This window comes from Sellimonas caecigallum, assembly GCF_019754295.1.
GTDB classification, from domain to species: Bacteria; Bacillota; Clostridia; order Lachnospirales; family Lachnospiraceae; genus Sellimonas; species Sellimonas caecigallum.
The window spans coordinates 57,672-155,667 of record NZ_VIRV01000003.1; the positions used below are offsets into that span (position 1 = coordinate 57,672).

At 45.7% G+C, this 97,996-nt stretch carries 97 protein-coding genes, 9 tRNA genes, 2 pseudogenes and 1 riboswitch (1 of these 109 running past the window's edge); of the genes and pseudogenes, 21 read left to right on the top strand and 87 right to left on the bottom strand.

Going from position 1 to position 97,996, the window contains the following annotated elements; genetic code table 11:
* The 6 genes in view from FLB61_RS03655 to sdaAB are tightly spaced (at most 24 nt apart) and all read right to left on the bottom strand, a layout consistent with a single transcriptional unit that may run on beyond the window.
* Positions 1-707: the 5' portion of an exonuclease SbcCD subunit D gene (locus tag FLB61_RS03655; protein WP_087209652.1), read on the bottom strand. 424 nt of this gene lie to the left of the window's left edge; the window shows 707 of its 1,131 coding nt (coding positions 1-707); the start codon lies at positions 705-707; its stop codon lies off the left edge, out of view.
* Between the two features lie 24 nt (positions 708-731).
* Positions 732-1,262 carry a cob(I)yrinic acid a,c-diamide adenosyltransferase gene (locus tag FLB61_RS03660; RefSeq protein ID WP_087209655.1) on the bottom strand — a complete coding sequence of 177 codons (531 nt, stop codon included), beginning with the start codon at positions 1,260-1,262 and terminating at the stop codon, positions 732-734.
* A gap of 4 nt (positions 1,263-1,266) precedes the next feature.
* A complete protein-coding gene (locus FLB61_RS03665; RefSeq protein ID WP_087201743.1) occupies positions 1,267-1,653 on the bottom strand; it encodes a DUF6483 family protein in 387 nt (128 codons plus the stop codon).
* Between the two features lie 22 nt (positions 1,654-1,675).
* Positions 1,676-2,659 (bottom strand): CPBP family intramembrane glutamic endopeptidase, encoded by a 984-nt coding sequence (locus tag FLB61_RS03670; protein WP_158096508.1) that lies wholly within the window; start codon positions 2,657-2,659, stop codon positions 1,676-1,678.
* 24 nt (positions 2,660-2,683) lie between these two features.
* Positions 2,684-3,559 carry an L-serine ammonia-lyase, iron-sulfur-dependent, subunit alpha gene (sdaAA, locus tag FLB61_RS03675; RefSeq protein WP_087201738.1) on the bottom strand — a complete coding sequence of 292 codons (876 nt, stop codon included), beginning with the start codon at positions 3,557-3,559 and terminating at the stop codon, positions 2,684-2,686.
* 12 nt (positions 3,560-3,571) lie between these two features.
* Positions 3,572-4,240 carry an L-serine ammonia-lyase, iron-sulfur-dependent subunit beta gene (gene sdaAB, locus FLB61_RS03680; RefSeq protein WP_087201736.1) on the bottom strand — a complete coding sequence of 223 codons (669 nt, stop codon included), beginning with the start codon at positions 4,238-4,240 and terminating at the stop codon, positions 3,572-3,574.
* Positions 4,241-4,451: 211 nt separating this feature from the next.
* Between sdaAB and FLB61_RS03685 the strand changes: the two genes are divergently transcribed.
* Positions 4,452-5,057 carry a putative ABC transporter permease gene (locus FLB61_RS03685; protein WP_158095400.1) on the top strand — a complete coding sequence of 202 codons (606 nt, stop codon included), beginning with the start codon at positions 4,452-4,454 and terminating at the stop codon, positions 5,055-5,057.
* A 91-nt stretch (positions 5,058-5,148) separates the two neighbouring features.
* Here FLB61_RS03685 and asnB read toward each other — a convergent pair whose 3' ends face one another.
* Together asnB and FLB61_RS03695 are read right to left on the bottom strand one after the other, a co-directional pair.
* The gene (gene asnB, locus FLB61_RS03690; RefSeq protein WP_087201731.1) at positions 5,149-7,023 is read right to left on the bottom strand and encodes an asparagine synthase (glutamine-hydrolyzing); all 1,875 of its coding nucleotides are present in this window, start codon (positions 7,021-7,023) and stop codon (positions 5,149-5,151) included.
* Between the two features lie 108 nt (positions 7,024-7,131).
* Positions 7,132-7,854 carry an NAD-dependent protein deacylase gene (locus tag FLB61_RS03695; protein ID WP_221919435.1) on the bottom strand — a complete coding sequence of 241 codons (723 nt, stop codon included), beginning with the start codon at positions 7,852-7,854 and terminating at the stop codon, positions 7,132-7,134.
* A 173-nt stretch (positions 7,855-8,027) separates the two neighbouring features.
* Between FLB61_RS03695 and FLB61_RS03700 the strand changes: the two genes are divergently transcribed.
* Positions 8,028-8,915 carry a YitT family protein gene (locus tag FLB61_RS03700; RefSeq protein ID WP_221919436.1) on the top strand — a complete coding sequence of 296 codons (888 nt, stop codon included), beginning with the start codon at positions 8,028-8,030 and terminating at the stop codon, positions 8,913-8,915.
* A gap of 54 nt (positions 8,916-8,969) precedes the next feature.
* Positions 8,970-9,368, top strand: coding sequence for a hypothetical protein (locus FLB61_RS03705; RefSeq protein ID WP_221919437.1), 399 nt, complete (start codon positions 8,970-8,972; stop codon positions 9,366-9,368).
* A gap of 76 nt (positions 9,369-9,444) precedes the next feature.
* Here the strand turns inward: FLB61_RS03705 and FLB61_RS03710 are convergent, their stop codons facing one another.
* From FLB61_RS03710 to FLB61_RS03760, 11 genes are all read right to left on the bottom strand, one after another.
* Entirely contained in the window at positions 9,445-9,897 is a 453-nt protein-coding gene (locus FLB61_RS03710; protein ID WP_087201722.1) for a MarR family winged helix-turn-helix transcriptional regulator, read from the bottom strand.
* Between the two features lie 21 nt (positions 9,898-9,918).
* Entirely contained in the window at positions 9,919-10,983 is a 1,065-nt protein-coding gene (locus FLB61_RS03715; protein WP_275952197.1) for an NAD(P)H-dependent flavin oxidoreductase, read from the bottom strand.
* A gap of 15 nt (positions 10,984-10,998) precedes the next feature.
* Positions 10,999-12,711 (bottom strand): acetyl-CoA carboxylase carboxyltransferase subunit alpha, encoded by a 1,713-nt coding sequence (locus tag FLB61_RS03720; protein ID WP_087209673.1) that lies wholly within the window; start codon positions 12,709-12,711, stop codon positions 10,999-11,001.
* A gap of 12 nt (positions 12,712-12,723) precedes the next feature.
* The gene (locus tag FLB61_RS03725; RefSeq protein WP_087201718.1) at positions 12,724-14,058 is read right to left on the bottom strand and encodes an acetyl-CoA carboxylase biotin carboxylase subunit; all 1,335 of its coding nucleotides are present in this window, start codon (positions 14,056-14,058) and stop codon (positions 12,724-12,726) included.
* A gap of 40 nt (positions 14,059-14,098) precedes the next feature.
* Positions 14,099-14,527 carry a 3-hydroxyacyl-ACP dehydratase FabZ gene (fabZ, locus tag FLB61_RS03730; protein ID WP_087201716.1) on the bottom strand — a complete coding sequence of 143 codons (429 nt, stop codon included), beginning with the start codon at positions 14,525-14,527 and terminating at the stop codon, positions 14,099-14,101.
* 12 nt (positions 14,528-14,539) lie between these two features.
* Positions 14,540-15,001 carry an acetyl-CoA carboxylase biotin carboxyl carrier protein gene (accB, locus tag FLB61_RS03735; RefSeq protein ID WP_087201714.1) on the bottom strand — a complete coding sequence of 154 codons (462 nt, stop codon included), beginning with the start codon at positions 14,999-15,001 and terminating at the stop codon, positions 14,540-14,542.
* A gap of 12 nt (positions 15,002-15,013) precedes the next feature.
* Positions 15,014-16,252 (bottom strand): beta-ketoacyl-ACP synthase II, encoded by a 1,239-nt coding sequence (gene fabF, locus FLB61_RS03740; protein ID WP_087201712.1) that lies wholly within the window; start codon positions 16,250-16,252, stop codon positions 15,014-15,016.
* A gap of 21 nt (positions 16,253-16,273) precedes the next feature.
* Positions 16,274-17,005 carry a 3-oxoacyl-[acyl-carrier-protein] reductase gene (gene fabG, locus FLB61_RS03745; RefSeq protein ID WP_087209676.1) on the bottom strand — a complete coding sequence of 244 codons (732 nt, stop codon included), beginning with the start codon at positions 17,003-17,005 and terminating at the stop codon, positions 16,274-16,276.
* 57 nt (positions 17,006-17,062) lie between these two features.
* Entirely contained in the window at positions 17,063-17,983 is a 921-nt protein-coding gene (gene fabD, locus FLB61_RS03750) for an ACP S-malonyltransferase (protein ID WP_221919438.1), read from the bottom strand.
* 38 nt (positions 17,984-18,021) lie between these two features.
* Entirely contained in the window at positions 18,022-18,240 is a 219-nt protein-coding gene (gene acpP, locus FLB61_RS03755) for an acyl carrier protein (protein ID WP_024733589.1), read from the bottom strand.
* 88 nt (positions 18,241-18,328) lie between these two features.
* Positions 18,329-19,312: a beta-ketoacyl-ACP synthase III gene (locus tag FLB61_RS03760; protein WP_087201706.1), complete on the bottom strand. Its 984-nt coding sequence runs from the start codon at positions 19,310-19,312 to the stop codon at positions 18,329-18,331.
* A gap of 178 nt (positions 19,313-19,490) precedes the next feature.
* Here FLB61_RS03760 and FLB61_RS03765 point away from each other — a divergent pair, with 178 nt between their 5' ends.
* The 3 genes from FLB61_RS03765 to FLB61_RS03775 all read left to right on the top strand — a co-directional run bounded on the left by FLB61_RS03765 (position 19,491) and on the right by FLB61_RS03775 (position 20,809).
* Complete coding sequence (locus FLB61_RS03765; protein ID WP_221919439.1) at positions 19,491-20,153, top strand: TMEM164 family acyltransferase; 663 nt, start codon at positions 19,491-19,493, stop codon at positions 20,151-20,153.
* Between the two features lie 90 nt (positions 20,154-20,243).
* Positions 20,244-20,327, top strand: a tRNA-Leu gene (locus tag FLB61_RS03770).
* Positions 20,328-20,431: 104 nt separating this feature from the next.
* A complete protein-coding gene (locus tag FLB61_RS03775; protein ID WP_087209685.1) occupies positions 20,432-20,809 on the top strand; it encodes a BlaI/MecI/CopY family transcriptional regulator in 378 nt (125 codons plus the stop codon).
* A 123-nt stretch (positions 20,810-20,932) separates the two neighbouring features.
* On the opposite strand, the gene FLB61_RS03780 is transcribed toward FLB61_RS03775, so the two are convergent.
* The 8 genes from FLB61_RS03780 to FLB61_RS03815 form a co-directional block, all read right to left on the bottom strand.
* Positions 20,933-22,573 carry a Na/Pi cotransporter family protein gene (locus FLB61_RS03780; protein ID WP_087209688.1) on the bottom strand — a complete coding sequence of 547 codons (1,641 nt, stop codon included), beginning with the start codon at positions 22,571-22,573 and terminating at the stop codon, positions 20,933-20,935.
* A 222-nt stretch (positions 22,574-22,795) separates the two neighbouring features.
* Entirely contained in the window at positions 22,796-23,323 is a 528-nt protein-coding gene (locus FLB61_RS03785) for a hypothetical protein (RefSeq protein WP_087209690.1), read from the bottom strand.
* 3 nt (positions 23,324-23,326) lie between these two features.
* Complete coding sequence (locus FLB61_RS03790; RefSeq protein WP_087209692.1) at positions 23,327-24,100, bottom strand: DUF1700 domain-containing protein; 774 nt, start codon at positions 24,098-24,100, stop codon at positions 23,327-23,329.
* Positions 24,097-24,414 carry a PadR family transcriptional regulator gene (locus FLB61_RS03795; protein ID WP_087201679.1) on the bottom strand — a complete coding sequence of 106 codons (318 nt, stop codon included), beginning with the start codon at positions 24,412-24,414 and terminating at the stop codon, positions 24,097-24,099. Before FLB61_RS03795 ends, FLB61_RS03790 begins: the two co-directional genes overlap by 4 nt.
* 127 nt (positions 24,415-24,541) lie before the next feature.
* The gene (locus FLB61_RS03800; protein WP_221919440.1) at positions 24,542-25,096 is read right to left on the bottom strand and encodes a DUF4340 domain-containing protein; all 555 of its coding nucleotides are present in this window, start codon (positions 25,094-25,096) and stop codon (positions 24,542-24,544) included.
* Between the two features lie 9 nt (positions 25,097-25,105).
* A complete protein-coding gene (locus FLB61_RS03805) occupies positions 25,106-26,527 on the bottom strand; it encodes a GldG family protein (protein ID WP_087209697.1) in 1,422 nt (473 codons plus the stop codon).
* A 12-nt stretch (positions 26,528-26,539) separates the two neighbouring features.
* Positions 26,540-27,406, bottom strand: coding sequence for an ABC transporter permease (locus FLB61_RS03810; protein WP_087201673.1), 867 nt, complete (start codon positions 27,404-27,406; stop codon positions 26,540-26,542).
* Positions 27,390-28,364: an ABC transporter ATP-binding protein gene (locus tag FLB61_RS03815; protein ID WP_246599098.1), complete on the bottom strand. Its 975-nt coding sequence runs from the start codon at positions 28,362-28,364 to the stop codon at positions 27,390-27,392. The genes FLB61_RS03810 and FLB61_RS03815 overlap by 17 nt, the downstream gene beginning before the upstream one ends.
* A gap of 209 nt (positions 28,365-28,573) precedes the next feature.
* On the opposite strand from FLB61_RS03815, the gene FLB61_RS03820 reads away from it, so the two are divergent.
* Positions 28,574-29,236: a sugar O-acetyltransferase gene (locus FLB61_RS03820; protein WP_246599099.1), complete on the top strand. Its 663-nt coding sequence runs from the start codon at positions 28,574-28,576 to the stop codon at positions 29,234-29,236.
* Positions 29,237-29,299: 63 nt separating this feature from the next.
* Here FLB61_RS03820 and FLB61_RS03825 read toward each other — a convergent pair whose 3' ends face one another.
* The 6 genes from FLB61_RS03825 to FLB61_RS03850 form a co-directional block, all read right to left on the bottom strand.
* Positions 29,300-30,184, bottom strand: a complete 885-nt coding sequence (locus FLB61_RS03825; protein ID WP_221919441.1) for a ribokinase — start codon at positions 30,182-30,184, stop codon at positions 29,300-29,302.
* Positions 30,181-31,899 (bottom strand): glycoside hydrolase family 2 protein, encoded by a 1,719-nt coding sequence (locus FLB61_RS03830; RefSeq protein ID WP_221919442.1) that lies wholly within the window; start codon positions 31,897-31,899, stop codon positions 30,181-30,183. The genes FLB61_RS03825 and FLB61_RS03830 overlap by 4 nt, the downstream gene beginning before the upstream one ends.
* Before the next feature lie 13 nt (positions 31,900-31,912).
* Entirely contained in the window at positions 31,913-32,341 is a 429-nt protein-coding gene (locus FLB61_RS03835) for a MarR family winged helix-turn-helix transcriptional regulator (protein WP_221919443.1), read from the bottom strand.
* Between the two features lie 7 nt (positions 32,342-32,348).
* A complete protein-coding gene (locus FLB61_RS03840; RefSeq protein WP_221919444.1) occupies positions 32,349-34,202 on the bottom strand; it encodes an ABC transporter ATP-binding protein in 1,854 nt (617 codons plus the stop codon).
* Positions 34,202-35,929 carry an ABC transporter ATP-binding protein gene (locus tag FLB61_RS03845; RefSeq protein ID WP_221919445.1) on the bottom strand — a complete coding sequence of 576 codons (1,728 nt, stop codon included), beginning with the start codon at positions 35,927-35,929 and terminating at the stop codon, positions 34,202-34,204. The genes FLB61_RS03840 and FLB61_RS03845 overlap by 1 nt, the downstream gene beginning before the upstream one ends.
* 83 nt (positions 35,930-36,012) lie before the next feature.
* Positions 36,013-36,618: a DedA family protein gene (locus tag FLB61_RS03850; RefSeq protein WP_221919446.1), complete on the bottom strand. Its 606-nt coding sequence runs from the start codon at positions 36,616-36,618 to the stop codon at positions 36,013-36,015.
* 255 nt (positions 36,619-36,873) lie between these two features.
* On the opposite strand from FLB61_RS03850, the gene FLB61_RS03855 reads away from it, so the two are divergent.
* Together FLB61_RS03855 and glgD are read left to right on the top strand one after the other, a co-directional pair.
* Positions 36,874-38,013 (top strand): glucose-1-phosphate adenylyltransferase, encoded by a 1,140-nt coding sequence (locus tag FLB61_RS03855; protein ID WP_087201657.1) that lies wholly within the window; start codon positions 36,874-36,876, stop codon positions 38,011-38,013.
* A gap of 2 nt (positions 38,014-38,015) precedes the next feature.
* On the top strand, positions 38,016-39,131 hold the full coding sequence (glgD, locus tag FLB61_RS03860) for a glucose-1-phosphate adenylyltransferase subunit GlgD (protein WP_087201655.1): 1,116 nt from the start codon (positions 38,016-38,018) through the stop codon (positions 39,129-39,131).
* 61 nt (positions 39,132-39,192) lie between these two features.
* Here the strand turns inward: glgD and FLB61_RS03865 are convergent, their stop codons facing one another.
* From FLB61_RS03865 to murB, 22 genes are all read right to left on the bottom strand, one after another.
* Positions 39,193-40,608: an APC family permease gene (locus tag FLB61_RS03865; RefSeq protein ID WP_087209708.1), complete on the bottom strand. Its 1,416-nt coding sequence runs from the start codon at positions 40,606-40,608 to the stop codon at positions 39,193-39,195.
* Between the two features lie 311 nt (positions 40,609-40,919).
* Entirely contained in the window at positions 40,920-41,963 is a 1,044-nt protein-coding gene (locus tag FLB61_RS03870) for a hypothetical protein (protein WP_204244054.1), read from the bottom strand.
* Positions 41,964-42,189: 226 nt separating this feature from the next.
* Positions 42,190-42,270: transfer RNA gene (locus FLB61_RS03875), tRNA-Leu, on the bottom strand.
* A 90-nt stretch (positions 42,271-42,360) separates the two neighbouring features.
* A tRNA-Lys gene (locus FLB61_RS03880) sits at positions 42,361-42,433 on the bottom strand.
* Positions 42,434-42,451: 18 nt separating this feature from the next.
* Positions 42,452-42,523 (bottom strand) — tRNA-Gln (locus FLB61_RS03885).
* A gap of 21 nt (positions 42,524-42,544) precedes the next feature.
* Positions 42,545-42,618: transfer RNA gene (locus tag FLB61_RS03890), tRNA-His, on the bottom strand.
* A gap of 5 nt (positions 42,619-42,623) precedes the next feature.
* Positions 42,624-42,697, bottom strand: a tRNA-Arg gene (locus FLB61_RS03895).
* 28 nt (positions 42,698-42,725) lie between these two features.
* Positions 42,726-42,796 (bottom strand) — tRNA-Gly (locus tag FLB61_RS03900).
* A 31-nt stretch (positions 42,797-42,827) separates the two neighbouring features.
* A tRNA-Pro gene (locus tag FLB61_RS03905) sits at positions 42,828-42,902 on the bottom strand.
* Positions 42,903-42,993: 91 nt separating this feature from the next.
* Positions 42,994-43,491 (bottom strand): YfcE family phosphodiesterase, encoded by a 498-nt coding sequence (locus tag FLB61_RS03910; RefSeq protein WP_087209711.1) that lies wholly within the window; start codon positions 43,489-43,491, stop codon positions 42,994-42,996.
* A gap of 4 nt (positions 43,492-43,495) precedes the next feature.
* On the bottom strand, positions 43,496-44,089 hold the full coding sequence (locus tag FLB61_RS03915; RefSeq protein WP_087201106.1) for an XTP/dITP diphosphatase: 594 nt from the start codon (positions 44,087-44,089) through the stop codon (positions 43,496-43,498).
* A gap of 34 nt (positions 44,090-44,123) precedes the next feature.
* Positions 44,124-45,275, bottom strand: coding sequence for a THUMP domain-containing class I SAM-dependent RNA methyltransferase (locus FLB61_RS03920; RefSeq protein ID WP_330620559.1), 1,152 nt, complete (start codon positions 45,273-45,275; stop codon positions 44,124-44,126).
* A 161-nt stretch (positions 45,276-45,436) separates the two neighbouring features.
* A complete protein-coding gene (locus FLB61_RS03925; RefSeq protein ID WP_087201109.1) occupies positions 45,437-45,673 on the bottom strand; it encodes a hypothetical protein in 237 nt (78 codons plus the stop codon).
* A 446-nt stretch (positions 45,674-46,119) separates the two neighbouring features.
* A complete protein-coding gene (locus tag FLB61_RS03930) occupies positions 46,120-46,581 on the bottom strand; it encodes a DUF1700 domain-containing protein (RefSeq protein WP_087201112.1) in 462 nt (153 codons plus the stop codon).
* Positions 46,582-46,584: 3 nt separating this feature from the next.
* A complete protein-coding gene (locus FLB61_RS03935; protein WP_087201114.1) occupies positions 46,585-48,705 on the bottom strand; it encodes a glutamine synthetase III family protein in 2,121 nt (706 codons plus the stop codon).
* Between the two features lie 72 nt (positions 48,706-48,777).
* Positions 48,778-49,644, bottom strand: coding sequence for a class II fructose-1,6-bisphosphate aldolase (gene fba / locus FLB61_RS03940; protein ID WP_087201116.1), 867 nt, complete (start codon positions 49,642-49,644; stop codon positions 48,778-48,780).
* Between the two features lie 26 nt (positions 49,645-49,670).
* Positions 49,671-49,742: transfer RNA gene (locus FLB61_RS03945), tRNA-Glu, on the bottom strand.
* Between the two features lie 47 nt (positions 49,743-49,789).
* A complete protein-coding gene (locus FLB61_RS03950; RefSeq protein WP_221919447.1) occupies positions 49,790-50,761 on the bottom strand; it encodes a diacylglycerol/lipid kinase family protein in 972 nt (323 codons plus the stop codon).
* A gap of 8 nt (positions 50,762-50,769) precedes the next feature.
* Positions 50,770-51,027 carry an HPr family phosphocarrier protein gene (locus tag FLB61_RS03955; protein ID WP_087201121.1) on the bottom strand — a complete coding sequence of 86 codons (258 nt, stop codon included), beginning with the start codon at positions 51,025-51,027 and terminating at the stop codon, positions 50,770-50,772.
* Complete coding sequence (gene whiA, locus FLB61_RS03960; RefSeq protein WP_221919448.1) at positions 51,024-51,989, bottom strand: DNA-binding protein WhiA; 966 nt, start codon at positions 51,987-51,989, stop codon at positions 51,024-51,026. Before whiA ends, FLB61_RS03955 begins: the two co-directional genes overlap by 4 nt.
* Positions 51,990-51,993: 4 nt before the next feature.
* A complete protein-coding gene (gene rapZ / locus FLB61_RS03965) occupies positions 51,994-52,872 on the bottom strand; it encodes an RNase adapter RapZ (RefSeq protein WP_087201125.1) in 879 nt (292 codons plus the stop codon).
* Positions 52,873-52,927: 55 nt separating this feature from the next.
* Positions 52,928-53,836, bottom strand: coding sequence for a UDP-N-acetylmuramate dehydrogenase (murB, locus tag FLB61_RS03970; protein ID WP_221919449.1), 909 nt, complete (start codon positions 53,834-53,836; stop codon positions 52,928-52,930).
* Between the two features lie 207 nt (positions 53,837-54,043).
* On the opposite strand from murB, the gene FLB61_RS03975 reads away from it, so the two are divergent.
* Entirely contained in the window at positions 54,044-55,339 is a 1,296-nt protein-coding gene (locus tag FLB61_RS03975) for an HlyC/CorC family transporter (protein WP_087201129.1), read from the top strand.
* A gap of 48 nt (positions 55,340-55,387) precedes the next feature.
* On the opposite strand, the gene FLB61_RS03980 is transcribed toward FLB61_RS03975, so the two are convergent.
* From FLB61_RS03980 to cls, 7 genes and pseudogenes are all read right to left on the bottom strand, one after another.
* Positions 55,388-56,065: a sigma-70 family RNA polymerase sigma factor gene (locus tag FLB61_RS03980; RefSeq protein WP_087213063.1), complete on the bottom strand. Its 678-nt coding sequence runs from the start codon at positions 56,063-56,065 to the stop codon at positions 55,388-55,390.
* 43 nt (positions 56,066-56,108) lie between these two features.
* Positions 56,109-56,912, bottom strand: a pseudogene (locus FLB61_RS13320) (N-acetylmuramoyl-L-alanine amidase); the annotation flags it as partial.
* 17 nt (positions 56,913-56,929) lie between these two features.
* Positions 56,930-58,327 (bottom strand): MATE family efflux transporter, encoded by a 1,398-nt coding sequence (locus FLB61_RS03990; protein WP_221919450.1) that lies wholly within the window; start codon positions 58,325-58,327, stop codon positions 56,930-56,932.
* A gap of 242 nt (positions 58,328-58,569) precedes the next feature.
* A complete protein-coding gene (locus FLB61_RS03995; RefSeq protein WP_221919451.1) occupies positions 58,570-60,117 on the bottom strand; it encodes a YARHG domain-containing protein in 1,548 nt (515 codons plus the stop codon).
* 2 nt (positions 60,118-60,119) lie between these two features.
* Positions 60,120-60,830, bottom strand: a complete 711-nt coding sequence (locus tag FLB61_RS04000) for a M48 family metallopeptidase (protein WP_144018327.1) — start codon at positions 60,828-60,830, stop codon at positions 60,120-60,122.
* Positions 60,831-60,951: 121 nt separating this feature from the next.
* Positions 60,952-62,004 carry a trigger factor gene (gene tig / locus FLB61_RS04005; RefSeq protein ID WP_087201138.1) on the bottom strand — a complete coding sequence of 351 codons (1,053 nt, stop codon included), beginning with the start codon at positions 62,002-62,004 and terminating at the stop codon, positions 60,952-60,954.
* A 77-nt stretch (positions 62,005-62,081) separates the two neighbouring features.
* Positions 62,082-63,557, bottom strand: a complete 1,476-nt coding sequence (gene cls, locus FLB61_RS04010; protein ID WP_087201141.1) for a cardiolipin synthase — start codon at positions 63,555-63,557, stop codon at positions 62,082-62,084.
* A gap of 137 nt (positions 63,558-63,694) precedes the next feature.
* Between cls and FLB61_RS04015 the strand changes: the two genes are divergently transcribed.
* Positions 63,695-64,174: an ABC transporter ATP-binding protein gene (locus tag FLB61_RS04015; protein WP_087201143.1), complete on the top strand. Its 480-nt coding sequence runs from the start codon at positions 63,695-63,697 to the stop codon at positions 64,172-64,174.
* Positions 64,175-64,230: 56 nt separating this feature from the next.
* Here FLB61_RS04015 and FLB61_RS04020 read toward each other — a convergent pair whose 3' ends face one another.
* From FLB61_RS04020 to FLB61_RS04080, 13 genes are all read right to left on the bottom strand, one after another.
* Complete coding sequence (locus FLB61_RS04020) at positions 64,231-64,722, bottom strand: YwiB family protein (protein ID WP_158096539.1); 492 nt, start codon at positions 64,720-64,722, stop codon at positions 64,231-64,233.
* Between the two features lie 15 nt (positions 64,723-64,737).
* Positions 64,738-65,592 carry a glutamate racemase gene (gene murI / locus FLB61_RS04025; RefSeq protein WP_087201148.1) on the bottom strand — a complete coding sequence of 285 codons (855 nt, stop codon included), beginning with the start codon at positions 65,590-65,592 and terminating at the stop codon, positions 64,738-64,740.
* 135 nt (positions 65,593-65,727) lie between these two features.
* A complete protein-coding gene (pfkA, locus tag FLB61_RS04030) occupies positions 65,728-66,702 on the bottom strand; it encodes a 6-phosphofructokinase (protein WP_221919452.1) in 975 nt (324 codons plus the stop codon).
* 101 nt (positions 66,703-66,803) lie between these two features.
* Entirely contained in the window at positions 66,804-70,268 is a 3,465-nt protein-coding gene (locus FLB61_RS04035) for a DNA polymerase III subunit alpha (protein ID WP_221919453.1), read from the bottom strand.
* An 86-nt stretch (positions 70,269-70,354) separates the two neighbouring features.
* The gene (locus tag FLB61_RS04040) at positions 70,355-70,588 is read right to left on the bottom strand and encodes a polya polymerase (RefSeq protein ID WP_087213076.1); all 234 of its coding nucleotides are present in this window, start codon (positions 70,586-70,588) and stop codon (positions 70,355-70,357) included.
* 49 nt (positions 70,589-70,637) lie between these two features.
* Positions 70,638-71,465 carry a CvfB family protein gene (locus tag FLB61_RS04045; RefSeq protein WP_087201155.1) on the bottom strand — a complete coding sequence of 276 codons (828 nt, stop codon included), beginning with the start codon at positions 71,463-71,465 and terminating at the stop codon, positions 70,638-70,640.
* The gene (locus tag FLB61_RS04050; RefSeq protein ID WP_087213080.1) at positions 71,462-72,196 is read right to left on the bottom strand and encodes an acyl-[acyl-carrier-protein] thioesterase; all 735 of its coding nucleotides are present in this window, start codon (positions 72,194-72,196) and stop codon (positions 71,462-71,464) included. Before FLB61_RS04050 ends, FLB61_RS04045 begins: the two co-directional genes overlap by 4 nt.
* 21 nt (positions 72,197-72,217) lie before the next feature.
* Positions 72,218-73,399 carry a cation diffusion facilitator family transporter gene (locus FLB61_RS04055; protein ID WP_221919472.1) on the bottom strand — a complete coding sequence of 394 codons (1,182 nt, stop codon included), beginning with the start codon at positions 73,397-73,399 and terminating at the stop codon, positions 72,218-72,220.
* 10 nt (positions 73,400-73,409) lie between these two features.
* The gene (gene spoIIR, locus FLB61_RS04060) at positions 73,410-74,048 is read right to left on the bottom strand and encodes a stage II sporulation protein R (RefSeq protein WP_087201287.1); all 639 of its coding nucleotides are present in this window, start codon (positions 74,046-74,048) and stop codon (positions 73,410-73,412) included.
* A 49-nt stretch (positions 74,049-74,097) separates the two neighbouring features.
* Entirely contained in the window at positions 74,098-74,799 is a 702-nt protein-coding gene (locus FLB61_RS04065) for a GntR family transcriptional regulator (protein ID WP_087201162.1), read from the bottom strand.
* Positions 74,799-75,686 (bottom strand): 4-(cytidine 5'-diphospho)-2-C-methyl-D-erythritol kinase, encoded by an 888-nt coding sequence (gene ispE / locus FLB61_RS04070; RefSeq protein ID WP_221919454.1) that lies wholly within the window; start codon positions 75,684-75,686, stop codon positions 74,799-74,801. Before ispE ends, FLB61_RS04065 begins: the two co-directional genes overlap by 1 nt.
* Before the next feature lie 108 nt (positions 75,687-75,794).
* Positions 75,795-77,351 carry a DUF3794 and LysM peptidoglycan-binding domain-containing protein gene (locus FLB61_RS04075; RefSeq protein WP_087201166.1) on the bottom strand — a complete coding sequence of 519 codons (1,557 nt, stop codon included), beginning with the start codon at positions 77,349-77,351 and terminating at the stop codon, positions 75,795-75,797.
* 10 nt (positions 77,352-77,361) lie between these two features.
* On the bottom strand, positions 77,362-77,817 hold the full coding sequence (locus FLB61_RS04080) for a protease complex subunit PrcB family protein (RefSeq protein ID WP_246599100.1): 456 nt from the start codon (positions 77,815-77,817) through the stop codon (positions 77,362-77,364).
* A gap of 136 nt (positions 77,818-77,953) precedes the next feature.
* Here FLB61_RS04080 and FLB61_RS04085 point away from each other — a divergent pair, with 136 nt between their 5' ends.
* On the top strand, positions 77,954-78,691 hold the full coding sequence (locus tag FLB61_RS04085) for a lysophospholipid acyltransferase family protein (RefSeq protein WP_087213091.1): 738 nt from the start codon (positions 77,954-77,956) through the stop codon (positions 78,689-78,691).
* Positions 78,692-78,779: 88 nt separating this feature from the next.
* On the opposite strand, the gene FLB61_RS04090 is transcribed toward FLB61_RS04085, so the two are convergent.
* Positions 78,780-79,034 carry an HPr family phosphocarrier protein gene (locus FLB61_RS04090; RefSeq protein ID WP_087201172.1) on the bottom strand — a complete coding sequence of 85 codons (255 nt, stop codon included), beginning with the start codon at positions 79,032-79,034 and terminating at the stop codon, positions 78,780-78,782.
* A gap of 211 nt (positions 79,035-79,245) precedes the next feature.
* On the opposite strand from FLB61_RS04090, the gene FLB61_RS04095 reads away from it, so the two are divergent.
* The 4 genes from FLB61_RS04095 to FLB61_RS04110 are packed head-to-tail and all read left to right on the top strand — an operon-like array spanning position 79,246 to position 84,053.
* Positions 79,246-80,706, top strand: a complete 1,461-nt coding sequence (locus FLB61_RS04095; RefSeq protein ID WP_087201174.1) for a nicotinate phosphoribosyltransferase — start codon at positions 79,246-79,248, stop codon at positions 80,704-80,706.
* A 10-nt stretch (positions 80,707-80,716) separates the two neighbouring features.
* Positions 80,717-81,775 carry a D-alanine--D-alanine ligase family protein gene (locus tag FLB61_RS04100; protein WP_087213348.1) on the top strand — a complete coding sequence of 353 codons (1,059 nt, stop codon included), beginning with the start codon at positions 80,717-80,719 and terminating at the stop codon, positions 81,773-81,775.
* A gap of 33 nt (positions 81,776-81,808) precedes the next feature.
* A complete protein-coding gene (locus FLB61_RS04105) occupies positions 81,809-83,203 on the top strand; it encodes a UDP-N-acetylmuramoyl-tripeptide--D-alanyl-D-alanine ligase (RefSeq protein ID WP_221919455.1) in 1,395 nt (464 codons plus the stop codon).
* Positions 83,204-83,243: 40 nt separating this feature from the next.
* Positions 83,244-84,053, top strand: a complete 810-nt coding sequence (locus FLB61_RS04110; protein WP_221919456.1) for a Cof-type HAD-IIB family hydrolase — start codon at positions 83,244-83,246, stop codon at positions 84,051-84,053.
* A 53-nt stretch (positions 84,054-84,106) separates the two neighbouring features.
* On the opposite strand, the gene FLB61_RS04115 is transcribed toward FLB61_RS04110, so the two are convergent.
* From FLB61_RS04115 to FLB61_RS04135, 6 genes and pseudogenes are all read right to left on the bottom strand, one after another.
* On the bottom strand, positions 84,107-85,018 hold the full coding sequence (locus tag FLB61_RS04115; RefSeq protein WP_221919457.1) for a carbohydrate kinase family protein: 912 nt from the start codon (positions 85,016-85,018) through the stop codon (positions 84,107-84,109).
* A gap of 3 nt (positions 85,019-85,021) precedes the next feature.
* Positions 85,022-85,570, bottom strand: a complete 549-nt coding sequence (locus FLB61_RS13325; protein ID WP_334300396.1) for a GNAT family N-acetyltransferase — start codon at positions 85,568-85,570, stop codon at positions 85,022-85,024.
* 6 nt (positions 85,571-85,576) lie between these two features.
* Positions 85,577-86,077 (bottom strand): annotated as a pseudogene (locus FLB61_RS13330) (O-acetyl-ADP-ribose deacetylase); the annotation flags it as partial.
* The gene (locus FLB61_RS04125; RefSeq protein ID WP_221919459.1) at positions 86,058-86,753 is read right to left on the bottom strand and encodes an HAD family hydrolase; all 696 of its coding nucleotides are present in this window, start codon (positions 86,751-86,753) and stop codon (positions 86,058-86,060) included. The gene FLB61_RS04125 and the pseudogene FLB61_RS13330, both read right to left, overlap by 20 nt.
* Positions 86,731-88,434 (bottom strand): glycoside hydrolase family 32 protein, encoded by a 1,704-nt coding sequence (locus FLB61_RS04130; protein WP_221919460.1) that lies wholly within the window; start codon positions 88,432-88,434, stop codon positions 86,731-86,733. The genes FLB61_RS04125 and FLB61_RS04130 overlap by 23 nt, the downstream gene beginning before the upstream one ends.
* A gap of 152 nt (positions 88,435-88,586) precedes the next feature.
* Positions 88,587-88,985 (bottom strand): putative signal transducing protein, encoded by a 399-nt coding sequence (locus FLB61_RS04135; protein WP_087213333.1) that lies wholly within the window; start codon positions 88,983-88,985, stop codon positions 88,587-88,589.
* A 190-nt stretch (positions 88,986-89,175) separates the two neighbouring features.
* Here FLB61_RS04135 and FLB61_RS04140 point away from each other — a divergent pair, with 190 nt between their 5' ends.
* Positions 89,176-90,162, top strand: a complete 987-nt coding sequence (locus FLB61_RS04140; protein WP_221919461.1) for an SPFH domain-containing protein — start codon at positions 89,176-89,178, stop codon at positions 90,160-90,162.
* 25 nt (positions 90,163-90,187) lie between these two features.
* A complete protein-coding gene (locus FLB61_RS04145; RefSeq protein ID WP_087201197.1) occupies positions 90,188-90,388 on the top strand; it encodes a type II toxin-antitoxin system antitoxin in 201 nt (66 codons plus the stop codon).
* 56 nt (positions 90,389-90,444) lie between these two features.
* On the opposite strand, the gene mgtE is transcribed toward FLB61_RS04145, so the two are convergent.
* Positions 90,445-91,779, bottom strand: a complete 1,335-nt coding sequence (gene mgtE, locus FLB61_RS04150; RefSeq protein WP_087213330.1) for a magnesium transporter — start codon at positions 91,777-91,779, stop codon at positions 90,445-90,447.
* A 205-nt stretch (positions 91,780-91,984) separates the two neighbouring features.
* A riboswitch (M-box (ykoK) riboswitch) is annotated at positions 91,985-92,154 on the bottom strand.
* Between the two features lie 133 nt (positions 92,155-92,287).
* Here mgtE and FLB61_RS04155 point away from each other — a divergent pair.
* Together FLB61_RS04155 and FLB61_RS04160 are read left to right on the top strand one after the other, a co-directional pair.
* Positions 92,288-92,962 carry a response regulator transcription factor gene (locus tag FLB61_RS04155; RefSeq protein ID WP_221919462.1) on the top strand — a complete coding sequence of 225 codons (675 nt, stop codon included), beginning with the start codon at positions 92,288-92,290 and terminating at the stop codon, positions 92,960-92,962.
* The gene (locus FLB61_RS04160; protein ID WP_221919463.1) at positions 92,959-94,311 is read left to right on the top strand and encodes a sensor histidine kinase; all 1,353 of its coding nucleotides are present in this window, start codon (positions 92,959-92,961) and stop codon (positions 94,309-94,311) included. The genes FLB61_RS04155 and FLB61_RS04160 overlap by 4 nt, the downstream gene beginning before the upstream one ends.
* Before the next feature lie 51 nt (positions 94,312-94,362).
* Here FLB61_RS04160 and FLB61_RS04165 read toward each other — a convergent pair whose 3' ends face one another.
* Genes FLB61_RS04165 through FLB61_RS04175 form a run of 3 tightly spaced genes read right to left on the bottom strand, consistent with a single transcriptional unit; the run spans position 94,363 to position 96,688 of the window.
* The gene (locus tag FLB61_RS04165; protein WP_087213322.1) at positions 94,363-95,079 is read right to left on the bottom strand and encodes an ABC transporter permease; all 717 of its coding nucleotides are present in this window, start codon (positions 95,077-95,079) and stop codon (positions 94,363-94,365) included.
* Entirely contained in the window at positions 95,076-95,891 is an 816-nt protein-coding gene (locus tag FLB61_RS04170) for an ABC transporter ATP-binding protein (RefSeq protein ID WP_221919464.1), read from the bottom strand. The genes FLB61_RS04165 and FLB61_RS04170 overlap by 4 nt, the downstream gene beginning before the upstream one ends.
* Positions 95,888-96,688, bottom strand: coding sequence for a MerR family transcriptional regulator (locus FLB61_RS04175; RefSeq protein ID WP_221919465.1), 801 nt, complete (start codon positions 96,686-96,688; stop codon positions 95,888-95,890). The genes FLB61_RS04170 and FLB61_RS04175 overlap by 4 nt, the downstream gene beginning before the upstream one ends.
* A gap of 335 nt (positions 96,689-97,023) precedes the next feature.
* On the opposite strand from FLB61_RS04175, the gene FLB61_RS04180 reads away from it, so the two are divergent.
* A complete protein-coding gene (locus FLB61_RS04180) occupies positions 97,024-97,635 on the top strand; it encodes a PepSY domain-containing protein (RefSeq protein WP_087201209.1) in 612 nt (203 codons plus the stop codon).
* Positions 97,636-97,798: 163 nt separating this feature from the next.
* On the opposite strand, the gene FLB61_RS04185 is transcribed toward FLB61_RS04180, so the two are convergent.
* Positions 97,799-97,996 (bottom strand): DUF4432 family protein (locus FLB61_RS04185; RefSeq protein ID WP_221919466.1); only part of this gene is annotated, 198 nt, incomplete at its 5' end.

The following is a 97,996-nucleotide window of genomic DNA, read 5'->3' on the forward strand; positions in this document are numbered from 1 at the left end:
TCCCTGATTTCCGAAAAAGAATATTTAAGAGGAGTCCCGCAATATCGGATCTTCTCCTTTCCGACACTTTGCGGACGATGAAGGTGTCCAAGCGCCACATAATCAAACTCATCGAACACGGAAGCGTCCACCTGATCCAGTCCTCCGATGGAAAGCTCTTCTGACTCACATGTCTTTGCTCCTGTGACAAACTGATGTGCGATCAGGATATTTCTCTCTTCGGGATCCATCTTTTGCGTCCCGAGAGCGATACGCACCGCGTCCGTGTACGTCTCCGGATCCTCCCCCGGGCATGCCGCTTTTACGTAAGCCGGCTTTAGAAAAGGCATCATCCAGATATGCAGAGGTCCGAATTCATCCTGCACGGTAATTTTTTCGCACAGCGTCTCCCCGGCCGTGTACACACCGCTTTTCCGAAAAAGAGCTGCCCCGAAAGCCAGCCTGTCCTGGGAATCATGATTCCCGCTTATAAAAAAAACCGGAATGCTCCGGTTTACCATACTGTTCAGGAATTGATCCAGAAGCCTTACCGCCTCCGCCGGCGGCACCGGCTTATCGTATACGTCTCCTGCGATCAGGATCCCTTCTGCTTTTTCCTGATCTGCGATATCTATGATTTTTTTCAAAATATCCTTCTGATCTTCCAGCATGGAGTATTCATTGACTCTTTTGCCCAGATGCAAATCGGATATGTGCAGCAGTCTCATACTCTTCCTCCTTCTTGTTCCCGACTAAAATTCGATCCCTTCCCTGGCAGGGACTCCTTTTTCAAAAGGATGCCTCACTGCACGGATCTCAGAGATATAATCTGCCTGAGATAGAATCGCTTCGTCGGGATCTCTCCCCGTCATGACGACTTCCAGGTGTTCCGGTTTCTCTTTCAGAAAACGTACTACCTCTTCTCTAGGCACAAGCCCGTATCCGTACGCGGCCATCAGCTCATCCATGACAAGAAGATCGTATGCCCCGGATACCGCTTTCTTTTGGATGACTTCCCATGCATCATGGTACGCTTTTTTAAGCTCCTCTTTCTCTTCATCCTTTAACGTCCAGTAAAATCCTTTCGTATCCGGCATCTTCATCCTCTCCACCTCAGGGATGGCATCCAGGACAAAAAGTTCTCCGGAGTCTTCTTTTTTTAAAAAACGAACAAGCAGCGTCCGCTTTCCACGCCCGGAAGCCCGGACAATCAGTCCGATGGCCGCGGTCGTCTTCCCTTTTCCATCTCCGCAATAGATATGGATTCGTCCTTTTTCTGTCATCTTCCTAAGCCCCCGCACTGATCTCAAGTCCGCTGACGCCAAAATCTGCCCCCAGGTTTTCGATGCCTTCGCTTACTTCCTCCCGTGAAAATCCATGTTCTTCCAGATAGTCCGCATCAAACCTTGCCAGATGCAGATAGAAGCAAAGCGCCATCTCAAACATCCGGAAATCCCCTTCTTCGAGACTTTCCAGAAGCTCATTCTCCGCCTGATTGATCTCTCCTTTGTCTGCAAGCGCCAAAATTCTCCGATACAGACGGTCCACATCGTTGTCCATCTCTTCATATGGAGGAAGCTCGTAAGATGCTTCCTCCTTTCCAAGGATCAGCTTCGCCAGAAAGCGTCCCTGATCTTCCAGTCGTCTCACATTAAAATCCTGTTTTAATCCCATGTTTCCTCTGTCCTTCTATCTTTTAATGATGATACCGCATCATGTACCCCAGTCCCTGAGCTGCTGCCGATCCCACGATGGAAGCAATTCCAAGGAAAAACAGTACCGCCGATGCAATGATCAGAATATACAAATGCCGTTTTCTTTTTCCGGAAAAGATCTTTCCTTCATATCCCGGTCTTCCTCTGTGCAGCAGAAAGTTGCCGATATAGATGAAAAATAGACCAATCCCGCTTCCTGCAATGTAAACTCCTACCGATGCAAACGAAATCCCATAATCTGCCGAAGCGCCATAGATGGCAGCATCGTAGGAACTGTTGGAGGCAAAGTATATAATCCTCCAGACAAACTGAAGCGCAAATGTCATCAGGAGCGGCAGAAGATTATTGATGGCATGGAAAAACATCGCGTATACCATATTGCCCGTCTCTGCCAAAATGTATGCCATGGCAATCCCCAGAATCGCTGTCGGAAAGAATCTCCAGATACTTCCGTGGAAAGCTCCGAAAATACACCCTGTGAGAATGATCGGAATCCATTTATTTCCTCTCCCAAGAGGCCAGAAGCTGTTGAATACCACTCCCCGGAATACCGCTTCCTCACAGAATGCCGGCATGACTGCTACGATGACTACCGCCACCAGCGCCGGAACTCCCATAAAGGTATAAGACAATCCCATACTTGTTCCAAGCATTTCTGCCGGGAAGAAATATGTGATAAGCATCGTCAGCGCAAGCGTGAGGATCAGGACACCCATCCATAAAAGAAAGGTTCCGAACATCCCGTAAAAGGTCGGTTTTCTGATGGGAAACACACTCCGGAAATCCCCCTGAAAGATCCATGTACAGCCCACTGCCACTAAAAGCAGCAGAAGTTCACTCACAAGAGTGCCATAAAGCCCCATATGCTCCCCAAGAGCCGGCCCGATCAAAAAGACACAGACCGCCGACAGGCCAAGCACAATGACGCCATGCCACGGTTTCAAAGGTTTCGTTTGTCTGTTCATTCGCATCGTCTCCTTCCAGTTGAACTATTTGCCACAGATGTCACATCCAAGCCTGCAGCCTGTCGGCGTGCCGGCACATCCTCCCATCGCTGTCTCCCGGAGCTCAAACGGAAGGCTCTTTCCTACCCGGTACATAGCCTCTGCCATCTCATCGAACGGGATGACATTTTCTACTCCGCTCAGGGCAAGTTCCGCACAGGTAATGGCGTTTGCCACTCCTACTGCATTTCTGCTCTGACAAGGAGCTTCCACAAGTCCCGCGATCGGATCGCACACCATGCCGAGAAGGTTGGAAAGGGCAGTGGATGCAGCGCTCAGACACATCTTCGGCGTACCGCCCATCATCTCCACGACCGCGCTTGCCGCCATGGCTGATGCGGCTCCTACTTCCGCCTGGCATCCGGCCTCAGCCCCGGATACAGACGCATTTCTCATCAAAATATATCCGATGGCACTGGCATTTAGAAGTCCTTTATAAAGTATCTCATCTGAGAGTCCTTTCGTATCCCGGACTGCCAGAAGTACGCCTGGAAGCACACCTGAGGATCCGGCTGTCGGCGCAGCCACAATAAGTCCCATGGAAGCGTTAACCTCCAGCACCGCCATACTGTACGCGATGGCTCTGGAAAGTACTGTGCCGCACACTGAATCCTCCTTTGTCTCATGATCAGCCACAAGTTTTGCCTCGCCGCCGATCAGTCCGCCCATGGACTTCTTCGGATTTTGGAGAGGTTCATGCACCCCTTCTTTCATGATTCGGAGTACTTCTTTTAATTTATCCTGTACCTGCTTCTCATCCAGAGTGCCGCATGTGATTTCTCTTTGTCTCATGACTTCCGAGATCGGAAGCTGCTCTTTCTCACAGACTTCCAGTAATGTCTGTCCTGAAATAAAATCCATTTTTCTTTCCTCCTACATCTGCACAAGCATCAGATCCTGCACATTGTTATTCTCACGAATCTGATCCAGAATTTCTTCCGGAATCTTCTCATCCGATTCAACGACAGTAAAAGCGGTCGCCCCTTTGTCTTCCCGAAACAGTCTCATGAATGCGATATTCACATCATTTTTGCTGAGACACTGTGTAATGTGTGCCACGACACCCGGCTTGTCAATCTGCCGCACAATGAGAGTACTGTACTCTCCTGTAAATTCCACATCGATTCCATTGATACGGACGATCTTGATCTTTCCGCCCCCGATGGATTCTCCCCGCACGGAGAGATGGTGTCCGTTTACTCCTGTGATTTCCATATCCGCTGTGTTCGGATGGTCTGTGACAGTCTTCTCGTCGATCACATACTCATACTCGACACCCATCTTTTTTGCCCAGTCAAAGGCATCCCGGATCCTCGCATCGTCCGTCTCGAAACCGAGCATACCCCCAAGCAGCGCACGGTCTGTCCCATGTCCGTGGTACGTCTTTGAAAAAGATCCGTAAAGAGTAAACACTACTTTTTTGACCGGCTCCGGACACATCTTCCTTGCAAGCAGCGCCATAGAACATGCTCCTGCCGTGTGTGAACTGGATGGTCCGATCATATTCGGACCGATAACATCAAATATACTTAAAAAATTCATCTTCCTATCCTCCCGGAAAGTCTCTTTGCTCTCCCTAATATACCACATTTCCATCTTGCAAAAAAGGACTTTCACAAAATTTACATGCTTCATAAATTCTTAAAACTTAGATGCAAATCTTTAGAATATTCTAAGATGCGCTTTCACAGTTTTTTCACTTTATGTTTTACAATAGTGTCAAATGAAAGGAATGAAATCGGAGGCGAACTTTATGATAAAAGCATATACAACAGTAAAACAATTCATCAAAACAGAAAAACGTGACTGGCTGGAAAACGGAAAACAACGTTACGCCGCCTCCGCCCTGATCCTTATGTTCTTTATATTTTCCTTTGTAGGCTGGCTTTGGGAGGTACTCCTTCACGTATATTATGACGGAATGATCGTAAACCGCGGCATGCTTTTCGGACCGTGGCTTCCAATTTATGGATTCGGAGGCACCTTTGTCGTATGTTTCCTGCGGCGCTTTTCTTCCAGTCCCCGAAAAGTATTTTTTCTTACTATGCTGATGGCTGGCATCATGGAGTTTGTGACCGGATCCGTACTCTGGCATGTTTACCAAATGCGCTGGTGGGATTACCGGGATTCCCTGATCAATATCAAAGGCTTTGTCTGCCTGGAAGGACTTCTTCTCTTCGGGACAGGCGGTGTCCTCTTTCTCTACTTTGCAGCGCCGAAACTGAACAGTCTGATCATACGGATCCCCCGGACACTCCGGATTGCCTTGTGCGCAATACTTGTTCTTCTTTTCCTGGCAGATTTTGCTTTTTCCGTATTCCACCCGAATATCGGATTCGGTGTGACGATGCCTCGCTGATTTTACATATCAATGATACACTGCAAAAAGGGCAGCCTGAACATAATGTTCAGGCTGCCCTTCAAACTTTCTCCATATGAAATAAACCGAATTAATGCGCACAGTCCGCTTCTATTTTTTCCAGATCCCCATTGTTTGTGAAGTACGCTTTGTACCACATCAAGAAGGTGTACACAACCCAGATCTGAATAGAATGTGTGACTTTTCCGCCTTTGTGCTCTTCCAGAAGAGCCAGGATCTTCTCCTGATTGAAAAATCTCGCAGCGGTTTCGCCTTCAAATTCTTTGCGAATCATCTGGTAGTACTTGTCTTCTCTCATCCAGTTCGGAAGCGGGCTTGGGAACATGAGCTTCTTGCGCTCTGCGCTCTTCTTGCTGAACTTCCTGTCCGCAAGGGCACGGAATGCCAGCTTCGTATTGGAATCATTGACCTTGCATTTTGCAGGGATCGTCCTTGCTGTCTTGAACACTTCGATATCCATAAACGGAACGCGAAGCTCCAGAGAATTGGCCATAGACATCTTGTCCGCCTTCAGCAGGATCTCCTGGCGCAGCCACATATTGAAATCCAGGTACTGCATTTTGGACACATCGTCCAGATTCGGCACTTTGTCATAAAATTCTTTTGCGATATCCAGCGGATTTCTGCTAGGATATTTTTTCTTTAAGAAAGAATCTCTCTCTTCGTATTTGAATACATTGCTGTTTCCGATATAACGCTCTTCCACGTCTTTGCTTCCGCGGATCAAAAATCCTTTTCCTTTGAATTTCGGGAGCGGAGATACGACTGCCGCAACCGCTTTTCTCAGCCATTTCGGAAGTTTCTGATAGTTCCCAAGGGAGATATTTTCGTGGTAAATATTGTAGCCGCCAAACATCTCATCTGCCCCTTCCCCGGAGAGGGCTACCTTGAAGTCTTTGGATACCCGGTTGGAAATGTAGTACAGAAGATTCGCACTCGGGTTTGCCAGCGGCTCATCCATGTAATACTGGATCTTCTCCGCATCGTGGAAGTATTCTTCAGCAGACACTTTTCTTCCGATATTTTTGACTCCAATCTCGTCTGCCAGCTCTTTCGCATGCGGTGCTTCGCTGTATTTTTGTTCCACGAAATCAATCGTGAATGTCGTAAGATCTACCTTATCTTTCAGCTCGTATGCCACGTAGCTGGAATCTACCCCGCTTGAAAGGAAAGAACATACCGGCACATCTGCGATGATGTGCTTGTTGACAGAATCATCCAGGACACCGTCCAGCTTGTCCGCCACGCTTTCAATCGTCTGATTTTCATCGATGTCGAACGTCGGTTCCCAGTAAGTCTGCACATCCAGTTTTCCGTTTTCATATGTGAAATAATGTCCCGGAAGAAGCTTGTATACATTTCGGAAGAATGTCTCTTCTCCTGGGATACATCCAAATGTCATGAAATCCGGAAGTTTTTCTTCAAACAGTTCTTTTTTGAAATCCGGATGAACGAGGAAGGATTTGATCTCGGATCCAAACAGGAGTGTATCTCCTTCGTTATAATAGTAAAACGGCTTGATTCCAAAATGGTCTCTCGCGCCAAAAAGTGTCTTCTTTGTTCTGTCAAAAATCACAAATGCAAACATTCCCCGAAGGCGTCCAAGAAGTCCTTCTTTTCCCCATTCTTCGTATCCGTGAAGCAGGATCTCGGAATCGGAATGTGTGGAGAACACATGTCCGCAGCGAATCAGCTCTTCTCTGATACCCTGGAAATTGTATAGCTCTCCGTTAAAAATCAGTACGAGGTTCTTGTCTTCATTGAACATCGGCTGGGAACCGCCTTCCAGGTCAATGATACTAAGCCTTGCAAAGCCAAGCGCCACGCCGCCTTCCACGAAGGCATCCTGAGAGTCCGGTCCTCTGTGACGGATCTTATCTGTCATCTGTTTGATGACAGACGGGTCATATTCTTTTAATCCTGCATATCCTGCAAAACCGCACATAAATTTTTCTCCTTTATCATCTCTTATCAATCATTGTCAACGTCTTTATTTCTTTTCATAACAACTTCTTATTGTACCGAAATTCTTTCAGGATTGCAAGACATCCGATTATAAAACATGAATCTGCTCCATGACTTTTCCGATGGGCTTGCGGATCACAAGATCCGCATCTACACTTTTCGCAGTTTCCGCCTTGTTGATGACGACAAGATATTTGCCCCTGAAATAGTCGATGAACCCGGCAGCCGGGTAAACCACAAGAGATGTGCCGCCTATGATCAACATATCCGCGTTTACTATGGCCTCCACCGACTTCTGGATCGTCGTCATGTCAAGCCCTTCTTCATAGAGGACCACGTCCGGCTTGATCATTCCGCCGCACGTACAGCGCGGGATCCCAACGGCCTCCTTCACATACGAGGCATCGTAAAATTTTCCACATTTCATACAATAATTCCGGTGGATGCTGCCGTGAAGTTCATACACCGTTTTGCTTCCGGCTTTCTGATGGAGTCCGTCAATATTCTGGGTAACGACCGCCGAGAGCTTTCCGGCTGCCTCCAGTTCAGCCAGCTTTCGATGTGCCGGATTTGGCCTGGCATCCAGACACATCATCCGGTCTTTATAGAACCGGTAGAACTCCTCCGGATTTCTCAGAAAAAATGAATGGCTTATGATCGTTTCCGGTGGATATTTATACTTTTGATTGTATAAACCATCCTCACTCCGAAAATCAGGGATATTGCTCTCCGTCGAGACGCCCGCTCCGCCGAAAAATACGATCCTATTGCTTTCCTCTGTCATCTTCTGCAGTCTTTGTATCTCATCCATACCCACTTTTTCTCCTTTCCGATTCCTGTAATTCCCTGCGTTACCACACTTTTCTTTTAGTATAGCACAGTTTTAGCCTGCTGATAAACTTTTCTCTTTTCCGGCGAATTTCTTGCAGCCTCCTTATGCGTCGTGTATACTGTTTTCATATGGGCAGGAAGGAGAGAGGTTTTATGTCACAGAATGTCACAAAGAAATTACTGAATATTATTACAATTCTGGTAGGAAATGCCATCTACGCACTTGGGGTAGTCATATTTATTCTTCCAAATGACCTGATCACAGGGGGAACGACAGGTCTTGGTCTTGCTTTTGAACATTATTTTCATGTCCCGCTGTCCGCATTCGTATTCTGCTTTAATGCGGTCATGTTTATCCTTGGGGCTCTTGTCCTTGGAAAGATGTTCGCTTTTACCACACTGATCAGCAGCTTTTTCTATCCGATCATACTTGGCGTCTTCCAGAAGATTCCGGAACTTTCCCAGATCACGCAGGACAAGATGCTGTCCACCGTCTGCGGCGGTCTGATGATCGGCTTTGCCATCGGTATCGTGATCCGTGCCGGAGCGTCCACCGGTGGGATGGACATCCCGCCGCTTGTCCTGAACAAGAAATTCGGACTTCCGGTATCTGTTATGCTCTACGTCTTCGATTTTGCCATCCTGATCTCACAGATGCTTTTCTCAGACAAAGAGCAGATCATTTACGGTATTCTGCTTGTTCTGATCTATACCGTCGTCCTGGACAAAGTGCTCCTGACCGGACATGTACAGACGCAGGTCAAGATCATAAGCAAAAAGTATAAAGAAATCAATGAGATGATCGTTGGACGCCTGGACCGCGGCTCCACCATCCTCTATGGGGAGACCGGATATCTCCACACAGATCAGCCAATCATCCTTACCGTCATCTCCAACCGGGAACTGGCCCGTCTGAACCAGGAAGTCACAAGCATCGATCCGGAAGCATTCATGATCATCGCACGCGTCAACGAAGTAAAAGGACACGGATTCTCAAGCAGTAAGATTTACAAAAACACAAAAGGAAAAACTACAAAGTAAATCACAAAAATATGCTATAATTCTATTAAAGCATATTAAGAGAAAGGAGTCATCATGAAAAAGAAACTAATGGTTTTTGGTTTCCTTATTCTTATTTGTATACTGGGCGTGGTTTTGTACAAAAGGAAGGACACTCCGGATGTCATCGCTGATTTGAAAGCGGAGGATATTGCCAGTATTCAGATGAACCGCGGCGACTCCGAATATGTCTTATCGGAAAAAGAAGACATTTCCAAATTTCTGGCCATCGTCCAGGATATGAAACTTTCAAAAAAGATATTCCCTGATCAAAAAGATGGGATCTATTTGTCGATAGACATTCACATAAAGGATCAGGATCCTGTCTATATGGCAATCCGGCATCCCGATGTGGTTTCTGTCGAGGACAGGGATTATGCCTCCGCAAAGGATTATTGTGAGATTTTCTCATCTTTTTTGGAAGAATGGAATTAGACAGGAATTGTCAAAACGGGACGGCCCCCTTCCTGGGATGCCGTCCCGTTTCGTATGTTTGTTTATTTCCATGCTGTCATTGGGATTCTTCATCTCTGTATCCGTCAAAAAAGTCGTACAGACTGTGAAGGGTCTTTACAAGTACCGGAATCTCGTCTTCTTTCAGGGAAGCCACTACCGCCTCCGTCATTTTTTTGTGAAAGTTTTCATGATGCCGATAGGCTTTCTCCCCTTTTTTCGTGAGCCGGATGTTTACTACCCGTCTGTCTTCCTCGCTTCTCATTCTTACTACATATTTTTTGTTTACGAGACTGTTCATGGAAGTCGTGAGAGATCCGACGGTAATTTTGAGCTTTTTCGCAATGGCAGACATATTGTTTCCTTTTCCAAGGCCTACAGCTTCGATGATATGCATATCATTGTTGGTAATATCTTTATATTCCTCTGTAATGACTGCTTTTTCTTCCAACTCCCAGATTTCGTTGAACAAATGAACCAGTATATCATTTATCGCTTTATATGCATCCACGCCTTTGCTCCTTCTTTCGCTTTATCCCATAAGTGATTCGATAACTTCGTGAACTGTTGTGATCCGATCCTGCATGTACGTATCCGCTCCGCAGAAAAGGAGTGCCTCTTCCACATCCCCTTTCGCCGCTGCTACGAGTCGTTCCGTAATACAGTACGGAATCTCTGCCGGACTGCATTTGTGCAGGCAGCCGAGACATTTTTTCGGAGTAAACTTTTCTCCTTCCATCACTCTCTCCATAAATGGATTCATGATGGCTCTTCCCGGCATTCCCACCGGACTTGTCACGATACGGATGTCTTCTTTCTTGGCCTTCAGATACGCTTCTTTGTAGCGGATGTCTGCATCGCATTCCTCTGTCGTCACAAACCGGCTTGCAGTTTGGATCCCATCCACGCCAAGGTTCATCGCATATTCCACTTTCTCTTTCGTGTCGATACCGCCTGCCAACACGACCGGAATATGCACATGATACTTATCTCCATAGCTTTTCACTGTTTCCAGTATGTCCCGGATTTCTTCCTCATATGTCTTTTCATCGTATTCCTTCAGCTGATCTTTTGTAAATCCGAGGTGCCCTCCTGCTTTTGGCCCCTCGATCACGACAAGATCCGCTGTCCTTTTATACTTTCGATCCCAGTATTTCAAGATGACATTTGCGGATTTGTTCGTGGACACGATAGGCGCGATCTTCGTTCCGGATCCGTCCACATATTTCGGAAGATCCGTCGGAAGCCCGGCTCCGGATATGATAATGTCACATCCGAGAGATGCGGCATGGCGCACATATGCTTCATAATTCTTCAAGGCAACCATGATATTAAATCCAATGAACCCGTCCGGCGCCGTCTCTCTCGCCTTTTCATACTCCGACTTCATCGCCCGCAAGTTGGCTTCAAAAGGATGCTGCTCAAAATCCTCCTCCCGAAAACCGATCTGTGCGTTGGAAATGATTCCTGCAGCCCCTTCTTTTGCCACTGCACCAGAAAGCCCTCCGAGGGAAATCCCGACTCCCATCCCTCCCTGGATCAGCGGGACTTCTATTTTCTTATCGCCTAATTGAATCGGCGGCCATTTTGTTCTCAATTTCTCTGTCCTTTCCTAAATCCTGCGGAATCTCTGATACCGTTTTTCAACGAGAGTTTCCACGTCCATTGCTGCGTGATCACAAATGAATTTTGCCAGATATGCATCGATTTTGTCTGTCACATCCTGCAGGTTTGCTGTTGTGAAATTCTCCGGCTCTGCAATGACACGTTCCACGATATCCAGACTTTTCAGATGATTTGCCGTAAGTTTCATCACACCGGCTGCCTCTTTTGCCCTCTTTGCATCTTTCCATAAAATAGATGCAAATCCTTCCGGGGAAAGAATAGTGTAGATAGAATTTTCCAGCATCCACACTTCGTCTGCCAAAGCTATGGCAAGCGCGCCGCCGCTTGCTCCTTCTCCGATAACGATAGATACGATCGGTGTCTTTAAGGAAGACATCTCATAGAGATTTCTTGCAATCGCCTCTCCCTGTCCTCGTTCTTCCGCCTCCAGTCCGCAGAATGCTCCCGGAGTGTCCACAAAACAGATGACTGGCCGGTGGAACTTTTCTGCCTGCTTCATGAGGCGCAGCGCTTTCCGGTATCCGTCTGGGGACGGCATTCCGAAGTTGTGTTCGATGTTTTCTTTCGTCGTCGTACCCTTTTCCTGCGCGATGACAGTGACCGGCACGCCATGGAAACGCGCGATCCCGCCGATGATGGCACGATCGTCCTTGAAATAGCGATCCCCATGAAATTCGATAAACCCGTCAAAAAGTTCTTTTATATACTCGCTTCCCACCGGACGTTCTTTTTTCCTGGAAATCTGTACTCTCTCCCAGGATGTGAGACCTTTGTACTCCGTATGCTCTTCCTCTTTTACAAGGCTGCAACAGTCCGTGCATCCGCCTGTTTTGTCTTCGCATCTTTCATGCATCTTCAAAATTTCTGTCAGGACTTCTTTCATCTCTTCCCGCTCTACGATACGGTCGATGAAGCCATGTTCCAAAAGAAATTCGGACTTCTGGAATCCTTCCGGAAGTTTCTGTCTGATCGTCTGTTCGATGACGCGCGGTCCGGCAAACCCGATCAGCGCTTTTGGCTCCGCAAGGATGATATCTCCAAGCATGGCAAAGCTTGCCGTAACTCCGCCTGTCGTCGGATTTGTCAAAACGGAGATATAAAGCAGTCCGGCGTCACTGTGCCTTTTTAAGGCTGCGGATGTCTTTGCCATCTGCATAAGGGAGACAATACCTTCCTGCATTCTTGCTCCTCCGGAGCATGCAAAGATGATGACCGGAAGCTTTTCACTGGTGGCTCTTTCTACCGCGCGGGCGATCTTTTCTCCCACCGCTTCTCCCATGCTGGCCATCATAAAGCGTCCGTCACAGACACCAAGCACAGTCTCCACGCCTCCGATCTTTGCCTTTCCGGTCAGTACCGCTTCGTCTAGCCCTGTCTTTTCCTGCAGCGCTTTGACCTTCTCCTCGTATCCCGGAAAACTAAGCGGATTCCCTCCGGTAAGTCCCTGATCCCACTCTTCGAACGTCCCCTCGTCTGCGATCATCTCGACTCTCCGTCTCGCATGAACACGGAAATAGTTATGGCATTTCGGACAGATATAGTAATTCGACTTTACATCCTCCGTCACAATGGCCGCCTTGCAGGCATTGCACTTTTTCAGCAGTCCTTCCGGCACTTCTGGTCTGCCCTGGTTGTCGGAAGAATGGATCGATATATAGTTTTTCCTGTTTGTCTTTTTAAACATATCTTTTAACTTCATGTCTCATCTCTCCTACAGACGCTCGATAAATTCAATGTCGATATTTCCGCTCTGGTAATCCGGATTATTGATCAGGTCATACTGATAATCCACGTTGGTATCGATTCCCTCGATAATGACTTCGCCTAGCGCGCTCTTCATCTTCATAATGGCTTCTTCCCTGGATTTTGCATGTACGATCAATTTTGCCAGCATAGAGTCATAGTACGGCGGAACTGTATATCCACTGTAGATGGCTGAATCGATCCGCACTCCTTTCCCTCCCGGCAGATAAATATCTGTGATCGTTCCCGGGGAAGGACGGAAATTCTTTTCTGGATTTTCCGCGTTGATCCGGCATTCGATGGCATGCCCGGTCAGCTTTACATCTTCCTGCCGAAATTTCAGTTCTGCACCGGAGGCGATGCGGATCTGTTCTTTGACAAGGTCGATGCCTGTTACCCATTCTGTTACCGGATGCTCTACCTGGATACGGGTATTCATCTCCATGAAGTAGAAGTTTCCATTCTTTTCCAGGAGAAATTCGATGGTTCCGGCATTTTCGTAACAAGCTGCTTTTGCCGCCTTTACAGCCGCTTCCCCCATCTTTTTCCGCAGTTCTTCATCCAGGGCGATGGACGGGGACTCCTCGATCATCTTCTGGTGGTTCCGCTGGATGGAGCAGTCCCTCTCCCCGAGATGAATCACGTTTCCGTATTTGTCTGCCAAGATCTGGAACTCGATGTGTCTCGGACGTTCCACAAAATGTTCGATATACATTGTGTCGTCCCCAAACGCAGCTTTCGCTTCCTTCTGCGCAGTCTGGAAGGCAGAGGCAAACTCTTCCGGCTTCTTTGCGACGCGCATGCCCTTTCCGCCTCCGCCCAGAGCCGCCTTAATGATGACCGGATAACCGATCTTCTCTGCTTCCAGAGCTCCTTTTTCCTCGTCAAAGATTGGTTCTGTAGTGCCTGGAATGACCGGTACACCGGCAGATATCATCGTATTTCTGGCTTCGGATTTGTTTCCCAGTTTTTCGATCACATTGGATTTCGGTCCGATGAATGTGATATTACATTTCTCGCACAGCTGGGCAAACTTACTGTTTTCCGAAAGAAATCCGAATCCCGGATGGATCGCATCTGCCCCTGTGATCATCGTAGCGCTCAAAATCTGATCCATACTCAGGTAGCTTTCTGCGGACGGAGCAGGCCCGATGCACACTGCCTCATCTGCAAGTTGTGTGTGCAGCGCCTCTCTGTCTGCCTCCGAATAGACCGCCACTGTCTCGATTCCCATCTCGCGGCATGCGCGGATGATCCGCACAGCGATTTCTCCTCTGTTTGCAATCAATACCTTCTTAATCATATCTGCCTCCGACCTCTTTTTGTCTGTTTCTTCCTTACACTTAGCCGACCATGAATGTCAGTTCTGCGCTCACAACGACTTTCCCGTCCACGCTTGCGATGGCTTCCCCGACTCCCAGCGGCCCTTTCTGTTTGATGATACGTGTTTCCAGTTTTAACTTATCCCCCGGAATGATTTTCCCTTTAAATTTGCATTTGTTGATACCGCCAAAGTAAGCGATCTTTCCTTTGTTTTCTTCTTTGCTCAAGATGGCCACTGCCCCTACCTGAGCCAGTGCCTCCACTGTCAGGACTCCCGGCATTACCGGCTCCTGCGGGAAGTGTCCCTTGAAAAAATCTTCCCGGAATGTCACACATTTATATCCAACCGCAAATTCGCCCGGTTCGTAGTCTTCGATGTAATCCACAAGAAGAAACGGATGGCGGTGCGGGATGATCTGTTCGATCTCTTTGATTCCCAAATGTTTCATGTCTTCTGCTCCTTACTGAATTCTAAAAAGCGGCTGTCCGTATTCCACTCCCTGCGCGTTTTCCACAAGGATCTCTGCCACTGTTCCGTCATATTCGCTTTCGATCTCATTCATCAGCTTCATAGCCTCCACAATGGCAAGCACCTGGCCCTTCTTTACCTTGTCGCCCACCTTTACGAACGGCTCTGCGTCTTCTGCCGGTGCGGCATAGAATGTTCCGACCAGCGGCGATGTCACAAGGCTGCCTTCCTGCTGGGACGCCTGTGTTTCTTCCGGCAAAGCTTCTGCTGTCACAGATGCGGCTGGCTGTACAACCGGGAGTGCTGCTGTCTGCGTCGGCATTTCTGCTGTCACAACTTTGACATCTTCTTTCTTTCCCATCTTGATGCAGATTTCTTCTGTCTCGTATTTGAATTCCGTCAATTTGGAATCCGAAACGACATTGATCAGTTTAATAAGCTGTTCCAGTTCCATGTCATACCCTCTCTATTCTTCAAATTTCTTGATCAGCAGTGTCGCATTGTGTCCGCCAAATCCAAGAGAATTACTCATGGCATAGCGCACTTCCTTTTCCACCGGAGCGCCGATGGCGTAGTTCAGATCGCACTCTTCGTCTGCTTCCACTGTTCCCATCGTCTGGTGAATGAATCCATCCTCGATGGATTTCACGCAAGTCACAAATTCCACCCCGCCTGCTGCACCGAGAAGGTGTCCGATCATGGATTTTGTGGAGTTGACGACCACATCTTTCGCCGCATCGCCAAGAGCTGATTTGATGGCGATCGTCTCAAACAGGTCATTGTGATGCGTACTTGTACCGTGAGCATTGATATATGTGATCTCTTCCGGTTTTACCCCTGCTTCATTCATGGCATCCTGCATCGCACGCGCCGCGCCGCTTCCATCCTCGATCGGGGATGTAATGTGGTATGCATCTCCGGTTGCGCCGTATCCTACTACTTCAGCATAAATCCTTGCGCCTCTTGCTTTTGCGTGTTCCAGTTCTTCCAGCACGACAACCCCTGCACCTTCTCCAAGAACAAATCCGCTTCTGTCTTTGTCAAACGGTATTGAAGCACGTTTCGGATCATTGGATGTCGTAAGAGCCGTAAGGGCTGTAAATCCTGCCACTCCTGTCGGACAGATCGCACTCTCCGTACCGCCGGCAAACATCACGTCCGCATCGCCGTACTGGATTGCCCGAAATGCATCGCCGATACAGTGTGTACCGGAAGCACATGCTGTCACAACGTTGGTGCATTTTCCTCTTGCACCAAGCTGAATGGACACGTTGCCCGCCGCCATATTGGAAATCATGAGAGGCACCATCAGAGGATGAACACGGGATGGTCCTTTCTCCACGATCTTTGTATATTCTCTTTCTACGGCCTGGAGACTTCCGATTCCGGAACCGATGATAACACCGACGCGGAATGCATCCTCCTTCTCCATGTCAAGCTCTGCATCCTTGCACGCTTCAAGTGCAGCAGCAACTGCATACTGTGAAAATGGTTCCATTCTCTTTGCAGCCTTGAAATCCATATAGTTCTTTGCTTCAAACCCTTTTACTTCGGCTGCGATTTTTACCTTATACTCAGAAGTATCGAATTTTGTGATTTCTCCGATCCCCACTTTTCCGGCTTTGATTCCTTCCCAGAATTCCGGTACGCTGTTTCCAATCGGAGTAATAGCTCCTAATCCTGTTACAACTACTCTTCTTTTCATTTCTATCTCCTTTTTTGCTCTTTACATTCCGCCGTCCACACAGATGACCTGGCCGGTTATATATTTTGCGTCCTCCGATGCCAGGAAGGCTGCTGTCTTGGCAATATCTTCCGGCTGTCCGAATGTTCCGAACGGAATCTGCGCTTTCGCTGCTTCTTTAACCTTGTCAGGTAATACTTCTGTCATTTCTGTTTCAATGAATCCCGGTGCGATCGCATTGACTGTAATGTGGCGGGAAGCCAGCTCTTTGGCACAAGCTTTTGTAAGCCCGATGATTCCCGCCTTGGAGGCAGCATAATTTGCCTGTCCTGCATTTCCATACACCCCGACTACAGAGGAAAGGCTGATGATCCGTCCGCTTTTTTGTCTGAGCATCTGCCGGGAAGCAAAACGGATACAGTTAAACGCCCCTTTTAAGTTCGTATCCATCACGGCGTCATAATCTGCTTCCGTCATCTTCATGAGCAGGCCGTCTCTTGTGATTCCTGCATTGTTCACAAGAATATCGACACGTCCGTATGTGCTGATGATTTCCTGGAACATCGCCTCGCACGCTGAAAAATCAGCCACATTGCACTGCATGATCTCTGCCTTGTTTCCTTCCGCTTCGATCATGGATTTTACTTCTTCTGCTTTTTCCCTGGAACCATTGTAGTTGATGATCACAAGGGCTCCCGTCCTTGCAAGTTCCATTGCGATTGCTTTTCCGATACCTCTGGATGCTCCTGTTACCACTGCTACTTTCTCTGCCATCTTCTATACTCCTTATTGCATATCAAATTTGCTGCCCCTATGTGGGTATTGTTCGTGTTATTTCAATTCTGCTGCTACTTTTTCCACGTCTTCCCATGCGCCGATGTTGTACATCTTTACATTCCGGTCGATCTTGCGCATAAATCCTGCAAGTGTCTTGCCTGGTCCGATCTCCACGAAAATATCTGTTCCTTCTTCGATCATTTTGCGGATACTCTGTTCCCATCTAACGGAAGATGCTACCTGTCTGCCAAGAAGGGCTTTGATCTCCTTGTCATCTTTTACATACTCGGCTGTCACATTTGTTACATATGGGATCGTAAGCGGATGGGTCTCTACCTGTTCAAGCTCCTTTAAAAGCTCATCTCCGGCTTTTTTCAAAAGCGGAGAATGGAATGGTCCGCTTACATTAAGAGGGATCACTTTTTTGGCTCCGGCCTCTTTCAGCTTTTCGGCTGCTTCTTCCACCGCTTTTGCCGCTCCTGTGATGACGATCTGTCCCGGGCAGTTGTAATTTGCGATCGTAACCTGATCGATCGGTTCGATCACGTTTTCAATATCTGACGCTTCCATACCGAGCACAGCCGCCATGCTGCCTTCCCCTGCCGGAACGGTATTCTGCATGAGAATCCCTCTTTTTCTCACAGTGCGGATCGCGTCCTCTTCAGACATTCCTCCAGCCACTGCGATCGCACAGTATTCCCCGAGACTCAGCCCTGCCGTCACATCCGGATGGATTCCTTTCTCCTCAATGACTTTCGTCATCGCAAGGCAGGTCGTCACAAGCGCTGCCTGGGTATACTCCGTCAGATCCAGTCTGTCGTTTTCTTCAAAACAAAGTTCTTTCATATCCAGATCAAGAAGTTCTGACGCCTTGTCAAACACTGCTTTTGCGCTTTCGCTGTTTTCGTAAAAATCTTTTCCCATCCCGGCTTTCTGTGCGCCTTGTCCCGGATAGATAAATGCTATCTTACTCATAGAATCCTGCTCCTTTGTCCATGCACCTGATTCTCTTCTTATTTGTTTAAGTATTCTACAACTTCTCCGATTGTTGTAAGCTTTTCAAGATCTTCTGTCGGGATTTCTTTTCCGTATTCTTCTTCAAGTGCCATTACCATTTCGAAAAGATCCAGGGAATCTGCGCCAAGATCATCTTTGAAAGATGTCTCCTCTGTCAATGTGTTGATGTCTGCTCCAAGATTTTCTGCTACGATTTCTTTTACTTTTTCTAACATGATGATATTCTCCTTTTCCTTTTTTCTTGTTGATAGGTTTTATTTGTAATCCGGCAGTGCCGGAAATTACCATATGAATGATCTCTCATTACCACTCAAGGACTGACGCCCCGTAAGCAAGCCCCGCGCCGAAACCGGCCAGGACGATCTTCTGTCCTCTTTTTAACATTCCTTCTCTGTTCATCTCATCGAGAAGAATCGGGACACTTGCTGAGGAAGTGTTTCCATACTCCTGAAGGTTCATCGGGAATTTCCCTATATCTGTCTTCAGCCTTTTGGCCACCGCTTCCACAATGCGGCGGTTTGCCTGATGGAGGACGAACCAGTCGATATCTTCAACTGTAAGTCCTGCTTTCTCCAGAACTTCTTCCGTAACCTGAGGTACGGAGCGCACTGCGAACTGGAAGACTGCTCTTCCGTCCATCTGGATGTAGAAATTTTTCGGAATCTCCTTCCCTTCCTTGTCTGAAAGGAATTCCAAAAATTCTGCCGTGCATCGGTTATGGCAGATAAGGGCCTCCCCTCTGCTTCCGTCCAGATGAGCTGCAGGAGGATAAGGTGTACCTTCTTCTGCCCGCAGGATGACTGCCCCGGCTCCGTCTCCAAATAAGATACATGTGCCTCTGTCGGTCCAGTCCACAAGCGAAGAAATACATTCGCTTCCAATTACAAGTATGGTCCTGTAAATCCCTGCCGCAATATACGCCTGCGCTGTCTGGTATCCAAATACAAATCCTGTACATGCCGCCTGCATGTCATATCCGGCCGCATTGACTGCCCCGATCTCTTCCTGCACTGTACATGCCACGCTCGGGAAAAGAACATCTGGCGTACTGGACGCCACGAGGATGAAATCGATCTCCTCCGGCTTTATCTTGGCATTTTCCAGCGCTCGCTTTGCCGCCTCAGAAGCCATGAAGGATGTCGTCTCCTTGTCTGCAAGGTGGCGTCTTCTCACGCCGGTGCGTTCCTGTATCCATTCGTCATTTGTCTCAACCATCTCAGACAGGTCATCATTGCTCAAAATTTTAGGCGGGATATAGGATCCCGTCCCGCATATTCTTCCTATCATATGTTTTCTCCAGATTTTTATTTTGAACTTAAAATACTTTGACATTCAAACTATATTACAAGGACACTGTCCTGTCAAGAGATTTTGTACTATAATGTAGTCAGAACGTATATTTTTCACAAAACCTTTTACCCTATTTCCATGAGAAATTTTGTATGACACAAAAGGAGGCGTATCCATGAAATCCGGACATTTTTCCCTACATATCGAGACCCTCTTGACTGCCGTCGGGATCTTCATGGCTCTCAGCGAACTGTGGAAACAGTATGTGCTTACTTTCTGCGTAAATGGCGGTACGTACGACTGGTGGTATTTTCCTTTCCAGCTCTGCTCTATCCCCATGTACCTCCTGATCCTCCTTCCATTTTTCCGCAGAAGTCATATCCAAAGGGTCTTCTATACGTTTCTGATGGATTTTTCTCTCCTTGGCGGAATTTTTGTCTTTTTGGACACGACGGGGATGCACTACCCGCTCCCTGCCCTCACGATCCATTCCTACCTCTGGCATATTGCCCTCATCGTCATCGGACTTGTCTGTGGTCTGTCCGGAATCGCAGACTACACATGGCGAGGGTTTCGCATGTCCGCTCTTCTTTTTGGCATTCTCTGCCTCCTGGCCGAAATTCTGAATCTGTCCATCGGCAGGATCGCAGATATCAATATGTTTTATATCAGCCCGTACTATGAAATGTCCCAGGCTGTCATATCAGACATGACTCGCCGCTTTGGCAATCCTGTGCGCATCGTGTTCTACCTCCTGGCTATCTTGGCAGGAGCTCTCCTCCTGCACTGGATATGGCAGAAACGTTTTCTTTTCTCTCACGGCAAGCGCCGCTTCTGATCCTCTTTTATGGATTCGAAAAAAAATTTCAAATTTTTGCAAAAAATGTTTGCAAAATCTAAAACTTTATGATATTATATCACTTGTCAAGCGGATATGGCGGAATAGGCAGACGCGCTAGATTCAGGTTCTAGTCCTCGCGAGGGGGTACAGGTTCAAGTCCTGCTATCCGCATTGATAATAGAAAGGAAATCTCAAATCGAGATTTCCTTTTTTTGTGATATGAAGTGGCTATCTTTTCAATTATATATTATAATATACTATATAAGGAGTGATTAATGATGTTAAACTTAACGAAAAGACAAGCCGATGTCATGAAAATTTTATGGGATGCAGAAAAACCAATGATCGCATCCGAGATTGTTCGTTCACGGGAAGATTTAAACATCAACACAGTTCAGGCTGTGCTGCGCAGTCTGATTAAAAAACAGTATATTAAAGTGGCAGATATTGTGTACAGCGGGACGGTACTGACACGAAGTTATGTCCCTATCGTGGACCGGAAAGAGTATCCCGATGACATCGAGGAGGGAATCCGAAATACACTGAAAAGCCAAGAGACTTTTTCTTGTTATATCAATGAGATTGATGATATACAAATACTCTCCCGATTAGAGGATGTTATCAAAAAACGCAAAAAGGAACTTGCAAAGTAGTGCCCCATATAAGTTACCTAATCTCGGATATCTGATTTCAAAAAATAGCGTTTTCTACAAAAAGGATCGACTCCCCGGTCTTACCGGCAGCCGATCCTTTTTCAATTTCAAATATTGCTTTCTTTACGCTCCGACTTTTCCAAGTCCCATTTCCTGTCCGATATTCAGAATGTGGTCTCCGATTCGTTCAAAGTCGGTAAGCATCTCTGAGTAGAGGATACTTGCCTCATCCGAAGATTGCCCCGCTTCCATCCGGTCGATCTGATTCTGACGGTATGTCTTCGTCATATCATCGATCTTCTTTTCCACCGCTTCGACTTTGCGGAAATCTTCCTTGCTTCCTTTTTTGATCTGCTCCAGGATTTCCAAAGCTTCCAGGCAGATCGTCTTCATGGACGCCACTTCTTCCAACTCTGGTTTTGACAGCGAAATCCCCTTATCATCCATCATCTTCGTGTACTCGCAGATATTCATGGCGTGATCCCCGATGCGTTCCAGATTTCCGCACACTTTGAAGAGTGCGCTCATATATTTGGCATCTTTCTGGTTTGTCTCCTTCACGATGTTTTTGGAGATGTACTTGCAGATTTCTTTGTTGAGATAGTCAATGTACTCTTCCTTCTCCTCCACTTCAGGAAGCAGCTCCCCTCTGCCCTCTGCTACAGCAGCAAAACTCAGTTCCACGTTTTCTTTTGTCATGCCGATCATTCTGTGGATTTCCTGTTTGATTCCGTTGATAGCGATAGCGGACGTACCGATATGATTCTCGCCTTTCATCTGGATTGGACGGATAAATTCCAGGTGCATCTCCCCGGATTTGTCTTCTTCTTTGTCCGGCAGGATCTTTTCCGCAAACGAAGCAAGATATGTACCGAACGGAATCAGAAGGATCGTTGTGACAACGTTAAACAGCGTATGCATATTGGCAATCTGCTGTGCCACGTTGCTCGGAGAGAGACTTTCGATCAGCCCTGTAAGAGGCGTCAATATACATACGATCGTAAAGATCGTCGTCCCGATAATATTGAACGACAGATGGATGATCGTCGTTCTTTTTGCATTTCTGCTTGTCCCGATAGCCGCAAGAACCGCCGTGATACATGTCCCGATGTTTTGGCCAAACAGCACGAAAACTGCATTCGGGAGTGTCACAAGCCCGCTTGTCGCCAGCGCCTGCAGAATTCCTACAGATGCAGAAGACGACTGGATGATGGCGGTAAACACTGCTCCGGCCAGAATACCAAGAAGCGGGTTGGAGAACTTCGTCATCAGAGATACAAACGCTTCCGAATCGCGAAGCGGCATCATCGCCGTACTCATCATCTCCATACCAAGGAACAGGATTCCAAGCCCTGCCACGATCAATCCGTAATGGTGTGCCTTCTTGTTTTTTACGAACACAACCATGGCCACCCCGAGGAAAGCAAAAGCCGGAGCCAGTGCTCCCACATCAAGCGCGATCAGCTGACCTGTGATCGTCGTACCAATATTTGCCCCCATGATGATCCACACTGCCTGGCGAAGCGTCATCATACCGGAATTTACAAACCCCACTACCATGACGGTGGTGGCGGACGATGACTGAATGACTGCGGTAATTCCTGCCCCTACCAGCACTCCGAGGAACCGGTTGGCCGTAAGTCTCTCCAAAATTTTCTTCATCTTGTTTCCTGCTGCCGCTTCCAGGCCAGAACTCATCATCTGCATTCCGTAAAGAAACAGCGCAAGTCCCCCCAAAAGACTCAGAATGTCTGTGATTTTCATTTTCTCTTCCTCCTGCGGACTTTTTCCGCGCCAAAAATTTTACATATTTCTTATTTATTTTTAACACTGCACTTACATTTGTACCTGAAACTTTCATTTTTTGCAATAGACTATACGTAAAATTAACAATTTTTACATGGATTTTACATTGGCGCATAATTTTTAACAAAGTTTTTCCGCATTTAAAAAGGATGTGCGCGTCTTTACACATCCTTTTCTCTGTCAATTCCAGACAACCAGCTGCTCCTTGTTCTTCGGATTGATCCGGAATTCGATTTTTTCGATATACTGTATCTCGTAAGATCCAATCTTTCCTTTTTTCAGATCGCTTAAGATCATATCTCTGGCGTCAAACAGGTTGGCAACTTCATTTGTATCTTTCCATTCCATACAGAGCTGAAAGTACTGGCATCCATCTTGCCGTTCTATATTTTCCTCAAAATAAGGCTGGCCGATCTGTTGTGCGTTGTAAGAAATCCTGTAGTTTACCGTATTTTCCGACACATGTTCGTCGTATATGACCTCCGTATGCTGGCTTTTCGGAACGCTGAATGTATTGATGTAAACCGCCTCTTTCGACGGATCCACTGGGAAGTTCCCCTCTGTTACCTTTTCTTCTACCATGCCTACAATTTTCCGGCCGCCATAGTCAAGGGAGAAAAACTCTATCGCTGCGATTCCCCCTCCGATTCCTGCTGTCAAAGCTCCGATGAGCAAAACAATCAGCGCATGCTTCCTATATTTTCTCACGTCCTATTCCTCCATTCTTTCTTCCGGTTCTCCCGGGAAATCAGCTGCTGACCGAGCCTGTATCCTCCTTTTCCTGAATCTTCGGAAGCAGCTGCCAAACAAAACAGCCATAGATGCAAAGGCAGCAAAAAAACCAAGACTTAAGAGGGAAGCTCCGATTACCGGATATCCGCCGAATACAAGGACAAAAAGACATCCAAAAGCAAACAGGAAAAAAAGTGCAGATACTCCAAACATCAATGCCGACAGAAACAGGATACTGTTCCAGCAGAGAATACATATATTACACATCCATTCTCCTATTCGCGACAGCATGCGATGCTCGTTTTTGGCATGGGAAAATTTCTTATGTATTATCTGAAATCTCTCCCTGAGCATTTTAAAACCTCTTCTTTTTGTCTCTTGCGCATCTGCATCCTCTTTCGCTTTTCTGCGTCTTTCTTTTAAGTTTTCCCATTGTTCTCTCTGGCTTTTCCCGATCATCTTTACATGGTTTCCAGCTTTTCCAAACAGTGATGCTGCGGATCCAACCAGATTCTTTTCTTTCTTTTCCTGCCCTTGTGTGCCAAATTCCGGATTCACATGATACGCTTCCAGAATATCAGATGCCAGTTCCTCAATATTTCCAAAGTCACTGATGGCTTCTTCCTCACTCTGGCCGCTTTTGATCTTAAGATCAATGTGCTGTGCATATTCATCCAGAATATCCTGCTGCTCCTTTGTCTCAAGGACCCGGAGATGACTCTTTAATTCATCCAAAAACTCCCTTTTATTCATACGTTCCGCTCCTTCAAAAAAAGATTTACCCGCTTCTGAAATTCTTCCCACTCTGCCACCAGACGATCCCGATATAAAATCCCTGCCGCGGTCAGATGATAATACTTTCTTGGCGGCCCCTCCGAAGATTCTCTCAGATATGTCTCGAAATAATGTTCATTCGTAAGCCGTTTCAAAAGCGGATATATCGTACCTTCATTTACATCGATGACTTTCGATACCTCTGTGACCAGTTCATACCCGTACATATCCCTGTTCCGGACTGATTCCAGCACGATCATCTCCAACACCCCTTTTTTAAACTGTGGATTCATACCTTCCCTCCTTTTAATATTATACTATACCTACTACTATACATTGTCAAGTACTGATCATAAAACAATAGTATGATCGACAAAACCCCACAGGAAATCTTGATCGTTTCCTGTGGGGTTTTCTTTTTTACTCTTCAGCTTCTGTCTCTTCAGACGTATCAACAAGCGTGTCTTTGTCAAACTCCAGCGCATTTATAAGAAAGTAAGAAACAGTATATACCTTTTCTTTGTCCCCTGTTGTCATATAGTAATCGGAGCCTGCGCCATCTCCTATGTAGATATTCTGTGCTGTCCCGTCTTCGTCGGTAACAGTAATCGTATAGAGCGGCGTATCCAGTCCATAGCTTTCGATGCTGTCCGGATCCTTGATCTCTCTTTCCGCCTGTATATCTGACACCTGATCTGCGATAGACTGAATGGCTGTCTGCCGAAGCACAGTCTCTTTGTCGTCTTTCAGATACCATGTTCCGTCTTCTTTTACGAATGCCATGCTGCTTCCGTCATCCGCGGAGTACGCGATTTCTTTCGGATTTTTCACATTGATGACTTGAATGATCTCCGCTTTTTCTTTTTCTTCCTGCTTTTCCTGTTTTCTGGCGTTCATGCTTCTCATACCGAAATATACAACTATAAGCGCCAACAGGATAAAAATAAGGATGATCAGACCTTTCTTCTGTTTCATTGCTTCCACCTACGCCTTTCTTCTCTTCATCCATACGGCAAATCCACATACAAGAACGATGCCCGGTACCCCAAAGATCAGAAAGCTGCTGATGGCTCCAGCATGCTGTACAGTGTTGAACTGGACTGCCAGACTCTTCGCTTTGATGGACACATTTTCCACATCGTCGAAGTTATTCATAACCATGTTCAGGAAGAGTGTGGAGTTATCCAAATTGGAAAAATAATCCGTAACCTGAGCATCAATCATGCTTTCCGATGCAAGAACTGTCAGTTTCGCGTCATTTTCGGATGCGACAGCTCCAAGGACATATTCGCCTTGTGTCTGTTCTTCTTCTGTTACCGCATATGCCTGCTCTGATGTCGTGAGGAAATTCTCTACCGTAAGGGTATCCCTCTGGTCGCTCATCTTCACAAAACCGCCGGAATTGATCATCAGCACCATGTCGCTTTCCAATCCTTGTGCCAGTGTGCCGGAAGCGGAAACCTGAGGGAAGATATAGTAGTAATTTCCCTGATAGCTGCGCTGCATATCAGCGATATATCCGCTTATCTTTTTCATTCCGTACTGTTCCATAAAGGCATCCAGATTCGGAGTGTCTGCCATGGGATCGCCCATGATATAGATGACTTTGCCTCCATTTCCCATGTAATCCAGAAGCATTGTCTTTTCCTGCTCTGAGATATCGCTCGACGGTGCATTGATCAACAGCATATCACAGTCTGAAGGCATTTCCTTCGTCATCAGAAGATTCAGCTCTTCTGTCGTTATATTGGATTTTCCAAGTTCTTCTTCGATGGAAGTGGAAAGCGTCATCTCTCCGTGTCCTGATGTCCGGTAGATCTTCTTCTTCACATCGCTTGTTACCTGGTTTACAGCACTTGTGAGCTGTCCGTCTGCATCGAACTCAGATTCTGAGATGGAGCCGGTCGTATAGTAGGAACTGTAATCCGACACGATGATATCGGTAAACGGTACAGAGACACTTTTATTTGTCTCCTCACAGGAAACGACGATAGAGTCACTCTGCGCATCGTTCTCCTGCATTTGCTGAGGATGTGCGATTGGATCCACCCATTCTACTGTGATCTTGTCTGTCAAAGCTGTATATTTGTCGAGAAACGTCTTGATCCTTTCGTCTGTATCCGATCGGTCTGCATAGACAGTAAATACAATATCCTGTTCCAGATTCTTTAGTATCTTTTTACTTTTTGAGGAAATCCCGTAAATATTTTTATCACTCACATCAATCTGCGTTACCTTATCCGGAAGCTGACCTGCGATCAGGTTTATGACAACCGCAATGACGATGACGACCGCAGCCATAGCGACACTGTATGTACCCTTTCTGCTCTGGACGCTTTGAAACCTGTCTTTTACGCTTACCTTTTCCTTCTCTTCCTGTGGTGTCTTCTTTTTCCATTTCAACATGTCCTGTCCCTCCTAACTAAATCTTCTTTTCTGAATGGTCTGTACAGTCAGGAACAAGAATACCCCGATCAAAGTCAGATAAAAGACAATTCCTTTTACATCCAGCAGATTATTATCGGAAACGTTGGTAAACACGTTTGTGAGAGCAAAGTTTCCCAGTATTTTTTCCAAAATCCCCTCGTACACTGAAGATTTTACGAAATAAATGACAAGGAGCACAATACTGCCGGCTGCCTCGATACCGCTGCTCAGCACGATATTTCTTGTCATATGATAAACAAACATGACACAAAGTGTCATAATGATCCAGATTCCAGCCATTCCTCCGATGGCATTGGACGGCAGAAAGCTCATTAGCCCCTCCCAAAGATAAAGGATCATCAGGACGCCAAACGTGCTGATGGCTGCAATGATCTGGCTTTCCGTCAGCGCTGAGAGAAAACTTCCAATGGCGATGTAAACGCACCCCATGAGGAAAAAGACAAAAATGGCCGTATAATCCGCAAGAAAATATGCTTTTCCCTGTGTTTTGATGATCAGCGGGTACGCACAGAAAATAATGCATGGGATGAGAAATATTGTGACCATGGCAAGGTATTTTCCTGCCACCACCTTCCCTACGCTGACCGGGGAAGTCAAAAGGAGCTGATCCGTCTTATTTTTTCGTTCTTCAGAAAAACTCCGCATTGTGAGCACCGGGACGGCGATCAGAAGCACAAACATGACTCCGCTCAATGAATAGGAAAAATACGGATATCCGCTGTGCAGATTGTATGCCATAAAATATATCCCTGTGATGACAGCTAAAAACGCGATAAAAATACTTCCAGTCATAGAGTAAAAATAGGATTTAAATTCTCTTTTATAAATTGCCAGCATATGCTGTCCCCCCTTCCTGTGTCAGTTCAAGGAAGATATCTTCCAGCGTCTTCTTCTGCTGATACATTGTAAGAAGCGCACTGTCCTCCCTTGCAAATGCGCGGAAAATCTCTTCTCTCACATCCAGACCCGGCTCAGCTTCTATGAGGGCTCTCGTGATGCCTGGCTCTGACTTTGGATAGGTCACATTCGTGATTCCCGCCACTTTGGACAAAATCTCCTCTGTCCGTTCTGGCAAAAGTCTCGTCTCAATCTCCAAAGCTTCACGTCCGGCCATCTGTTTTTCCATATTTTCCGGTGTATCGCTTGCCACAAGTTTTCCCTTGGATATGATCATAATGTGATCGCATACTTCCCTCACTTCCGCCAATATATGAGAACTTAGGATGACCGTATGCTCTTTTGCAAGTTCCCGGATCAGTTCCCGGATCTCAATGATCTGTTTCGGATCCAGCCCTACTGTCGGCTCATCCAGGATGATCGTCTCCGGGAAACCAAGTACTGCCTGCGCAAGCCCCACTCTCTGTTTATACCCTTTGGAAAGGTTTTTAATGAGACGGTCTTTTACATCGTAGATCCGCACAAGTTTCATGACTTTATTGACTTCATCTTTTCTGTCCTGCTTCTTTACTTTCTTAAGTTCCGCCGCAAACATCAGGTACTCTTTTACCGTCATATCCACATAAAGAGGAGGTATCTCCGGCAGATAGCCAACTGCCTTTTTTGCCTCTTCCGGCTCTTTCAAAATATCGTGTCCGTTGATCCGAACTTCGCCTTCCGTTGCGCCGAGATACCCCGTCATAATATTCATTGTAGTAGATTTTCCAGCGCCATTAGGCCCCAGCAGTCCATAAATATGGCCTTTTTCGATCTGAAAACTCAGATGGTCAACCGCTGTATGATTTCCATACTTTTTAACCAGATTTTTTACTTCGATCAATGTTTTTGTCCCTCCCATACAGTCTTTCTCATATATCTTTGCGCAGGGAACCCCTGCTCAAGTCTACGGACTACATTACCAGCAAAATGTGTATATTCTGTGCATAAAATGTGTTAAAAAAAAGAAACCGCTCGACCATTTTTCCTTCCCTTCATCTTGCTTCTTCATTCCGGTTATATTATGATAGTCTTTACAATATAACTGCTATTCAGAAAGGATGACAAAATATGAAATACGAGATGGATTCTGCCGATGCGGCAAAAAGAATGGCTGAAGGGAGACTTTACATTCCCTACGATCCAGAGATTTTAAAAAAGCAATTTGACTGTCTGGAAAAGCTCTATGACTTCAATCAGACACGTCCCCACGATCTGGAACTGCGGCAGACGCTTCTGAAAGATATGTTTGCCGAGATTGGGGAAGGATGCTATATCGAGCCGCCTCTCCACGCAAATTTCGGCGGCCATCATGTCCATTTTGGCAACAATGTGTACGCAAATTTCAATCTTACCCTCGTCGATGACGGACATATCTATGTGGGAGATAAGACGATGATCGGCCCAAATGTGACAATCGCTACAGCCGGACATCCGATCCAGCCTACACTGCGCTACCTGGAAATGCAGTACAATATCGACGTGCACATCGGAAAAAATGTATGGATCGGCGCAGGAAGTGTGATCCTCCCTGGAGTGACCATCGGAGACAACACCGTCATCGGCGCCGGAAGCATTGTCACAAAAGATATCCCTTCCAACGTGGTAGCTGTCGGAAATCCATGCCATGTCATGAGAGAGATCGGCGAACACGACCGGGAATATTACTTCCGCAGCCGGAAGATCGATCTGGACATTCCGGATATTTCGAATGTGTACGATACCGGCTTGTAATGAAATCGCACTTTATACCCAAAAACCAGGGAATCCGTTATCCGGTCCCCTGGTTTTTTATTCTTACAATTCCATATCCAGCACTTCCGCTTTTTCGGGAATGGACGAAGCTGCTCCTTCCCTCATGACCGCTATGGCTGCCGCCTTGGATGCGATGATGAGTCCTTCTCTCACATCCAGCCCAAATACTTTCGCTGCGATAAAATAACCTGTGAACGTATCTCCCGCAGCTGTCGTATCTTTGACAGGGACGTGGAAGCTCTCCTGGTGGAACGTCCGGGAGGCATCCTGATAAATGCAGCCTTCTTCTCCAAGTGTGAGCACGACTTCTGCAGCCGGAAAACGATATTTCAGCTCCTGAAGCATCCCCTCAACATCGCTTCTCCCTGTCATCTGTTCCGCTTCCACTTCATTGAGCAGAAAAAGAGAAACTTTTGCCAGATCGCATTTCTCCAGATTTTGATTGTAAGGAGATAAATTGAAAATGATCTTCATCCTTTTCTTTGACGCTGCTTCTATAATATAATCCACCAGATTGATCTCATTTTGTACCAATACGACATCGTTTTCGCTGAAATCGGCCAGCACTTCATCCACATAGTTCTTTGTAAACTTCTGGTTTGCTCCCCCGTATAGGAGAATGCTGTTCTGCCCATTTTCATCTACCTGGATAATCTTGTGACCACACGGTCCTGGTATCTTCCAGATGTAGTGAATTCCGACTTTTTCTTTCTCGCACATGGAGATCAGGGCTTCTCCTCCTTCCCCGACCATCCCTGCATGGTATACCTCCACCCCCGCCTTGGCCAGGGCGATGGACTGGTTCAGGCCTTTCCCCCCGCAGAAGATCGTCCGGTCTGCGGTATCCTGCGTCTCCCCTGGCGCCACAATATGTGCCACATGATAGACATAGTCCAGATTCAGCGAGCCAAAATTTATCACTTTCATCTTATTTGTTCCTTTCTTTTCTGTAATCTTGTCTTTCGTACTTCGCGGTCATAGGTAAGGATGCCGTTTACTTCGTCCTCCACATCACTCAGCTGCGTATAGACAGCTGCACAAAGACCGTCCTTCTCAAGTTCCGCCACTTCCTGCCAGATGTTTCTGTACGCCCGTCGAAACTTCTTTTTGTCAGCAAAGATCCGATAGCCATACATCTGCATCGTGCTGCAGTGACCTTTTACTCTCATGGAAAATCCCCCGAATTCTGAAAGAATGCATGCCCTTTCTTTTTCCGGTTTTACACCAAGACGGAAAAAATAATTGTGAGTACTCTGGAAATCTCCGGTTCCCTGATCAAACCATCCGCTGGCCGCATCGATCAGTCTCGTAGGATCCAGCGCCCTCATTTTTTGTTCCAACCGTGCCGTATCGAACTGGCCCCATCCTTCGTTAAAAAGAGTCCACACAGCAATCGATGGATGATTATACAGCACTTTTATGGTACTTTTGATCTCCTTTTCGAATTCCTTTCTTCCTTCCGGGCTTTTCCTCGACAGCCACATCTTCATCCGGTCTGTGACACGGATATGGAGAAGTCCAAACACTGTGGCTGCATACGTCACAAACCAGTGATGATACGCACTCCCTCCATTTACCATATCCTGCCATACGATCATGCCAAGACGGTCGCAGTGATAATACCATCTCTGCGGTTCGATCTTACAATGTTTGCGGATCATACAGTACCCTTCTTCTTTCATTGCCGTGATATCAAAGATCATGGCTTCATCGGAAGGCGCCGTGTAAAGGCCATCCGGCCAGTAGCCTTGATCCAGGATCCCTTTCTGGAAATATGGTCTGTGGTTCAGACACAGACGCGGGATCCCCCGTCTGTCTTTTTCCACTGTAAAACATCGCATGGCAAAATAGCTTTCCACCCGATCTTTTCCTGCCACTACTGTATAGAGATAGAGATACGGATGTTCCGGTGTCCAGCTTTCCATTCTCTCAAGCGGAATACGGATGGGAATATTCGTCATTCCAGCAAAGAGTTTTCCTTCCAGATCAACTGCGACATCCATCTTTGCATCCGATAAGACGGTTATCTCTACTTCTTTTTTATCGTAATCCGGCCTGCATCGAAGTTCCCGAATATAATCTTCCGGGACTGTTTCCATCCAGACCGTCTGCCAGATACCACTCTGGGCTGTGTAGAACATCCCGCCCCGCTTCAGTTTCTGCTTTCCTCTGGCATGATAGGAAGTGTCTGAGACATCCCGAACCTGTACACACAGCTCATTTTCTCCTTCTTTCAAAAAGCGTGTGATATCCAGATCAAACGGCAGATAGCCTCCTTTGTGGCTGCCAGCCCTTTTCTGGTTAACATACACGATACACATCTGATCGACAGCGCCGAAATGGAGGAGGATGCGATCTCGTCCGCTGGCTGCTGGATGCTGAAAACTCCTTCTGTACCAGAGTGTCTCTCCTGGCTTTACCTGGCGCTTCACACCAGACAGCGCACTTTCCGGGGAAAACGGCACGAGTATCTTTCCGTCATATACACCTGGACGTTCCATGGAACGACTTCTCGTGATCCGGTAATCCCACCAGCCATTCAGATTCATAAATTTTTCTCTCTTCATGAGCGGACGAGGATATTCTTCCAGGACATGCTCCGGATCCACGTCCCTCCCCCACCTTGTATAAAGCTGTTTCATGGCTCGTTCTCCTTTACACTTTTTTGAGATTTTCTTCCATCTTAACAAGTCCCTCATACAATGTTTCCATCTCTTCTTCTGAAAATCCTTTCCATATCTGTTCATCGATATCCTGAAAGATATCCTGTACCTGCGACGCCCTTCTTAGCCCTTCCTCAGCCAGGACAATCTGATGAGACCGCCTGCAGGATGGATCTTTTCTTCTTTCCAAAAGCCCCTTCTCTTCCATTTTATCCAGTGTTCTTGAGATAGTTGTCACATCGATGCAGCACAAATCGGCCAGCTCTCTCTGTGTCATGGCGCCATATTTTTTAAGATAATTTAAAATCCGCGGCTGTCCCTGCCCGATCGTAAGCCCGATCTTCAAAAACTGTGGTTTTAAGATCTCTCTTCTTTCCATATCGATTCGCAGCATGATCTCTCTGATCTTGTTCTTTTCCATCTTTCTCTTACTCCAGTTCAAACTGCCCTGTATAGAGCTGATAATATCTTCCCTTTTGTTGCAGCAATTCATCATGGTCTCCCCGCTCGATGACTTCGCCTTTTTCCAGTACCATAATGGCTTTGGAATTGCGTACCGTGGACAGACGATGCGCGATGACAAACACTGTTCTTCCTTCCATGATGGCGTCCATTCCTTTCTCGATCAGCCGTTCCGTCCTTGTATCAATGGAACTTGTCGCCTCATCCAGCACGAGAACCGGCGGTTTGACGACAGCCGCCCGCGCAATAGCCAAAAGCTGCCTTTGTCCCTGGGAAAGATTGCTTCCATCTCCGTAAATCATCGTATCGTATCCCTGCGGCAGCCTGCGGATAAAGGAATCTGCGTTGGCGACCCTGGCTGCCTCACGGATATCCTCCTCCGTGGCATCCGGCTTTCCGTATCGAATATTCTCGGCGATGGTTCCTGTAAAGAGGTGGGTATCCTGGATGACCATGGCCATAGAACGTCTCAGATCGTCTTTCCGGATTCTGCGAATATCAATCCCATCGTACGTGATCGTTCCGGCATCGATCTCATAAAAACGGTTGACCAGATTCACGATTGTCGTTTTTCCAGCACCAGTGGATCCGACGAACGCAATCTTCTGCCCCGGTTTCGCATAGAGAGAAATCCCGTTTAAAATCTTTTTGCCCCGTACATATGAAAATTCCACATCGTGAAACCTCACATCCCCTTTTAGAAGTGTCAGTACAGCGCGTCCGTCTTTCACTTCCCGCCATGCATAATTCCCGGTCTTCTGTTCACATTCCACCCATTTTCCGTCTCTGTTTTCCACATTGCAGAGTGTGATATCCCCCTCGTCGATCTCCGGTTCTTCATCCATCATGTCAAAGATCCGTTCTGCTCCGGACAGAGCCGCCAGAAGGAAATTTACCTGCTGGGTAAACTGGTTCATCGGCATAGCACTCTGCCTCACATACACAAGGTAAGAAGCAAGACTTCCGATATCCAGCATCCCTGACAATGTAAAGAGTCCTCCCACACAAGCGGAAACCGCGTAATTGACATAGGACAGACTCACGATCGTCGGAACCATCATTCCGGCAAAAGTCAGGGCGTTCGTGGATTCCTTTCGAAGGGCCTCATTCATTTCACAGAATCTTTCAAAATCCACTTTTTCATGGTTAAACACTTTTTCTACCTTCTGTCCTGCCGCCATCTCTTCCACAAAACCGTTGATCTTTCCGATCTCTTCCTGCTGCCGCTGAAAATATTTCCGGCTATGGGAGCCATTGAATTTGATAAAAGCGGCCATCAACAAAAGGAATACGACAACGATAAGGGTAAGTCTGACACTTAAGACGAGCATCATCGTGATCGTTCCTGTCAGCATCAGAAAACTCTGGATCAGCATGGCAAAACTATTGTTCATTGCTTCCTGAACGGTATCTACATCGTTTGTAAATCTGCTCATCAGTTCCCCGTGGGTATGGGCATCAAAATACTTAAGTGGCAGCTTCTGCACATGAGCGAAAAGGTCCTGCCGAATCTCTTTTATCACTTTCTGAGCTGTTTTTACCATGAGTTGATTATACCCGAACGTTGCAAATGCACCCACGAAATACAACAATCCCATGCCTGTCACAGCTTTGAGAAGCCCCGTTACATCTCCAGGCAGGATGAAACGGTTGATAACCGGCTTCAAGAGGTATGTCCCCATGATGTTGGCCCCTGTACTGATCAGGACAAGCACAGCCACAAAAAGGAACATCCACTTATGTCCTCCCAGATAGCGTATGAGATAACGAAGGGTTCTTCCTATATCTTTTGGTCTTTTATATCCAATATATCTCGCCATTATAACTGCGCTCCTTCCTTTTGGGACTCGTAGATTTCCTGATAGATCGGACTTCTGCGCAAAAGCTCCTCATGGGTGCCGATATCCGCGATCTTGCCGTCGTCTAAAATCAGGATCTGATCCGCGTGCCGTACCGATGAGATACGCTGCGCAATAATGATTTTTGTCATATCTGGCAGACGGGAAGCCAGCATTTCCCGGATCTTGGCCTCTGTCGCCGTGTCTACGGCGCTTGTGGAATCATCCAGAATCAGCACCTTAGGTTCTTTCAGTATCGCCCGTGCGATACACAGACGCTGCTTTTGTCCACCGGAGACATTGACACCTCCCTGCCCCATTTCCGTATCATATCCATCTGACAGCCTGTCTATAAATTCATCTGCACAGGAGATGCGGCACGCTTCCCGGATTTCTTCCATCGAAGCGTCTTCTTTCCCCCACCGGAGATTGTCGATCATACTTCCTGAGAAAAGCGTATTTTTTTGCAGTACGACCGCTATCGCATCTCTCAGATGTTCCAGCGGATAGTTTTTTACTGGAATCCCATCAATGCGAATCTCTCCTTTTGTCACATCGTATAGGCGAGGAATCAGCTGCACAAGTGTTGTCTTGGCCGAGCCAGTCTGCCCGACTATTCCAAATGTGCTTCCGGCCGGAATGTTCAAGGTAATGTCAGTTAGTACTTCCTCCTCTGCGTCTTTTTTATATTTGAATGACACATGGTCAAACTCTATGGATCCTTTTTTTACTTCCAAATCTTTCGCATCCTGATCCGTGATGTCGATCTTTTCATCTATAATCTCCAGAATTCGGCTTCCAGAGGCCATAGATCTTGTCATCATCAGAAAGACATTGGAGATCATCATGAGAGAGTTCAATATCTGCATGACATAACTCAAAAAACCAGTCAGTTCTCCGACCTGCATCTCCCCATTCTGAATCATGCGGCCGCCAAACCAGATCAGTCCAAGGATCGTCCCGTACATGACGATCTGCATGGCGGGCATATTGAGAGCTGCCAGACGGAATGCTTTTTCCGACTGCGATTTTAGATTCAGGTTGACTTCCTCGAATTTGGCCGTCTCATAATCGCCTCTCACATACGCCTTGACAACTCGGATCGCTGTGAGATTTTCCTGGATGATCCGGTTGACCAGATCAATGGCATTCTGCATCTTACTGTAGAGCGGACGTACATTTTTTACAATCAGGAACAAAAGAACAGCAAGCGTCGGGAGCGCCACGAGAAACACAAGAGCAAGCCGTGCATTCATCGTAAAGGCAACCACTGTGGCAGAAACAAGCATAACCGGCCCCCTGCAGAACGGGCGAAGTCCCGTAGATACTGAGTTCTGGATATTGGTCACATCACTCGTAAGTCTTGTGACGATAGAAGACACCCGAAAATGGTCAATATTCGAAAACGAATATGCCTGCAGCCTTTCATACTCTGCTTTGCGAAGTTCCGCGCCGAGGCCCTGTCCTGCCAAGGCAGAGAAGCGTGCGCTTCCTACCCCAAGTATCAGGGCAAGAATCGCACAGACTCCCATCTGTATGCCTTTTGCATAGATGTACTGTCTGTCCTGACCTGCCACACCCACATCTATCAGATCCGCCATGATAACTGGAACAATCAGTTCAAAGATCGATTCCGCAGCGACACAGAATACTGCCAGAACCGCATATATCTTATACTGATGCATATAAGAAAAAATCCTTCTTAACATTCCACACCTCCACACAATAGTTGTATCTGCAATCATTGTATGCTCAATAATTCAGGATGTCAATCCGGATTTTCCATGAAATTTTATTCTGTTTTTTTCTTTTTATACAGGAAATAAATGACCAGGATCACTGCTGCCACGGCAAGGATCATATTGGAATACCGATCAAAAATTTCCGTGATCTCATGCCAATTATCCCCTGCTTTTTTCCCCACTGTCAGGAATATCATATTCCATATTCCACTTCCAAGGGCTGTATATCCGAGAAAACGTACAAAGGGCATCCTTGCCATACCCGCTGGTATCGAAATCAGGCTCCGAACTACAGGCACAAACCTGCACAGCAGCACAGCCAGATTTTCATGCCGGTCAAACCAGCCAAGCGTTTTCTTTATATCCCCTTCTTTGAATCCAAGCTTCCGGACCCACTTGTTGGCCAGTACATGATCCAGCTTGTCAATCGGTATCTTGCTTCCTATAAAATAAAGAACTGCCGCCCCGATCACAGAACCGGTTACCGACGCCAAAAACATTCCCGGCATGCTGAGTTTTGTATGGGCAAGCATAAAACCGCCAAATGTTAAAATCACTTCCGAAGGGATAGGCGGAAACACATTTTCCAACATGATCAGAAAAAGCATTCCCCCATAACTGAATTTCTCCAACAGTTCGATTACGTAAGCTTCCATCGACACTCTCCATTTCTCTGTGTGACATCCGCACGTACGTGCCAAAAAAGATTTCCTGGCACAGCAAGGCTTTTGTCTCATTCCATTGTATGTCTCAAATCACAGATAATGTATCAGTTTCCCATGCTTTTGTCAATTCTATTATTCTTAACTTATTTTTAACTGTTTTTTTTCATTTATTTGCACAAAAATATGGAAAGAATCACAACAAAATTGTATAATACTTGCATAGCAAAAGAAAAGGGAGGGCACATCATGAAACAAAACAATATGTTGGCAATGATCTTGGCTGGCGGAAGGGGAACACGTCTTCATGACCTTACAACCAAAGTCGCAAAACCAGCCGTTTCATATGGAGGCAAATACCGCATCATTGATTTTCCTTTGAGCAACTGTGCAAACAGCGGTATTGACAATGTCGGTGTTCTGACTCAGTACGAATCCATCCTTCTGAACAGCTATGTTGCCGCCGGACGCCGCTGGGGTCTGGATGCGAAGGACAGTGGTGTATATGTACTTCCGCCTCGTGAAAAAGCGGATGCTAACCTGGACGTATACCGCGGGACTGCTGATGCCATCACGCAGAATATTGACTTCGTCGATTCTTTTTCTCCGGAATATATCCTTATTCTCTCCGGAGACCATATTTACAAAATGAACTACGCAAAAATGCTTGCTTATCACAATGAATGCAAAGCCGATGCTACGATCGCAGTTATCGAAGTACCGATCAAAGAAGCAAGCCGTTTTGGTATCATGAACACAGACGAAACCGGACGTATCGTGGAATTCGAGGAAAAACCGGCTGAACCAAAGAGCAATCTGGCTTCGATGGGTATCTATATCTTCAACTGGAAGCTCCTGCGCAAGATGCTCATCGCCGATGCAAAAGATGAAAATTCCAACCACGATTTCGGAAAAGACATCATTCCACAGCTTCTGAATGATGGTAAAAATCTTTTTGCCTACAAATTCAAAGGATACTGGAAAGATGTAGGAACGATTGATTCTCTGTGGGAAGCAAATATGGATCTTCTTGACAAAAACAATGAACTTGATCTCAACGACCCTACATGGAAGATCTACACAGAAGACGTAACTGCTTTGGCTCACTATGTAGGACCTCAGGCAACGGTCAATCGCGCCTTTGTCACACAGGGCTGCATCATCGAAGGCGAAGTAAAGAATTCTGTTTTATTTACAGGTGCCAAGATCGCGGAAGGCGCTAAAGTCATCGACAGCGTCATCATGCCGGGCGCTGAAGTCGCAGAAGGCGCTACTGTAACACGAGCTCTCGTCTCCGACAATGTGAAGATTGGAAAAGGAGCTGTCGTTGGAAGTGCAGACAGCGAACATATCGAGTTGGTTGCCAAAAATGTAAAGGGGGCTGAATAATTATGAGCAAAGCATTTGGTATTATAAATTTTGCCGGAAATCATATTACCGTAGACGGACTCCACGAGTATCGTCCGATCGGAGCATTTTCTTTTCTTGGAAGATACCGGGTTATCGATTTCCCTATCTCCAATATGAGCAACAGCGGAATTGACCAAATCCAGGTGTATATCCGCCGGAAACCGCGCTCTCTGATCGAACACCTCGGTACCGGCCGTCACTACAATATCAACTCCAAGCGCGGAAAACTGATTCCTCTTTTCTCTGAGACGAATGCAGAAAACAATATCTATAACACAGATATTTCCGCATATGTGGAAAACCTTGATTATATCGAGGAAGCTACATACCCATACGTAGTGATCGCTCCAAGCTATATGGTGTACTCAGCCGATTTCAGCACTCTTCTTCAGACTCATATTGAGTCCGGCGCCGACATTACGATGCTTTATCATAGCGTTGACAATGCAAAGGAAGAATTTCTCAACTGTGATATTCTAAACCTGAATAAACAAAAAGGGGTCCTTTCCATCGAACACAATAAGGGAAGCGCAAAAAACCGCAACATCTTCATGGATACATACATCATGTCCAAGGATCTTTTCCTGGATCTGATCAAGAAGGCACGGAAGCTTTCTTCCACATACACCCTCTCCCAGGTCGTCAACTACGAATGCGAGGAGCTTGATATCCGCGGTGTTGCACACCATGGTTACTTTGCAGCCATCACTGACTTTAAGAGTTATTTCGACGCCAACCTTTCTCTTCTGAATCTGAAAACAGCTATGGGACTCTTTAACAGCGACTGGCCAATTTATACAAGAACAAATGATTCTTGCCCGACACAGTATTTTGAGACAGCCAATGTAAAGAACTCCTACGTTTCTAACGGGTGTCTTATCGAAGGTACGGTGGAAAATTCTGTAATCGGACGCGGATGTGTCATCAAAAAGGATGCTGTAGTTAAAAACTCTATCCTTCTTCCAGGTACATCCATCGACAAAGATGTTCATGTTGAAAACTTTGTAATAGATAAATACGCAAAGATCGTGCATACTTCCGAGGTAGTCGCATCCCCGGAAAAACCTGGATATATCCGCCGTCACGACACAATTTAAAAAATCATGCAATACAAAAGACAGAGACGCTAAAGTCTCTGTCTTTTATATTAAAGCTGTTCTATGCCCTATTTCTGCTTTTCCGTGCGATGGCCGGCATGATAAGACCAAGTCCAAGAAGGACAAACGGTGTTAAAATATTAAGTGCAAGCTGGAATGGATCTTCTGAGTAGATTCCTCCCAGACACGCAAGCGCCGTAAAGAGGAAACACCATCCTCCAAAGAAGATACCAACCTTTTTATTTTTAACAAATCTGTATTCTGCTGTAAACTTGTCTCCGGCTTTCTTGAGCGCAATGTACGCGGCAAACACCCACAAATACCGAAGCGGCATACATACGGAATTCAACTTCACGAGCCATCTGACAAGCGCATCCACATCCTCAATACCAAAAGCAGGGATAATGATCAGAATGCTTACGATAACTGCAACAAGTTTGTGTCCATTTGTGTAAGCGCCGTATTTATTCTGTTTGAACAGAGATTTCGGGATGTAATTCTCGTCGGAATTTCCGAGCAGCATACATAGCGGCGCGTCGATAGAAATAACCATAACTGAAAACTGTCCCAAAAACTGAGTAATGGCGTACAGGATAACAAAGAGATTTCCTACATTGTAGTAATCGCCAAGCATCTGGAATGCATAGTAAGCACCATTTGTCATCAGGTCATCCGGTATGTTGTTGGAATCAAACATCATTCCCATGGAAATGGTTCCCAAGATCGCACACACGGAAACCATGATTGCAAGGGAAATCATTCCTTTTGAGAAATCCTTTGCAGGATTGTTCATCTTATTTACATAAGGGGAGAATTTTTCACATCCGCCTACTGCAAATACCAAGATAGAAAAGCTCGTAAAGAACTTCACGTCAAAGGTCGGCATAAACGTATCAAGTGACCACTCAATATCCAGGAGCGGCGCATTGGTAATAGCCGGTGCAGCTACCATCAGGACGATGTAAAGGATGGACATGATAAACATCGTTGTACCTGCCAGTGTTGAAATCTTCTTCAGCATAGAAACCCCTTTTGATGCAAGGAATAAAGCAAAAAGGAAGATCGCCAGACAGATGATCTGCATGACCGTCGTATTCATCTCACTGGCTCTGCTGTCCTGAAACAGCACCCAGCTCGTAGCAATTACTGCAGAATTCGGTTTCTGTGAAATATACGGCATATGTACGACCCAGTACGTCCAACCCGCATAATAAGCCATTCTAGGTCCTACTGTCTTTGAAATCCAGGAACTTACTCCTCCGCTCGCATTTTTAAACGCTGAGCCCAGTTCCCCTACCATCAGTGCATACGGCACGAAGTAAATCGCAAAGACAATAATCCATGCAAAAATAGATTTCAGGCCGCCATATTCAGAGAATCCGTTGATGACATTTCCGAAGCCCCAAACTCCTCCAAATGCCATGAACGCGAGGCTGTACCACATAATTCTCTTGTCATTCTTTTGTTGTTGTTCCATAATTTTCTCCTTTTCTAACCCTCGTTTCACATACCATGAAACTATTTTCATGAAACATTTTTCTACCAAAGAATAACATGATACTTATATAGAAACAACAAATAAATTTACCCACCTGCAAATTTCTACCTTCTGCACAATTTTTCTACTGACAACTTGTAATATATGGCAAGTTGTCTTTTGTGCAAAAGTCCGAAATTCCCACTAATTGATCTTTCACGTCTCTTGTTATGCCACAAGGTTCAGAAATGTCCTCCTAGTTAAATCCAGCAGCTCCATCGAACCAAAGACCGGACAAATCTGGTTCTATATTAATGACATACTTTGCATGGACGCGATTTACCACTTTCTGAAATAGTACCACTATAAATATTTTTTGAACGGCTAAGTGTAGGACAATCAGCAGTTGAGTGATACACCTCGCCGTTTGTTACCCAATATACAGTTCCCCCGGATTGAACTTGTGATTGAGATGATTGCTGGTTTTCCTGTGCTTCTTGTTGTGCTTGAAGGACTGCCTGTTGCTGCGCTTCTTCTTCGGCTTTTCTCTGAGCTTCCTGCTCAGCTTTCAAACGAGCTTCTTCTTCCTCCTTTTTCTTGGCTTCCTGTTCAGCTTTCAAACGAGCTTCTTCCGCTTTTTTCTTGGCTTCCTGTTCAGCTTTCAAACGAGCTTCTTCCGCTTCTTTTTTGGCTTCTTCACGTTTTGCTTCGGCAATCGGGTCAACAACAGTTATTGTTTCCTTGTTGCTTTCAACAGAGTCATTCGCGATAAAAAATATCTCAGCCGTTCCTTCTTTTTTAAATGTTAATAAAGCTTTACCGTCTTTATATTCCACAGATGCGATATCGTTATCTGAAATTTCGAGAGAGGTTATTTCGGCATTATCTGGCATGTAATCTAAATCAAGATATACCTCATCAGAAATCTCAAATTGATTTTCCTCCCAATTTACATCCAGCTTCTGTAAATCAGGAGTAGATGGAAAAGCAAGCATTATTATGAAAGATATTATTGTAATAATACCAAAAACGAGGATTCTCTTCCTCTTTTTACGTTTATCAGGACTTTTCTTAACTGCAAAGAATATAGTCACAATTAGTCCAGGTATCCAAAGAAAAGGAGTGAACAATAATGCAACACAAATAAGTAAAAAATATAAAAAATACATTAAGCAACCACGATTTTTATGATTATGATCATCTCCTCCCTCCGAATTGGATATGTGAGAGCTTTCTGAAGAGTAATTCTCAGACTCAACGCCCACAAACTCTTGCTCAGATTCCTTCCCTTCTCTTTCAACATAACTTAGACCTGTGCCAGGAATTCCAAAACTTTTTCTGAATCTCCAACCCATATTTCATCTCTCTTTCCAACAACCTCAAACATATATATAAACGCCGCAGCGTTTATATCATTTTTTCTGCCACAAACCGCGGCATAAAATAAATCACATATTTCCAAGAAGTATGATATTGTATCATCTTCATTCCCTAATATGTCCTTTACATAGAGAAATGGCGGAAAACCTTGATTTGCCTAAGTTTTTCCGCCATGTTTATCTCTCATATTCCGTTCAAAAATGCGGATGACAGGAATCGAACCTGCACGTCGGAGACACCAGATCCTAAGTCTGGCGCGTCTGCCAGTTCCGCCACATCCGCTTACTATATATTGCCGAGGAACCTTGCGGCTGCTCCGCCTGAATTCTTCGGTCAGACAAAAAATCAGACAAGCTTACAGCTTGTCTGAAATGAAGCATCGGGGATTCGAACCCCGGACAACTTGATTAAAAGTCAAGTGCTCTACCGACTGAGCTAATGCTCCATATACATTAAAATTAACCTGGGCTAGTTGGATTCGAACCAACGAATGCAGGAGTCAAAGTCCTGTGCCTTACCGCTTGGCGATAGCCCAATAGCCCTTTATTGGGTCCAGGGTGGATACAGGGATTCGAACCCTGGGCCTCCAGAGCCACAATCTGGCGCGCTAACCAACTGCGCTATACCCACCATAACGTGCCTGCGGGGATTCGAACCCAGGACCTACGGCTTAGAAGGCCGTTGCTCTATCCAGCTGAGCTACAGACACATATCTTAAAGCCAAAAGGCTTTAAGAAAGCGGGTGATGGGAATCGAACCCACGTATCCAGCTTGGAAGGCTGGTGTTCTACCATTGAACTACACCCGCAGATCAAATATTCAATTCTTTCCTCATAGAATCGGGGTGACAGGATTCGAACCTGCGGCCTCCTGGTCCCAAACCAGGCGCTCTAGCCAAGCTGAGCCACACCCCGTAGCTTTTGTCGGCCAGCACTCGTTTTCCCTGACGACAAAAGTTATTATATATGAATTGATGATTTTTGTCAACTCATTTTTTTCATTTTTTTATTTTTTTTTGATATACTTAATTTCCCCGGAAATTTTACCATTTTCGTCGATCTCCAGAATAATATAACTCGGCAGTCTGCCCTCCTGTCTCGGGTATGTCAGACTCCCGGGATTCATGACAGCCATATCTCTTCCGATTTCCAGATACGGTACATGTGTATGTCCAAAGATAATGATATCCGCGTTCCGTTCCCTCGCTTCCCGGATCAGATGTTCCAGAGTCATGGATACATAAAACTGATGCCCGTGAGCCATAAAAACTTTGTGGGTTCCAATCTGTATTTCCACCGACATCGGAGCTTTCCCATAGAAGTCATTGTTTCCTGATACAATGTACGCCGGGCAGCCGGATCCATATTCAATCTCAAATTCTCTTCCTTCGACATCTCCGGCATGAAACAGATAGTCGAAAGGCTTTTCCCTCTCCAACGCCTTTTCAAAATTTGCATGCATTTTGTGCGTATCGCTGACGACAAGAATTTTTGTCTTTTTCATCGTCTTATTTCTCCTCCATGATCTGGCGCATCAAACGCAGACCTTTTCCTCTGTGACTGATGGCATTTTTCTGTTCCGGGGTTAGTTCCGCCGTAGAGCAGCCATATTCCGGAACAAAAAAGATCGGGTCGTATCCAAATCCGTGTTCTCCTCTGATCTCATGCCCAATATAGCCTTCGATTGTCGCGCGAACTGCTTCTTTCTCCCCATTAGGAAAAACTGCAGCGATAGCGCATACAAACCTTGCCGTCCGTTTCTCATCCGGCACTCCTTCAAGCCGTCTCAAAAGTTCCTTGTTTTTGATATCATAAGAAGTATCTTCCCCCATATAACGGGCAGAATATACTCCAGGCTCTTTATTCAGATAATCGATCTCAAGTCCGGAATCATCCGCCAGAATAATGTCATCCGGCAAATATTTTGCAACAGTTTCCGCTTTGATCATGGCGTTCTCTTCAAATGTTTTCCCATCTTCCATAATATCCGGATCCACTCCCGCTTCTTTCATGGACAGGATCTCCATCCCGAGATCCGACAAAATCATACGGATTTCTTTCATCTTATCGGCATTTCCGGTAGCAAATACAATTCTCTTCATGTATGTTCCTTCTTTCTTCAAACAAATATATTTTCTATTCCGGTCTCTTTCTCTTCGGCGGCTTCCCGCCAAGAAACTGGTAGAAATAGGTTTTCAGCATACCGTTATATATCTTTCTGTTCTTATCCGCTTTTTTCCCAAACCACCTTTCTGCTTCATCATAACTTGTGATCATGTACGCAGACCATTCTTTTAGTTTTCGGTAACTTTCTCCAAAATCTCGGTAAATGGCCGGCAATGTTTCTTTTTCTTCCAATCTCTCTCCGTACGGAGGGTTGGTAATGATAAAACCGTAAGGTTTTGGATGACTTAAATCTTTTACTTCTCTTTGCTGAAAATGAATGAGATGATCGACTCCTGCCATCTCTGCATTCTTCCGCGCGATCCGTATCACAGAAGCGTCCGCATCATATCCTTGGATATCGACCTGAATATCATCCTGGACAAGGTCATTTGCCTCGTTGATAGCCTCGTACCAACACTTCCTGTCCACCAGGTTTTTCCAGTTCTCAGCCGTAAATTCCCGATTCATCCCCGGAGCAATGTTGGCCGCCATCATTGCCGCCTCGATAGGAAATGTCCCGCTTCCGCAAAACGGGTCTACCAGTATCCTGTCTTTTTTCCAAGGGGTAAGCATGATCAATGCAGCCGCCAGTGTCTCAGATATCGGCGCTTTTCCAGATGCCGGCCGATACCCTCTCTTGTGGAGCGATTCCCCGGATGTATCGATTCCTACTGTTACCACATCTTTTTTCAAAAATACACGCAAAGGATAGGACTCTCCGCTTTCCGAAAACCACTGGACATGATATTTCTCCCGCAGACGCTCTACCATTGCTTTCTTCATGACAGACTGAATGTCCGACGGACTAAACAGCTTGCTTTTTACCGAAGCCGCCTTTGCCACCCAGAACTTCCCATCTTGGGGGATAAAAAATTCCCACGGAATATTCTTTGTCCCTTGAAACAGTTCTTCAAATGTCCTTGCCTCAAACTGTCCCGCCTTCAAGAGTACTCTCTCCGCTGTCCTCAGAAAAATATTGGCTCTGCAGAGCGCCATCTCATCCCCGTAGAATGAGACTCTGCCGTCTTCCACCTGCGCGATCTCATAGCCCAGGTCTGTGATCTCTCTTTTCAAAACTGCCTCAAGCCCAAAATGACACGGTACAATATATTCCATCTGCATACTTTGCTTTCTTCTCCTCTATTCATTCTTTCTCTATCTTACGTTCTGTCGGAAGACTTGTCAACCCGAACTCGGATAGGAAGATACAAAAAGGCTCCACTGTTTTCGGAGCCCGAAACAGTGAAGCCTTTCTTTATCCGATATTTTTTGCCCGAATCGGATTAATAGTTGCTGTTGTTATAGTCGCTATAGTTTTTATGGCAGTCAGATGTTTTGTTTGTAGATTTGTTGGATGTTTTATTTTTGGACGCATTTCTTGTCGCATTTTCAGATGCCTTATTCTTGTTTCTTGTCTGCTCATCCGCATAAGAAGAGTAAGAAGCACCGTAAGCATTGCTTTCTGTTTTATTTTTGTTCATGTTGTTCATATTGTTGGAATTATTATAATTCTTTGCCATTTCCATGTCCTCCTTGTTGATTTATGGTACACTGTTATTATGTCAGACAGGGCTTTTTTTATTCGCATTCCATCTTCCAATAATTGGGGGCTCGCGCAATACATGCAAAAATAAGATTTTCTTTTGGCAATTTAAGGTTTTTTTAATATTTTTACTTGCTTTTTCGTGCATCTTATATTATACTAACATTTGTAGAAAGCAGACTTTCTACACCCCTTATTAATTATTTATACTCCCCTCAAAAGACCGATGGCTCCCCCATCGGTCTTTTACTTTTCTTTTTTTCCACGACTTCTGCCCGAAATACCTTACAGGACTTTGCAGAAAATCTGCTGATAATAGAAACCGGAATATTTATAATGCGCGCAGACTGAACTGGAAGTATCCGCTTCCTCGTCCGGCTGCGCGCATTTACATTCACATTTTATGTTTTTTAGATCATATTCTCAGTTACGTCTTCCGAAAATCCGGATAAAAAGCAGGATAAAAAGCAACGGGATGACAATCGGCAAAAGCAGCCGCACAATTCCCGTGATGACCGCAAAAATAACAAGGATTACAAGGATAACTCCGAGAAAGAAAAGAATTTTTTTCCACCACGTGTCAATTCCAAGTATGTGAGCGATCATGTCTCCACGACTTTTGTTATTTCTTTTCTCCTCGTCCCCGGTATCGTAGGACCAGGAACTATTTTCCTGCGTTGCGGCATTTCCCCCCGCCGCGATAATAGTCTTCGCGATGATCCAAGGATCCCCCAGCATATCAAGAACTTCCCGTTCGGTCTTTCCGTTTCTGATCTCGTTTCTGATATACTCGTCATAGTATAAGATATGTTCCTGCACTGCTGATCCGCCCAAGTCATTCTCAAGCGCTTCACGAAGTCTATTCAAAAACTCGCTTCGATTCATACATTATACCTCAAATATCAAATCTCCATAGGACGGCATTGGCCATACTTCTTTATCTACAATCATCTCCAACTCATCCACCGGTCTTCTGAGGGCATCCATTGCCGGAACGACATGCTCACGGAATCTTCTTGCCTGTTCTTCCCCTTCGCCCATCTCAGACGCTTTGCCCGTCTCGGCGATCAGAATATCAAGCGCCTCTTTCGTTTCCTTTAAAAGCCTTCCTGTATCGTTCAAAAGCCCTAACTGCACTTCTGCCTGAGCACCAGCCTGTGTGACTGCATTGACCGTCTCAGCCAATATTCTTGTATACCGTATTACTGCCGGAATGATATGTTTGCTTGCCACATCGATCATTGTCCGTGCTTCGATGTTAACCGCCTTGGAGTAGGCTTCATACTTGATCTCCGCACGGGAACGAAGCTCGGCTTCTGTAAATACATGGAACTTTTCGAACATCCGGATGGCATCTTCAGACACAAGAGCAGGGATAGCATCTACCATGCTTGAAAGATTCGGGAGTCCTCTTCTTTCTGCCTCTTCTACCCATTCCTGGGCATAGCCGTTTCCGTTAAACACGATCCTCTGGTGTTCCGTCGCATATTCCTTGATAATATCATGAACAGCCTTGTCAAAATCTTCGGCCTTTTCCAGCATATCGCACGTCTCGCATAAAGACTCTGCTACGATCGTATTGAGCACCACGTTCGGCGCTGCCGCGGAATCTCTCGAGCCAAGCATACGGAATTCAAACTTATTTCCCGTAAAGGCAAATGGAGATGTCCGGTTTCTGTCTGTGGCATCCTTGTTTAGTCCAGGAAGTGTCTTTACCCCTGTCTGGAGCTTGCCGCCCTTCAGACTATGAGTGGCATTTCCCGTGTTCACAAGCTGTTCCAGCACATCTTCCAGCTGTTCTCCCAGAAAAACGGAGATGATAGCCGGAGGCGCCTCGCTGGAGCCGAGGCGATGGTCATTTCCCGGATCTGCCGCAGACTCTCTCAAAAGCGCGGAATGCTTGTCCACAGCCCTGAGGACGCACAACAGCATCAAAAGAAATTGGATATTTTCATGTGGTGTCTTTCCCGGATCCAGAAGATTTTTCCCGTCATCCGTTGTGAGAGACCAGTTGTCATGTTTTCCGGATCCGTTGACTCCTGCAAATGGCTTTTCGTGGAGAAGACAGTGGAGTCCCTGTTTCTCCGCCACCTTTTTAAGCGTCTCCATGATGAGCTGATTGTGGTCGACCGCAACATTGCACTCCATATAAATCGGAGCAAGCTCATGCTGTGCCGGAGCCACCTCGTTGTGCTGTGTTTTTGCTGTCACTCCCAGTCTCCAGAGTTCTTCGTTCACTTCCTTCATAAAAGAAGCAATCCTGGCCCGGATACTTCCGAAATAGTGATCATCTAGCTCCTGCCCTTTCGGCGGCATCGCTCCAAATAAAGTCCGCCCTGTAAATACAAGATCTTTTCTCTGAAGGTATTTCTGACGATCTACAAGAAAATACTCCTGCTCGATGCCAACGGATGGTTTTACTCTTTTTGATGTAGTATTTCCAAACAGCCGCAAAAATCTTAGAGCCTGTTTGTTTATGGCCTCCATGGAACGCAGAAGCGGTGTTTTTTGGTCGAGAGCCTCTCCTGTGTAGGAGCAAAATGCTGTAGGAATGTATAAGATACACCCGTTTTCATCTTTTTTAACAAATGCCGGAGATGTTGGATCCCACGCGGTATATCCGCGCGCCTCAAATGTGGCGCGAAGTCCGCCAGATGGGAAAGACGACGCATCCGGTTCTCCTTTGATGAGCTCCTTTCCCGAAAAACTCATGAGCACTTTCCCGTTAGACATCGGAGCGGAGATAAACGAGTCATGCTTCTCCGCAGTGACCCCTGTAAGAGGCTGAAACCAGTGCGTATAGTGCGTGGCTCCTTTCTCGATCGCCCACTCTTTCATCTCGTGAGCAATGACGTCTGCCGTTGCAAGATCGAGCTCTTTTCCTTCTTCAATCGTTCTCTTCAACTCTTTGTATATTTTCTTCGGAAGACGTTCCTGCATTACAGTATCATTAAATACATTTTTCCCAAAAATCTCTGCCACATTCACACCTGTTCTGATTTCTTCCATCGTTTTTCCTCCATCTTCTGATACACAAAAAGGCACTCCAATGAATGGAATGCCTTATATTCTTTTTTTCAATTATTCAGCTTTTCCAACGGAACCAAATAATTCCATTTTTTCTTTTACTTTTGCTACAATCGCTTCTGTTCCCGGTTTTAAGAGTTTACGCGGGTCAAAGCCTTTCTTTTCTTTATCTTTGCCTTCTTCAATGTATTTACGTGTAGCTTCAGCAAATACAAGCTGACATTCTGTATTTACATTAATCTTGGCAACTCCAAGAGAAATTGCTTTTTTGATCATGTCATCCGGGATTCCTGTACCGCCGTGAAGTACTAACGGCATATCTCCTGTGAGTTCCTGGATAGCATCCAGTGTCTCAAAGCTTAATCCTTTCCAGTTTTCCGGATATACTCCGTGGATGTTTCCGATACCTGCAGCCAGCATATCTACACCCAGGTCTGCAATCATCTTACATTCTTTCGGATCTGCACATTCGCCTGCTCCGACTACCCCGTCTTCTTCTCCGCCGATAGAACCAACTTCAGCTTCCAAAGACATTCCTTTTTCTTTGCAGGTTGCAACGAGTTCTTTTGTCTTTTCTACATTTTCTTCGATCGGATAATGAGATCCGTCAAACATGATAGATGAGAAACCTGCTTCGATGCATTTCTGGCATCCTTCATATGTACCATGGTCTAAGTGAAGGGCAACCGGAACTGTGATCTTCATTTCTTCAAGCATGCCATTTACCATTCCTACTACGGTTTTATAGCCTGCCATGTATTTTCCGGCACCTTCAGATACGCCGAGGATAACCGGAGACTTTGTCTCTTCTGCGGCTGTCAAAATAGCCTTTGTCCATTCCAGGTTGTTAATGTTGAACTGCCCTACTGCATAATGTCCTGCTTTTGCTTTCTTTAACATTTCAGCTGCTGATACTAACATATTTTTTCCTCCACTTCTTTAAGGTATGACCCCCAGGGGAATCGAACCCCTGATTCCACCGTGAGAGGGTGGCGTCTTGACCGCTTGACCAGGGGGCCATTTGCTGGTGTACATCAGATGTACTCCTCACTTGCATTATTGTATCTTATTTTTCAGAAATATACAAGTCTTTTTCTTCAAGATTTTTGAAATCTTTTTTGTAAGGGTAGTGGATCAGCTCCTGAGCCTTCTCTTCCGGCACCATGATCGACAGTGCCTGCCGCATATTTTCTATCGTAACTTTATCAAATTCTCCGCCAAATTCCCCATCCAAGGTCCACGGGATCTCCTCAAGAGATTCAAAACGGATCTTTTTCGCTTTGAAATTATACATATAGCTGGAATCTTTCTGTTTTCGCATAAGTGCAGTCAGGATTCCCTGAAGCTCCAGCGGATTTTTCGGTGTCTTTACGAGCGTCACTTCAAACTCTCCATCGTCAAACTCCACCTCATGTCCAAACATGTTTCTGAATCCACCCATTGAACGGGAATTTGTAACAGAGGCAAATATGAAATCATCCTCCACCTCTTCCCCATCGAAAGATACTTTGACATGATAAGACGGAATATCAAAAAGACGCTTTGCTCCTTCCAGCACGTACGCCAGATGTCCAAGCATGTTTTTCATCTCCTGCTTTGTCTGGTAGGAAACATCTGTGAACAAACCAAACGCTGCCACATACACAAAAATGTCATTGTTAAAAGTACCTATGTCGCAGTGAAATTCCGTTCCGTTGACCGCGGCATCCGCCGCACTCAACAGATCTTTCGGAATATGAAGGCTGTTGGCAAAATCATTTGTTGTTCCTGTCGGAATATATCCGACCGGAACATGGTTTTCCCGTTTCATCATTCCCGTCACGACTTCGTCCAGCGTTCCGTCCCCGCCGCTGCACACGACGATATCATACTGATCGTCAAATGCCCGTACCTTCCGGTACGCATCGTGATAACTCTGGGTCGGATATATGACTACCTCGCATCCGCTCTTCACAAAAATATCGATAATATCCGAAAGCTTTGGCTTCAGAAGCCCCTTTCCCGCATTCGGATTATAAATAAAAAGTATCTTTTTCATTCTATGTTCTATCTGGCATGCTCCAGGAATTTTTCTATCCCTTTCGCAGCTGCCTCCTCGTCTGCTCCTTCTGTCACAACTGTAAGATTCTCTCCGCCGCTCAGTTTCAGGCTCATCATCCCCATGATACTCTTGGCATTGATCTTTTTATTACCAATTTCGATAAACACCCTGCTTTCGTACTGACTTGCTTCCTGAACAAGCAGCGCGATCGGTCTTGCATCTAATCCGTCATCACATTTAATCTTCAAAGGTTTCTTAATCATACTGTACCTCCTTGCACTCCATTTGCTTCCCTCAATTTTTCGGCAATCTGCCCCAATCGGCGGAGTCTGTGGTTGACGCCTGACTTCCCTATAGGCTCTGCCATCAGTTCTCCAAGCTCTTTTAGCGTCGCCTCCGGATACTTCAGTCTCGTTCTTGCAATATCCTCAAGCCCTTCTGAAAGTTTGTCAAGCCCCATTTTTTCATCAATGTAAGAAATGTCTTCCACCTGCTTTACCGCAGCCGACACCGTCTTGTTGATATTGGCAGTCTCGCAGTTTACCTTTCTGTTGACCGAATTGCGCATCTCTTTTAAGATCCGGATATTCTCCAGCTCCATGAGCGCTACCGGGGCTTCCATAACATTCAGCATCAGCGCGATCTGTGCTCCCTCTTTCAGATATACGACAAACATTTTTTTTCTTTTTACAACCTTAGCGTCCATCTCAAAATCACACATCAGTTTTTGAAGCAGCAAAGCCTTCTCCTCTGACGAACATACGATTTCGAAATGATAAGATTTTTTCGGGTCACTCATAGATCCCGCAGACAAAAATGCCCCCCGCAAAAAAGCTCTTTTACAGCAGCCATTCTGTGTGACCAGGCCGCTGACTGTGGAGAACCCTCCCGTTTCCACTGTGCTTTCTGATAGTTTTGCTGCTTTCCACACTCTTGCCGCATCCCGGCAGTCATCGATCGAAATCGTGTACATGACACTTTTTTTCTCCTGGTTTTGGCGCGTAGAAATTTCAGCATTTATATTAAACGCTTTTGTCAACAATGTAAAGCATTTTCTTGCAACAGCTTCATTTTCCGTCTGTACTTTCAGAGTTCTGATTCTCCCCTCCCCCCATTTTGCTCTGCCGCAGAAAAGAAGAATAGACGAAAGCTCTGCGATCTGGCAATGCCTGGCTGTACTGATGTGTCCAAGAAGTTCTTCTTTTACATTCCCTGAAAATGACATATCCTTACTTTCCTTTCACCTTGGCATCTTTCTCTATGTCTCTGTGTTCGATTTTCAGCCCGTAACTTTCATCCTGCTCGAGGGCATGATAAAGGCCGTTGGCCAGTGTGACAGACCGATGTTTTCCACCGGTACACCCAACAGCGATGACAAGCTGATTCTTTCCTTCTGTCACATAGTTTGGAATCAAAAACTGGATCATATCCGTCAGTTTGTTCAGAAATTCCTGGGCCACAGGACTTTTCATGACATACTCCCTTACAGGCTCATCATTTCCGCTCATCGGTCGCAATTCTTCGATATAATATGGATTTGGCAGAAAACGCACGTCAAACACAAGATCCGCATCCTCTGGGATCCCATACTTGAATCCGAAGGAGAGGATTGTAACATACAGATTTTTGTAGTTTTTGTTCTCAATGAAAATCTTATACATCTCTGAGCGCAGCTCTCTTGTAAGCATCTGACTCGTATCTATGATGTAATCCGCATGCCGCTTCAGAAATAAAAGTCTCCTTCTTTCTTCCTCGATCCCTTTATCTACTCTTCCGCCTCCAGTTAGCGGGTGCGCTCGTCTCGTCTCTTTGTACCGCTTGATCAGCGCCGCATCGCCTGCCTCCAGAAACAAGATCTCAAATTTGATCCCCGTCTCTTGAAAATGTTTTAGAATGTCTGCCATCTCGTCAAAATTTTGCCCTCCACGGATGTCAATGCCAAGCGCCACCTTTGTGTATTCTGTCCCCGGGAGAAGGATCATCTCCATGAATTTTGGAACGAGCGGGATTGGCAGATTATCTACGCAAAAATACCCTGCATCCTCCAGTATTTTCAGTGCTGTTGATTTCCCTGCACCGGACATCCCGGTAACGATTACTATACGCATCTGTACCCCTTTCCACTCTCTTCCCGTTATCTTCCTCAATCTTTTTGTTCAGCCGCTAAAATTCTCCAAGCCGCTTTACTTCCGGCTCCAGTCTCACACCGAATTTCTCATATACTTTGTCTGATACTTGCTGCATCAGGCTGTTCACGTCTTCTGCTGTGGCATCTCCCCCATTTATGACAAATCCACTGTGCTTCTCGGAGATCCTTGCTCCTCCCACACGGAATCCAGAAAGACCGCTGTCCTGAATAAGTTTTCCGGCAAAATATCCTTCCGGCCTCTTGAACGTGCTGCCCGCGCTCGGGTATTCCAGCGGCTGCTTGCTTGTTCTTCTCTCCTTCAGTTCGTCCATAAGTGCTTTTATCTTTTCTTTTTCTCCTTTTTCCAGGCGGATCTTCACACTCAGCACTGTATATCCTCTCTTCATGACAACACTTGTCCGATAGCCGAACTCGAGCTCCTCATTTCGCATCGTCACAATTTCGTTCTCCTCATTTAAAACTGTCACTTCTTCGATGACATCTTTCATTTCTCCGCCGTATGCTCCTGCATTCATGACAACCGCGCCGCCTACACTTCCCGGTATCCCGGATGCAAACTCAAACCCTGCCATGGAATTTTCCAACGCTTTTGCTGCTATCTTGGACATGAGCGCGCCGGCCTGAGCGAAGATGGCGCCGTCTTTTTCCTCAATGCCATTCATTCTGCTCAGACAAACTATCGTCCCTCTGTAACCTTTATCGCTCACAAGAAGATTACTGCCGTTTCCAAGTATATAGTATGGCTGTCCTTTTTCCTTCAAAAATCCTATGACATTTTGTACTTCCTGGACATTTTCCGGGAGCACAAAAAAATCTGCCGAGCCTCCGATCCGAAATGTCGTATGTCTTGCCATCAACTCCCCCATTTTTACTTTTTCTGACGAAAGACATGCCAGAAGTCCCTCATAAATCTCTTTATTCATACTGTCGTTATCTCCATTTTATTTCTGTTCTGATTTTCCCCACTATCATACATCAAAGCCCTGCCAAATTCAACGTACTCTTGAAAATTAAGATAGAATACGGTAAAATGATAACATGGTCTGTACATCGGGGTATTAGTATGAGCATTCCCCGCAAATGGAAGACTAAAAAAATATATTTTTATCAAAAAAGGAGTGAACTTTTCATTGGACTCGACTACTGTCATACAAATTATCGTCTTATTGTGTCTTCTCGCCTTGTCCGCATTTTTTTCTTCTGCGGAGACGGCACTTACTACGTCCAATAAGATTCGTATGCGTTCCCTTGCAGATGAGGGAAACAAGCGCGCGAAGCTGGTGCTTTGGCTTTCAGACAATTCTCAGAAAATGCTGACCGCTATCCTGATCGGAAATAATATCGTAAATATTTCCGCAGCTTCACTGACCACGAGTATCGCTTACCAGTTCGGAGGATCGGCGATCGCTGTGGCCAACGCCGCCATTACCATACTGATTCTTATTTTTGGAGAGATCACGCCGAAGACAACGGCAACTCTCCACTCAGAACAAATCAGTCTGGCCTACTCTCCGATCATCCGGCTCTTTACCAAGATCATGACACCGGTTATCTTCCTGATCAATCTGCTCTCAAGAGGCATTTTGCTTCTCCTGCACATCGATCCAAATAAACCGGACAAGACCATGACCGAAACCGAACTGAGGACGATCGTGGACGTGAGTCATGAGGACGGTGTTATCGAATCCGAAGAAAAGGAAATGATATATAATGTATTCGACCTGGGCGATGCCAAGGCGAAGGATGTCATGGTGCCGCGTGTTCATATGACCTTCGCAGATATCGACAGCACTTACGAAGAACTCATCGAGATCTTCCGTGAAGATAAATTTACCAGGCTTCCGGTCTACGAGGAAACGACCGACAACGTGGTTGGTACTATTAATATGAAAGACCTTCTTTTATATGACAGTTCCAAAGAATTTCATGTGCGGGACATTCTCAGAGAAGCGTATTTCACATACGAATATAAAAACATCTCCGAACTTCTGGTAGAGATGCGGGATGCCAAATTTAATATCGCTATCGTCCTGGATGAGTACGGCGAAACAGCCGGTCTGATCACTCTGGAAGATATCCTAGAGGAAATTGTCGGCGAAATCCACGATGAATATGACGAGGATGAAGATGAGGATGTCAAAGAACTTGACACCCATGAATATATTGTGGAAGGTTCCACAAATCTGGACGACCTCAACGACGAACTGGGGCTTTCTCTTGCATCCGACGATTACGATTCTCTCGGCGGATTTATCATCGAGCGACTGGATCGTCTTCCTGCTGAGGGAGATGAGGTAACGACCGAGGATGGTGTTCGGCTTGTCGTGGAAAAGCTGGACAAAAACCGCGTGGAAGACGTTCACGTTTATCTCCCTCCACAATGGGTACATCCGGAAAAAGAAACAAAGGAAAAAGACGAGGAATAACAGAGAGGCAGAGTTTCAACACTCTGCCTCGTTTTTTCGCTTTCCATTCTATTTCTCTTCTTCCTGTATCTCTTCCCCGGCCAGTTTCAGAACTGCCTTAATCTCCGCTTCGCTTCTTTCTGTGTAGAGTGCAAGCTCTTCCAGCGTAATCTTTCGGCCCATCTCTTCTTTCAGCTTACGGATCTGTTCCTCCAGCTCGTCTACTTTTTCTACCATCTTGTTGTCGCGGATTTTTACGTCCTTCTGTTCCGCCAGAAATGCTTCGATCCCCGTCTCTACCGCTTCCAGGATTTTTTCCTCATCCTGTGTCTCCTCCATAGAAAGCATCAGGCTGACATTCCCTTCCTGCACAAGATCCCCCAGAAACACACTGCCGTCGTGAAGTTTGCGGGCAATGTCGAGAACTTTTTCAAGCCAAGGGCCCATCTTTTCCCTGCACGCACCAATCTCCTGTTCATAGTTTTCCAGATATCGTTCTTCCTCAGGTGTGAGAACAGACAGTTCCTTCTCCTCCGCATCCACGATCTTTCCGAACTTTCTTTCATACCCAGATACGGCTACCTTCTGTGATAAAAGGTAGTCGTATACAAGTTCCATCTGCTGTTCGCTTAAATGATCTTCTTCAAAATATTTTTCTACATCTTCTCTTCGGATTCTTCCGCCATGTTCCTTGGCCTCTTCCAGAATCCACCCCAGTTTTCCCTGAAATTCCAGTTTTCCTGACATTGTATCTCTCCTTTTATTTTTTCTGCATTCAAGTTCCCGCTTCTCACATCTGCGAAACAACGACTGTCTGATAACCAGACCGCCGAAGTGCCTGCTCTGTACTTGCCGCCTGATCGACGGATGTGAAATGTCCTACAAGCACTTTGTAAAATGGTCCGATCTGATTTACAAAAGCCGGGAATCCTTCGTTTAAAAGCTCATTTTTTAACCGCTCTGCATATTCCGGATTCCGGAAAGCTCCCACCTGAATATGATATGCTTCCTGTTCACTTTCCTCGGATGGAATCTGAGGCATCACATCCGGGAATGATCCAGGATTCTGGGAGGATGTTGGATTTTGCAGCAATGTATCCAATATTCCTTCTGCGATTGCCTCGGCAATGGCATCAAAATTATCATCAAAAAGCTGATTGTCCGTATCGGAATTGATAAATCCGGCCTCGACGAGCACTGCCGGCATCTTCGTACGTTTCAGAACAACAAGATTCGGTCTCGCTTTCACTCCCAGATTTCGAAAACCGATAGTTTCCAGCTGGTCATTGATATCTTCCGCCATCTCATATTTAACTCCGGAAAGATCATAGACAAGGCTTTCCACCCCCGATACCGCGTTGTCGGTCGGAAAAGAATTTCTGTGTATAGACACAAAATAATCGACCCCCGCTTCATTTGCCTTCATCGCTTTCTGATAAGGGGTTTCATACACATCTGTCGTCCTGGTGTACTGTACATCCAGTCCCCGGTTAGACAGGATTTCTCCGACGGCAAGCGTAAGTTTGAGCGCATCGTCCTTCTCCTGTCTTCCTTTGTAAACTGCTCCGGGGTCTCTCCCTCCATGTGCCGTCTCATATCTGCGCTGTTATCCTATGCCTCCGCCTTTTCCTCACTCTTTGTTCCTTTTTCCATTCTTTTCAAAAGTTTTCGGAATTGAACAAAAAACATTGTAGCTGTCGTTGCCACCGCAAGTGTATCTGCGACTGGTTCCGCCAAAAATACAGCCATCGCTTTGTCTGTAAAGAATAGCGGAAGGACAAAAATCAAAGGAATCAGCAGAATGATCTTACGAAGGACAGCAAGAAACAGGGATGTCTTCGCATTTCCAAGTGCAATGAATGTCTGCTGACATGCAACCTGGATACCAAAGATCAAAGACATTGCCATATAGATCCGCATCGCCCATTCCGTATAGGCAGAAAGATCCGCATCAGATGTAAAGATCATAATGAATGCCTGCGGCACAAAAACCGCCACTGCCCAAAGCAGTGTTGAGTAGATCACGCAGGCACGCAGGAGAAGAAAGAACGCTTTCTTCACTCGTTCCATATTACCTGCACCATAGTTGAAGCTGACAATCGGCTGGGCTCCCTGTGTAAGTCCCTGAAGCGGCAGCATGGAAAACTGCATCACACTGCTCAGGATCGTCATCGCTCCTACCGCAATATCCCCGCCATATCGAAGCAATGAGGAGTTGAAGCACACTGTGATTGCTCCTTCCGTGGCCTGCATGATAAACGGAGACATCCCAAGCGCCAGGCATGATCCGTAAAGTCTCGGGTCAATTTTCAGATATTTCTTTCGGATCTTCAGCGTCGTCTTCTTTCCAGTCAGGAACAGGAGTACCCACACAGCTGAGAGCGCCTGAGAAATGATGGTTGCCAGAGCTGCCCCGCTTACTCCCATATCAAATCCAAAAATAAAAATCGGGTCCAGAATGATATTTGTAACCGCCCCTATAACAACACTCAGCATACTTGTTCCCGCAAACCCCTGAGTCGTGATAAATGTGTTGAGTCCAAGTGCGATCTGTACGAAAAGTGTGCCGCAGGCATAAATCTTCATATAAGTATCTGCATAGCCAATCGTATTCTCACTTGCGCCGAAAAGCATCAGCAGATCTCTTCCAAAAATAAGGAGCAAAACCGTCAGGATCAATCCCGCTGCAATCGTTCCGCTTGTACAGTTTCCCAAGATCTTCTCAGCCGTCTCACGATCGCCTTTTCCCATCATAATGGAGGCTTTCGGCGCACCTCCCATCGCCATTAAAGCCGCAAATGCACTGATGACCATAATGATCGGAAACGTGACACCCACTCCTGTCAGAGCCGCAGCTCCGATTTTCGGGATATGCCCGATATACATTCTGTCTACCATATTATAAAGTACGTTTACAATCTGGGCTGTAATTGCCGGAACAGCCAACCGGAACAAAAGTCTGCCTACCGGATCTTTCCCAAGATTCGTCTCTTTCTTTTGCTTTGCCATGTTTCCTCTTCCTCTCTTATTAATGTCATAGGCACATTAACACGCCGGTGCAAAAGCCTGTATCTTTTAGTATAGTTCAGAATAAAACAGATGTCCACACCTGTTTTGCCGCTTTACATATCCGCACATCTTTCATCCGCCCTGTCCTGCATCAAGCATAATAGAAACAGCCATAAAAAAACTCCCGCATATGTGTTTTTATAACAACATATGCGAGAAGTTTTATTTCTGTGATAAAACATCTATTCATCCGCCTGGCTCTCCGCCTGAAGAATGCGGTTGCTGTTTTCTATCTCATACTGATTGAGCTGCACATTTTGGGTAAATTCTTCTGCTGTATATTTTGGGTCATACCAGTCTTTTGATGAAAACCATTCATTTAAATCTTTTGTCTGAAATGCTCTCCCCCTTCGGGCAAAGATTTCATTTCTCCCTAATCGCAGCTCCTGTCTCGTCTTTCCCTCAAAGTCTTTTTCTGTGAGAAGACGCTTATCACTGTCCGGGAATATATAGTCTCCAGACACCTCCATCTCTTCCTCCTGGGCATCTTCTTCTGTCATCCTCTCGCCATAGTACGCATCCCTTTTCATCGTACACTCCATTTCAGCAGTCAACCCTTGAGGCTGCGTTCCCGACGCCGGCTTTACCGATACTTTCAGGGCATCATCAAGAAATTCGATAACTCCTTCCATCCTGTTTCCGCTTTCATCGGAGAAGGTAAAGGATGCTTTTTTGTCAAATACAACTCCCGTCACGTCGTTGGCACCACGGAATGCATAATCTTCTTCTGCCCCATAGGTATGCCGGATGTCAAAAATGATCTTTTGATTCCCTGCCGTCTTGATGTTGATTTCGTCCAGTCCGTCTGAATCCATGACAGTATTGTCTGCATTTGCCTCGTCGCACCAGTTTCCTCTGTAGCTTGCAAGGCTCCATTTTTCCTCCCCTGTTTCTTTTTGCCCCTGCTCTTTTTTTGTCTCGGCTCCGTTTTTTGCCACATGCTGTCCCAGATAGTGTCCGCCAGCCGCTGCAAGACCGATCAAAACGGCTGCTCCGGTCAGGATTGCAATCAACCATTTAAATGAAAATCCCTTTTTATCATCCTTTCCTTCTTCCTCTGCGTAGTCCAATCCTTCCTGAATCTCCAGATAAAGATCGTCCAGTTTCGTCTGTCGTATTTCTTCTTCCGCATCTTCTCTCAAAAGCTCAAACATCAGGTACATCATCTCTTCGGAGACATCGACACTTTCATATCCTTTCTCCGCACACCTAAGTCCAAGCTCAATCCTTGCATACTCCCGAATTCCCTGCACCTTCTCTTCCGCAATTCTGAAAATGCGGGCCACGTCTTCCGTCTTCCACTTTTCGTAATAGCAAGCAAGACAAATCAGCCTTCCGGCAGAGCCGAGTTTCTTATATCCACTTTTCAGTATCTTTGCTATCTTTTGCTTTTCTGCAGTTGTGTCCGGTTTAGATACTCCTTCCCAAGGCGGAGCTGTGTTTTCCTCTTCCAGGTTGAGTCCCTTTTTCTTTCTGCATTCTCTTTCTCCCAGTTTATACAAAACCGTATACAGCCACTTTTCCATCTTGGAATTGTCCTGTAGTGTCTGTATGGTCCGGAATACAACAAGGTACACCTGTTTTACCAAAGCTTTTGCTTCTCCGCGGTTTCCCATCATTAGTCTGGCCCTGAAATATACATCTTCACAAGTTTCCGTGTATATCCGATCGAATCCTTCTATCTCTCCTTGTTTTGCCAATTCTACTGCTGTCTTAAGATTTTCTCTCATACTTACTCCCACTCAACTTTCCCTGCATTGTCTTTCAGCCACTTTCTGTATTGTCTGTAATCCGGCATGATCCGCTCCACCTCGCCCCAAAACGCCTTGGAATGATTCATCTCTTTCAGGTGGCACAACTCATGTATGATCACATAATCGATCACTTTCTCCGGAAGCATGATCAATTTCCAATTAAAATTCACATTCCGTCTGCTGCTGCAGCTCCCCCAACGTTTCCTTTGGGTCTTGACGGTAATTCTGTTCGGCACATAGCCAGTCTGTTCCGAAATCTGTCTCACTCTCTCTGCGATATGTTCTTTCGCCTTTTCCCGATACCATTTTTCCAGTCTCCTGCACCTCTCATCAGAGGAAGTAAAAGCTCCGCCAATCAGAAGATCCTTCCCCGAAATCCGTACTCCCCTGTCCGTTTGCTTCCCCGTATTCAAAGTATACTCGTTTCCCAGATAAAAATACGTCTCCCCATCCGCAAATTTCTTAGGTTGGCAATCCGCGTTTTGCTCTCCAGCCTTACCTACATGCTTCTGTATCCAGGCGGACTTTTCAGACAAAAAATTCTCAATGGCCGGTCTCGACATCCAGTATGGAGCTTTTACCCCTACCTTACCGTTTCGAAAAACGACCACTTCCACTGTCTTTCTCTTTGTCCTTGTAAGATCATAATCAAACATGATCGCATCATCTTTTCGGAAACAGCGCTTCACTCTTTTCTCCCCCAGTCCCTTTCTTTCTATTATCGTCTTTTTCTCCTGTTTGCGCAATACTTTTATCCTTTATATGCCAAAAAGCGGGCCGCACTTCCAATGTCACGGTCCGCCTTCCTTCTTACTTATCATCTTTTTTTATCTTTGCATTGTCCCACAGCCAATTTACCGTTTCTTCCCGCTGCACATTTGATTTGATCTCCTCATCGGTATTCTGACTTTTTAAGTCTTCAACCGAAATCTGATTCAAAGCAGCGTAGTCTTTCAGCCATTGATCGATGTCTTTGTCCGATACACTCACTCCTTCTTCTTTTGCGATCAGATCCAGAGCTTCCTGGCGTTTGATGACATCTTTGATCTGTTTATCCAATTCAGTCTCAAATGTTTTCTCATCCATTCCTGTGTATTGCTGTATCACATCTGCATACTCAACCTGCATTGCATCTGCAATCTGCTGATACTGACTTTTCATCATCTCCGTGTATTCTTCTACCTTTTTTTCCGGATACTTTTTCACTTCGACATTTTCCATCAATGTCTTCTCAATAGCACTTTGCTTTGCAGACTGATAGTCACTCTCTGCTTTGAGTTCCAGCATCTCTTTGATCTCTTTTTTGTATTCGGAGACAGTTGTCTTTTCTCCTTTTACCATCGTCACAAAGTCGTCGTTGACTTCCGGCAGGTTTTTCTGCTGGATCTTCTTCAGAGTAACACTGAATACGACCGGCTGCCCGCTCAGCTCTTCATTTCTGTAGTTATCCGGGAATGTCAAATTGAGATCAAAACTCTCTCCCGTCTTATGTCCGATAATCCCTTCCTCAAATCCATCGATGAAGGTTCCGGATCCTATCTCCAGCTGCTGGTCTTGAGCAGTGCCGCCCTCAAAAGCCACCCCGTCCTTTTTCCCACTGTAATCAATCGTGACGGTATCTCCATCCTGCACCGCCCGGTCTGTCACATCGGTGTAAGTGGCGTAAGACTGCCGCATGTTTTCGATCTGTGTATCAACGTCCGCATCAGTTACTTTCGTTTTTTCCACATTATCCACTTCAATGCCTTTATAGCCTGTGATCTTTACATAGTCATTTTCGATTTCTTTTGGCGCACATCCTGCAAATGCAACCACGGCCGCCATACACACTCCGGCCATCACTGCTGTCATTCTTTTTTTCATTTATAGTCTCCTTTTTTCTCAAATCATACACAACAACTGTTATATCATATCTTCCATCTCTTTACAAGATATATTCCTTACAGAAGCGGCGAGAAGAGTCTCGATACCTGCTCTTTCATCCGGATCAAAAGTGTCCGTTGTTCGTACGTTTCCTCCGTCACTTCCTCGCAGTGCATCAGATCGTTCTCAAATGCCTCTTCCAGTTTTTTTGCCGTTGTCTCACTGTAAATGGTAGCGTTGACTTCAAAATTCAGCTGAAAGCTTCGGATATCCATGTTAGCAGTGCCTACACAGCTTACAAGTCCGTCCACCGTCATCGTTTTTGCGTGAAGAAAACCATTTTGGTACGTATAACACTTTGCTCCCGCCTGAGCCATCTCCCCCAGATAGGAATAGGTCGCCCAGTATACAAGCGGATGATCTGGTTTGCACGGAACCATGATCCGCACATCGATCCCGGATTTTACCGCAATCTTCAGGGAATCCAGTATCGCCTGATCCGGTATGAAATACGGCGTCTGGAAATAAATCCTCTTCTCCGCCATCTGGATCATTTTCAGATAGTTATCCCTCACAGTATCGTACTTGGAGTCTGGGCCGCTGGATACGATCTGAACAAGAGAATTGCCGTTTCGTCGGTATTCCGGTATGGCAAAAAGCCTGTCTTCCAGAAAAAGATTCTCTTTTGCCGCATAATTCCAGTCCAAAACGAACCTGACTGCCAGAGATGTGACTGCAGACCCTTCTATGCACAGATGTGTGTCTCTCCAGTAACCGAATTTTTTCGTGTCCAGTCCAATATATTCCCTTCCAATATTAAATCCGCCTACAAATCCAATTCGTCCGTCCACGACGGCGATCTTTCTATGATTCCGGTAATTGATCCGCAGCTGGAGCTGGCCCAAAAATGCCGGAAAAAATTCAGCCACCTGCACGCCTGCTTCCTCCAGCCTGCGCCACGCCCTCTCCTTCATCTTACGGCAGCCCATACTGTCAAAAAGAACTCTTACCTCAACTCCTTCTCTGGCCTTTTTTACAAGTACTTTCTCGATGTCGTGCCAGAGTTCATCGTCCCGTATAATATAATACTGAAGATGAATATAGTTCTCTGCCTGTTCCATCTCCTGGATCAGGGCAAGAAATTTTTCTTTTCCGTCCGTATAGATCCGGATGTCATTGTTGTCCGTAAGAACCGCTTCTCCTGCGTTTAGATTGTATAAGATCAGACTCTGAAAACGCTCCATCTGCGGCGTCTTGAGCCGCAGTTTTTTCCGATAGATCGATTCTTCCTGTCTGCGCACCGCATATTTGATCTCGCCTTCGATCTCTTTCATCTTAAACATCCGGCTTTTTCTGTAATCCTGCCCTACGATGAGGTACAGCACAAATCCCAGGATAGGAATAAAATACAGTACTAAAAGCCATGTCCAGACCGCTGTTGGATTTCTCCTTTGAAAAAAAATGATAACGATGGACAGGAGGATATTGATAAACACAAGATTGTCCAGTATCCACAGAATGACCATTTTGGCCGTATCCAATATCATTTCCATCTTTTTTCCACCTCATTTCTTCTCTTCATTATAACGGGACGGCAAAAAAGATGCAAGCAGGCTTCAAACCTCTTGCACTTAGGCGAAAACAATGCTACAATACAACATGTGCAACAAAAGATTGGAGGAGAGTAATCATGAGCCTTGCATTTAAGATATCTCTTATCGTTTTGGCCATCATTGTAATCTTATTGATCGTTCTCTATTTCCTCGGAAAAAGAGCTCAGAAAAGACAGGCCGAAGCACAGGAAAAGATGGAAGCAATGTCACAGACCGTTTCCATGCTCGTTATCGACAAAGGCCGTATGAAAATCAAAGAGGCGGGGTTCCCTTCTATTGTTCTTGAGAATACGCCGAAATATCTGCGCCGTTCCAAAGTGGCTGTAGTAAAGGCAAAGGTCGGACCTAAGATCATGACTTTCATGTGCGATGATCAGGTATTTCCGCTGATTCCGGTCAAGAAGGAGATCAAAGCTACTATCAGCGGTATTTACATTACCGGCGCCAAAGGTGTCAGAGGACCTCTGGAGACTCCGAAAAAGAAAAAAGGATTCTTGGCCAGAGCAAAAGAAGCCGCTATGAACAGCAGCGCCGAAAAGAATAACAAGAAAAAATAGCAAATAAAAGTGCTGCCATCCCTGGCAGCCTTTTTTATGCTCTTTATCTGATCGTGTTAGACTGTGATCTTTTGCAGAAGTTCTTCTGACTTTGTCCCTTTCCCTTTGCTGTAGGCGCAAATCTTGGCATGACAGTCTATAGCCGGGCGCTGATCCACTTCTACCGTGTAACGAATATCCAAAAATATTTCGTCTTCCTCTATCGTAATATCAAGCCCTGTCGTCCATATATCAAAAAACACCTGTCCAAACGGAGTGCTGTAGCATGTAAGCGCTCTTCTGTCTTTTTCAAAAAACAGCATTCCTCCCATTTGTCCGTTTTTCATGATCTCTACTGTCTTTTCTTTTTCGTTTATCTTGATCTTGCTTTTGACAATCTTTTTACCGCCGCGAGAAGCCTCGTCGTATACGAAATAATGTTTTCCATTTTTAAAGAAATAATCAGCAGGAACAACAAATTCCACTGACTCCGCATCTTTTTCCTTTGATCCATTTTCCAAACTCTCCGCATGTATTCCTGTTATCTGAAGTAGTATTTCTCTTGTCATCTTCCCTGCCATCTCCTAATATTCTTCTATATTGATCTGCTGTGTCGTCCGGATATCGTATGGAAGGATAGAGTTGGCAAAGTGCTTGAACTTGTCTGCCGCATCACTCACATAGAACTCATAGGAACCGTTTGCACAAGATTCCTCTTGTTTATCCGGATCTATGTCTTTTCCGACATTTTGGATGCCCAGTTCTTTTAAAAGCACTTTCAATTCCATTGCCGTCTCATATGCCGGATTGACCAGCCGGATCTCCTCCCCCAGATATTTCATAATTTTGGACCGTAGCAGCGGATAGTGGGTACACCCAAGAATCATCGTATCAATCCCGGATTCTTTCATAGACGCCAGATAATAATCAATCACTTCCTCCGAAATCCGATGCTTGGCAAACCCTTCCTCTACCAGAGGTACAAAAAGGGGGCATGGTTTCCCGATTACCTCTACATCCGGATCCATTTCCCGGATTGTCCGGGAGTACATCTTGCTGCGTATCGTCGCCTCTGTCCCGATGACTCCTACTTTCTTATTGGATGTGGCCTGGACAGCAGCTCTGGCACCAGGAACGATCACGCCCATTACCGGTATATCCGTCTCTTTTTTTACAACGTCAAGCGCCAGGGCGCTTGCCGTATTGCAGGCAATAACGATCGCTTTCACATCCCTTGTTTTCAGAAAACGGATGATCTGTCTGCTGTAACGGATAATGTTGTCCCTGGATTTACTCCCGTACGGCACTCTGGCGGTATCTCCGAAATACACCATATTCTCATCCGGAAGCTGCCTCATGATTTCCCTTGTCACGGTCAGTCCGCCGACCCCGGAATCGAACACTCCGATCGGAGCCGTTCTTTTATTATCTATACTCACTCTTTTTTTCTCCTTATCACTCTTCTGCCTTTCATTTTACAATCTCTCTTTTTATTTTTCAAGGCAAAAAGCAAAATGCTGCAAAAGCACACACTTTTACAGCATTCTGTCTCTATCTTTTGTCTGTTCCTATTATTAGATGGAAAGACCTTTTGCGATATCATACTGATAAGCCGGGATTGCTTTTTGCATATCCAGCGCCTCGTCGATATCGAAATCTACATATTCCCCATGCTTATATCCTACGACACGGTTTGTCTTACCTTCCATAAGAAGCTGTACCGCTTTTGCTCCCATGATAGACGCATATACACGGTCTTTTGCTGTCGGGCTTCCTCCCCGCTGCATGTATCCTAGAATCGTAGCTCTCGTCTCCATTCCCGTGGCTTCCTCGATCTTTCTTGCAAGATTTGCGGAATCGCCTACACCTTCGGCATTGATGATGATGTAATGCTTCTTTCCACGTTTTCTGTTCTCTGTGATATCCTGAATGATCTGTTCTTCATTGTAATCATGCTCTTCCGGAAGAAGGATCTTTTCCGCTCCATTGGCAATACCGCACCACAGAGCCAGGTATCCCGCATCGCGTCCCATTACTTCCACAACACTGCATCTTTCATGGGATGTAGATGTATCGCGCACTTTATCGATCGCTTCCATCGCTGTGTTCACAGCAGTGTCAAATCCGATCGTGTATTCTGTGCAGGCGATATCCATATCGATGGTTCCCGGGATTCCGATCGTGTTTACTCCAAGATTGGACAGCGCTCTGGCTCCTTTGAAAGAACCGTCTCCACCAATGACCACAAGCCCGTCAATCTCATATTTTTTACAGATTGCTGCTGCTTTCTGCTGTCCTTCTTCTGTACACATGTCCAGACATCTTGCAGTCTGAAGGATCGTACCTCCTCTTTGGATTGTATCTGAAACATCACGTGCCGTCATGTCAATAATATCTTCATTTAAAAGTCCTGAATATCCTCTGCGGATACCTCTGACTTTAACTCCATTTCCAAGTGCTGTTCTTACAACTGCACGGATAGCCGCATTCATACCAGGCGCATCGCCGCCGCTCGTTAAAACACCAATTGTTCTGATTTGTTTTGCCATCGTCTTTCCCTCCATAAGGTTTCCTTGTTGAATGTGTTTTTGTTCTTCTGAATGTTCTCAACATATTTTAAACTATTTATTTTGCTTTTTCAATATTTTTCCTATATCTTCGACTTTTCGACTACTTTCACGCGTTCATTCCCGAAATAGTTCGTCAATCTGCTCATGAGTTCTTCTGAAATCTCCACATTTTTCCCCGCAGGAAGCTGTTTGACAGCACGTTCCTTTTTACAGTAGATGAACACTTTGTCCTGCCCCTCGCTCATATGGAGCATAGAATAAAGAAGAAGTTCTTCCTGCAAAAACGTCTCCTTATCCGGGTATTGGATCCAAAGTTCTTTTGACGTCTGTTCAAAAGGAATAATGGATTCACAGATCAGCTTGCTGGCCGATTCATCCTCCTCAGACACCCTTCCCCGCACAAATACTTTTCTGTCCACTTCCAGATATTGCTGATTTTTCTCGTAGTCTTTCGGGAAAATAACAACCTCCACCGTACCGAGAAGATCTTCCAGAGTAATAAACGCCATCACTTTGTTCGTCTTTGTGTATTTGATCGTACGGCTCGTGATCATGCCTCCTACTGTCTCTTTTGCTCCGTCCCGTACTTTCGTATGTCCTGTTTCCTGATCATACTGAAAGTCATAGGTTGTGGCGGAGATTCCACGCTTCCATTTTTCTTCATACTCTTCGAGCGGATGGCCGCTTACATAAATCCCAAGGACTTCTTTTTCAAAAGCCAGCATCGTCTCTTTCTCATATTCCCCTACATCAGGAAATCGGATGTCAAACTCCTTTTTCTGTTCTTCATCTACAATGTCAAAAAGGCTCAGCTGTCCAGCCATGGAATATTTTTTCTCCTGGTTTACCTGGTCAAGGATCTGGATGTAGACCATCATATGCTGCTTTCTTGTCCCTGCAAAACAGTCAAACGCACCGGATTTGATGAAATTTTCGATGGTTCTTTTGTTGATTTCTTTTCCCGACGTGCGCTCCACGAAATCACGGAGATTTTTGAATTCTCCGCGCATGCTCCTTTCTGCCAGAATATCTTCGATGACAGAGCGGCCAATACTTTTGATGGCTGCAAGACCATACCGTATATTGCTGCCATCCACAGAAAAGTCCCCATATCCTTTATTTATATCCGGCGGGAGCAGTTTTATTCCCATTTCTTTGCAGGAATAGATATATTCCGCCACTTTGTTTGGATTATCGATGACAGATGTCATGAGAGCAGCCATGAATTCCACAGGGTAATAGTATTTCAGATAAGCGGTCTGGTAAGAAACGACAGCGTAAGCGGCGGCATGGGATTTATTGAACGCATATTTCGCAAAATCGATCATCTCATCATAAATCTTATTGGCCGTCTGCTCGCCAATACCATTTGCGATACATCCCGGCACCCCTTCTTCCGGATTGCCATAGACAAAGTTCTGGCGCTCCTTTTCCATCACATCAGCCTTTTTCTTTGACATCGCACGGCGAAGCAGATCACTTCGCCCGAGTGTATATCCTCCCAGATCCCGAACGATCTGCATGACCTGTTCCTGGTATACGATACATCCGTATGTGGCTTCCAGGATCGGTTTTAGCTGCGGGCAATCGTATGTGATCTCATCCGGATGATTTTTTCCCCGGATATACTGAGGGATAAAGTCCATCGGGCCTGGACGATAAAGAGAAATGCCAGCTATGATATCTTCCAGATTCTGCGGTTTCAGTTCTTTCATGAAGTTTTTCATACCTGAACTTTCCAGCTGGAACACTCCGTCCGTCTTGCCAGTGCCAAGGGAATCCAGGACCGCTTTGTCATTGTAGTCGATCTTATCGATATCGATCTCTTTTCCGGTACTTTTTTCTGCCAGCTTTACCGCATTTTGAATCACAGTGAGGGTCCGAAGCCCCAGGAAATCCATTTTCAGCAGTCCCAGCTCCTCCAGCGTCGTCATCGTAAACTGGGTCGTCACAGAGTTGTCGGCTCCAAGAGACAGCGGCACATACTCATCGATGGCTTTTTGACTGATAACGACTCCCGCCGCGTGCATGGATGTATGACGCGGCAGACCTTCCAGACGTTTACTCATATCGATGAGTTCCCGGACCTGTTCGTCTGTCTCGTACACTTTCCGAAGCTCCGGGTTTTTCGTCAGAGCCAGGTTAAGCGTCATATTCAGCTCTGTCGGAATCATCTTCGCAATCCCATCTACAAATGCATATGGAAGATCCATAACACGCCCCACATCACGGATTACTCCCCTCGCCGCCATCGTACCAAAAGTCACGATCTGTACGACACGGTCTGCACCATATTTTCTCCCTACATAGTCGATGACTTCCTGTCTTCTCTCAAAACAAAAATCCACGTCAATATCCGGCATCGTGACACGCTCCGGATTGAGAAAACGTTCAAAGAGAAGATTGTATCGGATGGGGTCAATACTCGTGATGCCAAGGCAGTAAGATACGATGCTTCCTGCAGCCGATCCACGCCCAGGTCCCACTATAATATCGTTGTCCCTGGCGTATTTGATAAAGTCCCATACGATCAGGAAATAGTCTACATACCCCATGGATCTTATGATGCCAAGCTCATATTCCAGCCTCTCTTTCAGCTCTTTTGGCTTCTCCGGATACCGCCTTGCAAACCCTTCCAGGCAGAGCTTTCGGAGATATTCCCAGGAGGTATAACCTTCCGGGACATCATATTTCGGGAGTTTTGTCACGCCGAACTCAATCTCCACATGGCATCGGTCTGCAATCTTCTGTGTGTTTTCAATTGCCTGAAGGGCATACGGAAAGAGCTCTTTCATCTCCTCCTCGCTTTTGACATAATACTGTCCGCCTTCATATCTCATCCTGTTCTCATCAGCCAATTTTTTTCCTGTCTGTATACAAAGAAGGATATCATGAGGCTTCTCATCTTCAGCGTAAGTGTAATGGACATCATTTGTGGCCACAAGTTCGATCCCCGTCTCCTGTGCAAGGCGTAAAAGTCCTTGATTTGCTGTCTTCTGCAGACTCATCCCGTGGTCCTGGAGCTCAAGGAAAAAATTTCCCTTTCCAAAAATTTCTTCGTACTCATAGGCTGCCTTTTTCGCTTCTTCATAGAGCCCTCTCACGAGATTCTTCTGTACTTCTCCCGCGAGACAAGCACTCAGGGCAATGATCCCTTTGCTGTACTTTCTCAAAAGTTCCTTATCTACCCTCGGCTTATAGTAATATCCTTCTGTAAACCCCCGTGATACGATCTTGATCAAATTGTGATATCCTTCGTCATTCTCCGCAAGGAGGACGAGATGATAATAGCGGTCGTCACTGTGCCCGGTTTCCCTGTCAAACCTGGACTCCGGAGCTACATAAACCTCACATCCGAGAATCGGATTGATCCCTGCTTTCTTTGCCTCTTTATAAAAATCGATCACGCCGAACATGACGCCGTGATCGGTAATCGCTGCACTGTTCATGCCAAGTTCTTTGACTCTCGCCACATATTCCTTTATCTTGTTGGAACCGTCCAGAAGGCTGTATTCTGTATGTACATGCAAATGTGCAAAACTCATGCTTTTCCTCCTAATCCTTCTTGTCTTGAACACTTTCTATCAGAATAAAAAGGCCGGGGAACGCACCCCGGCCTTTTTATCATTTCTTAACCGTTAATCATGAAATTGACAAGTTTGTCAATGTCTTCTTTTTCGTATGCGATGATCTCCAGTTCCGGGATCTCTCCGCCGGAAAAAATATTTGCCATGGAAACGTACTGAGATAACTTGGACTTCAGATTCAGTCTGTCTCCTTCTCCTGTAACCAGCTCCACTCTTCCGCTGCAGCTGTCTACTACTTCAAAAAACTTGTCGATATTTGTGATATTCTGTACTTTCATCTTTTCACTCCTTTACAGCTTTCCCTGTACCTTCGCCTTTAAGTATACCTTATCTCATGCGAATTGCAATATCCTTTTCCCGAATTTCTATTTTTTTCTCTTTCAGCAGACGTCCCACTGCTCTTTTGAATTCATTTTTGCTCATAGCAAATTCTGTCCGGATGACTTCCGGAGAAGCCTTGTCTGTAAATGGGATCCGTCCGCCATGCTGTTCCATATAATCCATCAGTTTCGCCGCATCCACATCCATCTGAATAAATGCCTTTTCCCGAACACTCAGGTCCAGTTTCCCGTCCTCTTTTACTGCTGCCACTCTGGCACGAACTGTCTCCCCTGTGCGGTATTCCCGGAAGAGTTCCCGTTTCGGGATCAAGGCAGAATACATACCGTCTACCGCCACGAAAACACCGAAACGATCGCTTACTTCGTAGATGATACCCTCTACCATGTCATCTTTTTGGTACGGGGAATCTGTACGGAGCTTGTCATACACTTTCATAGTTGCACAAAGCCGCTCGCTTTTATCGATATAAAGACTTACAAGGCACTTGTCCCCGACTTTCACGCGTGTTGTCTGCTCTTTAAACGGGAGGAAAAGGTCTTTTTCAAGTCCCCAGTCCAAAAATGCTCCATTTTTCCCTGTATCTACGACCTCCAGCACACCCAGTTCTCCCAGTGTGAGTTTTGGTTCTTTTGTCGTCGCAATGAGCCGATCGCTGGAATCTTTATACAGAAAGACCTCCACCGGATCGCCTGGCTCCACTCCTTCCGGCACCTGCTTTTTCGGCAGAAGTACGCGCTCTTTTTCAGAGCCAAGGTAGACTCCAAAATCTACTTCCTTCTCAATGACCAATACCTGTTTTTCTCCTAATTTCATCTTTCTTCTCCTTTGTCCTCCAGTTCAATGACTGCATACGGTTTTCCATCTTTGTCACAAAGCGCTGCTCTGTAAAGTTCTCCTGTATCTTCTAAAACCGGGTAAATGATATCCCCGTAGACGGCCGAGTTTTTATATTCTGCCCGAAGCTTTCGGATATCGAGAGTTCTTCCAAGTTCTTCTTCCAGCTCCTCTACCGCCATCTGCACGTACTGACAATTGTTTACATGCTGGTTTGTATCAATCTGATATTTTCTTACCGGGAATGGTTCCCTTTTTATTCCGGATTTCGGCGCCGGTACTTTTCGGGATGCATAATTCATCGGATAAGGATCGTTTATCCCATATTTTTCCACTTCTTCCTCACTTGGTTTTGCCGGCCGTCCAGTTGTTGTGTCGATATAGACCCAGACAGAATTGGCATAAGCCACGTCTATCCCTTCTTCATCTGTCATAACAAAATTCCGTTCTCCAAAAAAACTCCGGAATCCGGACGCCCACGTTGACACATGGACATACTCCCCAAGTCTTGGATAACGCTTTACTTCTACCTGCCAGGCAGAAAGTACCCATGCCCTGTTTTTCTCTTTCAGATACATCGTTCCAAGCTTCAGATCTTCCGACTGAAAAATACTGATATCCTGAAAATGGTCGATGATCCCGGAAAGAGTAATATATCCGCCGTTTCCAACCTCGCTGAATCGGATCCTTTCCTTCCTTTCGTACTTCATGATACACCCTCTTTTCACTCTTTATTTCTGTTCTTCCACAAAGCTTCTTTCCGCAGTTATGACACACTGATATCTCGAATCCAAATGGTGTATTTTTTCCATCACAAGATGGAGAAGCGCTGTCTCCTGATCTTTCTGGTATCCGTGCGGAACGATCATATCAAAGATCAGATTGATCTGATTTTCGCCGGACACCATCCGGAAATCATGGATGCTGGCAAGGGGTTCTGTCTCCGCCACGATCTTTTCCACCTGTTCTTTTGCACTTATCACTTTCTCATCTTTTGTCTCTACCGGATCCATGTGGATCAGCAGATAAATTCCCAGGTATTTCCTGGCCTCCCGCTCAATACGGTCGATAATTTCGTGAGATGTCTCGATCCCGACGTCATTTGGCACTTCTGCATGAATCGACGCCATACTCCTGCCCGGCCCATAATTATGTACAAGAAGATCATGGGTTCCCACAATCCCGTCATATCCTTCCACAAATTTCGTGATCTCATCGTACGTCTCCGTCGGCACAGCCTCGCCGATCAGCGGTTTGAGCGTGTCTTTTGCGATACCCACACCGGCCCACATGACGACAAGCGCCACTCCTATCCCGACGAATCCATCGATATTGATTCCGGAAATCCGATAGAAAAGAAGGGATAGAATCGTCGCTCCAGTTGTTACCACATCGCCCATGGCGTCCGCTGCCGTGGCCATCATCACTTTTGAATCAATCCTTTTTCCCAGCTTTTTGTTAAATGCCGCCATCCACAGTTTGACACCGATAGATAATACAAGTATGATAACGGAAAATGTGCTGAATTTCAAGATTTCCGGATTTGTAATTTTCCTGAATGCATCTTTAAAAAAGGTAAACCCCACCTGGAGGACGATAAACGCTACTACAAGAGCTGATATATACTCGATCCTTCCATGTCCAAACGGATGTTCTTCGTCAGCAGGTTTTTCCGCCATTTTCACGCCAACAAGGCCGATGACGGAAGATCCTGCGTCAGATAGGTTGTTAAAGGCATCCGCCGTGACGGATACACTGTTCATTATGATTCCTGCCGCCGCCTTGATGAGAAATAAAAATACATTGCAAAAGATGCCTGCTGCACTTGCAAGCACCCCGTATGCCGTGCGCACAGACACCTTCTGCGTATCTTGATAGTCTTTTACAAAATGTCTTACCAAAAACTCTGTCATGTTTGCCCCTTTATTCGTCTTTCCTGTCCCCGAAGAAAAACCACCGGATCCGAAATCTGGATGTCGCCGTGACCATATCATACTCGTCATCTGTGAGTACATTCTGGAGCTTCTCCTTCCCTTTTTCTGGGACTACCGCATGGACGGTATCGATAAAACAGAGATTCGGATAGAGAACGCACCACCAGTTTTTCCCGTCCCCATTTCCAATCTCGATGCGGAGCGCCTCGTATGTCCCTGCCGGGAACGTTACATCCCCGTATGTCTTCTCTGGGAAGTCCGTCTTTTCCAGCCGGACTTTTACAGGATAGGAATATCCCTCCTGCTCCACAATCTTTTTCGCCTCTTTTTCAATCTCAGGAATATGAGCTTTCACGAATTCTTTCGTCTCATCTAATGACTCCGTCTCCGGCCCCATTGTCTCTTCCAGATATCCGATAACCTGGTCTTTTACTTTCATCTTCAGATTCTGATCTTCCTTGGTATCACTGTTTGCAAGTACATGGAAGCGCAGCACTTCGTCTGCCATATGTTCCTGTGTTTCCTGCACTTTTGTTTCCACCGCCCTGACTCTTACGACCCCTCCTGTAAGAAGAAGCCCTGCCAAAACCGCCAGTATGATCCTGATATATTTCCCCGGTATATTCATTGTGTATGTACCTCCCGTCTGTTCTTTCTCTAACGGGAGTATTGCCACATCATTCTTCTTTATTCTGTTTTTCCTGATTTTTGTTTGCTCTGATCGTCTCCAGCACAGCCTCCGCCTGCTTGTCAATGTGGCGTCCGATGACTTCTGCCGCTTTTTGCGTTTCTCTGGCCCGAAGAAAACCGATCAATTCTTTGTGTTCCATCGAGATCTGTTCGTGGAACCCCCGGTGCTTCAAGTATTCCACACGAAACCGATACATTTGTTCACTCAGGTTGTTGAGAAGCTGGATCAGCCGTCTGTTGTCCGTGGACTGGTACACGATGTCGTGAAAATGAACATCCGCCTCCGCCAGTTTTGTCACATCTTCGGACACAAGGCAGGCGTCGAATTCTTCCGCTGCACGTTCCAGATCCGAAAGCGCCTCTTCTGTCATCCGCTGGCATCCGAGCTGTACAGCCAGCACTTCCAGCGCCCTTCGTACTTCCAGAACGTCCCTCATGTTCTTTTCCGTTATCTCTGCCACCTCCGCTCCCCGTCTTGGGATCATGAGCACGAGTCCTTCCAGTTCCAGTTTACGTATAGCTTCCCGGATAGGGGTCCTGCTTACCCCAAGTTTGTTTGCGAGCTGTATCTCCATAAGTCTCTCGCCAGGTTTCAGTTCTCCTCTGAGGATGGCCTGGCGCAGTGTGTTAAATACGACATCGCGAAGTGGTAGGTATTCGTTCATCTGTGCTCCAAAATCTGCTTCCATCAGTCATTCCTCCTGTTCCTTCGTACATTGTGGATGGTTGTAGTATAGACTTGTCTGGCTAGTCCTGCCTGCCGGATCCTTTCTCCTGCTTTTCTCGCCGCGCTTCGTTCTTTAAAAAGACCGAACACCGTCGGACCGCTGCCGCTCATCATGGCATTCATCGCCCCCGCCTGTTTCATTTCTCCCTTGATCCGGGAAATAACCGGGCACAGCTCTTCTGTGACTGTCTCCAGTACATTTCCAAGCTTGTCCGCCACAGCTTTCACATTTTGCTCTTCCAGCCCCCGGATAATGCCGTCGATATCCGGGTGTGCCGTAATCTCCCGGGAATCCAGTTTTTCATAAATAGTCTTTGTGCAAATGCTTACAGGTGGTTTTGCGATCAGGACATGGCACTTCGGCATAGGCGGGAGCGGCGTTAAAATTTCTCCGATCCCTTCCGCCAGAACTGTCCCGCGCATCAGACAATACGGTACGTCCGCGCCAAGGAGAACACCCCTTTTTTTCAGTTCTTCCATATTAAGCTGGAATCCAAACAGACGGTTCATTCCAAAGAGCACCGCAGCCGCATCGGCGCTTCCGCCGGCCATCCCTGCCGCCACCGGAATGTGCTTTTTCAGGCAGATCTTTACCCCACCTTCCGGCCGGAATTCGTCCAGCAAAAGCCTGGCCGCCTTGTACGCGATGTTTGACTCATCTGTAGGCAGAAACGTAAGATTCGTGGACACCTGGATCTTTGGCTCTTCTGTCTTTTCGATCGTCACTTCATCGTAAAGATATACTGTCTGCATGACCATCCTGACATCGTGATACCCATTTTCTCTTCTCCCGAGCACATCCAATCCCAAGTTGATTTTTCCCAAAGCTTTTAACTGAATCCGTTCCATCGAATCTCTCCTTTATCCATCCGTGTGCGTATTGAAACGATACCGGAAGGTTCTCTTTCTGCCACCGAAAAAGGGAATCTTCCGGTATGTATTTTGTATACATTACGCTTATAGTATACTCATATTTTCCCTAAAAATCAATATCCGTTCTCCCGCTTTTAACTCCTCATCCTTCAGACCGTTTACCTCCCGGATACTTTCTTCTGTCGTCCCGTATCTCTTTGCCAGATCAAAAAGGTCTTCCCCTTCTTTTACGATGTATCCGACAATGCCCGGCCGTCCTTCTATGTCTTCCATAGACTTCGGTACAGCCTCCGCATTCACAATGAGATTCACTTCTTCCGGTTTTCTCACAAACGCACGAAATGCAGCGGATGCTTTTACTTCCGCTTTTCCTCCTCCGAGAAGGCTTACTGTGATCTGTTCCGGATATCCGTCTACGAAGCACCGGATATGAGGGCCGATCTCCGGGCATTCCAAGAGACAGGAGAATGGCACCATGCCCTGCCATGTGTCAAATGGAATGCTGTCATCCGGCTTTACATACAAAAAGCAGATATGAAGAATCCCTTCTACCCGGATCCCCTTTTCCTCGGCTTCCGTCCGGACAATTTCCATGGTTCCCCCGGTATGACAGATTTGAAAAATATTGTCTTTGAGCTCCGGCAGGGAAAGCGTCTCATGGATGGAACACTTCAGATGATTCTGCATGACCACCTGCTCATACTCTTCCTTCTTTGTGTCCATTGTAATATCCTGTGTCAGAGAGTACATATCCCTCAAAAATTCCTGTTCTCTCTCCTCATACACTGCCGCCCGTACTTCCAGAGTCACTTCCATACCAATGGCTCTCATTTCCCCGTCTTCATCGAGCCTTGGCTCCGCCGTCTCGTCGGTAAATTTTGTATAAATCTGGTGGAACATTGTCTCATCTGCTCCAGGGCAAGGAATCCTTCCCTCGTAACTTACCGTTTCCTCAATCCAGTTCAGCGTCTCATCCGGAGTCTCGTAGAAGCAAAAAACCAGAAGTTCCCCTGATGCGATAAGGCCGTCCTGGACAAGTTTTGTATCCAGCCTTTGAGGCTTGATATCCGTCCAGAGCAGCGATGCGATATTGTCTTTCCCCTTCGGGAGTTTCAGTTCTTCTTTGATGCGGTATGTATCCCGGATCACATTCTGAACCGTAAGGATCTTCCTTGATTCCTTCTTCTTCATGCTGTCCGCAATCCCTTCCACATCTTCTGTGATCTCCCTGTTTTCCCGTTCCTCCGGGACAAGTACAAGTTCAGCCATGGTCCTGATGTTGAGTTTTCTTGAGTGGATCATCGTCACTGTTACATCCGTGCGGCTGCTCCTCGGCACCCACTCTCCCTTTTCTTCCTCCGAGTAGACCATCTCCTCAAACGGTATCTGACCCGACAGCTCAGCAATCTTTTCATCTGCTTCGTCCGTAACATACAAAATGCGGAAAAGCAATTTCCCCTGTACTTTTATATATTTGTCCGCCCGCTTGATCTCCTCCGGCTTCAGTTCTCCTTCCGACAACATGATTTTCCGGATATCTTTGCGATTGTCCGGTACATTATAGTCACTGTCTATGAGAAACTGATCCACTACCGGCTTCCCGCTCCACTGTGTCTGTACCTGTCTTTTTATCAGCTCCATGAACGCCCTCCTATTCTTCGAATACGACCTGCTTGTCATAATAGTCCAGTTTGACTGCCACATATGGGTATGTCTTCTTTTCTGTCACTTTTTCTTTTTCCCCGGGTCCTTCCAGTACGGTCCGTATATGTACGGCCTTCCCCGTCTCATATACATCTGTTACCTGGATACTGTAGCCGCTCGTCTTCTGTTCCCCGTATCCTCTTGCAATATACATTTTCCCTTTGTCCGTATATGTGATTCGGAACGGATTTGCTTTTTTTTCATCGATGGTCTCTTTTAGCTCCTCAGGAAGTTCTTCTTTCCTTATTACAGTAAATTCGAGATCCTGGCGCTTCCCCTCTGCAAGATCCGTGACGGAACATCCGGAGACTACAATACAGCAGAAAAAGGTTACCACCATTGTCTGGATTTTCCGTTTCTTTCTGGACATAAACAGCACCCTTTCGTTTCTCTTTATCATCATACACAGCTCTTCCGTGAAAAATGACAAATACTGATTTCTTTTCTCTGTTTTTTATAGTATAATTGGAAAGAATACTTATCAAAAGGCAAATTCGTCTGCCATATATGATTATCAATTACAGAAAGGGCTGCACGCTATGTTTCGATTTCTATGTATCGTCCTGTTTCTTGTCGTATACCTGATTCTATCCATTCCTGTCTTCTTTGTGGAATGGCTCATAGGGAAGCAAGACAGAGACAAACGGGACCTGTCATCCCTCCGGATCGTCCAGTGGGGATTTCGATGTATCCTGAAGATTACCGGTGTTTCCGTAACTGTCATAGGGGAAGAAAATGTACCCGAAAACGAACCGGTACTTTTCATCGGGAACCACCGAAGTTTCTTTGATATTCTTCTCACATACACGCGGTGCCGCAGCAAAACGGGATATGTGGCAAAAAAAGAAATGGAAAAAATCCCTCTTCTCTCCACATGGATGAAGTTTCTCTACTGTCTGTTTCTGGACCGCCACGACCCGAAAGAAGGGATGAAGACGATCCTCAAGGCCATCGAGTATGTAAAAAATGGGATCAGCATCTGCATCTTCCCGGAAGGAACAAGAAATAAAGGCGAGGAACTTACTCTTCTTCCTTTTAAAGAAGGTTCTTTTAAAATTGCAGATAAAACAGGATGTGCCGTTGTTCCTATCAGTCTCAACAACACGGCCGCCATATTCGAAAATCAATTTCCACGTATCCGGAAAACCCATGTGGTCATCGAGTATGGGAAACCTGTTTATCCAAAAGACCTGGACAGGGAGACGAGAAAGCATCTCGCGCCTTACTTCCAGAATATCGTACAGGAAACGATCACTCGGAATGCCAAACTTGTATAACATTCCATTGAAGCTGCAAAGGGACCGTGACAAACAGTCACAGTCCCTTTTTGTATCTTATTTCATTTTATTTGATCTGACTTTTCTTTTACTTACATGCCAGAAAATCTTCCACCGCTTTAACTGACGCGGCCTCATCTTCTCCTTCGGCCACAATCTCTACTTCTGTCCCTTCTGAAAGCCCAAATGCCATCACTCCCATCATACTTTTCGCATTTACCTGTTTGCTTCCGCTTTTTAGTAATATCCTGCTTTGAAACTGGCATGCAATACGAACCAGTTCCGTGATGGGATTGTCGTATACCTTTCCAAGATCCCCGGCTGTCGCTTTGCTTGTGGTCATATTGTTGTCCTCCTTTCACGCAAAAATTACCCTGTATGTTATTTAAAAATTATTATATACCGGTTGTATTTTGATTTCAATTTAAACTTGGCAGATTTCATGTTTTTCTTTCCCTTTACAAAAATGAGTGCTATAATGTTTGGAGTATTATGCAGATTTTCGCTATCCGTCGTCTTTTCTTTGGATAGGGGAACAAAAAGGAGTGTGGCCAATGTTTGAAAGAAATTTGACATTGTTGACAGATTTATATGAACTTACTATGATGCAGGGATATTTTAAGGAGCAGGATCATGACAAAGTGGTCGTGTTCGATGTTTTTTATCGTTCTAACCCGTGCAACAACGGCTATTCCATCGCTGCCGGACTGGAGCAGGTCATCGATTATATCAAAGGACTTCATTTTTCTTACGAAGCAGTCGACTATCTGAGAGGACTTCACATCTTCGATGAGGATTTTCTTCATTATCTGAGCGGATATCACTTCAGCGGGGATATTTACGCGATTCCGGAAGGGAGCGTGATTTTCCCGCGGGAACCTCTCATCAAAGTCATCGCTCCTATCATGGAGGCACAGCTAATCGAGACCGCACTTTTGAACATCATCAACCACCAGTCTCTCATTGCCACAAAGACGGCGCGTGTCGTGTATGCAGCATCCGGCGGCGGTATTATGGAATTCGGTCTCCGCAGAGCTCAGGGCCCGGACGCAGGGCTTTACGGGGCAAGAGCTGCGATGATCGGAGGGTGTGTAGGCACATCAAACGTCCTTGCCGGACAGCTTTTTGACGTTCCGGTCATGGGGACACATGCTCACAGCTGGATCATGAGTTTTCCGGACGAGTACCATGCTTTTAAGGCCTATGCAAATCTTTATCCGGACGCATGTACCCTCCTTGTAGATACGTACGACACTCTCAAATCCGGTGTGCCAAATGCCATCCGCGTGTTCCGTGAAATGAAAGAATCCGGTATTCCTCTTAAAAATTATGGTATCCGCCTTGACAGCGGGGATCTTGCTTACCTTTCCAAAAAGGCTCGAAAGATGTTGGATGAGGCCGGTTTCCCGGATGCAAAGATTGCCGCCTCCAATGACCTTGATGAATACCTGATCCATGATCTGAAACAGCAGGGCGCAGCTATCGATGTGTGGGGTGTGGGAACACACCTGATCACATCCAAGGACTGCCCTTCTTTTGGCGGAGTATATAAACTTGCTGCCATGCAGGATGAGACCGGCACTTTTATCCCGAAAATCAAGCTTTCCGAAAACACGGAAAAAATCACAAATCCAGGTAACAAAACGATCTTCCGAATCTATGACAAAGAATCCGGAAAAATTCGTGCAGATCTCATCTGTTTTGCCGACGAGAAATTCGACGAAAGCAAAGATCTCCTGATCTTCGATCCTATCGAAACATGGAAGAAGACAAAGCTCAAAGGCGGCACTTACACGATGCGTGAAATGCTAGTGCCGGTATTTATCCGGGGCGAATGTGTATATCAGTCTCCTACTGTGATGGAGATCGCAGAATATTGTAAAAAAGAGAAAGAAACTTTGTGGGATGAGACAAAACGTCTTTTCTATCCGCATAAAGTGTATGTAGATTTATCCGATAAATTGTACGCGGTCAAAAAACAGCTTCTTGACAAAATGAGCGTAAATGAAGAATAAGGAGGTTTCTATGAAAATTGTAGTATTAGCAGGCGGACTTAGTACAGAGAGGGATGTCTCCCTTTCTTCCGGCGCCGGCATTTGCCGCACGCTTTTGGAAAGAGGACATCAGGCAATCCTTCTGGATCCATTCCTTGGACTCCCGGATGCACCGCAGAACCTGGAGGAGGTATTTTCCATCCCGGACGCCGGACTTTCTATTGCCTCCGGCATCAAATCCACAGAACCAGATCTCGATGCCGTACGCGCCTCAAGGGAAGACAAATCGGATTGTTTTCTTGGCGCCAATGTGATCGATATCTGCCGCCTTTCCGACATTGTATTTATGGGACTTCATGGAGATGTGGGGGAAAACGGAAAACTTCAGGCTGCCTTTGATATTCTGGGAATCCGCTACACTGGCCCAAGTTCTCTCGGATGTGCCCTTTCAATGGACAAAGAAATCACAAAAGTCATTTTTGAAGCGAACCAGATCCCGACTCCTCACGGCACATGGATGAAACGAGGCTTGGCAGACCACTCTCTGGCATCTTGCGGACTTTCCCTCCCTCTTGTTGTAAAACCATGTTCCGGCGGCTCCAGCATCGGTGTTTATATCGTCCACACGGAAGAGGAGTTTGACCGTGCCGTAACGGAGTCCTTCCGGTACGAGGATGAGATCATCGTCGAAGAATACATCAAAGGACGAGAACTCGCCTGCGGAGTCATCGACGGCAAAGCTCTTCCGGTCATCGAAATCTGTCCAAAAAATGGATGGTTTGATTACGCCAACAAATACCAGGACGGATACACAGAGGAAATCTGTCCTGCCAGAATCCCGGAGGAAATCGCTGACCGCATCCAGAAAGCAGCCGAAGCGGCCTTCCGCGCACTGAAGCTTGATGTGTACGCCCGTGCCGATTTTCTTTTGACAGAATCCGGCGAAATCTATTGTCTGGAATATAACAGTCTGCCTGGTATGACGGCTGCAAGTCTTCTTCCAAAAGAAGCGCAGGCTGCAGGAATTGAGTTCGGAGATCTGTGCGAACTCATTATCGAGAAATCTATGGATGCCAGATATCGTGGATAAGCAGATTGATACGAAAGAATGGAGGAATGAACTATGAAAGGGTTATCTCTAGAAACAATCGCTTCTGCGTGTGGAGGGACCTATGTGGGAGATCCGTCGCTTCTTGGGCGGGAAATCCTTGGTGTTGCCATCGACAGCCGAAAAATACAGACGGACTTCCTTTTTATCCCGATCAAAGGTGCACGGGTGGACGGCCATGATTTTATCGGTCAGGTAATGGAAAGCGGCGCATTATGTACACTCTCCGAACACCCTCTCAGCGATGTCTCCTACCCGTACATCCAGGTAAGTTCCACAACCCAGGCTTTGAAAGATATCGCAAAGTATTACCGGACACACCTGGATATCAAAGTGATCGGCATTACCGGAAGTGTTGGCAAAACGAGCACAAAAGAAATGATCGCTTCCGTCCTGTCTCAGAAATACCATGTTCTGAAAACAGAGGGAAACTATAACAACGAGATCGGGCTTCCGCTTACGATCTTTCGGCTGACAGAAGAGCATGAAATCGCAGTTCTGGAAATGGGGATCGATCATTTTGGGGAAATGCACCGGCTTGCTGATATTGCGCAGCCGGACATCTGCGTCATCACGAATATCGGCTATGCACATCTGGAAAATCTCGGCAGCCGTGAAGGGATCTTAAAGGCAAAAACTGAGATCTTCGATCATCTTGGCCCGGATTCCTGCGTTATCTTAAACGGGGATGACGACATGCTCCGAACGATTTCCGATATACAGGGAAATCGTCCGATCTTTTTTGGTATCGATACTGCTGCTCCGGTCTTTGCTTCCCATATAGAAGACAGAGGTCTGCTTGGAACACTGTGCCGGATCCAGCTTCCACAGACTTCAGATGCCCCAGAAATTTCTGTCACTGCAGATATCACAATCCCGGGAAAACATATGGTATACAATGCTATGGCCGGCGCCTGCATCGGGCATCTTCTTGGGCTTTCGAAACAGGAAATCGAGGACGGTATTCACGCTTTAACACCGGTAAGCGGGCGCAATCATCTGATCCAGACCGGATATCTCTCTGTTATCGACGACTGCTATAACGCCAATCCGGCATCCATGAAAGCTTCTCTCGACGTCCTTTCCTCAGCACCCGGACGAACAGTGGCTATCATGGGCGATATGCTGGAGCTTGGGAAAGATGAAAAAGCGCTGCATTATGAAATAGGAGAATATGCAGCCCGAAAAGGCATTGATCTGATTATCTGTATCGGAGAGCTCGCTTCCGAAATCTGCCGCGGTGCTTCCAATACCGGATTTGGAACCAAAGCTTTACACTTTGATTCCAAAGAAGCCTTCCTGGAAAACATGCCGTCCCTTCTCCAAAAAGGAGACACTGTGCTCGTAAAAGCATCCAACAGCATGAAATTTCCGGAGATCGTAAACGCACTGCGTGAGTTTTATGCGTAGTGATGCGTCAGATTACAAATAAAATTAGAAAGGTTTTACTATGAAATATCAAGTACTTGTTCTGGATTTGGACGGCACACTGACAAATTCATCGAAACAGATCACACCGCCCACAAAACAGGCGCTTATCGACATACAGGAAAACGGAAAACGAGTCGTTCTTGCAAGCGGACGCCCTACACAGGGCGTTCTTCCTCTTGCAAAAGAACTGAAGATGGATCATTTCGGCAATTACATCCTTTCCTTCAATGGGGGAAAAATCATCGACTGCCGGACAGGAACCGTCATTTACAATAAAACAATCCCGAACAGCATCGTTACTCCACTGTTTGAGATCGTAAAACAATACGATGCAGATATTATAGCCTACACAGACAAAAATTTGATCTCAGGCATCAAACCGAACCAATATACACAGCTGGAATCCCGTATCAACAATATGCCGATCCTGCAGACAGACCACTTCACAAAAGATGTGGACTTTCCGAACAATAAATTTCTGATCAGCGGAGAACCTGACGTCATCGCACTGATCCAAAAAGAAGCGACCCATCATTTCCGGGGCCTTCTGAATATTTACTGTTCTGAACCATTTTTCCTGGAGATCATGCCACAGAATATCGACAAAGCATACTCCCTCCTGAAACTTCTGAGCAGCATCGGACTAGACGCAGACGAAATGATCTGCTGCGGAGACGGATATAACGATATAACGATGATCGAAACAGCCGGACTCGGCGTGGCGATGCAGAATGCTCAGCCCCTCGTACGCGAAAAAGCCGACTACATCACAAAATCAAACGATGAAAACGGCGTCCTGCATGTGATACAGCAGTTTTTACTTGACTAGGGGACGGGTTCCGACTCGTCGGTACACGTCCCCGATTTTTGACACGATTTTTGTCAAGTTCTTTTTTTGTATTTGTTGCATTTCTTTTGTACTTCTTCGAATTCTGGTATGGATGTGAGTCCTCCGATTTTTTGTACGGAGAGTCCTGATGCGCATGTGCTTTGTATGAGATTTTTTTCCATGTTCCATTTTCTTGTCAGTCCGTAAGCAAAGGCTCCATGGAAGATATCTCCTGCTCCGGTAGAATCGACGGCTTTTACCTGGCAGGCTGGCATATGCCCCAGGCTGCCGTCTTTTTTTCTGTAAAGGAGCCCGTTTTCTCCCAGTGTGACAACAGCGTGTCTGCCGTTGATCTGTTCTATCTGTCGAAGTATTTCCTCACATATATCCCATTCTTCCAGGTGGATTCCTTTTCCTGTATACTGTCTTGCAAAATCTTCTGAGCAGATGAGATAATCGGTCTTTTGGGCAACTTTGTATGTGCTTTCCCGGAATGTGCCTGCATCTGCCACAGAGATTGCCTGGGGATTCGCCGCAATCATGGCCAAGCTGATCTCCGGTTCATGTCCATCACTTAAGATCACATCCGCCTTCTTTTCCGGGATGTGATACTCTGTCTTTTCCCGAGTTCCCGGGAAATTAAAGATCGTCCGGCTGCCTTTTGCTTTTCCGGCTATGATCATGCTGTGCGGGGTTTTCATCCCCGGACATGGAATCAGATATTCTGTACCCACATGGTATTTCTGCAGTGTCTCTTTCAATTTCTTCCCATATTCATCTGAGCCAATCCGTGATATCAATTCCACATTCGCGCCCCATTTTCCGCACAGACATGCCGCATTGAAGGCAGGTCCTCCTCCGCACTCGAAATATTCCAAAACCCGGTATTTCCTGTTTTCCTCTATCGCTCCTTCAATAGGCACTGTGATATCATAAGCGGACTGCCCGATACAAAATATGTTCATTTCTTATTCCTTTCCCTTCTTATCCTCCGGGCATAATTCTTTACATAGAATATGGCGGAGCAGTCCCCCGTACTTTTCTTTTGTCTTCATGATCTCATATCCTCTCCTCTGCACATTGGAGAGGCTGTATATGTTATCCGGATGGACTGTGGCTAATAAATATCGGAATCCCCTTCTTTTCATCTCTTCCTCACACACTTCCATCATCCGCCTTTGAAGATGATACCCTCTGTACTGCGGACGGACAGCGGCGATATCCATGTGCGCGGTCACACTCCTCTGTTCTTTCGTATATCCAAGGTCAAATCCCATATTTTCCTCTTTTTCTCCCGGTATATCCACGAGAAACAGACCGGCAATGACGCCGTCTTCCGCTTCTGCAACTACTACATATCCGATCTTGTCATTTTCCAGATGTTCTTTTACATATAATTCTCCTGAATTGGAAAACCATTCTGAATTTTCCATGTTGTCCACAATATCTCTTATGATCTCACAGATTTGTTCTGCATCTGTCTTTCTTGCAGGGCGAATGCAAAATGTGTGGCCCATCGCCTTATCTATTGCCCGATCATAGGCCTTTCTTGTATCCGGGTCAAAGCAGACCATCGTCACTTCTTCTATCCGGCTTCCGCTTTTCAGAAACCGAAGGATTGTTCTCACTGCAATTTCTGCTGCCTTTTCCACAGGGAAACCGTACACTCCCGTACTGATAGAAGGAAATGCTACTGTCTGAAGTCCATATTCCTCCGCCAGGAGCAGGCTGTTGTGATAACAAGACTCCAGAAGTTCTTCCTCTTTTTTGCTTCCCCCGCGCCAGACTGGCCCAGGTGTATGAATCACATATCTTGCAGGCAGACGGAATCCCTGCGTAATCTTTGCCTGTCCGGTCTCACATCCATGAAGCTTCCTGCATTCTTCCAGGAGCATCGGTCCGGCCGTTCGATGGATAGCACCATCCACTCCACCCCCTCCCAACAGGGATGTGTTTGCAGCATTGACAATCGCGTCTACCTTGTATGTCGTAATATCTCCCGTTTCAATTTTCAATCTTCCCATTTGCCGCCTCCAAACCATTTTCTTTTCCCCAGTTTTTTACAATTTCCGGAACCTCTAAAAGAGACTCGGCAACACAGTCGATATGCTCCATAAGGTCCTCATCCGGCTCTGTCAAATCGGGAATCATCAAAACTTTACAGCCGGCACCATGTGCCGAATATATACCGTTTGGCGCATCTTCCACTGCAAGACAATCTTCCGGTTTTTCCCCCATCTTCCGACACGCGTACAGATATACATCCGGAAATGGCTTTCCCCTTTCTACCATGGTCGCACAGACAATCTCATCAAACAAATCATAAATGCCGGTCTGCTGCAAATATACTCTTGTCCTCTCCTCATCTGTAGCTGTCACTACCGCCGTCCTTATATGCATTTTCCTCAGTGAGGCCAGCGCCTCGTCCACTCCCGCTTTTTTCTCTACCCCATACTTTTCCAGGTGCTGCTTCATCAGCTCCTTCCTGCGTTCCCGGATAGCCATGTAGTCAAAACCAGCTCCGTATTTTTCCGCAAAATAAGGTGCCGCATATGTACTTGCAAAGCTCCGAAACTGACAGGCTTCCTCTATCGTGAGTGCAAACCCTGCCTCTTTGGCCGCCTGCACCCAGAATCTCGTCAGATATTTTTCTGTATCGATCAATGTTCCGTCCATATCAAATAACACTGTCCGTATCATGCGCTCTCCCTCCGCCGGCTTTCTCTGTCTGCCAGATGCCATTCATCATTTCTACCTTCAAGCTCTCTACCGCGCCGTCTCCGTGGACATGGATCTCAAACATTCCCATATCCGACTGCTGATAAAATTTTTTTGTCCCGGAATCTTCCCCGTCATTCAAAAAAACTTCACATACATTTCTGTCCACAAAAACTTCTACCTTTGTTACCATCTGTGTTTCTGCAGGATAAAGAATATTCTTGGATCCCATTCCAACTGTGCGGAATCTTGTCTGCCCGTTCTGCTGCTCAAGATAGAGCTTTCGATCCTTCCATTTAAAAAGTGTCATCCGAAAGTCTGCCGCCTCTTTCATTTGAAGCTTTACGTGATATGTATTTCCTTTGATTGTCTCCAGCTTTACCCGGGAATCTTTGCCTTCATAGAGCGTCTCCCCTATCTGTCCATAGATTGCCGGCAGCGGATTCCGATACAGTTTTCCATCTCGGATATAAGTAATCCTCGGGATGCTCATACTGCCGCATCCTCCATTTTGAGACTTCACATGTTCTTTTAATGTATCCCGTATCCATCCGATGGATACGATACCATTTCTTGTCTTCACAGACTGGACAGCATAGAGGTCGCCTCCGAAATCATAGAGTCCCCTTTTCTCCGGATGAAATCTGTCCTGGTACCACTCGCCGATATAGTAATAAACGCCGTTCTTTCTCCCTGCTTCGTCCCGGTGTCCACAGTACCCAACTGTAAGGATCCATTTTCCACCGGTGCGGAAAAGATCCGGACATTCCAAAGGAAATGCATGATCTGCCTCCAGCTCCTCAAAGGCTGTCCCGTCATAGGTCCAATGATGGAGATTTCGTGATGTATAAAGTGCGATAGCCGGATACTCTTCTGTCCCTGTGCCCAAAAGCATTTTATATATTCCATTTTCCACAAAGACTTTGGGGTCTCTGATATCTTTTAAAAGTCCTTTTTCCTGTTCTTGGATCAATGGTTCTTCCCGCTCAAATTCAAGTCCATCTCTTGATTCTTTCACGACCTGGTATTCCATCATCTCGCTTGGCTCTTCCCTCCTGGATATGTGTCTTGTAAAGAATAGTCTCATTTTCTCATCCTGATCAACAAACGCATGCCCGGAAAACGCCCCTCCCACAAGAGACGGATCTTCCAGAAGCTCTGTCTGAGGTTCTATACAGACCGGAAGATGTGTCCAATGTACCATATCTTTGGTTACAGCATGGCCCCAGTACATGTTATCCCATTCCTCTGAAAACGGATGGAACTGGTAAAACAGATGATAATAGTTGCGGTAAAAACAGAACCCGTTCGGGTCATTCATCCAGCCTTTGAACGGCATAAAATGATATTGTGTCCGCATCGGTGTGTCGTACCATTCCCCAAGGTCTTGTTTTTCGTATGTACTCCCATCCTGCAAAAAGCAGACGCCTTTCTCCATGATCTGATCCAACCCGCTTAGATATGCATAAGAAATGTCGCAGTCTGCTGTATAAAGCTCATAAGCAGTCCCCTGATTTACTGCCATGCGTATCCATTGCCGGTACTTTGTCGTCCGTATCGTCTTGTACACTCCTCCGGAAATAACCTGGATCGTCCCTGTCTTCCCCGGTTTTGTCTTTATAAACAACTCCAGTCGTCTGTATTTCTGTGTATGAATGATCATGTCCTCGCCCTCCTGTCGCAGCAGGCCGTACCTCAACTCAGCCTTCGTTTGTTGTTTTACATCTACTTTAGTATACCACAAAAACAGTGCCCTTTGCAGCAAAACGGCATCTTACCTCCCTTCTTCGTAAGTAAGATGCCGTCTCTTTTCCGTTATCCTATAAAATGGAACGCTGCGATTACGATTGTCGTGCCGATGACTGCTATCATTGCAGTCAAAAAGCCAACTGTAACCCATCTCGGAAGCGTTTGCGCATTCTTTGGTATCTCATCTCCTGGCGCCGTAGAAAGCTCCGCTTCAGAAAGAACCGATTCGATAATTTCCATCGCTCTGGATGCATCCAGCTCATCCACATAGATTTTCTCTCCATAGATAGAGTTTCCGGTATATACATCCATGGCTCCTCCGCTTCCCGGAGCTTCCCGAAATCCCTGGATATGATTTCTGTGAAGTGCTTCCAGGAGCATTTCAGCCTCTACCCTGTCTCCCGCCGTATAAATCTTTACCGGCTTCATTGCCTCTACAGCTTCTTTTCTCGCTTTCACTGCCATAAAAACACCTCCGCCCCACATATCGGATCATCGGATTTTCAGTTGTTCGTATAGAATCATTATAGCCCTGTTCTTTTCTTTTTTCAATCGATAAATCTTTCTCTCCGCTCTTGACATTTTCTTGATTTAGATCTATTATGATATCAAAATAATATCATTTCAACTCATACATTAATAGGAGGAATCAGTTATGGAGAACAGTCAAAATGTAACTTTGGAAGAACGGATTTTACACGCCAAGAACGGGTTTGTGATGCTTTTTTTCTTTCTTCTCATAACCGCCGCCGGAATTGCAGCTTGCATCGCTGGTCCTGTTCTATCTGAGTCCGGGATGCTTTCCGATAGAGCTGCTGTCGCCATTTTTTCCGTCGGTATGCTGATCGTGATCGCAGCCATCATTGGGCTGTGCGGACTGAAAGTACTTAATCCAAACGAAGCCATTGTACTTGCATTATTCGGGAAATATTACGGCACCATCAAGAAATCCGGATTTTTCTGGGTCAATCCATTCTGTACGGCTATCAATCCTGTACGGAAGAGTTCCATCACTGTAGGAAGCGGCGGCCACACTTCTGTAAGTACCGGAGTCAAAAAGATCTCTCTGAAAACCATGACACTTGACAATGCGAAGCAGAAAGTAAACGACGAACTTGGAAACCCGGTAGAAATCGGAGCAGTTGTCATCTGGAAAGTTATCAACCCTACACAGGCTGTCATCAATGTAGAGAACTACAAAAACTATCTCTCCATTCAGTGCGATGCTATTATTCGAAACACTGCCCGAAAATATCCGTATGACGTAAATGAAGGAGAGGATGAAAAGTCACTTCGCGGAAGCAGTCAGGAAATCGCGCACATCATGAGTCTGGAACTCCAGGAAAAAGTAGAAAATGCAGGTATTCAAATCCTTGATGTGCGGATTACCCATCTTGCCTACGCTCCGGAAATCGCATCCGCAATGCTTCAGAGACAACAGGCAGCCGCCATTATCGATGCAAGACAGAAGATCGTGGAAGGCGCTGTCGGAATGGTAGAGATGGCTCTTGACAAATTAAACGAAAATGATATCGTAGAGCTGGACGAGGAACGAAAAGCGGCCATGGTAAGCAATCTCCTCGTTGTCCTCTGCGGAAACAAAGATGCACAGCCGATCGTTAACAGCGGAACCCTCTATTAAAATAAAAGAAAAGGCGGGACACATTTTGGAAAAGAAAACAAGCGATAAGGGAAAAGCCAAAAAGCAGGTTCCTTTGCGGCTCTCTCAGACTCTTTATAATGAAATTGCCCAATGGGCAGAAGATGATTTCCGTTCTATGAACGGACAGATTGAATATCTTTTGACAGAGTGTGTGAAATACCGGAAACGAACGCAAAATAAACAAAACATGGAAGAATCTATATAAAAGAAAAACTGCGGGGATCTGTTTCAGATTCCCGCAATTTTTCTTTTTTTCATTTATCATACCATTCCCAACAGGTGTGTCGCTACCTGGAAGTAGATCAGGATAGATCCTGCATCTACAATCGTTGTGATCAACGGCGCAGCCATGATGGCCGGGTCGACATGCAGTTTCTTTGCGAATAATGGCAGAATACATCCGATGATCTTAGCCATAATAATAGTTGCCGTAAGAGAAATGGCAATGAGGACTGCCATCATCGGGTCATGATAACGTACCATGATATAGATTCCGTTTGTCACTGCGAGGACGACTCCCACAAGCAGAGCGACCCGGAATTCTTTAAACACGACACGGAAAATATCCTGGAAATGAATCTCGTCCAGAGCAAGGCCACGGATTACAAGAGTGGAGCTCTGAGATCCACAGTTTCCGCCCGTATCCGTAAGCATCGGGATAAAGGATACAAGGAGAGGCAATGCCGCAAATGCCGCTTCGTACCGCGCGATGATCGTCTGTGTGATGGTAGCGGAGAGCATCAAAACAAGAAGCCATCCAATCCGGTTTTTTGCATGTACTGCAACTGAAGTCTCAAAATACGTTTTTTCACTTGGATTCAAGGCGTTCATGATCTCCATATCTTCCGTGGTTTCGTCCACTATGACATCCAAAGCGTCATCGATAGTCACGATTCCCACCATATATCCCTGCATATCCAGTACCGGGAGCGCCAGCAAATCATATTTGGCAAACAACCGTGCCGTCTCCTCCTGATCCGTGTGAGTCGTGACGGATATGATTTCCGTCTCCATCAGTTCTTCCATCTGCAGATCATCATCCATCGTCATCAGGTCTTTCGCCGAAACAATCCCTATCAACCTGCGGTTTTCCAAAATATAGCACGTATAGATCGTCTCCTTGCGAATTCCCGTTTCCTTTATATGAGCCATGGCCTCTTTGACGGTCGTTGTTTTCTTGAGATCCACATACTCCGTCGTCATAATGCTCCCCGCACTGTCTTCCGGGTAGTTCAGGATCGTATTGATCTGGTCTCGCTTTTCCTTACTTACATGATCAAGGATCCTTGTCACTAAATTCGCCGGAAGTTCTTCCAGCAAATCAACAGTATCATCCATGTAAAGATCGTTTAGTAATTCCTGCAGTTCCTTCTCCGTAAACATCTCAACCAGGTACACCTGCATGGAGCTGCTCATCTGAGCAAACACATCCGCCGCTTTTGACTTCTCAATGAGGCGAAATGCCTGAATCAGCTCTTTATCTTCCAGATCGGCAAGGAGAGCTGCAATGTCCACAGTATTCATCACTTCCAGAATACTTCTCACTGCCTTGAACTCTTTCTTTTCCAGAAGATCCATAAAAATCTGTTTGTTCATAGCAATACCTTCTTTCTTTGTTCAATTTTTTCTGATCCGTATACTTCTTCGAGTCATAACTGCCTCCTGCGTCCATTACACTCACCTGCCTTTCTTCTATTATCTTTTTACTGCAAGCCTTGTGATCATATATATCCGTATTTTTACACATAAAATAAAAAAGCCTCCGGAATCTCATTCCGGAGGGATCACATGCCTTGCTCATCTGCATTTTCATACGTTCAAGCTTTAGTATCACAGGGCGTATCAACTGCATTAGGTTATGCCTTCTTTTCGACATACCCTGCTAACCAGCGCATTGTGTCTCCACAAATCTGCGGCAGCAATCTTAGGTTTCCCAAATCCCTGTGGTAACCTCACCTACCGAATTATTTCCTTTACCATCATACTTCCCCTTCCACATTCTGTCAAGTTTTTATTTCATTCTTTCCAAATGTGCTATATACTAAAGATTAGTATGAAGGCTGATTTCGCCTTTCCATTTCACATAATCAAGGAGGCTGATACTTTGCGGATACTGATTGCAGAAGACGAAAAAGATTTAAACCGGATCCTTACCTCTAGACTTAGAGAGGAGCATTACAGTGTGGACTCTTGCCTGAACGGCCAGGAAGTCTTGGACTATCTTGCCTGTGCAGAATATGATGCGCTGATCCTCGATATCATGATGCCTGTTATGGACGGACTGACTGTCCTAAAGACAATACGCAGGCGTCGGATCAATACCCCCGTTCTTCTTCTGACTGCAAAAGACAGCATTGAAGACCGGGTCGCTGGGCTGGATGCAGGGGCAAATGATTATCTTGTAAAGCCGTTCGCATTTGAAGAACTTTTAGCCAGGATCCGTGTGCTGCTGCGCCGTCCTTCGGCCACTCCAACCAACTGTTTACAGATCGCCAACCTGAAAGTGCTTCTTGACACCCACCAAGTCTACCGCGGCGACACAGAGATCAAACTGTCCGGGAAAGAATTCTCTCTGCTCCGCTATATGATCCAGAACGAAGGTATCGTACTTTCCCGCGCAAAGCTGGAACAGCACATCTGGAACTATGATTTTACAGGGGGATCCAACGTTATTGATGTCTATATCCGGTATCTGCGCCGGAAGATTGACGACGGATACGAACCAAAATTGATCCACACAGTCCGGGGCGCCGGATATGTATTGAGGAAGCCATTATGAAACGCATGTCATTAAAACTGAAACTCACACTTATTTATACATTTTTCATGATGCTTGTAACGTGTGTAGCTCTTGGAATCTTATTTTCCCTCAGCAACAAAGAAGTACTTTCCTCCAAAAGAATGCAGCTTCAAAAGCATGTTCAGGAAAGTATGGAAGATATTGGATCCGATGCTGGAAAACTGAAAGTGGATTCCGATTTTTATAATCTGGAGGACAATATCTATCTTTCCCTTTACGGAACAAACGGAGATTTTCTGTACGGACGCGTTCCATACGGTTTCGACAAACAGCCAGACTTTCAGGACGGAAGGCTGCGTACCATCACGGAAAATTCTTCGGAATGGTTTGTATTTGATTTGGAGTACTATGCAGAAGACTATGGACCTGTCTACATTCGGGGCATTACTTCTGTGACACGGGCGGAGGAAGGTTTCCTCATCACACTCCGCTTTGCCATGATCATTCTGCCGCTTCTTGTGATTCTTACAGCCATCATCGGATACAGGTTTACACGGCGTACGCTGAAACCAGTTCGTCTCATCACAGAAACGGTTCGGAAAATCCAAGCGGACGAAGACCTGTCCCGTCGGGTAGATCTCGGAGACGGAAAGGACGAGATCTACCATCTTGCCAACACTTTTGATCAGCTTTTGGAGCAGCTGGAAAAGGCCTTCGGGCGTGAGAAACAGTTTACATCTGATGTCTCCCATGAGCTTCGAACACCCATTACCGTCATCCTTACCCAGTGTGACGCCCTTCTCACAGATCCGACACTGACATCCAGTCAGCGGGCCCAGTTGGAACTGATTGAGCGCAAAGCACAGAATATGGCACAGATGATTTCCCAGCTCCTTCTCCTATCCAGAGCAGACCAGGGACGCCAAAAGCTTACCCTTGAGTGCCTGAATATCAGCGAACTCATGGAAATGACAGCGGAAGAACAGCAATTGCTTGCCCATGAAAAGCAGATTACAATCCACCAGGAAATCGAACCGGACATCTGGTACAATGTAGATGAAACATTCTTCATCCGCATGCTGACAAACCTCTTTTCCAACGCGGTGTCCTATGGAAAACAAGGCGGAAACATATACGCCCGCCTGTCTGTACAGAACAATTTCATCACAGGCTCCATAGAAGATGACGGCATCGGCATCTCCAAAGACGTTCTGCCCCATATCTGGGAACGATTCTACCGGGCAGACACCTCACGCACTGATTCGGGACATTCGGGGCTTGGACTTTCCATGACCAAATGGATCGTGGAAGCGCACGGGGGAACTATTACTGCAGAAAGCGAACTCGGAAAAGGCAGCACATTTACATTTCTCCTTCCACTAAAATAGTTTTCTGTTATCAGAAAAAGAGTCTTGGGACTATACTCCAAGACTCTTTTTTTACATATCTTTAGTATGAGATATAAGCATGCCGCATGTGATTACTGCCACACAAAATGCAGCTATAAAATACCACAGATTTTCAAACCGAAATCCATTGTTCAACATTAATCTATATCCCCAGAAAGCAGGGAAAATGCGTCCTGACATTTCCAGAAAATTTGGCAGCAAATCAGCAGGAAACATGATCCCCGAAAGCAGGATAGATGGTAAAAATACAAGCTGTGCGATCATTGTTAGCTTCGCCTGATTTTTTACGATCAGTCCCAATATACTTCCAATGCTGAGCGATACCACTATGTATATGGCAAGCGCAAGAAAAAATCTCGGTAAATGTATCGGTAAAATCGCCTCAAACAATACAGGGGCAAACAGCAGTATAATAATACAGGTAATCATCAAATGGACAAATGTGGAAAAAAACATCGTGACAAGACCTAAGTATAAAGGCACTCCGTTTGCCTTATAAACCTTTTTTACATCGCTTCCATAAGTTTCCATCAGCGATGGCGGCAATCCGATAAATGCTCCCATTGAAACGCTCATCACGATCATAGATTGTATCAGCGTATCTCTCATCTTAGGCATAACAGATGTAAAAATACCGCCCATGAGAAGGAAGAAAATAAGAGGAACGATATAGCAGGTAACCAACAAAGATTTGCTTCTTATATCCAGTTTCCACTGTAACGCAGCGCCATACAAAAAACCACTCATGATCCTTCCCTCCTTGCCATTTCAATAAAATGCTGTTCAAGTGTACCTTTATCAACTTTAATATCCAACACTCCAATACCCCTGTGTTTTAATTCTCCGAGCAGGGAAAGTAAGGCATCTTCTATATTATCCGTTTCAAAAGTGTTGGTCCCTTGCTGCGTTTTGATATGAATACGGTATTTTTTCCCAACTTTTTCGGTCAGCTCCGAAACCGTACCACAAAAAGCAATCTTGCCGCCATTCAAAATTGCAATACGGTCGCATAATGTTTCTACTTCCGCCATATCATGGCTTGCTAGCACAATCGTTTTGCCTTTGGATTGAAGTTTTCGGATTTGTTCGTGCAGTGACAGCCTGCCTTCCACATCAACTCCCGCCGTTGGCTCATCAAGAAAAATAATATCCGGATTGCCGACAAGTGCAAGAGCGAGGTGTAATCGCCTTTTTTGCCCTGTTGACAGCTGGATATATTGTTTCTTTTCCATTTCTTTTATACCGAGATTCTCAATCATAACATCGTCAATCTTTGCCTTATTCCATTTCGCAAACAGTTTTACAGCTTCCATTGGTTTCATGTGAGAAGGCAAAGATGATGATTGTAACTGAATCCCCATTTTACCGTTTACCGTGATCATACCGCTGTCATAAGTTCTCAAACCTTCGATACATTCAAAAGCAGTTGTCTTTCCTGCTCCGTTTACGCCAAGCAAGGCAAAAATCTCTCCTGGCTCGACCTGAAAATCAAGTCCTTTGAGAACCACATGGCTGCCATAACTTTTCTTTAATTCACAAACCTGTATAGCACTTCTCATTTTTTTGCCTCCTCAAACGGATTCACTCCGAGCCTGGAAAAGTACACCTGCAAAGCTGGCTCTAAATAATCGTTCACGATTTTTTGCTTTTCTTCCCATGCATTTGCTGCAGTATCAATCTGTCCAATTTCCATCAGTTTGGGCAGCATGCTCATATCTCCGTTCGTAAACTCCATGATCAATTCCCAATACATTTTTGTAATCTGTTGGCTTTTTTCGCTTTCAGGCAGCACATTGTCTTTTTTTAACCGTACAATTTCATCACTCAAATGGTTAAATCTTTCCATAAAGTCCAACCCGCTTTTTTTATCAAATTGACCGCGTATATGGTCAAGCGTATCATCGTCGAAGAGCTTAATGAGGTAGTAAAATTCATTGTTCATCTGCAGATTGACGATAATATCCGCATATTTTTTAAAATTTACTGTCTTCATTTGCAGCACTTCTGCTTTTAACTGTTCTATCGCCGTCAAAGAAGCGGTCAGCTGATCTATTTTTTTACGTATATTATTTGCCTGCTCTGTAAGAGCGTTTGCAACATCGGAAGGTGTCTCTAAAGAAATCAGATGTTGTTTTATATCGTCCAAAGAAAACCCCAGTGATTTCAAAGATATAATCTGATGAAGGGTAATCAAATCCTTATCTGTATAAAGCCTTCGCCCTCCCTCGCTTTCTGCTGATGGGGAAAGCAGCCCTTCTTTATCGTAGTATTGCAAAGTACGGACGGTAACGCCCATTTTCTTTGCCATTTCTCCAACTGTCATAAACCCCGGCGGTATTGCTCTGTATTTTGCCATAATCATTTCGCCTCCTGACACATATTATAGATCATTACGCTGCGTCACGAGCAATACTATATTTGAGAAAAGACAACCTTAAGGACATGACACGCGGTAAATACGGGTACCTGCCTTTCGAACATTTAAGGAAAAATTTGGGAATTACTGTTAAATAAAAATAGAAAAGCAACGTATTTCCGCTGTTTCTCGGCACTTTTTTAATGAAAAATCCTTCTCAAAAAAAATTTAAAAAGTTTTGAGATTTAATCTTCCTTTAATCTTGGAATCCTATACTTTAATCAACAACAAACAAGAAACAAAAAACAAGCCGGAAGGCGAAAGGAGAATTTATTATGAAGAAAAGATATATTTTAACAGCACTTATCTCTGCAACATTACTTGGTCTCGCAGCAGGATGCGGAAGCGGAAAAGATATCGGCGAAGCCGAAGCTAAAAAAGTAGCTCTGGAAAACGCAGGCGTTCAGGAATCCGATGCCACAAGAATCCGTGTCTCCAAAGACAGAGATGACGGAATGACAATCTATGATGTACAATTTGATGTAAATGAAAAAGAATATGACTACGAAATCAACGCAGAAAACGGCGAAATCCTAAGCTCTGATGTTGACACCGATGAAAACTATGCAAACCAGCAAAATCAGAATGGTGCCACCGACACAGGAAATACGGCCCAAAATAATAATACCAACACAACCGATGACACCCAGCAGCAGAATACACAAACTACAAACAATGCAAACGTAAAAATCAGCGAGGCAGATGCAAAAAAAGCCGCTCTGGACAGAGTACCTGGAGCCTCCGAAACTGATTTAAAAATGGAACTGGAATTTGATGACGGCAAATACACTTACGAAGGAGATATCATCTATCAGCAAAAAGAATACGAATTTGAAATTGACGCAAATACAGGCACATTTCTAAAATGGAGCGAAGAAAACCTGTAAGTCTAAGGGTTTTACAGATGATATGGGGACGTGTTCCGACTAGCAGGTACACGAAGTAGAAATCCAGAAAATGTCAGTAAACCGCGGAAATTCAATAAAAATCACGGGGACGTGTTCCGATCAGTCGGAACACGTCCCCGTTCTTTGTTTTTCTAAATTTTTGTTATTTTTCATACAATTCTATCTGTACCGTATAGTCCAGTTTTTGTTCTGGTTCGACAAATTTGAGTCTTTTTTGTTTTCTCATTTGGTCTCGTCCATCCGGATAGCAGTTTCCACATTCCAATCCCAGCACGTAGTCTCTTACCCCCATCATTTTCCATTCAGTAAAGCTGTCTAGTTTTTGGGGATCGAAGTGGAG

Bases quoted from the DNA above. Each gene is read 5' to 3' on its own strand.
- FLB61_RS04160 (WP_221919463.1), top strand. From the start codon at position 92,959: ATGAAACGCATGTCATTAAAACTGAAACTCACACTTATTTATACATTT.
- FLB61_RS04045 (WP_087201155.1), bottom strand. From the start codon at position 71,465: ATGAAATTAGGAGAAAAACAGGTATTGGTCATTGAGAAGGAAGTAGAT.
- FLB61_RS04020 (WP_158096539.1), bottom strand. From the start codon at position 64,722: ATGACAAGAGAAATACTACTTCAGATAACAGGAATACATGCGGAGAGT.
- FLB61_RS04055 (WP_221919472.1), bottom strand. From the start codon at position 73,399: ATGACAGAGTTTTTGGTAAGACATTTTGTAAAAGACTATCAAGATACG.
- FLB61_RS03765 (WP_221919439.1), top strand. From the start codon at position 19,491: ATGAAATCCGGACATTTTTCCCTACATATCGAGACCCTCTTGACTGCC.
- whiA (WP_221919448.1), bottom strand. From the start codon at position 51,989: ATGTCATTTTCAGGGAATGTAAAAGAAGAACTTCTTGGACACATCAGT.
- acpP (WP_024733589.1), bottom strand. From the start codon at position 18,240: ATGTTAGAAAAAGTAAAAGAAATCGTAGCAGAAAATCTTGGAGCAGAC.
- FLB61_RS04170 (WP_221919464.1), bottom strand. From the start codon at position 95,891: ATGAGAAGTGCTATACAGGTTTGTGAATTAAAGAAAAGTTATGGCAGC.
- FLB61_RS13325 (WP_334300396.1), bottom strand. From the start codon at position 85,570: ATGGGCCACACATTTTGCATTCGCCCTGCAAGAAAGACAGATGCAGAA.
- FLB61_RS03840 (WP_221919444.1), bottom strand. From the start codon at position 34,202: ATGGCGAGATATATTGGATATAAAAGACCAAAAGATATAGGAAGAACC.
- FLB61_RS03800 (WP_221919440.1), bottom strand. From the start codon at position 25,096: ATGAAACAGAAGAAAGGTCTGATCATCCTTATTTTTATCCTGTTGGCG.
- FLB61_RS04065 (WP_087201162.1), bottom strand. From the start codon at position 74,799: ATGGAAGCAGATTTTGGAGCACAGATGAACGAATACCTACCACTTCGC.
- FLB61_RS03705 (WP_221919437.1), top strand. From the start codon at position 8,970: ATGAAAAAGAAACTAATGGTTTTTGGTTTCCTTATTCTTATTTGTATA.
- FLB61_RS03665 (WP_087201743.1), bottom strand. From the start codon at position 1,653: ATGGGATTAAAACAGGATTTTAATGTGAGACGACTGGAAGATCAGGGA.
- mgtE (WP_087213330.1), bottom strand. From the start codon at position 91,779: ATGAACAAACAGATTTTTATGGATCTTCTGGAAAAGAAAGAGTTCAAG.
- cls (WP_087201141.1), bottom strand. From the start codon at position 63,557: ATGGAAATGATATTGGATACGGCCAAAATGGTCATTCTGTGGATACTG.
- ispE (WP_221919454.1), bottom strand. From the start codon at position 75,686: ATGGAACGGATTCAGTTAAAAGCTTTGGGAAAAATCAACTTGGGATTG.
- FLB61_RS04135 (WP_087213333.1), bottom strand. From the start codon at position 88,985: ATGGCAGTGAAAGCGAGAAAAGAAGCTGTAGAGGCAATGAAGCCGGTA.
- sdaAB (WP_087201736.1), bottom strand. From the start codon at position 4,240: ATGAATTTTTTAAGTATATTTGATGTTATCGGTCCGAATATGATCGGA.
- FLB61_RS03780 (WP_087209688.1), bottom strand. From the start codon at position 22,573: ATGAAAATCACAGACATTCTGAGTCTTTTGGGGGGACTTGCGCTGTTT.
- FLB61_RS03990 (WP_221919450.1), bottom strand. From the start codon at position 58,327: ATGGCAAAGCAAAAGAAAGAGACGAATCTTGGGAAAGATCCGGTAGGC.
- FLB61_RS04175 (WP_221919465.1), bottom strand. From the start codon at position 96,688: ATGGCAAAATACAGAGCAATACCGCCGGGGTTTATGACAGTTGGAGAA.
- FLB61_RS03790 (WP_087209692.1), bottom strand. From the start codon at position 24,100: ATGAATAAAAGGGAGTTTTTGGATGAATTAAAGAGTCATCTCCGGGTC.
- FLB61_RS03915 (WP_087201106.1), bottom strand. From the start codon at position 44,089: ATGAAGAGAATTGTATTTGCTACCGGAAATGCCGATAAGATGAAAGAA.
- FLB61_RS04090 (WP_087201172.1), bottom strand. From the start codon at position 79,034: ATGACCACAAGCAAAGCGACAGCCGGGGATCTTGGAAAGGTATACGAC.
- FLB61_RS04050 (WP_087213080.1), bottom strand. From the start codon at position 72,196: ATGAAGTACGAAAGGAAGGAAAGGATCCGATTCAGCGAGGTTGGAAAC.
- fabD (WP_221919438.1), bottom strand. From the start codon at position 17,983: ATGAGTAAGATAGCATTTATCTATCCGGGACAAGGCGCACAGAAAGCC.
- FLB61_RS03670 (WP_158096508.1), bottom strand. From the start codon at position 2,659: ATGAACAGACAAACGAAACCTTTGAAACCGTGGCATGGCGTCATTGTG.
- FLB61_RS03930 (WP_087201112.1), bottom strand. From the start codon at position 46,581: ATGAATCGAAGCGAGTTTTTGAATAGACTTCGTGAAGCGCTTGAGAAT.
- FLB61_RS03865 (WP_087209708.1), bottom strand. From the start codon at position 40,608: ATGGAACAACAACAAAAGAATGACAAGAGAATTATGTGGTACAGCCTC.
- FLB61_RS03660 (WP_087209655.1), bottom strand. From the start codon at position 1,262: ATGACAGAAAAAGGACGAATCCATATCTATTGCGGAGATGGAAAAGGG.
- FLB61_RS03775 (WP_087209685.1), top strand. From the start codon at position 20,432: ATGATGTTAAACTTAACGAAAAGACAAGCCGATGTCATGAAAATTTTA.
- FLB61_RS04035 (WP_221919453.1), bottom strand. From the start codon at position 70,268: ATGAGTTTTGCACATTTGCATGTACATACAGAATACAGCCTTCTGGAC.
- FLB61_RS03700 (WP_221919436.1), top strand. From the start codon at position 8,028: ATGTCACAGAATGTCACAAAGAAATTACTGAATATTATTACAATTCTG.
- FLB61_RS03825 (WP_221919441.1), bottom strand. From the start codon at position 30,184: ATGAAAGTGATAAATTTTGGCTCGCTGAATCTGGACTATGTCTATCAT.
- spoIIR (WP_087201287.1), bottom strand. From the start codon at position 74,048: ATGAATATACCGGGGAAATATATCAGGATCATACTGGCGGTTTTGGCA.
- FLB61_RS03830 (WP_221919442.1), bottom strand. From the start codon at position 31,899: ATGAAACAGCTTTATACAAGGTGGGGGAGGGACGTGGATCCGGAGCAT.
- FLB61_RS04075 (WP_087201166.1), bottom strand. From the start codon at position 77,351: ATGGAGCTGATAAAAAGACAGGTACAGACACAGTGGAGCGGGAAGCCG.
- FLB61_RS04085 (WP_087213091.1), top strand. From the start codon at position 77,954: ATGTTTCGATTTCTATGTATCGTCCTGTTTCTTGTCGTATACCTGATT.
- FLB61_RS03995 (WP_221919451.1), bottom strand. From the start codon at position 60,117: ATGAGAGAAAATCTTAAGACAGCAGTAGAATTGGCAAAACAAGGAGAG.
- FLB61_RS04115 (WP_221919457.1), bottom strand. From the start codon at position 85,018: ATGAACATATTTTGTATCGGGCAGTCCGCTTATGATATCACAGTGCCT.
- fabZ (WP_087201716.1), bottom strand. From the start codon at position 14,527: ATGAAACATTTGGGAATCAAAGAGATCGAACAGATCATCCCGCACCGC.
- FLB61_RS04140 (WP_221919461.1), top strand. From the start codon at position 89,176: ATGGAGAACAGTCAAAATGTAACTTTGGAAGAACGGATTTTACACGCC.
- pfkA (WP_221919452.1), bottom strand. From the start codon at position 66,702: ATGGCAAAACAAATCAGAACAATTGGTGTTTTAACGAGCGGCGGCGAT.
- FLB61_RS04080 (WP_246599100.1), bottom strand. From the start codon at position 77,817: ATGATGATAAAGAGAAACGAAAGGGTGCTGTTTATGTCCAGAAAGAAA.
- FLB61_RS03815 (WP_246599098.1), bottom strand. From the start codon at position 28,364: ATGGGAGGGACAAAAACATTGATCGAAGTAAAAAATCTGGTTAAAAAG.
- FLB61_RS03855 (WP_087201657.1), top strand. From the start codon at position 36,874: ATGAAACAAAACAATATGTTGGCAATGATCTTGGCTGGCGGAAGGGGA.
- tig (WP_087201138.1), bottom strand. From the start codon at position 62,004: ATGAAAAAAAGAATGACAGCAGTGATGGCCGGAGTGTGTATGGCGGCC.
- FLB61_RS04015 (WP_087201143.1), top strand. From the start codon at position 63,695: ATGAGCCTTGCATTTAAGATATCTCTTATCGTTTTGGCCATCATTGTA.
- FLB61_RS04100 (WP_087213348.1), top strand. From the start codon at position 80,717: ATGAAAATTGTAGTATTAGCAGGCGGACTTAGTACAGAGAGGGATGTC.
- FLB61_RS03795 (WP_087201679.1), bottom strand. From the start codon at position 24,414: ATGAATCCACAGTTTAAAAAAGGGGTGTTGGAGATGATCGTGCTGGAA.
- FLB61_RS04125 (WP_221919459.1), bottom strand. From the start codon at position 86,753: ATGATACGGACAGTGTTATTTGATATGGACGGAACATTGATCGATACA.
- FLB61_RS04180 (WP_087201209.1), top strand. From the start codon at position 97,024: ATGAAGAAAAGATATATTTTAACAGCACTTATCTCTGCAACATTACTT.
- FLB61_RS03760 (WP_087201706.1), bottom strand. From the start codon at position 19,312: ATGATAGGAAGAATATGCGGGACGGGATCCTATATCCCGCCTAAAATT.
- FLB61_RS03725 (WP_087201718.1), bottom strand. From the start codon at position 14,058: ATGATTAAGAAGGTATTGATTGCAAACAGAGGAGAAATCGCTGTGCGG.
- murB (WP_221919449.1), bottom strand. From the start codon at position 53,836: ATGAATAAAGAGATTTATGAGGGACTTCTGGCATGTCTTTCGTCAGAA.
- FLB61_RS03950 (WP_221919447.1), bottom strand. From the start codon at position 50,761: ATGAAAAAGATACTTTTTATTTATAATCCGAATGCGGGAAAGGGGCTT.
- sdaAA (WP_087201738.1), bottom strand. From the start codon at position 3,559: ATGGATTTTATTTCAGGACAGACATTACTGGAAGTCTGTGAGAAAGAG.
- FLB61_RS03910 (WP_087209711.1), bottom strand. From the start codon at position 43,491: ATGAAAAAGACAAAAATTCTTGTCGTCAGCGATACGCACAAAATGCAT.
- FLB61_RS03870 (WP_204244054.1), bottom strand. From the start codon at position 41,963: ATGGGTTGGAGATTCAGAAAAAGTTTTGGAATTCCTGGCACAGGTCTA.
- FLB61_RS04110 (WP_221919456.1), top strand. From the start codon at position 83,244: ATGAAATATCAAGTACTTGTTCTGGATTTGGACGGCACACTGACAAAT.
- asnB (WP_087201731.1), bottom strand. From the start codon at position 7,023: ATGTGCGGTTTTGCAGGATATGCAGGATTAAAAGAATATGACCCGTCT.
- FLB61_RS03920 (WP_330620559.1), bottom strand. From the start codon at position 45,275: ATGCAGATGGAATATATTGTACCGTGTCATTTTGGGCTTGAGGCAGTT.
- FLB61_RS03845 (WP_221919445.1), bottom strand. From the start codon at position 35,929: ATGTTAAGAAGGATTTTTTCTTATATGCATCAGTATAAGATATATGCG.
- FLB61_RS03980 (WP_087213063.1), bottom strand. From the start codon at position 56,065: ATGTCAGGAAAACTGGAATTTCAGGGAAAACTGGGGTGGATTCTGGAA.
- fabF (WP_087201712.1), bottom strand. From the start codon at position 16,252: ATGAAAAGAAGAGTAGTTGTAACAGGATTAGGAGCTATTACTCCGATT.
- glgD (WP_087201655.1), top strand. From the start codon at position 38,016: ATGAGCAAAGCATTTGGTATTATAAATTTTGCCGGAAATCATATTACC.
- FLB61_RS03850 (WP_221919446.1), bottom strand. From the start codon at position 36,618: ATGGAAGCTTACGTAATCGAACTGTTGGAGAAATTCAGTTATGGGGGA.
- FLB61_RS04130 (WP_221919460.1), bottom strand. From the start codon at position 88,434: ATGATCATTCATACACAGAAATACAGACGACTGGAGTTGTTTATAAAG.
- fba (WP_087201116.1), bottom strand. From the start codon at position 49,644: ATGTTAGTATCAGCAGCTGAAATGTTAAAGAAAGCAAAAGCAGGACAT.
- FLB61_RS04095 (WP_087201174.1), top strand. From the start codon at position 79,246: ATGTTTGAAAGAAATTTGACATTGTTGACAGATTTATATGAACTTACT.
- FLB61_RS03695 (WP_221919435.1), bottom strand. From the start codon at position 7,854: ATGGATGAGATACAAAGACTGCAGAAGATGACAGAGGAAAGCAATAGG.
- FLB61_RS04165 (WP_087213322.1), bottom strand. From the start codon at position 95,079: ATGAGTGGTTTTTTGTATGGCGCTGCGTTACAGTGGAAACTGGATATA.
- accB (WP_087201714.1), bottom strand. From the start codon at position 15,001: ATGGAACTGGAACAGCTTATTAAACTGATCAATGTCGTTTCGGATTCC.
- FLB61_RS04105 (WP_221919455.1), top strand. From the start codon at position 81,809: ATGAAAGGGTTATCTCTAGAAACAATCGCTTCTGCGTGTGGAGGGACC.
- FLB61_RS03820 (WP_246599099.1), top strand. From the start codon at position 28,574: ATGAAATACGAGATGGATTCTGCCGATGCGGCAAAAAGAATGGCTGAA.
- FLB61_RS03925 (WP_087201109.1), bottom strand. From the start codon at position 45,673: ATGGCAAAGAATTATAATAATTCCAACAATATGAACAACATGAACAAA.
- FLB61_RS03685 (WP_158095400.1), top strand. From the start codon at position 4,452: ATGATAAAAGCATATACAACAGTAAAACAATTCATCAAAACAGAAAAA.
- FLB61_RS03955 (WP_087201121.1), bottom strand. From the start codon at position 51,027: ATGATTAAGAAACCTTTGAAGATTAAATGTGATGACGGATTAGATGCA.
- FLB61_RS04040 (WP_087213076.1), bottom strand. From the start codon at position 70,588: ATGAAAGTACAGAATATCACAAATATCGACAAGTTTTTTGAAGTAGTA.
- rapZ (WP_087201125.1), bottom strand. From the start codon at position 52,872: ATGCGTATAGTAATCGTTACCGGGATGTCCGGTGCAGGGAAATCAACA.
- FLB61_RS03720 (WP_087209673.1), bottom strand. From the start codon at position 12,711: ATGAAGTTAAAAGATATGTTTAAAAAGACAAACAGGAAAAACTATATA.
- FLB61_RS03805 (WP_087209697.1), bottom strand. From the start codon at position 26,527: ATGTTGAAATGGAAAAAGAAGACACCACAGGAAGAGAAGGAAAAGGTA.
- FLB61_RS03835 (WP_221919443.1), bottom strand. From the start codon at position 32,341: ATGGAAAAGAACAAGATCAGAGAGATCATGCTGCGAATCGATATGGAA.
- fabG (WP_087209676.1), bottom strand. From the start codon at position 17,005: ATGGCAGAGAAAGTAGCAGTGGTAACAGGAGCATCCAGAGGTATCGGA.
- FLB61_RS03935 (WP_087201114.1), bottom strand. From the start codon at position 48,705: ATGGAAGAAATCAGAACAGGTGTGAATGTGGCAGAGATTTTTGGGAAA.
- FLB61_RS03810 (WP_087201673.1), bottom strand. From the start codon at position 27,406: ATGCTGGCAATTTATAAAAGAGAATTTAAATCCTATTTTTACTCTATG.